This is a genomic window from Pseudomonas sp. Yb2C2 (assembly GCF_052112325.1).
Lineage (GTDB): Bacteria > Pseudomonadota > Gammaproteobacteria > Pseudomonadales > Pseudomonadaceae > Aquipseudomonas > Aquipseudomonas marginalis.
This window is the reverse complement of sequence record NZ_JAVAJK010000020.1, coordinates 1-114101: the sequence shown is the minus strand read 5'-3', so window position 1 is coordinate 114101 and position 114101 is coordinate 1. Positions and strand designations below refer to the sequence as shown.

Annotated in this window: 108 protein-coding genes and 2 pseudogenes (1 of these 110 running past the window's edge); 41 read left to right on the top strand and 69 right to left on the bottom strand. The window is 57.7% G+C overall.

All coding sequences use genetic code 11. The features are described from left to right. The 4 genes in view from Q8X51_RS24660 to Q8X51_RS24645 are tightly spaced (at most 32 nt apart) and all read left to right on the top strand, a layout consistent with a single transcriptional unit that may run on beyond the window. Positions 1-152, top strand: partial view of a chemotaxis protein CheW gene (locus Q8X51_RS24660; RefSeq protein ID WP_065948699.1) — the 3' portion only. 373 nt of this gene lie to the left of the window's left edge; the window shows 152 of its 525 coding nt (coding positions 374-525); its start codon lies beyond the left edge, outside the window; it ends in the stop codon at positions 150-152. A gap of 21 nt (positions 153-173) precedes the next feature. Further along, complete coding sequence (locus Q8X51_RS24655) at positions 174-977, top strand: CheR family methyltransferase (protein ID WP_027605691.1); 804 nt, start codon at positions 174-176, stop codon at positions 975-977. Continuing rightward, on the top strand, positions 970-1455 hold the full coding sequence (locus Q8X51_RS24650; RefSeq protein ID WP_065948700.1) for a chemotaxis protein CheD: 486 nt from the start codon (positions 970-972) through the stop codon (positions 1453-1455). Before Q8X51_RS24655 ends, Q8X51_RS24650 begins: the two co-directional genes overlap by 8 nt. Positions 1456-1487: 32 nt before the next feature. Further along, positions 1488-2558 (top strand): protein-glutamate methylesterase/protein-glutamine glutaminase, encoded by a 1071-nt coding sequence (locus tag Q8X51_RS24645; RefSeq protein WP_065948701.1) that lies wholly within the window; start codon positions 1488-1490, stop codon positions 2556-2558. A gap of 86 nt (positions 2559-2644) precedes the next feature. On the opposite strand, the gene Q8X51_RS24640 is transcribed toward Q8X51_RS24645, so the two are convergent. The 9 genes and pseudogenes from Q8X51_RS24640 to oxdA form a co-directional block, all read right to left on the bottom strand. Then, the gene (locus Q8X51_RS24640) at positions 2645-3208 is read right to left on the bottom strand and encodes a TetR/AcrR family transcriptional regulator (RefSeq protein ID WP_065927797.1); all 564 of its coding nucleotides are present in this window, start codon (positions 3206-3208) and stop codon (positions 2645-2647) included. A gap of 58 nt (positions 3209-3266) precedes the next feature. Continuing rightward, a complete protein-coding gene (locus tag Q8X51_RS24635; RefSeq protein ID WP_407694524.1) occupies positions 3267-4907 on the bottom strand; it encodes an AMP-binding protein in 1641 nt (546 codons plus the stop codon). Between the two features lie 95 nt (positions 4908-5002). Further along, positions 5003-5242, bottom strand: a pseudogene (locus tag Q8X51_RS24630) (methyl-accepting chemotaxis protein); the annotation flags it as partial. A 30-nt stretch (positions 5243-5272) separates the two neighbouring features. After that, a pseudogene (locus tag Q8X51_RS24625) lies at positions 5273-5935 on the bottom strand (PAS domain-containing protein); the annotation flags it as partial. Between the two features lie 355 nt (positions 5936-6290). Then, entirely contained in the window at positions 6291-7550 is a 1260-nt protein-coding gene (locus Q8X51_RS24620; protein WP_407694523.1) for a GTP-binding protein, read from the bottom strand. Then, complete coding sequence (nthB, locus tag Q8X51_RS24615; RefSeq protein ID WP_074846644.1) at positions 7547-8209, bottom strand: nitrile hydratase subunit beta; 663 nt, start codon at positions 8207-8209, stop codon at positions 7547-7549. The genes Q8X51_RS24620 and nthB overlap by 4 nt, the downstream gene beginning before the upstream one ends. Before the next feature lie 40 nt (positions 8210-8249). Next, a complete protein-coding gene (gene nthA / locus Q8X51_RS24610) occupies positions 8250-8834 on the bottom strand; it encodes a nitrile hydratase subunit alpha (RefSeq protein ID WP_407694522.1) in 585 nt (194 codons plus the stop codon). Between the two features lie 84 nt (positions 8835-8918). Then, positions 8919-10433 (bottom strand): amidase, encoded by a 1515-nt coding sequence (locus tag Q8X51_RS24605; protein ID WP_074846648.1) that lies wholly within the window; start codon positions 10431-10433, stop codon positions 8919-8921. A 277-nt stretch (positions 10434-10710) separates the two neighbouring features. Further along, positions 10711-11769 carry an aliphatic aldoxime dehydratase gene (gene oxdA / locus Q8X51_RS24600; RefSeq protein ID WP_074846650.1) on the bottom strand — a complete coding sequence of 353 codons (1059 nt, stop codon included), beginning with the start codon at positions 11767-11769 and terminating at the stop codon, positions 10711-10713. Between the two features lie 240 nt (positions 11770-12009). Between oxdA and Q8X51_RS24595 the strand changes: the two genes are divergently transcribed. Further along, positions 12010-12945 (top strand): helix-turn-helix domain-containing protein, encoded by a 936-nt coding sequence (locus Q8X51_RS24595; protein ID WP_065927700.1) that lies wholly within the window; start codon positions 12010-12012, stop codon positions 12943-12945. A gap of 365 nt (positions 12946-13310) precedes the next feature. Here Q8X51_RS24595 and Q8X51_RS24590 read toward each other — a convergent pair whose 3' ends face one another. Continuing rightward, positions 13311-13892, bottom strand: a complete 582-nt coding sequence (locus Q8X51_RS24590) for a helix-turn-helix domain-containing protein (RefSeq protein WP_065927699.1) — start codon at positions 13890-13892, stop codon at positions 13311-13313. A 156-nt stretch (positions 13893-14048) separates the two neighbouring features. Between Q8X51_RS24590 and Q8X51_RS24585 the strand changes: the two genes are divergently transcribed. Further along, positions 14049-14942 carry a DMT family transporter gene (locus Q8X51_RS24585; RefSeq protein ID WP_323146327.1) on the top strand — a complete coding sequence of 298 codons (894 nt, stop codon included), beginning with the start codon at positions 14049-14051 and terminating at the stop codon, positions 14940-14942. Positions 14943-15165: 223 nt separating this feature from the next. Then, complete coding sequence (locus Q8X51_RS24580; RefSeq protein WP_065948708.1) at positions 15166-16974, top strand: ABC transporter ATP-binding protein; 1809 nt, start codon at positions 15166-15168, stop codon at positions 16972-16974. A gap of 52 nt (positions 16975-17026) precedes the next feature. Here Q8X51_RS24580 and Q8X51_RS24575 read toward each other — a convergent pair whose 3' ends face one another. Beyond that, the gene (locus tag Q8X51_RS24575; RefSeq protein ID WP_065927695.1) at positions 17027-17770 is read right to left on the bottom strand and encodes a GntR family transcriptional regulator; all 744 of its coding nucleotides are present in this window, start codon (positions 17768-17770) and stop codon (positions 17027-17029) included. A 136-nt stretch (positions 17771-17906) separates the two neighbouring features. Here Q8X51_RS24575 and Q8X51_RS24570 point away from each other — a divergent pair, with 136 nt between their 5' ends. The 4 genes from Q8X51_RS24570 to Q8X51_RS24555 are packed head-to-tail and all read left to right on the top strand — an operon-like array spanning position 17907 to position 22931. After that, positions 17907-18746: an ABC transporter ATP-binding protein gene (locus Q8X51_RS24570; protein ID WP_065927694.1), complete on the top strand. Its 840-nt coding sequence runs from the start codon at positions 17907-17909 to the stop codon at positions 18744-18746. Next, a complete protein-coding gene (locus tag Q8X51_RS24565) occupies positions 18743-19744 on the top strand; it encodes an ABC transporter substrate-binding protein (RefSeq protein WP_407694521.1) in 1002 nt (333 codons plus the stop codon). Before Q8X51_RS24570 ends, Q8X51_RS24565 begins: the two co-directional genes overlap by 4 nt. A gap of 13 nt (positions 19745-19757) precedes the next feature. Then, the gene (locus Q8X51_RS24560; RefSeq protein WP_065927692.1) at positions 19758-20507 is read left to right on the top strand and encodes an ABC transporter permease; all 750 of its coding nucleotides are present in this window, start codon (positions 19758-19760) and stop codon (positions 20505-20507) included. Positions 20508-20558: 51 nt separating this feature from the next. After that, positions 20559-22931: a hypothetical protein gene (locus Q8X51_RS24555; protein WP_074846655.1), complete on the top strand. Its 2373-nt coding sequence runs from the start codon at positions 20559-20561 to the stop codon at positions 22929-22931. 229 nt (positions 22932-23160) lie between these two features. Here the strand turns inward: Q8X51_RS24555 and glcF are convergent, their stop codons facing one another. The 4 genes from glcF to Q8X51_RS24535 all read right to left on the bottom strand — a co-directional run bounded on the left by glcF (position 23161) and on the right by Q8X51_RS24535 (position 27430). Beyond that, positions 23161-24432 carry a glycolate oxidase subunit GlcF gene (gene glcF / locus Q8X51_RS24550; RefSeq protein ID WP_407694520.1) on the bottom strand — a complete coding sequence of 424 codons (1272 nt, stop codon included), beginning with the start codon at positions 24430-24432 and terminating at the stop codon, positions 23161-23163. Between the two features lie 3 nt (positions 24433-24435). Then, on the bottom strand, positions 24436-25500 hold the full coding sequence (glcE, locus tag Q8X51_RS24545) for a glycolate oxidase subunit GlcE (protein ID WP_407694519.1): 1065 nt from the start codon (positions 25498-25500) through the stop codon (positions 24436-24438). After that, complete coding sequence (glcD, locus tag Q8X51_RS24540) at positions 25500-26999, bottom strand: glycolate oxidase subunit GlcD (protein ID WP_315872626.1); 1500 nt, start codon at positions 26997-26999, stop codon at positions 25500-25502. Before glcD ends, glcE begins: the two co-directional genes overlap by 1 nt. A 236-nt stretch (positions 27000-27235) precedes the next feature. Beyond that, positions 27236-27430 (bottom strand): hypothetical protein, encoded by a 195-nt coding sequence (locus Q8X51_RS24535; RefSeq protein WP_315872625.1) that lies wholly within the window; start codon positions 27428-27430, stop codon positions 27236-27238. A gap of 109 nt (positions 27431-27539) precedes the next feature. On the opposite strand from Q8X51_RS24535, the gene Q8X51_RS24530 reads away from it, so the two are divergent. The 9 genes from Q8X51_RS24530 to Q8X51_RS24490 all read left to right on the top strand — a co-directional run bounded on the left by Q8X51_RS24530 (position 27540) and on the right by Q8X51_RS24490 (position 36681). Beyond that, positions 27540-28484 carry a fatty acid desaturase gene (locus Q8X51_RS24530; RefSeq protein ID WP_137211792.1) on the top strand — a complete coding sequence of 315 codons (945 nt, stop codon included), beginning with the start codon at positions 27540-27542 and terminating at the stop codon, positions 28482-28484. 78 nt (positions 28485-28562) lie between these two features. Continuing rightward, positions 28563-29546: an ABC transporter ATP-binding protein gene (locus tag Q8X51_RS24525; protein ID WP_407694518.1), complete on the top strand. Its 984-nt coding sequence runs from the start codon at positions 28563-28565 to the stop codon at positions 29544-29546. Beyond that, on the top strand, positions 29543-30172 hold the full coding sequence (locus Q8X51_RS24520; RefSeq protein ID WP_053187665.1) for an ABC transporter permease: 630 nt from the start codon (positions 29543-29545) through the stop codon (positions 30170-30172). The genes Q8X51_RS24525 and Q8X51_RS24520 overlap by 4 nt, the downstream gene beginning before the upstream one ends. Then, positions 30172-30855: an ABC transporter permease gene (locus Q8X51_RS24515; RefSeq protein WP_053188504.1), complete on the top strand. Its 684-nt coding sequence runs from the start codon at positions 30172-30174 to the stop codon at positions 30853-30855. The genes Q8X51_RS24520 and Q8X51_RS24515 overlap by 1 nt, the downstream gene beginning before the upstream one ends. Positions 30856-30904: 49 nt before the next feature. Continuing rightward, a complete protein-coding gene (locus Q8X51_RS24510; protein WP_315872621.1) occupies positions 30905-31810 on the top strand; it encodes an ABC transporter substrate-binding protein in 906 nt (301 codons plus the stop codon). Positions 31811-31846: 36 nt separating this feature from the next. Further along, a complete protein-coding gene (locus Q8X51_RS24505; protein ID WP_092484037.1) occupies positions 31847-33175 on the top strand; it encodes an LLM class flavin-dependent oxidoreductase in 1329 nt (442 codons plus the stop codon). A 34-nt stretch (positions 33176-33209) separates the two neighbouring features. Next, positions 33210-33983 carry a phosphate/phosphite/phosphonate ABC transporter substrate-binding protein gene (locus tag Q8X51_RS24500; protein WP_407694517.1) on the top strand — a complete coding sequence of 258 codons (774 nt, stop codon included), beginning with the start codon at positions 33210-33212 and terminating at the stop codon, positions 33981-33983. A gap of 418 nt (positions 33984-34401) precedes the next feature. Continuing rightward, the gene (locus Q8X51_RS24495; RefSeq protein ID WP_407694516.1) at positions 34402-35022 is read left to right on the top strand and encodes a TetR/AcrR family transcriptional regulator; all 621 of its coding nucleotides are present in this window, start codon (positions 34402-34404) and stop codon (positions 35020-35022) included. Between the two features lie 387 nt (positions 35023-35409). Then, positions 35410-36681, top strand: a complete 1272-nt coding sequence (locus tag Q8X51_RS24490; protein ID WP_137211798.1) for an OmpP1/FadL family transporter — start codon at positions 35410-35412, stop codon at positions 36679-36681. 71 nt (positions 36682-36752) lie between these two features. Here the strand turns inward: Q8X51_RS24490 and Q8X51_RS24485 are convergent, their stop codons facing one another. Both Q8X51_RS24485 and Q8X51_RS24480 read right to left on the bottom strand, forming a co-directional pair. Beyond that, the gene (locus tag Q8X51_RS24485; RefSeq protein ID WP_074846679.1) at positions 36753-37538 is read right to left on the bottom strand and encodes an SDR family NAD(P)-dependent oxidoreductase; all 786 of its coding nucleotides are present in this window, start codon (positions 37536-37538) and stop codon (positions 36753-36755) included. A 39-nt stretch (positions 37539-37577) separates the two neighbouring features. After that, positions 37578-39035 carry an efflux transporter outer membrane subunit gene (locus Q8X51_RS24480; RefSeq protein ID WP_065948720.1) on the bottom strand — a complete coding sequence of 486 codons (1458 nt, stop codon included), beginning with the start codon at positions 39033-39035 and terminating at the stop codon, positions 37578-37580. Positions 39036-39335: 300 nt separating this feature from the next. Here Q8X51_RS24480 and Q8X51_RS24475 point away from each other — a divergent pair, with 300 nt between their 5' ends. The 5 genes from Q8X51_RS24475 to Q8X51_RS24455 all read left to right on the top strand — a co-directional run bounded on the left by Q8X51_RS24475 (position 39336) and on the right by Q8X51_RS24455 (position 46311). After that, on the top strand, positions 39336-40445 hold the full coding sequence (locus tag Q8X51_RS24475; protein WP_065927678.1) for an efflux RND transporter periplasmic adaptor subunit: 1110 nt from the start codon (positions 39336-39338) through the stop codon (positions 40443-40445). Continuing rightward, positions 40442-43531, top strand: coding sequence for an efflux RND transporter permease subunit (locus Q8X51_RS24470; RefSeq protein ID WP_407694515.1), 3090 nt, complete (start codon positions 40442-40444; stop codon positions 43529-43531). The genes Q8X51_RS24475 and Q8X51_RS24470 overlap by 4 nt, the downstream gene beginning before the upstream one ends. Positions 43532-43712: 181 nt before the next feature. After that, entirely contained in the window at positions 43713-44618 is a 906-nt protein-coding gene (gcvA, locus tag Q8X51_RS24465) for a transcriptional regulator GcvA (RefSeq protein WP_407694514.1), read from the top strand. A 74-nt stretch (positions 44619-44692) separates the two neighbouring features. Then, on the top strand, positions 44693-45520 hold the full coding sequence (locus Q8X51_RS24460; protein ID WP_323146336.1) for a DMT family transporter: 828 nt from the start codon (positions 44693-44695) through the stop codon (positions 45518-45520). A gap of 29 nt (positions 45521-45549) precedes the next feature. Further along, the gene (locus tag Q8X51_RS24455; RefSeq protein ID WP_065948722.1) at positions 45550-46311 is read left to right on the top strand and encodes an SDR family oxidoreductase; all 762 of its coding nucleotides are present in this window, start codon (positions 45550-45552) and stop codon (positions 46309-46311) included. A gap of 37 nt (positions 46312-46348) precedes the next feature. On the opposite strand, the gene Q8X51_RS24450 is transcribed toward Q8X51_RS24455, so the two are convergent. Beyond that, positions 46349-47317: an AraC family transcriptional regulator gene (locus tag Q8X51_RS24450; protein WP_065927673.1), complete on the bottom strand. Its 969-nt coding sequence runs from the start codon at positions 47315-47317 to the stop codon at positions 46349-46351. Between the two features lie 102 nt (positions 47318-47419). On the opposite strand from Q8X51_RS24450, the gene Q8X51_RS24445 reads away from it, so the two are divergent. The 5 genes from Q8X51_RS24445 (at position 47420) to Q8X51_RS24425 (ending at position 53005) form a co-directional block, all read left to right on the top strand. Further along, positions 47420-48670: an MFS transporter gene (locus Q8X51_RS24445; protein WP_065927672.1), complete on the top strand. Its 1251-nt coding sequence runs from the start codon at positions 47420-47422 to the stop codon at positions 48668-48670. 49 nt (positions 48671-48719) lie between these two features. Beyond that, a complete protein-coding gene (locus Q8X51_RS24440; protein WP_407694513.1) occupies positions 48720-50069 on the top strand; it encodes an MFS transporter in 1350 nt (449 codons plus the stop codon). Further along, complete coding sequence (locus Q8X51_RS24435) at positions 50066-51718, top strand: N,N-dimethylformamidase beta subunit family domain-containing protein (protein ID WP_407694512.1); 1653 nt, start codon at positions 50066-50068, stop codon at positions 51716-51718. Before Q8X51_RS24440 ends, Q8X51_RS24435 begins: the two co-directional genes overlap by 4 nt. A 124-nt stretch (positions 51719-51842) precedes the next feature. Next, complete coding sequence (locus tag Q8X51_RS24430) at positions 51843-52142, top strand: hypothetical protein (RefSeq protein ID WP_065927670.1); 300 nt, start codon at positions 51843-51845, stop codon at positions 52140-52142. Between the two features lie 80 nt (positions 52143-52222). After that, positions 52223-53005 carry a hypothetical protein gene (locus Q8X51_RS24425; protein WP_065927669.1) on the top strand — a complete coding sequence of 261 codons (783 nt, stop codon included), beginning with the start codon at positions 52223-52225 and terminating at the stop codon, positions 53003-53005. Positions 53006-53275: 270 nt separating this feature from the next. On the opposite strand, the gene Q8X51_RS24420 is transcribed toward Q8X51_RS24425, so the two are convergent. From Q8X51_RS24420 to Q8X51_RS24410, 3 genes are all read right to left on the bottom strand, one after another. Next, on the bottom strand, positions 53276-53497 hold the full coding sequence (locus tag Q8X51_RS24420) for a hypothetical protein (RefSeq protein WP_235865585.1): 222 nt from the start codon (positions 53495-53497) through the stop codon (positions 53276-53278). A gap of 434 nt (positions 53498-53931) precedes the next feature. After that, positions 53932-54288 carry a type II toxin-antitoxin system RelE/ParE family toxin gene (locus tag Q8X51_RS24415; protein WP_407694511.1) on the bottom strand — a complete coding sequence of 119 codons (357 nt, stop codon included), beginning with the start codon at positions 54286-54288 and terminating at the stop codon, positions 53932-53934. A gap of 2 nt (positions 54289-54290) precedes the next feature. Beyond that, positions 54291-54581, bottom strand: a complete 291-nt coding sequence (locus Q8X51_RS24410; protein WP_407694510.1) for a type II toxin-antitoxin system ParD family antitoxin — start codon at positions 54579-54581, stop codon at positions 54291-54293. 545 nt (positions 54582-55126) lie between these two features. On the opposite strand from Q8X51_RS24410, the gene Q8X51_RS24405 reads away from it, so the two are divergent. Next, positions 55127-56893: a hypothetical protein gene (locus Q8X51_RS24405; RefSeq protein WP_407694509.1), complete on the top strand. Its 1767-nt coding sequence runs from the start codon at positions 55127-55129 to the stop codon at positions 56891-56893. Beyond that, on the top strand, positions 56890-58605 hold the full coding sequence (locus tag Q8X51_RS24400; protein WP_407694508.1) for a chemotaxis protein: 1716 nt from the start codon (positions 56890-56892) through the stop codon (positions 58603-58605). The genes Q8X51_RS24405 and Q8X51_RS24400 overlap by 4 nt, the downstream gene beginning before the upstream one ends. Positions 58606-58779: 174 nt before the next feature. Here Q8X51_RS24400 and Q8X51_RS24395 read toward each other — a convergent pair whose 3' ends face one another. Then, positions 58780-59070, bottom strand: a complete 291-nt coding sequence (locus Q8X51_RS24395; RefSeq protein ID WP_405121898.1) for an aldehyde dehydrogenase family protein — start codon at positions 59068-59070, stop codon at positions 58780-58782. 408 nt (positions 59071-59478) lie between these two features. On the opposite strand from Q8X51_RS24395, the gene Q8X51_RS24390 reads away from it, so the two are divergent. Continuing rightward, entirely contained in the window at positions 59479-60510 is a 1032-nt protein-coding gene (locus Q8X51_RS24390) for a hypothetical protein (RefSeq protein WP_407694507.1), read from the top strand. A 37-nt stretch (positions 60511-60547) separates the two neighbouring features. After that, positions 60548-61174: a hypothetical protein gene (locus tag Q8X51_RS24385; RefSeq protein WP_407694506.1), complete on the top strand. Its 627-nt coding sequence runs from the start codon at positions 60548-60550 to the stop codon at positions 61172-61174. Positions 61175-61731: 557 nt separating this feature from the next. On the opposite strand, the gene Q8X51_RS24380 is transcribed toward Q8X51_RS24385, so the two are convergent. The 5 genes from Q8X51_RS24380 to Q8X51_RS24360 all read right to left on the bottom strand — a co-directional run bounded on the left by Q8X51_RS24380 (position 61732) and on the right by Q8X51_RS24360 (position 67840). Continuing rightward, on the bottom strand, positions 61732-61914 hold the full coding sequence (locus Q8X51_RS24380; protein WP_407694505.1) for a hypothetical protein: 183 nt from the start codon (positions 61912-61914) through the stop codon (positions 61732-61734). Then, entirely contained in the window at positions 61904-63460 is a 1557-nt protein-coding gene (locus Q8X51_RS24375) for a hypothetical protein (RefSeq protein WP_407694504.1), read from the bottom strand. The genes Q8X51_RS24380 and Q8X51_RS24375 overlap by 11 nt, the downstream gene beginning before the upstream one ends. A 22-nt stretch (positions 63461-63482) precedes the next feature. Then, entirely contained in the window at positions 63483-64280 is a 798-nt protein-coding gene (locus Q8X51_RS24370; RefSeq protein WP_407694503.1) for a TIGR02391 family protein, read from the bottom strand. A 5-nt stretch (positions 64281-64285) separates the two neighbouring features. Then, the gene (locus Q8X51_RS24365; RefSeq protein ID WP_407694502.1) at positions 64286-65101 is read right to left on the bottom strand and encodes a hypothetical protein; all 816 of its coding nucleotides are present in this window, start codon (positions 65099-65101) and stop codon (positions 64286-64288) included. Positions 65102-65173: 72 nt separating this feature from the next. Then, positions 65174-67840 carry an AAA family ATPase gene (locus Q8X51_RS24360; RefSeq protein WP_407694501.1) on the bottom strand — a complete coding sequence of 889 codons (2667 nt, stop codon included), beginning with the start codon at positions 67838-67840 and terminating at the stop codon, positions 65174-65176. Positions 67841-68355: 515 nt separating this feature from the next. On the opposite strand from Q8X51_RS24360, the gene Q8X51_RS24355 reads away from it, so the two are divergent. Together Q8X51_RS24355 and Q8X51_RS24350 are read left to right on the top strand one after the other, a co-directional pair. Then, positions 68356-69969 (top strand): HamA C-terminal domain-containing protein, encoded by a 1614-nt coding sequence (locus tag Q8X51_RS24355; RefSeq protein WP_407694500.1) that lies wholly within the window; start codon positions 68356-68358, stop codon positions 69967-69969. A gap of 6 nt (positions 69970-69975) precedes the next feature. Beyond that, positions 69976-72120, top strand: a complete 2145-nt coding sequence (locus tag Q8X51_RS24350) for a DEAD/DEAH box helicase (protein ID WP_407694499.1) — start codon at positions 69976-69978, stop codon at positions 72118-72120. A gap of 168 nt (positions 72121-72288) precedes the next feature. Here Q8X51_RS24350 and mobH read toward each other — a convergent pair whose 3' ends face one another. Then, on the bottom strand, positions 72289-74019 hold the full coding sequence (mobH, locus tag Q8X51_RS24345; RefSeq protein WP_407694498.1) for a MobH family relaxase: 1731 nt from the start codon (positions 74017-74019) through the stop codon (positions 72289-72291). A gap of 221 nt (positions 74020-74240) precedes the next feature. On the opposite strand from mobH, the gene Q8X51_RS24340 reads away from it, so the two are divergent. After that, positions 74241-74438: a DUF7740 domain-containing protein gene (locus Q8X51_RS24340; protein WP_096143053.1), complete on the top strand. Its 198-nt coding sequence runs from the start codon at positions 74241-74243 to the stop codon at positions 74436-74438. Between the two features lie 130 nt (positions 74439-74568). Here the strand turns inward: Q8X51_RS24340 and Q8X51_RS24335 are convergent, their stop codons facing one another. Continuing rightward, positions 74569-75528 (bottom strand): ArdC family protein, encoded by a 960-nt coding sequence (locus Q8X51_RS24335; RefSeq protein WP_407694497.1) that lies wholly within the window; start codon positions 75526-75528, stop codon positions 74569-74571. A gap of 133 nt (positions 75529-75661) precedes the next feature. Continuing rightward, positions 75662-75988, bottom strand: coding sequence for a hypothetical protein (locus Q8X51_RS24330; RefSeq protein WP_073162545.1), 327 nt, complete (start codon positions 75986-75988; stop codon positions 75662-75664). 454 nt (positions 75989-76442) lie between these two features. Here Q8X51_RS24330 and Q8X51_RS24325 point away from each other — a divergent pair, with 454 nt between their 5' ends. Beyond that, positions 76443-76808, top strand: a complete 366-nt coding sequence (locus Q8X51_RS24325; protein WP_407694496.1) for a DUF3742 family protein — start codon at positions 76443-76445, stop codon at positions 76806-76808. A gap of 20 nt (positions 76809-76828) precedes the next feature. Here Q8X51_RS24325 and Q8X51_RS24320 read toward each other — a convergent pair whose 3' ends face one another. The 5 genes from Q8X51_RS24320 to Q8X51_RS24300 form a co-directional block, all read right to left on the bottom strand. After that, a complete protein-coding gene (locus Q8X51_RS24320; RefSeq protein WP_407694495.1) occupies positions 76829-78373 on the bottom strand; it encodes a conjugal transfer protein TraG N-terminal domain-containing protein in 1545 nt (514 codons plus the stop codon). 10 nt (positions 78374-78383) lie between these two features. After that, entirely contained in the window at positions 78384-78692 is a 309-nt protein-coding gene (locus Q8X51_RS24315; RefSeq protein ID WP_145338241.1) for a hypothetical protein, read from the bottom strand. A gap of 3 nt (positions 78693-78695) precedes the next feature. After that, positions 78696-80078, bottom strand: a complete 1383-nt coding sequence (locus Q8X51_RS24310; protein ID WP_407694494.1) for an integrating conjugative element protein — start codon at positions 80076-80078, stop codon at positions 78696-78698. Further along, positions 80075-81031, bottom strand: a complete 957-nt coding sequence (locus tag Q8X51_RS24305; RefSeq protein WP_407694493.1) for a TIGR03756 family integrating conjugative element protein — start codon at positions 81029-81031, stop codon at positions 80075-80077. The genes Q8X51_RS24310 and Q8X51_RS24305 overlap by 4 nt, the downstream gene beginning before the upstream one ends. Before the next feature lie 105 nt (positions 81032-81136). Further along, positions 81137-81391: a helix-turn-helix domain-containing protein gene (locus tag Q8X51_RS24300; protein WP_046035953.1), complete on the bottom strand. Its 255-nt coding sequence runs from the start codon at positions 81389-81391 to the stop codon at positions 81137-81139. A gap of 157 nt (positions 81392-81548) precedes the next feature. On the opposite strand from Q8X51_RS24300, the gene Q8X51_RS24295 reads away from it, so the two are divergent. Next, positions 81549-81806, top strand: coding sequence for a LasR-specific antiactivator QslA (locus tag Q8X51_RS24295; protein WP_093122985.1), 258 nt, complete (start codon positions 81549-81551; stop codon positions 81804-81806). A 34-nt stretch (positions 81807-81840) separates the two neighbouring features. Here the strand turns inward: Q8X51_RS24295 and Q8X51_RS24290 are convergent, their stop codons facing one another. From Q8X51_RS24290 to Q8X51_RS24250, 9 genes are read right to left on the bottom strand one after another with little or no spacing between them, the layout of a single operon-like run. Next, complete coding sequence (locus Q8X51_RS24290) at positions 81841-84594, bottom strand: conjugative transfer ATPase (protein WP_407694492.1); 2754 nt, start codon at positions 84592-84594, stop codon at positions 81841-81843. Then, positions 84594-85010, bottom strand: a complete 417-nt coding sequence (locus tag Q8X51_RS24285; RefSeq protein WP_407694491.1) for a TIGR03751 family conjugal transfer lipoprotein — start codon at positions 85008-85010, stop codon at positions 84594-84596. The genes Q8X51_RS24290 and Q8X51_RS24285 overlap by 1 nt, the downstream gene beginning before the upstream one ends. Then, positions 84973-86490, bottom strand: a complete 1518-nt coding sequence (locus tag Q8X51_RS24280; protein ID WP_407694490.1) for a TIGR03752 family integrating conjugative element protein — start codon at positions 86488-86490, stop codon at positions 84973-84975. Before Q8X51_RS24280 ends, Q8X51_RS24285 begins: the two co-directional genes overlap by 38 nt. Then, positions 86480-87292, bottom strand: coding sequence for a TIGR03749 family integrating conjugative element protein (locus tag Q8X51_RS24275; protein WP_407694489.1), 813 nt, complete (start codon positions 87290-87292; stop codon positions 86480-86482). Before Q8X51_RS24275 ends, Q8X51_RS24280 begins: the two co-directional genes overlap by 11 nt. Continuing rightward, positions 87289-87930, bottom strand: coding sequence for a PFL_4703 family integrating conjugative element protein (locus Q8X51_RS24270; protein WP_332846584.1), 642 nt, complete (start codon positions 87928-87930; stop codon positions 87289-87291). Before Q8X51_RS24270 ends, Q8X51_RS24275 begins: the two co-directional genes overlap by 4 nt. After that, complete coding sequence (locus Q8X51_RS24265; RefSeq protein ID WP_339542907.1) at positions 87927-88340, bottom strand: TIGR03750 family conjugal transfer protein; 414 nt, start codon at positions 88338-88340, stop codon at positions 87927-87929. Before Q8X51_RS24265 ends, Q8X51_RS24270 begins: the two co-directional genes overlap by 4 nt. A gap of 7 nt (positions 88341-88347) precedes the next feature. After that, on the bottom strand, positions 88348-88719 hold the full coding sequence (locus Q8X51_RS24260) for a TIGR03745 family integrating conjugative element membrane protein (RefSeq protein WP_017529812.1): 372 nt from the start codon (positions 88717-88719) through the stop codon (positions 88348-88350). Between the two features lie 18 nt (positions 88720-88737). Continuing rightward, positions 88738-88977: a TIGR03758 family integrating conjugative element protein gene (locus Q8X51_RS24255; RefSeq protein ID WP_407694488.1), complete on the bottom strand. Its 240-nt coding sequence runs from the start codon at positions 88975-88977 to the stop codon at positions 88738-88740. Beyond that, positions 88974-89309 (bottom strand): integrative conjugative element protein, RAQPRD family, encoded by a 336-nt coding sequence (locus Q8X51_RS24250; RefSeq protein ID WP_407694487.1) that lies wholly within the window; start codon positions 89307-89309, stop codon positions 88974-88976. The genes Q8X51_RS24255 and Q8X51_RS24250 overlap by 4 nt, the downstream gene beginning before the upstream one ends. 297 nt (positions 89310-89606) lie before the next feature. Between Q8X51_RS24250 and Q8X51_RS24245 the strand changes: the two genes are divergently transcribed. Further along, positions 89607-90188: a hypothetical protein gene (locus Q8X51_RS24245; protein ID WP_407694486.1), complete on the top strand. Its 582-nt coding sequence runs from the start codon at positions 89607-89609 to the stop codon at positions 90186-90188. A 20-nt stretch (positions 90189-90208) separates the two neighbouring features. Here the strand turns inward: Q8X51_RS24245 and Q8X51_RS24240 are convergent, their stop codons facing one another. From Q8X51_RS24240 to Q8X51_RS24185, 12 genes are all read right to left on the bottom strand, one after another. After that, on the bottom strand, positions 90209-90940 hold the full coding sequence (locus tag Q8X51_RS24240; RefSeq protein WP_407694485.1) for a TIGR03747 family integrating conjugative element membrane protein: 732 nt from the start codon (positions 90938-90940) through the stop codon (positions 90209-90211). Positions 90941-91028: 88 nt separating this feature from the next. After that, a complete protein-coding gene (traD, locus tag Q8X51_RS24235) occupies positions 91029-93134 on the bottom strand; it encodes a type IV conjugative transfer system coupling protein TraD (RefSeq protein WP_407694484.1) in 2106 nt (701 codons plus the stop codon). A gap of 9 nt (positions 93135-93143) precedes the next feature. After that, complete coding sequence (locus Q8X51_RS24230; protein WP_407694483.1) at positions 93144-93659, bottom strand: integrating conjugative element protein; 516 nt, start codon at positions 93657-93659, stop codon at positions 93144-93146. Further along, positions 93656-94204, bottom strand: a complete 549-nt coding sequence (locus tag Q8X51_RS24225; protein ID WP_407694482.1) for a lytic transglycosylase — start codon at positions 94202-94204, stop codon at positions 93656-93658. Before Q8X51_RS24225 ends, Q8X51_RS24230 begins: the two co-directional genes overlap by 4 nt. Beyond that, on the bottom strand, positions 94186-94905 hold the full coding sequence (locus tag Q8X51_RS24220) for a TIGR03759 family integrating conjugative element protein (protein ID WP_407694481.1): 720 nt from the start codon (positions 94903-94905) through the stop codon (positions 94186-94188). The genes Q8X51_RS24225 and Q8X51_RS24220 overlap by 19 nt, the downstream gene beginning before the upstream one ends. 9 nt (positions 94906-94914) lie before the next feature. Continuing rightward, a complete protein-coding gene (locus Q8X51_RS24215; protein ID WP_407694480.1) occupies positions 94915-95586 on the bottom strand; it encodes a chemotaxis protein in 672 nt (223 codons plus the stop codon). Then, positions 95583-96098, bottom strand: coding sequence for a PFGI-1 class ICE element type IV pilus protein PilL2 (gene pilL2 / locus Q8X51_RS24210; protein WP_407694980.1), 516 nt, complete (start codon positions 96096-96098; stop codon positions 95583-95585). The genes Q8X51_RS24215 and pilL2 overlap by 4 nt, the downstream gene beginning before the upstream one ends. Before the next feature lie 132 nt (positions 96099-96230). Beyond that, on the bottom strand, positions 96231-96977 hold the full coding sequence (locus tag Q8X51_RS24205) for a DUF5983 family protein (RefSeq protein ID WP_407694478.1): 747 nt from the start codon (positions 96975-96977) through the stop codon (positions 96231-96233). A gap of 52 nt (positions 96978-97029) precedes the next feature. Beyond that, complete coding sequence (gene radC / locus Q8X51_RS24200) at positions 97030-97524, bottom strand: RadC family protein (protein ID WP_407694477.1); 495 nt, start codon at positions 97522-97524, stop codon at positions 97030-97032. A 100-nt stretch (positions 97525-97624) separates the two neighbouring features. Further along, a complete protein-coding gene (locus tag Q8X51_RS24195; protein WP_407694476.1) occupies positions 97625-97882 on the bottom strand; it encodes a hypothetical protein in 258 nt (85 codons plus the stop codon). A gap of 71 nt (positions 97883-97953) precedes the next feature. Next, positions 97954-98535 carry an STY4534 family ICE replication protein gene (locus Q8X51_RS24190; RefSeq protein WP_407694475.1) on the bottom strand — a complete coding sequence of 194 codons (582 nt, stop codon included), beginning with the start codon at positions 98533-98535 and terminating at the stop codon, positions 97954-97956. 911 nt (positions 98536-99446) lie between these two features. Beyond that, positions 99447-99788 carry a helix-turn-helix domain-containing protein gene (locus tag Q8X51_RS24185; RefSeq protein ID WP_407694474.1) on the bottom strand — a complete coding sequence of 114 codons (342 nt, stop codon included), beginning with the start codon at positions 99786-99788 and terminating at the stop codon, positions 99447-99449. Between the two features lie 208 nt (positions 99789-99996). On the opposite strand from Q8X51_RS24185, the gene Q8X51_RS24180 reads away from it, so the two are divergent. After that, the gene (locus Q8X51_RS24180) at positions 99997-100254 is read left to right on the top strand and encodes a hypothetical protein (protein WP_060766757.1); all 258 of its coding nucleotides are present in this window, start codon (positions 99997-99999) and stop codon (positions 100252-100254) included. Between the two features lie 42 nt (positions 100255-100296). Here the strand turns inward: Q8X51_RS24180 and Q8X51_RS24175 are convergent, their stop codons facing one another. The 13 genes from Q8X51_RS24175 to Q8X51_RS24115 all read right to left on the bottom strand — a co-directional run bounded on the left by Q8X51_RS24175 (position 100297) and on the right by Q8X51_RS24115 (position 113916). Continuing rightward, the gene (locus Q8X51_RS24175) at positions 100297-102264 is read right to left on the bottom strand and encodes a DNA topoisomerase III (protein WP_407694473.1); all 1968 of its coding nucleotides are present in this window, start codon (positions 102262-102264) and stop codon (positions 100297-100299) included. Between the two features lie 228 nt (positions 102265-102492). After that, a complete protein-coding gene (locus Q8X51_RS24170; RefSeq protein WP_407694472.1) occupies positions 102493-102948 on the bottom strand; it encodes a single-stranded DNA-binding protein in 456 nt (151 codons plus the stop codon). Next, positions 102945-103463 carry a DUF3158 family protein gene (locus Q8X51_RS24165; RefSeq protein ID WP_407694471.1) on the bottom strand — a complete coding sequence of 173 codons (519 nt, stop codon included), beginning with the start codon at positions 103461-103463 and terminating at the stop codon, positions 102945-102947. Before Q8X51_RS24165 ends, Q8X51_RS24170 begins: the two co-directional genes overlap by 4 nt. Then, entirely contained in the window at positions 103460-104215 is a 756-nt protein-coding gene (locus tag Q8X51_RS24160) for a PFL_4669 family integrating conjugative element protein (protein ID WP_407694470.1), read from the bottom strand. Before Q8X51_RS24160 ends, Q8X51_RS24165 begins: the two co-directional genes overlap by 4 nt. A gap of 220 nt (positions 104216-104435) precedes the next feature. Next, positions 104436-105623 carry an STY4528 family pathogenicity island replication protein gene (locus Q8X51_RS24155; protein WP_407694469.1) on the bottom strand — a complete coding sequence of 396 codons (1188 nt, stop codon included), beginning with the start codon at positions 105621-105623 and terminating at the stop codon, positions 104436-104438. After that, positions 105620-106168 (bottom strand): DUF2857 domain-containing protein, encoded by a 549-nt coding sequence (locus Q8X51_RS24150; protein ID WP_407694468.1) that lies wholly within the window; start codon positions 106166-106168, stop codon positions 105620-105622. Before Q8X51_RS24150 ends, Q8X51_RS24155 begins: the two co-directional genes overlap by 4 nt. Next, positions 106165-107754 (bottom strand): ParB family protein, encoded by a 1590-nt coding sequence (locus Q8X51_RS24145; protein WP_407694467.1) that lies wholly within the window; start codon positions 107752-107754, stop codon positions 106165-106167. Before Q8X51_RS24145 ends, Q8X51_RS24150 begins: the two co-directional genes overlap by 4 nt. A gap of 14 nt (positions 107755-107768) precedes the next feature. Then, a complete protein-coding gene (locus tag Q8X51_RS24140) occupies positions 107769-107978 on the bottom strand; it encodes a hypothetical protein (RefSeq protein WP_407694466.1) in 210 nt (69 codons plus the stop codon). Between the two features lie 82 nt (positions 107979-108060). Next, positions 108061-108906 carry a ParA family protein gene (locus Q8X51_RS24135; protein WP_407694465.1) on the bottom strand — a complete coding sequence of 282 codons (846 nt, stop codon included), beginning with the start codon at positions 108904-108906 and terminating at the stop codon, positions 108061-108063. Positions 108907-108910: 4 nt separating this feature from the next. Next, positions 108911-109135 carry an AlpA family transcriptional regulator gene (locus Q8X51_RS24130; protein ID WP_407694464.1) on the bottom strand — a complete coding sequence of 75 codons (225 nt, stop codon included), beginning with the start codon at positions 109133-109135 and terminating at the stop codon, positions 108911-108913. Positions 109136-109250: 115 nt separating this feature from the next. Then, positions 109251-110003: a hypothetical protein gene (locus Q8X51_RS24125; RefSeq protein WP_407694979.1), complete on the bottom strand. Its 753-nt coding sequence runs from the start codon at positions 110001-110003 to the stop codon at positions 109251-109253. Positions 110004-110274: 271 nt separating this feature from the next. After that, entirely contained in the window at positions 110275-112800 is a 2526-nt protein-coding gene (locus Q8X51_RS24120; RefSeq protein WP_407694901.1) for an efflux RND transporter permease subunit, read from the bottom strand. 57 nt (positions 112801-112857) lie between these two features. Further along, complete coding sequence (locus Q8X51_RS24115; RefSeq protein ID WP_407694902.1) at positions 112858-113916, bottom strand: YCF48-related protein; 1059 nt, start codon at positions 113914-113916, stop codon at positions 112858-112860. Between the last annotated feature and the right edge of the window lie 185 nt (positions 113917-114101).

Below are 114101 nucleotides of genomic sequence, written 5' to 3'. Positions count from 1 at the left end.
ATTTCGGCACCGATGTCAGGGCCGACTTTTTACTGGGCATCGGCAAACTGGAGAGCGGTTTCGTGCTGTTGCTGGACATCGGTCGCGTGTTGTCCCTGGAACAGGTCGATGCGCTGGCCAACCTTGAGTCTTCGCTACCTTCGATCGCCTGAACAGGCTGGGGGAATGTCCTGATGAACGTGATCCTCTCTGACGCCGAGTTCGTGCAGTTCCGTGACCTCATTTATCAAATCGCCGGCATCAGCCTGTCCGACGCCAAGAAACAGTTGGTGAGCGCTCGCCTGGCCAAGCGGCTGCAAGTGTTCAAGCTCAATACCTACGGTGCGTACTACAAGGTGTTGATGAAGGACAGCGTGGAGTTGCAGGTCGCGGTGGACATGCTGACCACCAACGAAACCTACTTTTTTCGTGAGCCCAAGCATTTTGACTTCCTGCGCGATGTTGCGTTGCCCGAGCTGCGCGGCAGCGGGCCGTTGCGCATATGGAGTGGCGCCTGCTCGACCGGCGAAGAACCCTACACCCTGGCAATGGTGTTGGCAGACAACCTCGCCGGCCGGCCTTGGGAGATTGTCGCGTCGGACATCAGCAGCCGGGTATTGGAAAAAGCCCGCCTTGGGCGTTATCCCCTCGACGGCATACGCGGCATCCCCGAGGCGCTGTTGAACAAGTATTGCCTCAAGGGCGTGGGCGCCAACCACGGTTGTTTCATGGTCGACCCGGCACTGGCGGCGAAGATCGATTTCCAGTCGATCAATCTGAATAACCCGCTGCCGAAACTGGGGATGTTCGATGTGATCTTCCTGCGCAACGTGATGATCTATTTTGACAACGACACCAAAGTGCAGGTGGTCAAGCGCCTGGTCAGCCACCTCAAGCCGGGCGGGTACTTTCTGGTCAGCCATTCGGAGAGCCTCAACGGCATCACCGATCAGCTGCGGCTGGTCAAGCCTTCCATCTACCGGAGGCCGCATGCCTGACAGTCGACCGCCCAACGAGGTGTTCCTGAATCCCGGCGATTGGTTTTTCGGCTCGGGTGCGATTCGCCTGCGTACGGTGCTGGGATCGTGTGTTGCATTAGTGTTCTGGCATCCCCGGCGCTTGCTGGGGGGCATGTGTCACTACCTGCTGCCACAGCGCGCCGTGACCAAACAGGGCGTCCTGGATGGTCGCTACGGCAACGAAGCCTTTGAACTGTTGCTCGCTCGAATACAGTCGATCAAGGCCCTGCCGACGGAGTTCAGGATCAGCGTATTCGGCGGTGGGAACATGTTTCCCGGGCTTGTGCGCTCGGACAATGATTACGTCGGCCAGCGCAATGTCGAACAGGCCATGCGCCTGCTCGACCTGCATCAGTTGCGGTGTCAACACTTCCATGTGGAAGGCGTGGGTTATCGGACGATTGTGTTCGATCTGGCCAACGGCGAAATCGAACTCAACTACCTGGCCTTGAAGTGAACCCCCAGCAGCCCTCATGGAGAGCGTGCGACATGAGCCTTATCAAAGTGCTGATCATTGATGATTCCGCCGTGGTGCGTCAGGTGCTGACGGCGACCCTGGGGCAAGACCCCGCTATCGAGGTTATCGGCGCGGCGGCAGACCCGGTGTTCGCCATGGACAAAATGAACAAGCAATGGCCGGATGTGATTGTGTTGGACGTGGAGATGCCACGGATGGATGGCATCACGTTCCTCAAGAAGTTGATGGCCGAACATCCCACGCCCGTGGTCATCTGCTCCACGCTGACCGAAAAGGGTGCGGCCACCACCATGCAGGCGCTGGCGGCCGGCGCGGTCAGCATTGTGACCAAGCCACAACTCAACCTGCGCCAGTTTCTGACCGACAGTGCCGATGAATTAGCGGGGGCCGTCAAGGCCGCCGCGCGGGCCAATATGAAACGCATGGTGCCTTCCAGCGAGCGCGCTCCCGCCAGGCTGACGGCTGACGTCATATTGCCGGCGGGCGCCCAGGCAATGGCGCGCACCACCGAGAACATTGTCGCCATTGGTACGTCCACGGGCGGCACCCAAGCCCTGGAATTGGTATTGACCGCCTTGCCCAGGGTCTGCCCGGGCATCGTCATCGTGCAGCACATGCCCGAACACTTCACCGCCGCGTTTGCCGAGCGCCTCAATCGATTGTGCGAGATCGAGGTCAGGGAGGCGAAGAACGGTGACCGGGTTATCCCCGGTTGTGCGCTGATTGCCCCTGGTGGTCGGCACATGGTGCTCAAGCGCAGCGGTGCCCAATACCAGGTGGAAATTGTCGACGGACCTCCGGTCAGCCGGCATCGACCTTCCGTTGATGTACTGTTTCGTTCGGTGGCCCGCAGTGCCGGGAGTAACGCGCTGGGGATCATCATGACGGGGATGGGCGACGACGGCGCCCGGGGCCTGAAGGAAATGCACGACAACGGCGCCCGCACCCTGGGCCAGGACGAAGAGTCCTGCGTGGTGTATGGCATGCCCAAGGAGGCGTTCAAACTGGGGGCCGTGGAGCGTGAGTTGCCCCTTGAGCAGATATCGGCGGCGATTCTGCACTCCATGCATCAGCGCCGCTGACGGTTCGGGGTTCTGTGCTGATTGATGAGGCGTTCCGGCAATCCGTTCCGGGCCCGGCTGGCGTTTCAGTATGGGGCATGGTGGGCTCAGGGCAGGGAATCAATAGCCTGTAACACCGCACAGGCAATGGTCTTCGTAATGGTTCGACGTTGAGCGTTATCGAGCATCGGGCTTAACCAGGTGGGTAGACTGTTCAGCATGGGCAAAATGGCCGTGAGCGCACCCTCGCGCAACGGCCCGCCCGGTGGATGGCCTGCCTGGCCGATCAGATCCATTATTTCCGACTCATAGGCACGCCGCAGTTGCTGGACGCTTGCCTGCATCGAGTCGCCCAGGCAATTGGCGTCCATGACCGCCAGCTTGAAGTGTCCGGTCATGTGTTCATGCAATTGAAGGTGACAGTCGATCAGTTGGGCCAGGCGTTGATCGGGTGCCAATCCGCGATTCTTGATGCCGTGCACCTGGGACAACAGGGTTTGATACAGCTCCATCAGCAGTTCGTAAAGCAGCGCCTCTTTGCTTTCCACATGGTGATAGATCGCCCCCGGGCTTATACCGACATGCGCGGCGAGTTCACGCATGCTGACCTGGTTGAAACTGCGCTCCTTGAATAACTCCGAGGCTTTGCGCTGGAAGTCTGATCGGTTCAGCACACGCCGTGCCTCGGATTGCGCACACGCCTGGCGCTCCGGCACACCGGCCACGCGTTCATGTCCCGGGCGCCTGCTGCCGGGCAATTTCCTGATTGCGCAGGATAAAGCGCTGCAACTTGCCGCTGGGGGTCTTGGGGAGTTGCTCGACGAACTCCACTTCCCGGGGATAGGCATGGGCAGCCAGGCGCTGCCGTACATGCAGGCGCAGTACTTCGGCCAGCTCGGCGCTGGGCTGGTACTGGCTGTCGAGCACGACAAAGGCTTTGATCAGCTCGGTGCGTTGCGGGTCAGGTTTGCCGATCACCGCCGCTTCGATCACCGCGGGGTGTTCGATCAGCGCGCTCTCGACGTCGAACGGCCCGACGCGGTAGCCGGACGTCGTGATCACATCATCATTGCGGCCGACGAAGCTGATACTGCCGTCGTCATTCAGCTCCACACTGTCGCCGCTCAGGTAATAGCGCCCCACAAAGGCCCGGGTGGGCATACCCAGGTAGCCATCGAACCAGCACAGGGGCGAGCGCTCGCGATCCACCGCCAGGACGCCCGGCTGACCCGCCGGCAATTCCCGATGCGCGTCGTCCAGCACGACGATGCGGTAGCCGGGCACCGCATAACCCGCCGAGCCCTCACGGACCGGGTGACGCAAACCATGGTGATTGCACAACACCATGCCGATTTCCGTCTGGCCGTAATGATCGTGAATGGTCACGCCGAGCTGCTCGGCAAACCAGCGGATCACGTGTGGGTTGAGCGGCTCGCCGGCACTGCTGACGGCACGCAGGCGGCCGCGCACGGCGTCGGCGAACGCTGCCCCCTCGGCGATCAGCAGGCGATAGGCCGTTGGGGAGCCGGCCAGATTGCTGATGGCGTACTTGGCAATGACTCGGCAGGTACTTTCCACCGTGAAAGGGCCGTTGTAGAACAGCGTGGCATGACCACAGGCCAGCGGGCCGGTCACCGCGTAATACAGGCCATAGGCCCAGCCGGGATCGGCCAGGTTCCAGAACCGGTCGTCCTGCTGCAGGCCAATGGAGTCGCGCATATAACCCTTGAAGGCGAGAATGGCGCGCAACGGCACTTCCAGAGGCTTGGCCGGCCCCGTGGTACCCGATGTGCACATCAGCAGGAACGGCGCGCTGGCGTCCAGCAGTACCGGTTCGCACTCGACGTCTTGGCCGTCCAGGATGCTCCAGAACGGGTAGTCGCCGGGGTTCTGCGGGCCCTCGCCGGTTACGATCACGCTTGGGCAGTTGCCGATCTCATCCAGCTTGGGACGGTTCTGCGCATCCGTCACGATCCAGCGCGCGTTGGAGCAGCCCAATCGTTGCTCGATCGCCTTGGGACCGAATGCGGTGAAGAGCGGTTGATAGACCGCGCCCACCCGCCAGGTCCCCAAGATGGCAATCAGCAGTTCAACCGTGCGCGGCATCAGGCCGGCAACGCGGTCGCCCGGTTTTACCCCTTGCTCGCGCAAAAAATGGCCGAAGCGGGCGGCGCTGGCCTGCAATTGGCTGAATGTGTATTGGGCGGCGCTGCCATCCTGCGCTTCGCAATACAACGCCACGGCGTCGTCGTGGGCGTGCCGGTCGCAGCATTCGACGCAGGCGTTCAGGGCAGTCAGGTCGCCTTGCAAAGCCAGTTCGGCGGTCTGCTGGTAATTGAAGGATGTGGCCACAGCTTGATAATCACGCATAACGACACCTGGTTCTTATTGTTGGGTTTGTACGGCCAATAGTTGCGCTGCTCACGACTCGGCCCGTGGCGCTAGCTGTCCATCATGTCGGCCGCTTGCTGGGTCGCCTGGCTGGTGCGGGTCGCCAGCTTGCGAACTTCATCGGCGACCACCGCGAACCCGCGTCCGGCTTCGCCAGCGCGGGCGGCTTCAATGGCGGCGTTCAAGGCCAACAGGTTAGTCTGGCTGGCGATGCCCTGGATGGTGGCGACAATGTGCGTCAGCTTGCGCAGGGTCTCCTGCATTACTCGGTGCTGGTGTTCCTGAGCCTCACGCATGCTGTTTTCTTCATGGTGGGCATGGATATCGGTGATGGCGCCCACCACTCTTTGCGGGGAACCGTCCTCTGCGCGTCGCGTTTGCCCACGGCCGCGAAACCAGCGGTAATTGCCACTGCTGTGCTTGAGCCGATAATCGACATCAAAGGGTGTTTTTCCGCTGCGGTCTTCGACGTGGGCGACAAACGCCGCGATTGCCCGTGCGCTGTCGTCTGGATGCAAGCGTGAGGTCCAGCTTTCCAATGTGTTGGGAAATTCCTCAGCCGTGGTGTACCCCAGCAGTCGCCGCATTTGCGAAGACCACCAGATGGTGTTGTTCGGGTTCGCCGGATCACCCGCCACCACCTCTATGTCCCAGAGCCCGTCATGGAGCATTTCACGGGAAATCTCGAAGCGTGTGGCCGCCAGTTCGAGTGACTCTTCGTGCAGGCGCTGTTCATGAATGTCACGCAGGCTTCCGCCGACGGCGACCGGTACGCCTTGCGCATCCCGGCGCGCCACACCGCTGATCCTGCGCCAACGATAGTCACCGTCTGATGCAAGGGCCATGCGTACGTCCAGCGCAAAGGGCGTTCGCCCGCTGCGATCACTCAGGTGCCGGGCCAGCGCGTCGAGAAGGCGTTGCCGGTCCGTCGCGTGCAGGTGCTCGTTCCAGCGGCCAAGTTGATCAATACCTTGGGTCGGGATCGACGCGGACCCTGTCCACCTCATGGCCCACTCCGGTGCGGGTGCAGCAACACCTGCCGGTTGCAGTTCCCAAAACAGGTCACCTGCGCCTTGAGCGATAAGTGCCCAGCGCGCCTCCTGCTCCTGTAAAAGCGCGTCGCGGCGGGCCAGGTGCTCGGCCAGTTGGGTGGCTTCCAATGCCAGCGCGTGTGTCTGTGCTTTCAGGGCTCGCCGCTCTTGCAGCAATGTCTCTACGCCCGCCAGGATGCGACGCAATAACGGGTTGCTCGACGACAGCGGTGTACTCGCCTGGTCAGGCTCATCCAGTCTGTCGGCAAGCGGAGCCAATACCCAGCGGCTGGTTCGGCTGAAAAAGAGCATGGGGCACCTCTATCTCGGATCAAATGGGGTCAATCGCCATGGGCTGTGTGGGTATGCGGACAAGGGCCTGTTGGTCAAAGGCTGTCGCCCCTGGCAGCGCTTGCCAGGCCAGTGGGCCGGCGGCGATTTCCGGCGCGCTCAGCAGGCAGTGGTCGAGCTCGCGCTGTAACGCGTCGGTGTCGAGTCCCTGGCCGATAAACACCAACTCCTGCCGGCAGTCGCCGACCACGCTGTCCCATTTGGCCCTGATGCCCCGCAGCCGGTATTCGTCCCGGGGCCATTGCGACGGCTCGATGAAGTTCCACCAGCGCCCGACATAGTCCCACTGGAACCGCTTGCCGCTTTGCACCAGCAGGCCGGTTTCCAGGTGGCGGCTGGCGAGCCAGAAGTAACCTTTGCTGCGCAGCAACCGCCCGTTGCACCAGGGCTGCTGGAGAAAGTCGAGCAACCGTTGCGGGTGGAAAGGCGCGCGCTCACGGTACACCCAGGACGTCACGCCATAGGTGTCCGATTCGGACAACGGCGCGTCGGTCGCTTCCATTTTCCGCATCCAGCCCGGCGACGCTGCGAGGCTGGGTAAATCAAACAGATGGGTGCCGAGGAGGCTGGCTGATGGGATGTTACCGTGGGCCATCGGCATGATCCGCGCCGTCGGGTTAAGCCCTGTGAGGATCGCCTGCACGGCCTGGTACTGCGCGGCATCGATGAGGTCCAGCTTGTTGACGAGAATGACGTTGGCGTACTCCACCTGTTCGATCAGCAGATCGGCCAGGTGGCGCTTGGGTGCGTCTGGCGTGGCGTCGTCGCGATCAACGGTGTCCGGCGATTCGAGCAGTTCCTGGAAGCGACTGCCATCGACCACCGTCACCAAGGTGTCCAGGCGCGCCAGTTCGCTGAGGCTGAAGCCGTCAGCGTCAAGGAAGGCGAACGTCTCCGCGACCGGCATCGGCTCGGAGATCCCCGTGGATTCAATCAGCAGGTAATCGAAACGCTGTTGGCGTGCGAGCATACTGATCTGCTCGAGCAAATCGGCGCGCAGGGTGCAGCAGATACAACCGTTGCTCATCTCGATCAACTCATCGCGACCACGGTGCAGCGCGACATCGCGCTGCACCTCTTCGGCATCGATATTGACTTCGCTCATGTCATTGACGATGACGGCCACGCGCAGGCCTTCGCGATTGCGCAGGATGTGGTTGAGCAGGGTGGTTTTGCCGGCGCCGAGGAAGCCCGAAAGGACCGTCACCGGCAGTCGGCTTGCCTGGGCGCCGTCTGTCATGGGTTCACCGCGTGCGCGCCGGCGGCCTTGTCCAGGTAGCTTTCGAACAGGTCGACCACCACAAAACCCTCATCGGCCGCATCCCCCCACAGGTCTTTCACGGAAAACTCGACGTGGTAGGTGGGTTGATGGGCGGCGCTTACATCGCCATGCCCAATCGCGTCGGGGAACGGCCATTTCTCTGACGTGCGGTGCAGGACCACGCCTTCCTTGCCGCGCACGTAGGCGGGCATGCGGATGTGCCCAGCCACATATTCGTCTCGCACCACCACCCGATCCCCCACCTCGAAGGGCGGCCGCCCCGTGATCGCCGGGCGGCCCTCGGCATGGGCGGGATTCGCCAGCTTGAAGTGGGAGCCCAAGGCCTGATCAAGCTCCGCCTGGGTGATCACGCCGGTTTCGACCAGCAGGGTGGCGGTCGCGATGACGTAGCGTTCGTAGTACTGGGTGCCGACATGCTGGCGCACATCCAGGCGTTCGACGGCGTGACGCACTTCGTCCACGCTGAACTTTTTCAAGTGGTCGGCACCGATGAACATCAAGCTGTAGGCCAGATGCTCCCAGTCCTGCTTGAACACCTGTTTGTAGCTCAGGCTGTTGATGGTGTGAGGGACTTTTCCAAAGCCTTGGAAACCGCCGAGATCGTGAAAGCCATCCATAATCAAAACTCCGGGAGTGAACGATGATGAGGTGTTGTTTTCAGCCCACGCGGGGCAGGGCGACGCCGATCAGCACGTCTTTGGTCACCAGCGTTCGAAGCTGCTCTTCGCTCATGTGTGCTGAGCCTTCAGGCCTGACCGGCACGACCAGGTAGCGGCTTTCGGCGCTGGTGTCCCAGACCTTGACCACCATGTCCCGGGGCAACTCCGTCCCCAGCTCGCGCAGTACCGTGCGCCCCTCCCGGACCAGGCGTGCGCGAAACTCGAAACCCTTGTACCACTCCGGTGGCAGGCCGAGGACCGGCCAGTTGGTGCAGGAGCACAGGCTGCAGACAATCACGTTCTTCAGCGTCGGCGTATCCTCCAGGGCGACGATGTATTCGCCCTGGGGGCCGGTGTAGCCGAACTGGGCGCAGGCCGCGGTGCCGTCCTTGAGCAACAGTGCCCGGAACTGCGGATCGACCCATGCCTTGGCCACCACACGGGCGCCGTTCTCGGGGCTCCAGCCGTGCTCCATCAATTGCGAGAGCTGCTCGACATAGCCCTCCGGGATGAGTTCCTTGCTCTTGAGGACTTGAAACAATGCCCAGGCTCTTTCGCCGGGCGTTGAAGTCGCTGTATTCATGGGGTCACTCCTATCAGTCAACACGGTGGTAAAGTCATTGGATTTCTTATTGTTCTACGGGCGCCGGCGGCGCCCGTAGACGGCTCAGAGCGTGCGCCAGTCCACGGATGCTTCAAACGCCGCCGCAGCCTGGTAAAGGGTGCCTTCGGCATAGTGTTTGGCGACCAGCATCAGCCCGACGGGCAGGCCGTCTACCCGCCCGCACGGAATCGACAGGGCGGGATGCCCGGTGATGTCCTGTGGCGCGGTGTTGCCGATCATTTCCAGCGCGCGCGCCACGTACTCAGTGATCGAGCAATCCGCCGGTGGGTGAGGTTGGGCAATGATCGGCGTAGTCGGCATCACCAGCAGGTCGTAGGTCTGCAGCGCCTTGTCATAGCCCTGCCGGGCGAAGCGCGCGAGGTTTTGCGCCTTGGCGTAATAACGTCCGTTGTAGTGGTTCAGCCCGTATTGGCCGACGAACATGCACAGCTTGAGCGACGCGGACAATTGGTCGGCCTGCTCGCGCCAGCCGACCTGTTTGTCCAGCAGGCCGACATCGTAGAGGCCTTTCCAGTTAAAGCCCGCGCCGTTGCCATGCATCATCTGCATGGTCAAGCCTTCGCAGCCGATGGGGTGCCACAACGAGCCCGCCAGGTTGTGCTCGGGAACGGACACCGCCTCGACCTGTGCGCCCAACGCCTCGAGACGGGCGATGGCGTCACGCACTTTCTCGGCGACGCGAGGGTCCTGGTTGGCCAGTGCGAAGCCCTCTTGCAACACACCGATTTTGAGCCCGCGCACGCCCCTCGACAGGTAGCTGTGATAGTCGTCGACTTGCGGCGCAGCCTGGCGCGGGTCAAGCCCATCCGCGCCGGCCATGGCTTGCAGCATCAGCGCGTTGTCGCGCACGTTGGCGGTAATGGGGCCGACATGATCGATCGTGGCTTCAATCGCCATGACCCCGGAGTAGGGCACCAGGCCGTGGGTCGGCTTCATGCCGTAGGTGCCGCAGAAGGATGACGGGATTCGGATGGACCCGCCTTGATCACCGCCAACGGCCATGTCCACCTCTCCGGCCGCGACCAACGCTGCACTGCCCGAGGAAGATCCACCGGCGGCGTAACCGTGACGATGGGGGTTGTGCACGGGGGCTGGGTCAGAGGTGTGACTGCCGCCGGACAAACAGTAATGTTCACAGGTGGCCTTGCCCAGGATCGTCGCCCCGGCATCCAGCAGGCGCGTGACCACGGTGGCGTCGAATGAAGGCACGAAACCGGCCAGCGGCGCAGCGCCGTTCATGAGCGGCACGCCTGCCAGGGCGATGTTGTCTTTCAGCGCGACGGTTTTGCCGGCCAGCAGGCCCTCACGGGCCCCGTTCACTTCAGCCCGGTAGTACCAGGCGTTCAACGGGTTTTCCTTGTCCGAGGGTCGATAGCCCGAACTGCGTTCGTAGCGTACGGGCGGAACGAAATCAGGCAGCTCATCGACCAGGTCGTACGCGTCGAAACTCGGTTGCATCAGGTCCAGGTACTGCGCAGCCTGCTCCGGCGTCAGCTGCATGTGCAACTGGGTGGCGAGGTCCTGCAGTTGATCAAGCGTGGGTCGAATAATGGCCATGATTTTCCTTGATTTCATCGATGATCGGCGGGAAGACTTGAGGCTGTTCAAACACTTCCAGCACTTTCGGGGTCGGATCGTTCCGGGTCGTAATGGAGAACAAATTAGGCCTCTTTTGCCACTGCGGCTTGGTTGAACAGGACACTCGCTTGGCTGAACAGGACAGCTCAGCCCGGTGCCACTTCATGGTCAGATGCCTGTCAAAAAGTGGCCCCGACCCCATGCGCTAGAGATGAGGGCCAAAAAATAATCGGGACGAATGGGGCGGTGCCGGGTGTCAGCTTTGCGCGACACCTGCATCACGCAACATGCCGGTCTGCGGGTGGCAGTTGATGTACTCGAACAGCTGGCTCCTGGCGTCCGAGACCGACACTTCGTGGTACAGCCGCAACTTCACCAGGCCGGCCGCCACGCGGAAGAAGGTGACAAAGATGCGCAGGTGGGTGGGATGGGATTCCGCCCAGCGTTCCAGTTTCTCGACCGAGCGCCAGTGGCCGATGTTGTAGCTCATGTCGAGGAAGTTGCCGTCGAGGTCGATATTGCGCACGAATCGATTGCTGTAGCAGCCCAGGGGGGCTCCGTTATCGCGCAGGAAATCCATGCCGTCCTGCAATGTCGGCAAGATTTCGTCGAGGTACAGTGAACGCTCGTCAGCCTCGGCGTCAGCCCAATCCTGGCCGGAGCGAATCAGCGCGATGTTGTCATGGCCCATGACGATGACACGGCCACCTTTGGCCGGGTCTCCCTGCACCACCTTCAGTTCGCCCGTGGGGCTCATCCAGTCGGTCTGGGACGCCGGGAAACGATCGCGCATCGAGCCCCAGTAACCGTGCTCTTCGATCTCGCCGCTGGTGGTGTCCATGATCGCGCCCACCCCCGGCAACTGCGTCTGGAACGCATAGAGGGTTTCGAACTGCTCGGCACGCGGCGCGGTGATTTCGCGAAAATAACCCAGGCCGTCGTTCAGGCGATCCGGCGATGCCCACCAGTCATTGACGGGCGGTGATCGCAACCAGCGGCAATAGGCCGCCGCATCCTTCCAGTAGCCGACGATCATCAGGTTGTCGTAGCCACTGTTGTCCGTGTGATGGGTCAAGTCGTGGGTCTGCGGGCCGTCGGGCAGGCTGAAGCTGCCAACGATGTCGCGCATGGCCTTAAGGGCACGCTCACGCTGCGCCTCACCGCGAAACTGCACGCCCAGGTAAGCCATCGCTACCTGCTTCAATTGTTCGCCAGCGCGGCCGACCCACATAGGGAAGGGCGGCTGGTAGTCCTCGGGCACCCGGCGGGACAACGTCCGTGGGCATCTAAGGTGTTTGTCGATCGCAGATTCCATGGGCGGCTCCTTGTTTTTTTCAGGTTCAGGCGTAGCGGGCTGGACAGGCTGTGAGGTCATAGTCAGGCAGGTACGAACCGCCTCGCTTTGTTCGCCAGGACAACCGTTTGGTTGGAAAAGACAGATGCCCGATGCCAGGGCTCAGGAGTGATAAAGGGGCAGGGCGTGGTCTGAATTTTGCTTTCCAAGATCGACCGGCAGCGTGTCGCTGCTTCAAGTCGTTGCATTAAGGTGAGTGCCATGGCTCAGAACAATCACTATTCCACCCTTGCCGTTTCGCAACCGCGTCGCTTCGATTACTGGAAAGAAGTGGTGTGTCGCCATTGTCTTATGGCTGACAGCAAACCCTCGACCCAGAGCGATTTCAACGGAACGCTCCAGGTCTCCGGCGTAGGGGCGTTGGATGTCTCCAGGCTGTCGTCCCCGCTGCACCATTGGGTCCGTTCCGAGCGGCATTTACGCAGTGGCCCCGCAGACGACCTGTGGCTGGGCTTCACCCTCAATGGGTATGGCGAACTTGAGCAAGAGGGGCGCAAGGCCACACTGGGCGCGGGTAATTTGTTCCTTTATGACGCAACCCGGCCGTTCCGATTCAGCCTGGGGGGGAGCGAAAACCACTTGATGCGCATCCCTCGGCAGTTGCTGACTGAGCGGTTGCCGCGTGTTGCGGAATGCACCGCAATGGTGCTGGATGACCGCCGCCCCGGCGTGGTGCCGCTGCGCGAGATGCTGCGCCAGATGGCGAACACTCCCGTGCTTCTGGAGGATGGAGGCATTTGCAATCGTTACTCCAACACGATAATCGACCTGCTCGTGATCAGCCTGGAACTTCAGGACCTGAAGACGACCCATCAGGAGCTGGATCTTTATGCGCGGATAATGACCTACATCCAGCACCACCTGAGCGAGCGAGAACTGTCGATCGAACTGATCGCCCAAGCCCACCACGTGTCCACCCGCACGGTGACCCGTGCATTCGCCCGTCATCAGAAAAGCCCGGTCGCGGAGATCTGGAAAGAACGGCTGAATGCCAGTCGCGCGGCTATCGAGTGCGGCCAGGTGCGCAGCGTTTCCCAAGCCGCACTGGACTTCGGTTTTTCCGATTTCTCCCACTTCAGTCATGCTTTTCGCAAGGCGTTTGGGGTTGCGCCGCACACGCTCTTGACGCGCAATTGACGGGGCCCCAAAAAAAAGGCGGGGGTTATTAGCGTCCTGCTCGATAAAATTGACGAGATAAAAGGGTTAAGTTGCTAGCGATCCCCCTGCCCACCTCACGGACTTGCCCCTCGTAGCAGCTGCCGAGCGCAAGCGAGGCTGCGTCAGGCGCACTGCCGATTCAAGCCCGAGTCGCGGCCAACGCAGCCTCGCCGGGGCTCGACAGCTGCTACGAATACCAACCCCATCAAGGCCCCCCGTAGCAGCTGCCGAGCGCAAGCGAGGCTGCGTCAGGCGCGCTGCCGATTCAAGCCCGAGTCGCGGCCGACGCCGCCTCGCCAGGGCTCGGCAGCTACGGATTTGACAGGCGTCAGGGTGCTCCCACCTCAGGAATGCTCGATCACCATCACCGCCGTGGTGTCCGCCTCAAGTGCCTCGAACACATGCGGCACATTCGCCAGGTAGCTGATGTAGTCGCCGGCGTTGAGCAACACCGGGCCACTCGCCGGGCCGATACGTGCACTGCCACTGCACAGCACCACATGCTCTACGGTGCCCTGCGGGTGAGGCTGAGACAAACGAACTTCGCCGGGCTGCACCTTGAGTCGGTAGATGTCGCGCTGTACGCCGGCCGGGCAATCGGCAAGCAGGGTCGCTGCGTAATGGGCCGTCTCGGCATAGGCGGTCATGCCCTCGTTGGCGCGAATCACCCGCAGGGCCTGCCGGGGTTGTTCGAAGAACCGGGTGACTTGCAAGCCCATGGCCATCGCCAGCGACCACAAGGTTTCGATGCTGGGGTTACCGATACCCGACTCCAATTGAGACAAGGTCGACTTCGCTACCCCGGCGCGCTTCGCCAGCTCGGTCAAGGAAAGCCCGGCGGCCAGGCGCTCGCGCTTGATTGACAGCGCCAGCAGATCGATTCGACTCAGATTATTTCCCGGCAGATTGTTCGTTATATCGGTCATTTGTTTTATAAACCATCCTTAAATGGGTTGACGCTCTTGGGCACCATGTTCAGTATATCGGCCATACGTTCATTATAAAGTTGTATTTGCCAGCCTATTTCCCCGCGAACGGTGGCTTGGGCCATGGCGATGTCGATAGCAAGGAAGCCGTGAGTGATGAAGTCGCAAACCCGTGGGACGCTCGAAATGATCTCGGCCATGGTCATCTCCGGCACAGTCGGCTGGTTCGTCGTCATGTCGGGGCAGAGCCCGGAGGCGGTGGTGTTCTGGCGTTGCCTGTTCGGCGCCCTGGCGATGCTGGTCGCGTGCCTGGCGCTTGGGGTGCTGCGTCGCTCCCGGATCACTGCCCGGCAATTCCTTTTGGTGTGCCTGGGCGGGGTGGCGCTGGTCCTCAACTGGGTGCTGCTGTTCGGTGCCTACACCCATTCCTCTATTGCCATTGCCACGGTGGTCTACCACGTTCAGCCGTTCATGCTGGTCGGCCTGGGTGTGCTGTTTTTTGCCGAACGCCTCAGCATCGCCAAGGTCGGCTGGCTGCTGTTGGCCTTCGCCGGGCTGATGCTGATCGTGTCCGCCAAGGGCCGTGGGCAGGCCACCGGTGCCGACTACGTGCTGGGCGTCTGCCTGGCCCTGGCTTCAGCCTTCTTCTATGCCGTGGCGGCGGCGATCACCAAGCGTCTCAAGGATTTGCCCGCGCACCTGATCGTGCTGATCCAGATGGTGGTCGGCGTGCTGGTGCTGGCACCGTTCGTGGACTTCACTGGGGGCGAAACGCTCAAGGGCGCCTGGACTTACCTGATCATTATCGGCGTGGTCCATACCGGGCTGATGTCGACCCTGCTGTACAGCGCCATCCAGAAAATCCCCACGGCGCTGGTCGGGGCGCTGTCATTCATCTATCCGATTGTTGCCATCCTGGTCGACTGGGTAGCCTTCGCCCATCCCCTCAGCGCCCTGCAGGTGATGGGCGCAGGCGCGATCCTGCTGGCGGCGGCGGGCATGAACTTTGGCTGGTCGCTGGGCCGCGCGGGGCGTCAGGACGTGATGTAAGGTCGGGCGCCCAACCGCCATCGAGTCAAAAGACGTCACGCCAACCACTGGCGACGACGCGCCTGGGAAGAACATCGATGAATGCGCGTGGTTCTGGCGTCACGGCCTGTCATAATCCGGGGCGCGCCTGGATCCGGGAGCGAGTGGCGCAGTGAACTGCCCATCTCCATGGCTCTCGGCCGTCCGGCCTGATTTCACCCCCCTCAAGGAGTCCGTGCCATTCATGGTGCTGTTCAATCGATTGAGCGCGTTTTCGACCCAGGCGCGCAGGGCACTGGGACTGGTGTGGGAAACCTCGCGGCCACTGTTCACGGGGCTGTTGCTGGCGACGATTGTCGCCGGACTGCTGCCTGCACTGGCCGCCTGGATTGGACAGCGCATCGTTGATGGCGTGGTCCACGCCATGCAGGTTCATGCGGCCGGCAGCCAGGCCCCCGTGTGGCCGGTGATGCGCTACGTGCTGGCCGAGGCCGGGGTGCTGGCTTTGTTGGCGGCGGCGCAACGGGCGCTGTCGATGCAGCAGTCGCTGTTGCGGGTGAAACTGGGCGTGAAGGTCAACCTGATGGTCCTGGAGAAAGCCCAGACCCTTTCGCTGCTGCAATTTGAAGACGCCGAGTTCTACGACAAGCTGGTGCGCGTGCGCCAGGGGGCTTCGACGCGCCCGCTGAGCCTGGTGACCAAAGGACTGGGGTTGGTGCAGAACCTCATTTCGCTGGTCAGCTTTGCAGTCCTGCTGGTGCACTTTTCGCCGTGGGCCCTGTTGATTCTGGTGGTCGGTGCGTTGCCGGTGTTCTTCGCCGAGACGCATTTCTCCGGCAATGCGTTCCGCCTGTTCCACCGGCGTGCACCGGAGACGCGCCGGCAGAACTACCTGGAATCGTTGCTCTCCCACGAGTCCCATGCCAAGGAGGTCAAGCTGTTTGGCCTGGCACCGCTGTTCCTCCAGCGCTATCGCGACAACGCCCAGCGTTTGTATACCGAGGACCGCCAATTGACGTTGCGCCGCGATGCCTGGGGCTTCGCATTGGGCCTGCTGGGCACCGCAGCGTTTTACCTGGCCTACGCCTGGGTGGTACTCGACACCGTGCGTGGCCAGACGAGCCTGGGCCAGATGACCATGTACATCGTGCTGTTCAAGCAGGGGCAGGCCGCAATCACCGCCAGCCTCAGCGCCATTGCCGGGCTGTACGACGACAGCCTGTTCCTCTCGGACCTGTATGAATACCTTGAAACCCCCGTGATCACGCCACATGGCCGGCTCACCCAGGGTGCGCGCCCTGGCGATGGCCTGCGCTGCGAGCAGGTGGGGTTCACCTACCCAGGCGCCGGATCCGCCGCGCTGCGCAATATCAGCCTGCACCTGGCACCGGGGAAAAGCCTGGCCCTGGTGGGTGAAAATGGTTCCGGCAAGACCAGCCTGATCAAACTGCTGACCCGTCTGTATACCCCGGATGAAGGCCGCATCCTGCTGGATGGCAGCGACCTGCAGGAGTGGGACGAACACACCCTGCGCCAGCGCATCGGCGTTATTTTCCAGGACTACATCCGCTACCAGATGAGTGTCGGCGAAAACCTCGGCGTGGGGGACGTCGAGGCCCTGGACGACCAGGCACGCTGGCGCAGCGCTGCCACTCAAGGCGTGGCGGCGGAATTTATCGAGCGCTTGAGCCATACCTATTCAACCCAGCTGGGACGCTGGTTTGGAGGCCAGGAACTGTCCGGGGGGCAGTGGCAGAAAGTGGCCTTGTCGCGGGCGTACATGCGTCAGGATGCCGATCTGCTGATCCTCGATGAACCCACTGCCGCGCTGGATGCCGGGGCTGAAGCGGCGGTGTTCGAGCACTTCCGTGAGCATGCCAGGGGCCGCATGACCCTGCTGATTTCCCACCGTTTTTCCAGTGTGCGCAGTGCGGATCACATTATTGTGTTGGAACGCGGGCAGATTCTGGAGGAGGGCAGCCATAACCAGCTGATGGCTGCGGGTGGACGTTATGCCGAGCTGTTCGACGTTCAGGCGCGGGGCTATCGCTAGAAGACCCACCGCCGCGTATCTGCCGATCCCTCCAAATGACCTGTACAGATCGCTATTTGGCAGGGCTGGATTTGAATACGCCGCTGAGGACAAACGCATAGCGTTCCGGACGGATAAAGAAGGTGGTGCGGTCGCAGCAACGGCCGTCGGCAAAGTAAGAGCTGCGTTCCATCACCAGCAATGCGGCACCGCGTTTGACGTGCAGGGCACTGGCCAGGCTTGCATCGGCTGCTTGCGCACGGATGGCCAGGTCGGCACGGGTGACGGCCTGGCCGGTGATCGACTCCAGGATCGAGTAGATCGGTTGATGCTCGACGTCCGTCCAGACCACGCCGGCCAACTCGGCCGGTAGATGGCTGCGGCCCAGGGCGATAGGTTCGTCATCCACGAAATGCAGGCGCTCCAGCAGCAGGCAATCGTGGGCGCCTTCAAACAACTCCTTCAAGGCTTCCGGAACGGGCTGCAGCGTGTGGCTGATCACCTGCATGCTCGGTTTGAGCCCTTGCAATAACAAGGCTTCATGGAAACTGCGCAACGCATCCAGGCCATGCCGAACCTGCTTCGCGGCGACGAACGTGCCCTTGCCTTGCTTGCGCTCCACCACGCCGTCGTCGCTGAGCTTGCCCACTGCCAGGCGCACCGTGACGCGACTCACGCCAAAGCGTTCGCCCAGTTCGGCTTCTGACGGCAGTTTGCCGGTGGGTTCGAAATCGCCGCGCTGAATCTCTTCCAGCAAACGATGGGCGATCTGTTCGTAGAGCGAGGTGGTGCTGTCGCGCAGAATGGACGTGGACACGGTCGGCTTCCAGGGGCCTCGGAGTGGGGCGGTGCGCCTTCACTTCTAAGGTTATAAAAATAGGTTATTGGGACAACTTGTATTAATACGTATTATGTCAGGCATTCCCATTGTAAACGACCTGACGATACTTGCCATGCCCGACTCCTTGCCTTACGCACCAACGCAAGCCGACGCCCTGACGGTCGATCACATCAGTTTCAGCTACCCCAACGGCCATCGGGTGTTCAACGCGTTCAGCCTGAACGCCAAGCCGGGCGAATTCGTCGCGATCCTCGGGCCGTCCGGCTGCGGGAAAACCACGCTGCTGAATCTGTTGTCGGGCTTTCAGCAACCCCAGAGCGGCCGGATCAGCATCAACCAGACCGCCGTGCGCCCTGAGCGCTCGGAGTTGGGGTATGTGTTTCAGGCGCCGCAGCTGTTTCCCTGGTTGAGCGCGCTGGAAAACGTGCGTTTCGGCCTGCGGATGACGGCGCAGCTCAGCGAGGCGCAACAGCGTGCCCAGGCGTTGCAGTATTTGCGCCTGGTCGGCCTGGAGAACGCGGCACAGCGCTTGCCCCATCAGTTGTCGGGCGGCATGCAGCAGCGCGTCTCCCTGGCCAGGACCTTGGCATTGGAGCCCAGCGTATTGCTGATGGACGAACCCTTCGCCGCGCTGGACGCCATCAGCCGCAACAGCATGAATGAAGAGACGCTGCGGATCTGGGCCGAGCTGGGTCAGACGGTGCTGTTCATTACCCACGACATCGACGAAGCGGTGTTCCTGGCCGACCGGGTCATCGTGCTCAACATCGCCCCCGGCGGTATCCATAGCGAACTGGATATTCATTTGCCGCGCCCGCGTTCCAACCTGAAAACCCGTCGCCTGCCGGCCTTTCTCGATTACCGCAATGAGCTGATGGAGCGCATTTCCCAGGTCATGGGCGCGGCCGAAGCCATCGCTAACCCCACCCGCCAACCCGAGTTAACCCCATGATCAAACGTTCGCTGCTTGCTCTTTCCTTGTCTGTTGCCGCCTTGGCAAGCAGCACAGGTGCCGTGGCCGCTGAAGAGAAACCCCTGCGTGTGGGGTATGTGTTCGCCATGGCCAACGCCCCGGCGCTGATCGCCGACAAGCAGGGTTACTACCGCGAGGAAGGCTTGAATGTTGACCTCAAGGCCTTGGGCGATGGCCCGGTGATCCAGCAGGCGCTGGTCGCCAATGAGCTGGATGTGGCCTATGTGGGCACGCCGCCGGTGTACCAGTGGTTTTCCCGAGGTTTGCAAAGCCGGATTCTGGCCAAGGTCAATTACGGCCAGGCGGCGGTGATTGTCGATGCAAAAAGCCCGATCAACAGCCTGGAGCAGCTCAAGGGCAAAAAGCTCGCCGGGGTCAAGAAGGGCAGTGGCATGGACGTGCTGTTGCGCGGCTATGTGCTGAAAGAAAAAGCCGGGCTCAACCCGGACAAGGACCTCGACATCATCGACATGCCACCCGGCAACATGAACGCGGCGCTGGAGCGCGGCATCGTCGACGCGGCGTTTTCCTGGGAACCCTTTGTCAGCCAATCGTTGCTGCGCGGGTCGAGCCGGATTCTGCTCGACGTCAACCAGGCACTGCCGAACTACCCGTGGTACGTGGTGATCGCGCTGCCCAAAACCTTGCAGGAACGACCGGACGACGTGGTCAAGCTGCTGCGTGCGCACCGCAGGGCCATCGCGTTCCTCAACGAGCATCCCGACGAGTCGAATCGCATCATCGCCGAGGCGTTCAAGCTTGAAGCGGTCCAGGGTCCTGACGGCAAGACCATTGCCCCGGAGGCCATCGTCGCCCAGGCGCGCACGCGATTGGGCTGGTCGGCGGACTTGCAGCCTGCGGATATCCAATTCATCCAGCGCCTGATGAATTACTCCCACGACCTGGGCTTTATCGACACCACGCTCAAGACCGAGCAGATTGTGGATACCGCCTACCTGGAAAAAGCCTCGCGCTGAGTCTGAGCCTGTCATGTCCTTGCCAAAACCGAATTGGGGATGGGCTTCGCTGCCATTCCTGCTGTTGATCTGGATGGCCCTGGCCAGCCGCTTTCCCACCTACATCCTGCCGCAGCCCTGGGATGTGGCGCGCGAAGCGCTGCGTTGGCTCAGCGACAGTTCGCTGTGGCAGCACCTCAGGGCGAGCGTCCTGGAGGAAGTCGGCGGCTTCTGTGCGGCGGTGCTTGTCGCGATCGTGCTGGGCACGGCCGGCGGCTTGTCTTCGCGCTTTCGCGATTTCATCTCGCCGCTCAACAGCCTGTTCATGGCGATCCCGCCGATAGCCTGGGCGCCGCTGATCATGATCATTTTCGGCCTGGGTTATGTCTCCATTGTGCTGGTGATTTTCATTGCCGCGATGTTCCCCATGGCGGTGACCATCCAGGAAGGCGTACAGAGCATTCGCGGTGGCGAAGTCCGCGCGGCGCGCACCTTGGGCGCCAACCCCTGGCAATTGCTGGCCCACGTTTACCTGCCGGCCTCATTGCCCTTCGTGACGGCGGCCTTGCGCATCGGTTTCAGCCAGGGCTGGCGGGCACTGGTCGCCGCAGAAATGATCGGCGCCTCCCAGGGCATCGGCTGGATGGTCTCCACCGGCGGGCAGATCGGCAACAGCAGCCAGGTGCTGCTGGGCATCGTGCTGATCGGCCTGATTGCCTGGCTGATGGAGAGTTTTGTGTTCCGGCGCATCGAGCGCCACTACCAGAAATGGCGCGTGCAGTAAGCATCGTCCTTTGCTTTCAAACCTTCAGTGGACCACTGCACGAGGTGTCATGTGAGTAACGTATTCGATCCCCGCGAAGCCGGGCATTACATCGCCCCCCAAGGCCTCTACGAGCGCAACAAGAAACGCCCGTTCCTCGGTAGCATCGACTGTGACCGAGACACGCTGATTGCCGGGCAATGGGATGAAATCACCCTGGTCTACGAGGTCGGCGGCAGCGGCCTGGCGGATGGCGCCTGGTTGAAACTGGCGTTCAAGTTCTACTCCGATTGGGCACTGTTCCAGACCTCGAACCCGGCCGGTCCCAACTACGTCAGCGCCGAGTACCAGGCGGGCGAGTTGGTCCCCGGGCAGAGCCAGGCCACCGTGCAGCACCTGAAAGTGCGCTTCGACCAGAAGGGCCACGAACGGCCGTTCCAGAAAGCGATCATCATCGACATCATCGACGGCTACCTGAATCCCGGCGACAAGATCACTATTCGCCTGGGCGACCGTCGCCAGGGCGGGGCGGGCACGCGGGTGCAGAGTTTCGTCGAGAAAGACTTCCGTTTCCGGCTGTTTATCGACCCCTTGGGCAGCTCGAAATTTGCCGAGGTGCCAGGCGATCCGTTGCTGAACATCGTGCCGGGACCGGCGCAGCGTGTGCAACTGATTGTGCCGCGCCTGATCAGCGCCGGTGAGGCGTTCGATGTGCTGCTGCGGGTCGACGATGCCTGGGGCAACACGTGCCGCAACCTGCCGCTCAACGGGGTGCTGACCCTGGTTGATCCGGAAGGCGGCGAGCGCCAGCAAGCGTTTACCCTGGCCAATGAAGGGTGGTCGACGGTGCGGCTCGAGGGGTTTGACCTCGGGGCGGTGGGCGAGTGGCGTTTGTCCGCCGAGGTGCAGGCGCCCGGCGTGCGTGGCGCCCAGGCGTTTGTCACGGTTGACCCGGCCGGCAGCGCATTGCGCCCGCTGTACGCCGACCTGCATGTGCACTCCGATGACACCGTGGGCACCAACGACACGCTCTACAACCTCAGCTATGGCCGCGATGTCGCCGGCCTCGATGTGCTCGGCTACACCGCCAACGACTTCAATATCACCGAGCAACGCTGGGATCAGGCGGTGAAGCTGATTCACGAACTCAACGAGCCCGGCCGCTTCGTCTGCTACCCCGGCACCGAGTGGTGCGGCAACTCCTGCGCGGGCGGCGACCGCAACGTGGTGTTCCTGCATGATCGCAAGCCCGAGTTTCCGTTCGATAACCAGGGGCGCCTGGTGCGCTCGTTCGAGTGGAACGAGTTCACTGCGGGCACCATCAAACCGGGGGCCTGGCCGGTGGACGAATTGTACGCGGCCTATGCAAAAGACCCGGAAGGTCACCTGATGATGCCCCATGTCGGCGGGCGCCGTTGCAACCTCGACTGGCACCATCCGGAGCTGGAACGCTTGATCGAAGTCGGCTCTGCCTGGGGCCAGTTCCATTGGGTCTACGCCGAAGCCCTTCAGCGTGGCTATCGGGTCGGCGCCGCGGCGAACAGTGATGAGCATCAGGGCCGTTGCGGCGGCGGGGTTCCGGCCACGGCGGTGTTTGGCTCTCGCGGCGGGCTGACCGGTGTGATTGCCGAGTCTTTCGATCGTTCGAGTGTCGGCAAGGCCCTTCGCGCCCGTCGCACCTTTGCCACGACGGGCGAGCGTGCGTTTGCCAGCCTGCGCCAGGGCCAGCATTTCATGGGCGAGGTCTTCACGGCCGATTCGAATGCCACCCTGGACTATCGATTGCTGGGTGAGGCGGGCTGGGAGCAGGTGGACCTGTTCGACGGCGATAAACTGATCTGGTCGCGCAACCTGCATCAGGAGCTGGGGTTTTCCGCCCAACGCATCCGGCTGCGCCTGGGCGGCGCACGCATCAAGGACCGTTATCGCGGCGCGTACTGGACCGGCGAAATCCGGGTGACGGGCGCGGTCATCAATGGTTTTCGCGCCCTGGGCCTCGATCATCCGGAGCAAACCGTATGGCGCAAGGACGCCACGACCCTAGCCTTTCGCACCGACACCAACGGCGACACCGACAGCATCGAAATCGACCTGTCGCAATTGGCCGGCGCGAGGTTGCAGGTCCGCAGCCGCATCGACAACTACATCAAGGTCGGCGATCCATCCGAACCGCAGCCCTACGTGCATGCACCGACGGTGCTGATGGAACTGTCCGGCGAAGAACTGCTGGCGCAATCCCAGGTGATCGAAGAGCTGCCCGGGGCTGAACTGAAAGTCTCCCTGGAAAGGACCACCGCCGAAGCGCTGCCCCGTGAACTGCAGGGGCAGATCGAGCTGGCACCACTCAATCTGCAAGCGGGTCGCGAGCATCCGTTGTTCATCTGCGCGCGTCAACGCGACCAGTCCCGGGTCTGGACCTCGGCGCTGTTCCTCACGCTTGCTTAAGGCCGCCGTGTTCGAACCCGTTCGAGAGCGCGCAAAGAACCCTGTGGCGAGCGGGCTTGTTGTGGCGAGCGGGCTTGCCCCGCGTTGGGCTGCGCAGCAGCCCCAAAACCAGGCGCAGAGGCGTGCCTGATACACCGCATTCGTCTTCATCAGGGGCTGCTTCGCACCCCAACGCGGGGCAAGCCCGCTCGCCACAGGAGGCCGATTCAATCCAGGCATTGCGCCCCGGCTAGATTGCTGTGGGCTTCGGTGCGTGCAGCCGCAAGGATTCTGCAGTACCTGGTGAGGGCAACGCGGCCTCGATCAGTTCGATCCAGTGCCTGACCGGGGTGCGTCCTGCGCCGTCGAGGTGGGACTGGCAGCCGATATTGGCGGTGACGATGACGTCGGGGTGGCCGCTTTCCAACGCATTCAGCTTGTTATCGCGCAGTTGCCGCGACAATTCGGGCTGGGTCAGCGAATAGGTGCCCGCCGAGCCGCAGCACAGGTGGCCGTCGGGAACCGCGGTCAGGTTGAAGCCCAGGCTTGTCAGCAGGGTTTCAACGGCGCCGCCGAGTTTTTGCGCGTGCTGCAAGGTGCAGGGGCAGTGGAACGCCAGGCGCTGGTCGCTGTGTACGCCGAGCTTATCCAGCGGCTCGCCACGCAGCACTTCAACCAGGTCCCTGGCCAGGGCACTGACCCTTTGCGCCTTGTCGGCATACGCCAGGTCGGTGCTGAGCAGGTGGCCGTAATCCTTGATAAAGGCACCGCAGCCGCTGGCGGTTTGCACAATCGCCTCGACCCCGTTTTCAATGCTCGGCCACCATGCATCGATGTTGCGCCGGGCGCGCTCAAGGCCCATCGCCTGAGCGTCAAGGTGATAGTCCACGGCACCGCAGCAGCCTGCCTCGGGGGTGGATATGACGCTGATCCCCAGGCGATCCAGCACCCGCGCCGTGGCGGCGTTGGTATTGGGTGACAGGTGCGGTTGCACGCAGCCCTCAAGCATCAATACCCGGCGGGCGTGGCGCGTGGTCGGGCGCGGTTTGGGCGGGTAGACGCGGCGAGGCAACTTGGCCTGCAAGGTGTTGGGCAATAAAGCTCGAAATAGCTGGCCACTGCCGATCAGCAGGTTGAACAGCGCGGGATTCGGAACGACGCTGCGCAACCCTTCGCGCAGCAAACGCTGACTGAGCGGGCGTTGCACTGCCGCGTCGACCACCGCCCGGCCGATGTCGAGCAAGTTGTGATAGTCGACGCCGGAGGGGCAGGTGGTTTCGCAGTTACGGCAAGACAGGCAACGGTCCAGATGCTCCTGGGTCTTGCGCGTGACTTCATTGCCTTCGAGCACCTGCTTGATCAGGTAGATACGCCCCCTCGGGCCATCCAGTTCATCGCCCAGCAGTTGATAGGTCGGGCAGGTGGCATTGCAAAAACCGCAGTGCACGCAACTACGCAGGATGCTTTCGGCTTCTTCGGCGCGAGGCAGTCGGCGGGCGTCTTCGCTCAAGGTGGTCTGCATGGTTCAAAGCTCCGCGTACAGGCGACCGGGATTGAAGATGCCCCGGGGATCGAGTTGCTGCTTCAGGTTCCGGTGGTAGCGCATCAACGTGTCGGGCAGCGGTTGGAAGGGACTGTCGATCAGGCCCGGGTGGTAGCAGGTCCCATGCCCGCCGGCTTTTTCGACCACCGCGCGAATGACGCTCGCGTCGGCGTCGGATTTGAGCCAGCGCTGGGCGCCACCCCAGTCGATCAATTGGGTACCTGGCAGCGACAATCGGGGTGTGTTGTGCGGCAAGGACAGGCGCCAAAGGGGCTGATCCTCATCGAAAAAAAACAACCGGTGTTCGTTCAGGTCTTGCCAGTAGGTCGCGTCCAGCAACTCGCCGCCCAAGCGCTCATGGGCCGCCGCCACCGAGCCTTCACCCCCTTCGAGCCGTAGGTGCAGGCGCTGGCCATCGTGACACGCGGCGCTGATCGGCAGCGGTTGCTGCCCCCATTCCGCCAGGCGCAGCAAGGCACGGTCGGTGTCCATTTCCAGGCTGATACTCAAGGTTTGCCGTGGTTTGGGCAGGACCTTGAGGGACACTTCGGTCACCACCCCAAGCGCGCCGTAACTGCCGGCCATCAAGCGCGACAGATCGTAGCCGGCGACGTTCTTCATCACCTCGCCGCCGAAGCGCAAATGCTTACCCTGTCCGGTGATGACCCGCGTCCCGAGGACAAAGTCGCGGACCGATCCTGACCAGGGACGCCGCGGCCCCGAGAGTCCGCAGGCAATCATGCCGCCGACGGTGGCGTGCTCACCGAAGGAGGGTGGTTCGCAAGGCAGCATCTGTTGCGCGGCGTCCAGCACTTCTGCCAACTCCGCCAATGGCGTGCCGCAACGGGCGGTGATCACCAGTTCCGTCGGGTCGTAGCTGACGATGCCCCGGTGGGCGCGGGTGTCGAGGACTTCCCCGGTGACTGCGCGGCCGAGGAACGCCTTGCTGTTGGAGCCCTGGATACGCAGCGGCGTGGCGTCGTTCAGCGCCTGGTTGACCTGCTCCAGCAGCGCTGCGCTGGCGTCGATAGGGTGTTCGCTGCGCATCAGAAACGCTCCAGGTCGGGGAAGGGCATCTGACCCAGATGAACGTGCATGGCGCCAAACTCGGCGCATCGATGCAACGTCGGGATGTTCTTGCCGGGGTTGAGCAATCCGCCCGGGTCGAAGGCGGCTTTGACGGCGTGGAACACGGTCAGCTCATCGCTATTGAACTGGGCACACATCTGATTGATCTTCTCGCGGCCCACACCGTGTTCACCGGTAATGCTGCCGCCGACCTTCACACACAATTCGAGGATCTTGCCGCCCAGGGCTTCGGCGCGGTCGAGTTCGCCCGGTTGATTGGCATCGAACAGGATCAGCGGGTGCATGTTGCCGTCGCCGGCGTGGAAAACATTCGCCACCCGCAGGCCGTACTCGCTGGATAACGCCGCGATAGCGTGCAGCACCCCAGGCAGTTCGCGACGCGGGATCGTCCCGTCCATGCAGTAATAATCCGGTGAGAGGCGGCCCACCGCCGGAAACGCATTCTTGCGCCCGGCCCAGAAACCCACGCGTTCGGCCTCATCCCGAGCCTGGCGCACTTCGGTGGCGCCGGCCTGTTCCAGCACCTGGCGCACGCGGTGGCAGTCGTCGTGGACGTCGGCTTCCACGCCATCGAGTTCACACAACAGAATCGCTTCGGCGTCCACCGGGTAGCCGGCGTGAATGAAGTCTTCGGCGGCGCGAATGGCCAGGTTGTCCATCATCTCCAGGCCGCCCGGGATGATGCCGGCGGCAATGATGTCGCCCACCGCACGGCCAGCCTTTTCGACGCAATCGAAGGCGGCCAGCAGCACTTTGGCGGTTTGTGGTTTGGGCAGCAGCTTGACCGTGACCTCGGTGATCACCCCGAGCATGCCTTCGGAGCCGGTGAACAATGCCAGCAGATCGAAACCCGGAGAGTCGAGGGCCTGGGAACCCAGGCTCACGTGTTCGCCGTCGACGGTCAGGATGTCGACCTTGAGCAGGTTGTGCACGGTCAGCCCGTACTTCAGGCAATGCACGCCACCGGCGTTTTCCGCCACGTTACCGCCGATGGAACAGGCGATCTGCGAGGAAGGGTCAGGCGCGTAATACAAGCCAAATGGTGCAGCCGCCTGGGAAATCGCCAGGTTGCGTACCCCCGGCTGAACCCGGGCGGTGCGGGCGGCGGGGTCGATGTGCAGAATGTTGTTGAAGCGCGCCATCACCAGCAACACGCCTTTTTCCAGCGGCAGCGCACCGCCGGACAACCCGGTGCCCGCGCCGCGAGCCACCACCGGTACACGCCGCTCATGGCAGACTCGAAGCACGCCCTGGACCTGATCGATGTGGCGCGGCAGCACTACCAGCATGGGCGTGGTGCGATAAGCCGAGAGTCCGTCGCATTCGTACGGCTTGAGCGCTTCGCGCTGGTGCAGGATTTCCAGGTCAGGCAAGCGAGTCTGCAGGGCGTGCAGGAGTGCCTGTTTGTCGACGTCAGGCAGGACGCCGTCGACGCGTTCATCGTAGAGAATGTTCATAGTCGGTAGGCAACCCTCCGTTGTTTTTAGTCGAGGTCTGTTCCGATGCAGCTGGCTAGCATCATTTGCCTGGATCACTTATTCATTTTAGGAATAAGCATAATAAAATATAGTCCTTGATCGTATTAGTCATCATGCTACCTTGCTGTCACCGGACCGCCGGATATGTTCAATCCTATTGTTATGGTACGACTATGTCCGGCGCCCGAATCTTCCAAATCAGCCTTGAGGCTCTGTCACATGACGGCGCCCATGTCGCGATTTCTCACGCCGACAATATCAGCACCCGTCCTTTTTCCTCCATTGCCGTTCCATCCGTTACCGGCAAACCTCTCCCTTGTCAGGCCAACAGCGAAGCCTGCAGTGCAATCAGCGAAGGCTTGGCGTTTCTTCTCTACGCCATGTGAATCGTCGTTGTTGCGCACTTCCATACCGTTAGTCCAACCAATCATCTTCAGGTAATCCCGGTTTATGGGTTGCAGCTTGAAGTGTGAGTGATTGGGCGCCCGTTCCGAGCACGTTCTATCGCGACTGACAACAATGCCAAACTATTTGGATGACGCTCATCGAGCGGAAATCGTCAAGCTGAGCACTACCCTGACCAGTAAAACCGAATGGCCCACCTGGCTTTTGTTAGTCGGGTTTTATCTGGCCTGGGCGTTTATTGTTTTTTATGGGCAAGTACTTGGCGAAGTATTCAGCCTTGTCCTGCTGGTGCCACTGGTTGTGCTGTGGATGTCGATTCAGCATGAGCTTATCCATGGTCATCCAACCCGTTGGCCCGCCATAAACAAGGCCTTGGGATTTCTGCCATTTGCCGTGTGGTACCCCTACGACATTTATAGGGACACCCATTTGGCACATCACAACGACGAAGTGCTGACGGTACCCGGGCAAGATCCGGAAAGTCGTTATGTCAGCGGTGCTTTTTGGTTGCGCTCGCCTCGATATATCAGAACGTTGTTATGGGTAAACAAGACCGTGGGCGGTCGTTTGCTTATGGGCGCGCCATTGGCGGTGACGGCCCTTGTGGGTAGCGAAATCAGAGGGCTGTTTCATACCGGTCGAATCGCTTGGCGGATGTGGGCCGCGCATCTACTCAGTGTTGGCGTAGTGCTGGCTTTGGTTGAGGAATACAGCGCCATCAGTGCCATACAGTACTTATTCCTGGTTTCGTTGCCGGCTTTGTCGATTGCCATGATCAGGTCGTTTTACGAACATCGTCCGTCAACGTATCCGGAACACCGCACGGTTATCAATGAATCGTCGGGGCTGTTGAGTTGGCTGTTTCTCAACCTCAATCTTCACCTGGTTCATCACGATCTTCCCGGTTTGCCCTGGTTTTACTTACCAAGGGTGTATAGAGCCAGGCGTGAACAATGGATCGCGCGAAACAATGGCTATGTCATTCATGGCTACTTCCAGTTATTGCAGAAACATCTGGTCAGTCCCGTGGATTGTCCTCGCCATCCTGCTGAGCACTAACACTAGGCAAGCTAATATGGGCGTCGGAAAATGATACGTTTTGAAGCCATCAGGAAAACTCATAAAGGCAGCCCGCGAATGGCCGTGAGCGATTTAACGCTTCACGTCCGGGAGGGGGAGATCTGTGTATTTGTCGGGCCGAGTGGCTGCGGCAAAACCACCATTTTGCGCATGATCAACCGGCTGGATACCCAGGACAGTGGCCGCATCTGTGTCAACGGCGTGGCGACCGATGAACTTGACGTCGTTACGCTACGCCGCGGCATTGGTTTCATGATGCAGAGCGCCGCCTTGTTTCCTCACCAGACGGTTGCCGAAAATATTGGCGCAGTCCCACGGCTGCTCGGCTGGAGCAAACATAAAATCCGCCAGCGCGTGAGCGAACTCATCTCCCTGGTTGGGCTTCAGCCGGAATTTCTGGACCGCTACCCTAATCAGCTCTCGGGCGGGCAGCAAAGTCGTGTCGCCCTGGCAAGGGCATTGGCCTCGGACCCACCGGTTGTATTGATGGACGAACCCTTTGCCGCGCTTGATCCGGTGATACGCGAGCGACTGCAGGATGAACTGGTTGCGCTTCAGAGACGTTTGCATAAAACCATTATCCTGGTGACCCATGATATGGAGGAGGCCATCAAGATTGGTGATCGGATTGCGATCTTCGAGGGCGAAGGGGAACTTGTTCAGTTCGATACCCCTCACAACATCCTTGCCCATCCTGCCAGCGAGTTTGTGAGGAACTTTATCGGCAAAGATCCGCTGTTAAAAAGACTTTCGCTGATGAAGGTTTCTGATCTTCCGGTGGATGAGGTCAGTTGTGAATTCAAACTTCTACTGGATGACAAGTCCAACCCGTTGAAGTGGGTCAGTGACTCGGACATGCCTGTTCCGGAGCTGACAACAGTGTCGAGTCACGACTCGTTGCATCACGCACTGGTTAAGATGCTAACGGCGCCTATGGGTGTGGTTGTTCGCGTGGACGAGGCCGGCGGTTACGAAGGTTGCCTGTCGATTGCCAGCCTTCACAGCGCACTTAATGAACGCCGCTTCGGAAGTGCGCAATGATTGACTGGTCCTGGATCGTTGAAAACTGGCAGCAGATCGGCCAGCTGTTAGTCGATCATATTCAACTGGTGACCCTGGGCCTGTGTATAGGGATGCTGTTAGCGGGTGCAATGGTGCTCTTGGCGTTATGGCAGCCAGGATTGGCGCGGCCGATGATTTATGTCTGCGGCCTACTTTTTACCATTCCGTCGCTGGCACTGTTTATTTTGATAATGCCTTTTACCGGTTTATCCAAGACCACGGCGGTCATTGGTTTGAGCCTGTATGCCTTGCTTATTGTGTTACAGAACACCTTGGCGGGACTTGCGAGTAACCCTGCCGACGTATTGGAGGAAGCCCGCGCGCTCGGGTATACGCGCATGCAGAGATTCCTCGGGGTTGAACTCCCACTGGCGCTGCCTGCGTTATTGGCAGGCTTACGAACAACCTCGGTCACGTTGGTGGGGCTGGTGACGGTTACTGCCTTGATTGGACAAGGTGGACTGGGCCAGCTGTTCATTACCGGGCTGGCTCAAAGTTTCACTACCCCTGTGGCAGTCAGCCTGGTCCTGACCGTGATGTTGGCGTTATGTTTTGATTTTCTGTTTTATTCAATTAATAAATGGCTGGTGCCTTGGGTGCGCTGATGAACATGATCGCGGGTGTCTACCTTTGGTTTTCTCTTCCGGATAATTGGTTGGGTGAAAACGGCATACTGACTCGGCTGGCAGAGCATATTTATTATGTGTCTTTGAGCCTGGTTATTGCTTGCGCAATAGCGTTGCCGCTTGGCGTACTTTTGGCTAACTACCGTAAAGGTGCGCAGGTGGCGATAGGGCTGTTCAATATTGGGCGAGCATTACCGTCCCTGGGTATTGTGATACTTGCAATCATGCTTATTGGCTATGAAACCAGCACGGTGATTATCGCGTTGGTGACCATGAGCATCCCGCCGATATTAACCAATACCTATGTTGGCATCGATCAGGTGGATTCATCCCTGAAGCAGGCTGCCAGATCGATGGGCATGCGCAGAGGGCAGATGTTTTTTCAGCTCGAGTTGCCGCTGGCTTTTCCGTTGATCTTTGCAGGGTTCCGATCAGCCCTGGTGCAACTTATCGCCACGGCCACCATCGCCGCGTATGCAGGCTTCGGCGGGCTGGGCAGGTTTCTGATTGATGGACTGGGCCGAAATGATACGCCGCAAATCATTGGCGGCGCACTGATGGTGTCGGCACTGGCGATTGTCAGTGAGTGGGTTTGTTCAATGATAGAAACATTCATGGTTAGAAAATGGCGCGCGGGGAAAATCGAACTAAGCGCTACATGACCTGAGGCATTTGAAAGTGTGTATTAACTCTGCAGAGGTGCAAACCCACATGAAAAACAAACAACGTTCGAAGGCTCGCTCAGCGCACGCGGTTTCATTGTTGCTGGGGTTAGGCTTGCTGGTGGGCAGCGCGTTTGCCAGCGCTCAGTCCATCACCATTGGAGGGGCCAATTTTTCCGAGCAGACGATTCTCGCCAACATCTATGCGTCAGCCTTGAAAAATCAAGGGATAGACGTCAAGACCCGACTCAATCTGGGCAACCGCCAGATCATCGCCCAGGCCCTGGAAAACGGCGATATAGACGTCGTCCCCGAATACCTGGGGTCACTGTTGAGTTTCTATGACGACAAGACCGCCCTGACCAGCCAAAAGGAGATCCTCAGCGCTTTGCAACAGAAGTTGCCGGCGGACCTCCAGTTGCTTGAACCTTCGTCCGCGGGCTCCATTACCGCTTGGGCCGTCACCCAAAAGACCGCAGAAAAGTACAACCTGCGTACCTTGTCCGACCTGGCGCCCGTCTCGCGAGATTTCACCCTGGGCGGGCCTCCCGAAGTCGCCACGGCTGCGTTAGGCCTGCCCGGGTTGAAGGCGGTCTACGGCATCAACTTCAAGAGCATCAAGTCGCTGGACATGGGCGGGCCCTTGTCGCGGCTGGCGTTGAACTCCGGTGCTATTGACGTGGCCACGGTGGTCTCCACGCAAGGCATCCTGGCGAAAGAGCCTTGGGTTGTCCTCGAGGACGACAAGCACCAACAGCCCCTGCAAAACATCACGCCACTGGGTCGCAAGGCGTTGCTGACCCCGGAAGTCACCCAGGTGCTCAACGAGGTCTCTGCAAAACTGACCGATGACGACCTCAAGCAACTCAATCGCCTGGTTGATATCGATCACAAGGACCCCGCGAAAGTCGCGGCGCAGTGGGTCGCCGAACATACCGTCAAGACGGCCCAGTGAAAATCAATGCGACGTGGGTAAGGTCGCGGAGGCGTTATGTCGAATAAAAGTATGATTTTGAATTTGTTCTTTTTTAACCCCCAGGGCGATCATCGTTTTTCCTGGCGCCACCCGCTGGCACCGACCCAAGAGATATTGACCCTGGGTTACTACGTAAAACTGGTGCAGGCGGCGGAGGCGGCGAAGTTTGATGCGGTTTTTGTTGCGGATCACGTTGCGGTCTGGGATTCCGTGGCCAGCGGGCTGAGGCACTATGCCAACGCCCGCCTGGAACCGATTACGCTGTTGTCCGCACTGGCTGCGGTTACCGAGCACATCGGGCTGATGGGCACGGCTTCGACTTCCTATAACGAGCCCTTCAACCTCGCGCGCTATTTTGCTTCGCTGGACTACCTCAGCGCAGGGCGAGCCAGCTGGAATATCGTGACGTCCTGGCTGGAAGAAGAAGCTTCGAATTTCGGATTGTCAGGCGTGACGAAACACGGTGATCGTTATCAGCGGGCCGAGGAATTCATCCAGGTCGTCAAGCAGCTTTGGGACTCCTGGGAGGAGGGGGCGCTTGAATTTGACAAGGGCACCGGCGCCTTTGCCGACCCCTCGAAAATTCACCCGATTAATCACAAAGGCGCGCATTTCAGCGTACGTGGGCCGCTTAACGTGCCGCGTCCACCCCAGGGCCACCCGGTCCTTGCCCAGGCGGGTTCTTCTGAAGCCGGCAAAAACCTGGCCGCCGCCCATGGGGACGTACACTTCTGCTTTATCAATTCGGTCGAGGAGGGACTGGCGTACAGGGCCGATTTGAATCGCCGACTCGAGTTGAAGGGCAGGCATTCCAGTGATCTGAAAATCATCACCGGCGTGCTGCCGGTGGTGCTCGGGGATGAGACTGAGGAGGAACGACGTCGGCACCTGGAGGACAGCCTGATTATCGATGCGGTGGCGATTGACCTGGTCTCCAGCTACACCCGCCTGGACCTGACAGGACTATCGCCGGACGGTCCGTTGCCAGCGTTGCCGGATGAGTCCGAGTTTGATGGCATTCGAACCGAGCTGGCCCTGCTCAAGCAGTACGACACTTCCCTGTCCATCCGCGAGATAGGGCGCCGGTTGGTCAAGAGCTCCAGCACCTGGCTGTTGATCGGAACGGCGGAGCATATTGCCGACAAGCTTTCAGCGTTATACGAGTCGAATGCCGTCGATGGCTACAACCTCATGTTTCCGTTTTTGCCCACTGACTTCGAAACCTTCACCCGTGGCGTGGTGCCTCTGCTCCAAGCCCGAGGGGTGTTCCGCCAGGAGTATGAGCCCGGGACACTGAGGGATCGCTTGGGCTTGAAGACGCCGGCCAACCGTTTCCTGCTGTGAGCAGTATCAATCGCACCCTCTGAATGGATGTCATATGACCAGCGATCTATCCATGTACCTCGCTCCCGCCGGGGTTCTACACGCACAGGATGCCTGGCTTGAGCGCATCCTGGCGATTCTCGGCGAGCGCCGTGGGCAAACACAGATCGTTGATCTTGCGGCGCACTGGCTTTCCCCGGATCTGTTGTTATCCCAGACCTGCGGCTATCCATTCGTTACGTCGCTGCGGGGAAAGGTAAAGCTGGTAGGGCGCCCGAGCTATGAGCTTACCCATGGCTCTGGAGGGGACCATTGCAGTGTGCTGCTCTGCAGGGCTGATTCGGCCGTGACTGACCTGGCGGGTTTCCAGGGCAGCCATGGCCTGATCAACGCCCCGGATTCCAACTCTGGAATGAATTTATTTCGCCACACGCTGGCCGGGATCAGTGACCGAGGTTTCTTCTCGAAACTCACCTTCACCGGATCCCACAGGGAGAGCCTGCGAAGGCTTAGAGAAGGCGAGGGTGATTTGGCTTCCATCGATAGCATCACCTACGACTATCTTGCGAGAGATAACAGTGCCGAGATCGAAGGCCTCAGGATCTTGACACGAAGTGTGCGCAGTCCCTGCCTGCCTTACATCACCTCGATTGGTCAGGACGCCGTTTCAATCAGGAACGCAATGAACGAAGCCTTGGAGCAGCTTCCTGAGGTGTCCCGTGACCTGGCGATCAAGGAAGTCCTGCCCGCCAGTGAGGCTGACTATGAGTGTCTCCTGGAATATGAGCGCAGTGCGGCCAGTCGCGGCTTTTCGTTTGTAGCGTCCTGAGCGGCCCCATCTCAAACACCTGCTATGCAAAGGCCAACCCTTGATCTGCGTGCACACAGCCTGGGTGGAAATACCGTAGCGATCGTGCAACGACGGAAGCGCACCCGCATCGAAAAACGCGTCCGGCAACAGCTGACAGGGATTGACAGGGGAGACGCCCACGCTCGGTGGAGCGGGGTGTTTTTGGCCGGTCAGATTGAAGCCCCTTGGCTTGGAGGCCGCCGTTAGTGAGCTAGAGAGTTCGATGGCGGGGTACGGCGTTTGCACAACACGTCGAAAAAACTGATTGGGGGAGGAGTTTGACCCTCCGCGCAGAGACAATTGACCTGAAACCAACCCTGATCATTGCGAGCTTGTGACAAAAGTATAATTTGGTCACTCGTTGTCAAGCGCTTTTCGGATGCGTAAGCTAGCTCGTATGAACAAGACATCCATAGCTTCCCCCAGCATCCGTGGCCCTGCCGATCATGAGATCCGGAATCAGATCGTCGCGGCGGCCAATCAACACTTCAGTCAATACGGCTATAGCAAAACTACGGTTTCCGACCTGGCGAAAGCGATCGGGTTTTCCAAGGCGTACATCTACAAGTTTTTTGATTCCAAGCAGGCGATTGGTGAGGCTATCTGTGGCAATTGCCTGGCGGAAATCATCGCGGCCGTAGAACAGGCCATTAATGTAGAGGACATCTCGCCGACCGAACGTTTTCGACGTTTGGTGAAAACGCTGATCGCTACCGGGGTGAATTTGTTCTTCAGTGATCGAAAGCTCTATGACATCGCCGCATTTGCAGCGTCTGAGAACTGGCCCTGCGCTCAGCAATATGATGCCTTGGTCAGGGGCTTCGTGGTGCAGATTGTGCGTGAAGGCCGAGAGATCGGCGAATTTGAACGCAAAACACCCTTGGACGAAACAGTCGATTCGATCCACCTTGCGCTGCGCCCTTTCGTCAATCCGTTGCTTTTGCAATACAACCTTGACTTCGTCGAGCTGGCTCCGGTCCTCACCTCCAATCTCATTCTGCGTAGCTTGATGCCGTGAGCCTGCGTTAATCATCTCTATCACTTTGCTCTGATATCAACGCTTGGATGATGGTGAACACCGATCCAGGTGGACACCATTTTCCGGGGCCCGGTATTAATTCCAATCCGGGGCCTGATCCCCACATTCACAGCCATGTATCAACCTTCACTACGTAACTGAGTGGATTATCCGCGCAGCATTTGCCGCGTAGCCATGCATGTTCATTTGCTGAATTTGTGACGATTGACATAAATGGTCACATGAATAAATATGCTGTACCTATCCTGGAGGAATCGACGTGGCGCGCACGATCTTCGTAAATCTGCGCTGCGGCCCCTCCCGGTAGCCCGCGCTCAGCGTGACGCTCTCTACCGCTTTATCCCGATGATCTATCGAGTCCTAATAATGAAAAAAATACTGCGCAGGACCCCGCTTGGCCTTGCTGTTGCCCTCTCGTCGACTCAATTGTTCGCGAGCGGTTTCGCTCTCAATGAACAAAGCATCAGTGGGATGGGCTCCGGATTTGCCGGCCGTTCTTCATCTGCAGAAGACGCGAGTACCGTCTTCGGTAATCCGGCCGGTATGTCTCGCTTGAAAAAAGAGCAGGCCAGCGTCGGGGCGGCAACGCTTTTCGCAAAGGCCAATATAAGCCAGACGCGCAGCACATTCGGGGGACAGGAGGACGGGGACATGGTGCCGACCACCACAGTGCCCATGGGTTACTACGTCAAACCCATCGATGAGCACTGGGCGTTCGGTGTGGGTTTCTATGTGCCGTTTGGGCTAATGACCGATTATGGCAGTGGGTTCGCCGGCCGCTACTACGCCAACAAAAGTGAGGTCACGACCCTTACGTTTCAGCCCACCATCAGCTATGCGTTCAACGACAAGGTCTCGATCGGTTTCGGACCGACCATCAACCGTATCAGTGGTGAGCTTTCCGGGATGGTGCTCAATCCACTCAGCCCGGGCCGCAATGACGGAAAACTCAAAAGCACCGGCGATGACACGGCGCTTGGGTTTAACGCGGGTATTCTAGTGCAAGCGACAGATCGAACTCGGTTGGGTCTGACCTATCACTCCAAGGTCAGCTACCAGTTGGATGCCAAGACCAAGCTCACCGACGGCATCTTCAGTGTGCTGGGTGTAAGCGGTACGAGCTATGACGCTTCCTTGGATGTGGACACCCCGGAATCAGTCGATTTTTCCGTGACTCATCAACTCAACAGTGACTGGACGCTCTACCTGGGCAGTACGTGGACGCGCTGGAGTCGCTTCAAGGAGTTGGTGTTCGAAAACAGTGGTTTGCCTGCGGCGTTGAGCGGAACACTGAGTCGCATCACCGAGGAGCAGAACTGGCACGACACGTGGGCGCACGCTATCGGCACGGCGTATAAGCTGAACAATCAGTGGGTTCTTCGCGCCGGCTTCTCGGTTGACCAGTCCCCCGCCAACAACGTCAACCGTGGGCCGCGAATCCCTACCGGTGACCGGAAAGTCATCAGTGTCGGGGCAGGGTGGACGCCGGCAGAGAATGTCACGATCGATGTGGCGTATTCCTACCTATGGGAGGAAAGCGTACAGGTCAATGACGTATCCGCCTCAAGAGGCGCCTACAGCTCGAAGTATAAAAATAGCGCGAGCGGTTTGGGGACTTCTGTCAGCTATCGATTCTGACTCACTGCGGGGCCTGAGAGCGGATACCTATTGGCTCAGGTGTCCGTCGTCGGGGGTATTGCCTGGCCCGCTCAAACACCCATTACGCGTGACATCAGGCCCTGATGAAGTCGACGGGGTGTGGCCCAGGTCAAGACCGCAATAGCCTTGTTGCCAAAGCCCGGCACGACGCTCATGCGGCCTGCGTGCAACGCTTGTATCCCCGCTCGCACTACAGGCTCGGGTTGCATCATGACCCTCTTCAAGACCGGTGTTATCTTTTGTTTGGCACTTGCTGCAAACCCGGTATCCGACATGCCTGGACAAAGCGCTGTGACCACCACACCGTCTTGTTTGAGTTCACGATGCAGGGCGTCGGAGAATCTGAGTACGTAAGCCTTGGCGGCAGAGTAAACCGCAAAATTCTTCACGCCCTGGTAGGACAGCAGGCTGGCAGTCATCAAGATATGCCCCTTGCGCCTGGCCCGCATATCCTCTGCAAACAGACGAGTGATGGCGGTCAGGCTGGCGACGTCCAGGTCGATCATCGCCAGGGAGCTTTCCAGGGGCTCATCCAGGAATGCTCCCTGCAAGCCGTAACCCGCATTGTTGATCAGGACATCGACCACCGTATTGCTGTCACGCAGGCGCCGATGCAGATCGATAATCACATTTATCGATGAAAGATCTGCTTGCTGCACCATCACGTCGACGTCGAAACGACTACGCAATTCGTCCGCGAGTGCTTCAAGCTCGTTCAGCCTGCGGGCTACCAGAATCAGCGATTTCCCTTTTGCGGCGTACTGTCGGGCAAATTCCTTGCCGAATCCGCTGGAGGCTCCAGTAATGAGCACCCATGAATTTTCTCTCACTGTCATCTTGCATACCCCTTGTTTGAATCTCGAAAACCACCCGTGTCATCGGCTCGTCAGTCGGCCATCCGAGGGCTGCCAGCCGCCGCCCAGCGCCTTGAACGCGGCGACTGCCGCGCGTGCCGATTCGGTTTGTGCCTGCGCCCGAGCGTCGGAAGCCTGAAGCAGGGTCTCGTCAGCGTGCAGAACGTCAATCAAGCTGGCCGTGCCTTTCTCATAAGCAGTGAACGACGATTGGCGCGCTTGCGTCAGAGACGTCTCGCCTCCAACGAGGGTGGTCGCTTGGGCGTCCCTATTCACCAGTGAGGAGAGCGCGTTCTCGACATCCTCGGTGGCGCGCAGCACAGACTGACGGTAAGCGGCCAGGGATTCGGCTTCCTGTCCCTTGGCTTGGTCGATTTGGGCGTTGATGCGGCCAAAGTCGAAGAGTCGCCAGCGCAGTCCCAGTACGCCCGACGATTGACTGGCGCCGCCGGAAAAAAGATTGCCTGCCGATACAGCCGTTGCACTCCCCAGTAATGCGCTCAGAGAGAACTTCGGGTAGTACTCGGCAATCGCCTCTCCGATGCGTGCGTTTGAGGCGGCAAGGCGGCGCTCGGCCACTATGAGGTCAGGCCTGCGGCGCAGTAAGTCGGCTGGCGTTCCCATGGCCTTTAACTGCGGCGCTGCCGGAATGCTTGCGACCATGGCAAGTTGCGTGCGATGAGTACCGGGTGGCGTGCCGAGCATGACATCGAGTGAGTTCATGGCCGCATCCAGACCGGTCTGCAGGACCGGTACGGTGGCTTGGACCTGTGCTAAAGCCCCCTCGGTCTGACGAACCTCATGGCTGGCGGCAAGTCCCTTGCTGTAGAGCAATTGGACTTTCTCCAGCAGCCCCTGCTGGGTTTTGACTTGTCGATTCGCGATGTCCAGCCGAGCCTGCAGTCCGCGGACAGTGATGTAGATATCCGCAGTCTGTGCAGCGATGGCCAATCGCGTGGCTGCGGCGCCAGCCTCGGACGCTTGGTACTCGGCCAGTGCCGCCTCGCGTCCGCGTCGCAGGCCGCCAAAGACATCCACTTCCCAGCTGGCATTGAGGTCGGCCTCGTAGGAACTGCCATAGCGATCATAGCCGGGGGTTGAGTTCAGCACCTGGCCGAGTGGCGTCTCGACTGATTGGTAGGCGCGGGCGGCCTGACCGCTGATGTTTCCCGAGGGCCATAAAGCGGCATTGGCGGCGCCTAGTCCTGCCCGCGCCTGCGCGACTCGTGCCTGGGCCTGTGCCAGATCAAGGTTCTGTTCAAGCGCCTTGGCGACGAAGTCGGCGAGCAGTGGATCACCGAAGCCCTCCCACCAGATGACGAGGCTGGCAGGCGTCGCCCCTGGTCTCTGCTCGACAGAAGGCTGGCCCAGGTAACGGTCCGGGAGCGGGGTGTCCGGACGGCGATAGTCCGGACCGACCGCACAACCTGTCATCAAGCTGGCGCTGATCAAAAAAGCAGCGGGGCGGAGGGCGTGCATTGAGATTCCTTGAATCGAACATTGTTGGTGACCATAGTACTGTATGGTCACTCCCTGTCAATTGAGGCCTCTGGGCTAAATTCAGGCATGACTGAAAAATATCGTTCATCTCCGTCATGTGCTCCTTTGGAATATGCAGTCCTGCATTCGTCGGGTCTTGTTTCAAGGGGGGTACGAGCGATTGCGTTGCGGGGGAGCGCATCCCTCTGCGTTATTTGAGATCTCGATTGTGACCATTGACAATAATAGTCACCGGTATGAATATACGATCCCTGTTCTTTCTATTCAATAAGGGAACCTATGCTCCGGCTCCGACCCATCCCCCTTGCAGCCTGCTTGCTGCCTCTCGTCCTGACGGCGTGTGGTGACTCATCCAACATTGACGATCCGCGCACGCAGGCTCCTCTGGTAAGGCCCGGAACGGTTGAGGGTTCCTCAGAGACGTCACGTTCATTCACGGGGGTAGTGGCGGCCCGCGTGCAGGGTGATCTTGGCTTTCGGGTCTCCGGCAAGATCCTCGAGCGGCTGGTCGATACCGGCCAGAGCGTTAAACGCGGTCAGCCGCTTATGCGCCTTGACCCTATCGACCTGGGGTTGCAGGCGCGAGCACAGCAAGAGTCGGTCACCGCCGCCAGGGCCCGCGCCAGGCAGACCGCCGATGACGAGGCGCGATATCGCGACCTCGTCGCCGCAGGGGCTGTTTCTGCATCGGCCTACGACCAGGTCAAGGCCGCAGCGGATAGCGCAAAGGCGCAGCTCAGCGCCGCACAAGCCCAGGCCGATGTCGCCCGTAACGCTTCCGGCTACGCGGTGTTATTTGCGGATTCCGACGGTGTCGTGGTGGAAACACTCGCAGAGCCCGGGCAAGTCGTCAGCCCGGGGCAGCCCGTGGTTCGACTGGCCCGCGCAGGCCAGCGCGAAGCCATCGTGCATCTGCCCGAGACGTTGCGTCCTGCAGCCGGATCCACCGCGCAAGCGACGCTTTACGGCAGTACCGCAGGGGCTGTTACAGCGAAGCTCAGGCTGCTTTCTGATTCTGCCGACCCAGTGACGCGCACGTTCGAGGCGCGGTATGTGCTTGAGGGCGCGCTGGCCAATGCCCCGATAGGCTCGACGGTCACGCTGCGGATCGCAGAGGGCGCCGCGCACGGGCAGGTGCTGCAAGTCCCCATCGCAGCCCTTTATGACCCAGGCAATGGCACCGGTGTGTGGGTGATCGCAGGCTCGCCGGCAAAGGTGAGCTGGCGTCCTGTTCAGGTGCTGGGATTGAGCGACGATGCCGCACGCGTGGCAGGCGATCTCAAGGTCGGTGAGCAGATCGTCGCGTTAGGCGCCCATCTGCTGCGCGATGGAGAAGACGTGAGAGTGCCCCGGCAGGATGAAGCCCATGTTGCCGGGAGTCATCCATGAGCGAAGGCCGCTTTAATATTTCTGCGATCGCCGTTCGTGAGCGATCCATTACGGTATTCCTGATCTTTCTGATCGCGGTTGCGGGCACCCTGGCGTTCTTCCAGCTGGGGCGTGCGGAGGATCCACCGTTTACGGTCAAGCAGTTGACGGTCATTACTGCCTGGCCGGGGGCTACCGCGCAGGAAATGCAGGACCAGGTCGCAGAGCCACTTGAAAAACGCCTGCAGGAATTGAAATGGTACGACCGCTCGGAAACCTATACGCGGCCCGGTCTCGCTTTCACCATGGTGTCGTTGTTGGACCGCACGCCACCCTCACAGGTGCAGGAAGAGTTTTATCAGGCACGCAAAAAGCTCGACGACGAAGCCACCAAGCTACCGGCGGGTGTAATCGGGCCCTTGGTCAACGACGAATATTCGGACGTGACGTTTGCGCTGTTCGCCCTCAAAGCCAAAGGCGAGCCGCAGCGGCTGCTGGTGCGTGATGCTGAGTCGTTGCGCCAGCAACTGTTGCATGTGCCGGGCGTGAAGAAGGTCAATATCATCGGTGAGCAGGCCGAGCGAATATTTGTTTCGTTCTCCCATGATCGGTTGGCCACCCTGGGCATTGCGCCTCAGGACATCTTTGCCGCGCTGAATAATCAGAACGTGCTCACGCCCGCCGGTTCGATTGAAACAAATGGGCCGCAAGTCTTCCTCCGCCTGGACGGCGCCTTGGACAAGCTGGAGAAGATTCGTGACACGCCGATTGTGGTTCAGGGGCGCACGCTCAAGCTCTCCGACGTGGCCACTGTCGAACGTGGCTATGAAGACCCGGCAACCTTTCTGGTGCGCAGTAATGGAGAAGAGGCCCTGCTGCTGGGGGTCATCATGCGCGAAGGCTGGAACGGCCTGGACCTGGGCAAGGCGCTGGACGCCGAGACGACCAAGATCAATGAAGGCATGCCACTGGGCATGATGCTGACCAAGGTGACCGATCAAGCCGTCAACATCGACTCGGCCGTTGGCGAGTTCATGGTCAAGTTTTTTGTCGCGCTGCTCGTGGTGATGCTTGTGTGCTTTCTCAGCATGGGCTGGCGTGTAGGCGTCGTGGTCGCAGCTGCCGTGCCATTGACACTGGCGATCGTGTTTGTGGTGATGGCGGCCACCGGAAAGAACTTTGACCGTATTACCCTCGGTTCATTGATCCTGGCGCTCGGGTTGCTGGTAGATGACGCGATCATCGCGATCGAAATGATGGTCGTGAAAATGGAGGAGGGCTACGACCGCATCAAAGCCTCCGCGTATGCCTGGAGTCATACGGCCGCGCCGATGCTCTCTGGCACACTGGTAACAGCGGTTGGCTTCATGCCAAACGGTTTCGCCCAGTCCACTGCCGGCGAGTACACCAGCAACATGTTCTGGATCGTGGGCATTGCTCTGATCGCTTCCTGGGTTGTCGCAGTGGCTTTCACCCCTTACCTGGGCGTGAAGTTGCTGCCAGACATCAAGCAGATAGAGGGTGGGCATGCGGCTATCTACAATACCCCGCGCTACAACCGCTTCCGCCGGGTCCTGACCCGGGTCATCGAACTCAAGTGGCTGGTGGCTGGCACGGTTATCACGCTGTTTGTCGTGGCCGTCCTGGGCATGGGCCTGGTGAAGAAGCAGTTCTTCCCGACGTCAGACCGTCCCGAGGTGATGGTCGAGGTGCAAATGCCCTACGGAACCTCCATCGAGCAGACCAGTGCCACTGCGAAAAAGGTCGAGGCCTGGCTGCAAAAGCAGGAAGAGGCAAAAATCGTCACGGCCTATATCGGGCAGGGCGCGCCGCGTTTCTTCCTGGCGATGGCGCCAGAACTGCCGGATCCGTCATTCGCCAAGATCGTGGTGCTGACGTCCAGCCAGGAGGCACGTGAAACCCTCAAGCTGCGTTTTCGCGAGGCGGTCGCTGCCGGGCTCGCCCCAGAGGCCCGTGTCAGGGCGACTCAAATTGTGTTTGGTCCGTATTCACCCTATCCCGTCGCCTACAGGGTAATGGGGCCTGACCCGACGAAGCTGCGCGAGATTGCGGGTCGTGTACAAGCGGTCATGCAAGCGAGTCCGTTGATGAGGACCGTCAACAGCGACTGGGGCCCTCTGGCGCCGACTCTGCATTTCAGCCTGGATCAGGATCGCTTGCAGGCGGTTGGACTGACCTCCAGCGCCGTCGCCCAGCAGTTGCAATTCCTGCTGACGGGCGTGCCGATCACGTCGGTTCGTGAAGACATTCGTTCAGTGCAGGTGGTTGGGCGCGCCGCAGGCGATATACGTCTGGACCCTGCGCGGATTGAAGGGTTTACATTGGTGGGCACCGCGGGCCAGCGGATCCCGCTGTCCCAGGTCGGAGAGGTGGATGTGCGTATGGAGGATCCGATCCTCAGGCGCCGTGACCGTACACCGACGATCACCGTGCGTGGCGATATTGACGAAGGCCTTCAACCACCTGATGTATCGGGTGTGATCGTCAAGCAACTGCAGCCGATTATCGACACGCTCCCCGCCGGCTATCGGATCGAGCAAGCGGGTGCAATCGAGGAGTCGGGCAAGGCAGGCCAGGCGATAGTGCCGCTGGTTCCGATCATGATTGCACTGACGCTGCTGATCATCATCGTCCAGGTGCGTTCGATCTCGGCAATGATCATGGTGTTTTTCACCGCACCGCTGGGACTTATTGGCGTGGTGCCGACGCTGCTGATGTTTCATCAGCCGTTTGGTATCAACGCCCTGGTTGGGTTGATCGCGCTGTCGGGCATCCTGATGCGCAACACGCTGATTCTGATCGGGCAGATCCATCACAACGCCCAGGAAGGCCTGGATCCCTTTCACGCCGTCATCGAAGCCACGGTACAGAGGGCCCGCCCGGTACTGCTGACGGCGATGGCGGCCATCCTGGCATTCATCCCGCTGACCCATTCTGTTTTTTGGGGCACGCTGGCCTACACACTGATCGGCGGTACTTTGGTCGGCACCATCATGACGTTGGTGTTCCTGCCGGCGATGTACGCCATCTGGTTCAAAATCCGCCCAGGCAACGCGAGCAAGGCTCAAGCAGTGCGACCTACCTGAGCAAGGGGGGGTCGAGGGGAGGGCGCCGGTGTCCTCTCGTCGGTCAATTCGCCAAAGCTGCTGCTTCTGTAGGCGCAAACTGAACAAGGACGAGGATTCAAATGGTTACAGTGAAGTAAGCTGCTGCATGAGCTAACGTTCATGCATGCGCTTTTCCTATAACTCGCTGGATCCTGCCCCGATGAGAGACCTGCCGCCTACCGCGACCTTGCGCGCCTTTGAAGTTACCACCCGCCACCCGACGTTTACTGCAGCCGCACAGGAACTGCATGTGACTCAAAGCGCGGTCAGCCACCAGCTCAAGCACCTTGAGGCGCTTTGGGGGCTGCCGCTGTTTGAACGTGGCAAGGCGTTACGCCTCACGGCAGCGGGGGCTGCGCTGGCGCCCATCGTGCGGGAGTTTTTCATCAGCCTGGAGGCGACTTTGGGTGACCTGCGCGAGCAAAAGGGTCGGGTTCGGCTCAGCGTCAGCACCACCTATTCCTTTGCGCTCAAATGGCTGCTGCCACGCTTGCCGCGTCTGTCTCGCCAGCACCCCGAGCTGCTGGTCTCGCTGGACACCACGGATAAAATCATCCACTTCTCGCACGGCCAGGCTGAGGTTGCGATCAGGCTCGGCAAGGGCAATTACCCAGGCCTGTATTCGGAGTTCCTGTTTGGGGAGCAGGTATTTCCCGTGGCCAGTCCCGAACTGCTGCGGCGCGTTGGCACACCGCAAAGCCCGGCAGACTTGTTGCATTTCCCGCTGCTGACTCGGGATGGCGCCGAGTTGGTGCCAAAGTGGGAGGTGTGGTTTCAAGCCGTCGGGTTGGCCTATTTGCCGCTCCAGGAAAGCGTCAGGTTTGGCGATACCAACATGACGGTCGAGGCGGCTTTGCTCGGCCAGGGCGTTGCATTGGTGCGCAGCGGGCATGTGGAGAACGAAATCAGCGATGGCCGTTTGGTGCGGCTGTTCGACGTACCGCTTCCATCGCCGCTTGCTTACTACTTCGTCTGCCCCAAGGGCATCGAATCCCAGCCGCACATCGCCAGCTTTCGCCAATGGCTGGTCAGCGAGGCACTGAAAGTCCAGCGACCGGATGAGTGAGTCATGAGTTTCCGCTCATGCTGCGCTGAGGAGACTTCGCTTTAGCCCCGGCGCCGGATTGCCTACAGTGGGGCATGCCTACTCATCTCATCCTCCTCGTGCTTTTCGCCGCGCTGCTGCATGCCAGCTGGAATGCGCTGCTGCGTACCGGCGCCGACCGGCTGTGGTCCATGACGGTGATGTGCATTGCCATCGCCATCGCCAGTGTCGTCGCCGCAGCGTTCATGGTGCCCCCCGCGATTGAAAGCTGGGGCTACGCGGTGCTGTCGGGGTTGCTGCATGTGGGCTACAACCTGTTTCTGGTGCGCAGCTACCGCGTCGGCGACCTGGGGCAGATCTATCCGATTTCACGTGGATCGTCGCCGGTGCTGATCACCTTGGGTGCCGCCGTGTTTGCCGGGGAAAGCATCACGCCTGGCGAGTTGCTCGGTATTGCGCTGGTGTCCGGCGGGATTATTTCGCTGGCCTTCAGAGGGCGCAGTCTGTCGGTTCCCAGCCTGCCCTATGCGCTGGGAACGGGCGGCTTTATCGCGGCCTACAGCGTGGTCGACGGCATCGGCGCCAGGCTCTCCGGTGCGCCGCTTGCCTACACGGTGTGGATGTGCGCGCTGTGGGGCGTGCTGATGCCGGTGGTCTACATCGGCCTGCGCGACACCCGCAGCTTGTTCCGCGTCCGGCCTGGAACAGTGACCGCGTTGGTCGGCGGGCTGGTCTCTTTGCTCGCCTATGGAATGGTCATTTACGCCATGAACGAAGCGCCACTGGGCGCGGTATCCGCATTGCGCGAAACCAGCGTGCTGTTTGCGGCGTTGATCGGCTATGTGTTCCTCGGCGAGACGCTTACCGCACGCCGGATACTGGCATGCGTAGTGATCGCCAGCGGCACCCTCATCATCGGCTGATACAGCCAACGGCTCAGGAGCAATGTTTAATGGTCAATGTCTCGCAGGCACCGCTGATTCTAATCACGGGTGGAAGTCGTGGAGTGGGGGCGGCAACCGCCCGGCTGGCCGCCGAAAGAGGTTATGACGTCGCGATCAGCTACGTTGCCAACCAGTCCGCAGCGCTGGCGGTGGTGGCGGATGTAGAGGCATTGGGGCGCCGGGCGTTGGCGATGCGGGCCGACAGTGCGGACCCGCAACAGGTGGCCGATATGTTCGCGGCCATCGACCGCACGTTCGGACGCATCGACGTACTGGTCAATAATGCCGGGATGCTCGCACCTCAGTCACGCCTTGAGGCCCTTGGCTTCGAGCGGATGCAGCGCATCTTTGCGGTCAATGCCATCGGGCCGATACTCTGTGCCCAGCAGGCGGTTAAGCGCATGTCTTACCGCTACAACGGCCCAGGCGGGGTGGTGATCAATGTCTCTTCGGCGTCGGCACGCCTCGGCAGCCCCAATGAGTACGTCGACTATGCGGCGTCAAAGGGCGCGCTGGAGACTTTCACCATCGGGTTTGCCAAGGAGGTGGCCCGGGAAGGCATACGCGTTAACTGTATTCGCCCCGGACATATCTATACCGACATGCACGCCAGCGGCGGTGAGCCGGGGCGGGTGGATCGTGTCAAGGACTCGATCCCCATGGGGCGGGGCGGTCAGCCGGAGGAAGTGGCGCGCGCGATTCTATGGCTGGCGAGCGCGGAGGCATCCTTCGTTACCGGTACATTCCTCGACGTAACGGGGGGTAAATGAGTCAAAGGCTCGGATCATCGGCTACCTGCGCTCGGCCTCACGTAACAGCGTGCGGCCTCACCTTGCGACTCAAACCCGGTGTCTTGCCCGTAATGCGCTTGAATGCGCGGCTGAAAGCGGCCTGGGAGGTATAGCCCAAGCGCTGCGCCACCTCTTCAATCGGCAGCCTTTCGAGCGTCAGCCACTGGCTTGCCAGCCGCATTCGCAGTTCGGTGACGTAGCGCAGCGGGGTCATGCCAATCGTCACTTGAAAGCGGTCCGCGAAGGCCGAACGCGAGGTATTGCAGTGCTCGGCCAGCTGCGCAACGGTCCAGTCGCGGCCCGGTTGTTGATGGAGCGCCAGCAGGGCACCGGCCAAGCGTGGATCGCGCAAGGCGGCGACCAGGCCAGAGGCATTCCCGCAGGCGCACTCCACCCACCCGCGAACGACCATGGCGGCCACCACGTCGGCCAACCGCGCGAGGATACCGGCGAAGCCGATACGCGCGGCGCTGACCTCGCGCTCCATGGTGGTCAGGATCGGCACCAGTCCGGGGTAACGCTGGCCGCCGGCATCAATCAGCATCAGTCCCGGCATCAGCCGGCCAAGGCCATGGATACTGCCTAGTTCGAACTCCATGCAACCACTGAACAAAATAGTGCTCGGCGTGGGGCTGGCATCGGTTCCGGTATCCACCGCGCTGACGGTGTCACCTAAGGGCGCGCCGTCCAGGCGGTCGATGTCTTGAACAGGTGCGTCCGGATCGGAAAACAGTTGGTGGGCCGCGCCGTGGGAAATGAACACGGCGTTGCCGGCAGATAAAGCGTAGGTGCTGCCGTCCTCCATTCGCAGCACTGCGTTGCCCACGGCAATGAAGTGGAACCAGGCGTGCCCAGGTTTTTCCGCGAAGCTCAAACCAAAGGTTGGACCTGCCTGGATACGCCGGTATTCGACGCCACGCAGGCGCATGCCGCGCAACAGCTCGTTGATGAGGTCCGAGGAAAGAGCAAATTGATCTGCTGGCATTATTCAGGTGTTTTAGTCAAAAAGGAGAGATTTTTGATCATAGATCATCCAGCTTCCCGCGCCTAGACTTCGGCTCGCCATGAAGATTGGGAGATCCGTGCAATGACTGACTGTGTATGTAACACCGTATCCGACCGCCATTCCGGCGTCGGTGCGGACGTAGAGCCTGCGACGCCCGCGTGGATGGCAGTATTTTCGTTGGCAATGGGCGTATTCGGATTACTGACCGCTGAGTACCTTCCGGCCAGTTTGTTGACGCTGATGGCTAACGATCTGGGGGTGTCCGAAGCGTTGGCTGGCCAGGCGGTGACGGTGACAGCGGTGGTTGCGCTGTTCGCTGGCTTGCTGGTGCCAGGCCTGACCCGCGGCATCGACCGACGCTGGGTGCTGCTGGGTTTTTCCACGTTGATGGTCGCCTCCAATCTGTTGGTCGCCGTTTCCTCCAGCTTCGCTGTGCTGTTGGTGATGCGCATCTTGCTGGGCATTGCCCTTGGCGGGTTCTGGAGCATGGCGGCGGCGGTGGCGATGCGCTTGGTGCCGAGTGCGTTGTTGCCCCGGGCGCTGTCGATCATTTTCAGTGGCATTGCCGTCGGGACGGTCGTTGCAGTACCGCTGGGCAGCTATCTTGGCGGGCTGTACGGCTGGCGCAGCGCGTTCTTTGCCGCAGCGGCGGTAGGCATGGTGACCCTGGCTTTCCAGTCGTTCACGCTGCCGCGCCTGGCGCCGCGCCGGCCGGCACGTCTGCGCACTGTGCTCGAGGTGTTGCAGCGCCCGGGCATCGCCATGGGGATGTTCGGTTGTGTGCTGGTGCACAGCGGCCACTTTGCGATGTTCACTTATGTTCGGCCATTCCTTGAAGGGACGACTGGCATCGGCCCGCAGGGGCTGTCGTTGATGTTGCTGGGTTTTGGCGTGGCGAACTTCGCCGGCACGCTGTTGGCCGGCAGGCTGCTGGAGCGCCACCCGCTGGCCACGCTGGTGTTGATGCCGGCGCTGGTCGGCGTTGCAGCCCTGGCGTTGGTGCTGTTGCCGGCCTCGGTGCCGGGGCAGGCGCTACTGCTGGCGGTCTGGGGCTTGGCCTTTGGTGGTGTGCCGGTGGCGTGGTCGAACTGGGTCGCCAGCGCGGTACCTGACCAGGCGGAAAGTGCCGGAGGGATGGTCGTGGCCTCTGTGCAGTCGGCCATCGCCACGGGCGCTGCCGCTGGCGGTGCAGTGTTCAGCGTCGGTGGCAGCGCAGGCGTATTCGTAGCGGCGGCCGTACTGATGCTGCTGGCCGCGTTGCTGATTGCGCTGCGTGTCCGCGTCCCTTCTGCCCAGGGCGTACGTCAGCCCAAGCCCGCGTTGCACCTTTGATCCGGTTTGCCAAACCGCTTCGATCCCGTTCGTCACCAGGAGATACCCCATGAACAATACGACGTCTCACCAAGGACGCCTCAAATCGTTGCGCGCAGCCGGTATCGGCAATGCGCTCGAATGGTTCGACTGGACCCTGTACGCCACCTTTTCGGTGTACCTGGCAAGCAACCTGTTCGACAAGACCGATGCGCGCTCGGCGATGCTCGCGACCCTTGCGGTGTTTGCGGTTGGCTTTGTCGCACGCCCTGTCGGCGGCTGGTTGTTTGGCCGGCTGAGCGACCGACTGGGGCGCCGGGCCATCATGGTGCTCACCATGCTGCTGCTTGCGATCAGCAGCCTGGGCATCGCGCTTATCCCTGACTACCAGAGCATTGGCCTGTATGCGTCGGGTGCGCTGCTGTTTTTCCGGCTGATGCAGGGGCTCGCCCATGGTGGCGAGACAGGGGTGTCCTACACCTATGTCGCCGAGATCGCCCCAAGCAAGCACCGTGGCTTATGGTCCAGTTCCGTGTATGTGGGGGTGACGCTCGGGGTGATGGCGGCAACGGCCGTGGCGGCGACGCTGACCTGGCTGCTGGGTGCCCAGGCCATGGGTGACTACGGCTGGAGGATTGGCTTCGCCATTGGTGGAGTGCTCGGTATTTACGCACTGTTTTTGCGCCGCGGTGCGCAGGAATCTCATGTGTTCGTAGAGCAGCAAGGGCAAGCGCGGCCGCCGCGCAAGCTGTCCAGGGGGGAGATGCTACGGGTGGCGCGCAACATCGTCATGCTTGCTGCGGCCGCCAATGTCACTTACTACGCGTGGGTCACGTTTGGCGCTTCGACGGCGATTGCCCGGGGCATGGACGCCACGGGTGCCTATGTGGCCAGTCTGCTCGCGCAGCTCCTCTGTGTGTGCTGGTTGCCGGTCTGCGGGATGGTGTCCGATCGGGTAGGGCGCCGGCCCATGGTTATTGCCTGGGGCCTGGGCGTGATCGTGCTGACCTATCCCCTTTCGATAATGGTGACCACTGAACCCTGGACGCTGTTCCTGGCCCAGGTGCTGGGGCTGGGCGCCTGGTCGCTGATCGCGGCGATTTTCCCTGCTGTGCTGTCCGAGCAGGTGCCGACCCAGGCACGGGCCCAGGGCGTCGGTTTGGTCTCGTCGGTTTCAGTGGCGATCTTTGGCGGCACCGCCCCTTATCTACACAACTATCTCAGCGGCGCCGACCTTGGCTATCTGTACGTCAGCTATGTGATCGGGTTGGGCGTTGTCACCGTCCTGGCAGGGTTTCTTATCGACGAAACAGCGGGCATCGACCTTGCGCACATCAAGGCGCCTGGCGCTCGAGTCAGCGTAAATACATTGGCTGGTCGAGCTGCAGAATCAGCCGATCAAAGGAGTACGACTCAATGAATTCCACAGACCTCAAAAACGCCGCTGCGCGAGGCGAACGCCCGGGCGCCAACGTGACCGTCAGCCAGACTTCGGGCCCACGTCAGGCCGCACGCGAGACCTGGGTCGAAGTCCCTTGCGAGTCGGGCCCGGCGGCCGCCTGGTGCTATTCGGACCGCCGCGCCTATAGCCCGGGTGATTCGGTTTGCCTGTATCTGTCGTCGAACCGCCCGCACGTGCGGCTGCGGATCTATCGTGATGGCGCCATCGCCCGCACGCTGCATACCACCGACAGCCTTGACGCTCGATTCCACCCCATACCCGAACGTGCCTATGAGCATGGCTGCCAATGGCCTGTCTTCATGCAATGGTCAATTCCGGCGGATGCCGAGCAGGGTGGCTACATAGTGGAAGTGCGGGACGGCGACGACAGCGTCCTCGGGCATCATCTGTTTATCGTCAAGGCGCTGCGCAAGCGTGCCGATGCCTTGGTGCTCGTTGCGGCCACCTCGACGTGGGCTGCTTATAACGACTGGGGCGGAGCCAATCATTACTTTGGCGTTCATCCCGGCACGCCACGTGGCCGCTCACCGTTGCTGTCGGCACAGCGCCCCTGGGCGCGAGGGCAGGTGTGGCTGCCGACCGATGCGCCACGTTGCGTCAACGCGAGCCGGCCCCGCACGCCAGGGCCGGCGCGCTATGAGTTCATCGAATGGGCCTCCCTTAACGGCTACGCCAAGTACTACGCGCTGGCGGGGTGGGCTTCCTTCGAGAGACCTTTTGTAGTCTGGGCCGAGCAGCAAGGGTATACGGTGCATATCGTGACCCAGGACGATTTGCATCACGACCCCCACGCGCTTGAGGGCTACGCCTGCGCCGTCTTCATCGGGCACGACGAGTACTGGACGCGGGAAATGCGCGACCATGTCGACGCCTTTGTCGAGGAGGGCGGCAAGGTCGCGCGCTTCGCCGGCAATTTCATGTGGCAGATTCGCCTGGAGGATGAAGGCCGGCGGCAGGTGGCCTACAAGTACGACGCCGGTGCGCTCGATCCTGTGGCCGCTACCGAGCCTCATCGGCTAACGGGGGCATGGGAAGATCCGAGGGTGAATCACCCCGGGGCAACGACGTTCGGGGTGAATGCTCTGCGAGGGATTTACGCCAGCTTTGGAGGCATGGCGCCGCGCAGCCCGCGCGGCTACACAGTCTTCAGGCCCAAGCACTGGGCGTTCCTGGGGACGGGCCTGGGTTACGCGGATATGTTCGCGGACGAAGCCAACATCTTCGGCTATGAGGTGGATGGCCTGGAATACACCTTCGTCGACGGCCTCCCGGAACCGCTCTACACAGACGGGGCGCCCTGCGGATTGCAAATTCTCGCCATGGGCTGGGCGACCAATGCCGAGCATGGTCGGTCCGAGGATGCCTATTCATTCATGCTCGGCGATGGCGATGCACGGTTTCGTGCTTCCATCCTGGCGCCCGACCTCAGCGACGCCAGCATCGATTTGCATAGCCGCGGGGCCGGCATGGTGGTGCACTTCCACAAAGGTCGAGGCGAGGTGTTTACCGCCGCCACGTGCGAATGGGTGCATGGGCTCAGGCAGGCGGACATTTACACGGTGATGATCACAAAAAATGTGCTTGAGCGTTTCTTGCGCAATACGTAACTATTGAGAGCTAGGTCCGCCGCGTGCTTAACCACCGTTGGCGCCGTTGACCTGCCGATGTTTGGAACGACCGTCAATGCCTGTCAGTCTATCTATACCTACTCATTTGGTAAGGTATAGCGCCATGGATAAGACCATCACCGTGGATCAATTGGATACTACCGACCTTGGATCAATCAACGAGATATGGCTCGGCGCAACTCATGCCCAACTGTGCCTATGGCGTGGCGAGCAGGTCTTCACTCACGAGATGATGAGCGAGGGCACCCACGATCAGAATGTCCGACGCCTGTGCGTGCAGTTGGTCAATCCTGATGATCAAGCCGCAGTGGCCCGGGTTGAGATAATGGTGCGCGAACGGCTGAAAAAGAGTGGGAAGGCTGGCGAGTTTTATCCCGCTGAGGAGGCGGACTCTCATCAATAGTAAAAGGAGTATTGGGCAGGCAGAGAGGTCCTTGGGATTACCCACTTATTTCAGTAACAAGACGGAGCAGACCACTGTTTATGGATATCGAATTTCGCGGTAATGGCATGCGTGAGAACCCGTCTGTAGGTACATGCGATGAGTACGGCGTAAGCGGGATTACCCGCTTTGACGATCTGGCTGAAGCCCATCGTAGGATTGCTGAGTTGCACCCAGGCTTTAAACCTCTGTTCTCGCTCGATGACTTGCACCAAGCCCGCTACACCTCGGGGCATGCGCGCAACAATTCAGGAATGGACGATGCATCGGAGCAGGACATCGCGGCGTTACCGCCGGAATGCTTTGAGAATGGTGAATACATTGGCTATCCGACAACGAAAGCGGAATTTGCAATGTGCTTTCGCAATTTCATGAACCTGGTTGCATTCACCTCTTTCGAAGATGCTTGCGCCCATGGCTTGACGCTTGATGAGCAGGCCCTACAGGAGTGGATCGCTTACCAGAACGACCCTGTCTCTCTTCTAGATCAGCCCCTTTCAGCGCTCTTGGTACCCGTTCAGCAGTCGTGCGAGGCACTGGCGGCTTTTCCGAACGGCTATTTCACTTCAGATCTTGATCCTGCAAAGAACTTTGCGGTGGCGCATCATTTTTTACTGGCGCATGGTTATGAACTGATGGGAGTAGGTGCCTCTTACATCGGCTTCATTCGTGCTGAGCCGCCTGACCTGGCCCTGGCTAATCTGGTTGCCAAAGACATTTGTGCGCTCTACAACACTAGCGATGAATACCTGCAAGCACGCCACCTCGCAGTCGCCCAGGCGATCTCCGGTCGGACCCATCTTTGGCTGCGTTATGTGGAATGACCGCGATCGTGGCACGTACTTGGCCTTAGTTTGCATTGCTGCAAAATGGCCACGCCTGGCGAGTTGACTGGTATTTCCAACTTGCTCCCTTGCGTGGGATTCAATTTATCAGTCAGGGCGCACGTCGACAGATCCGGAGCAGCTGCGTGGGCACTGGCTAGTCAGATGTTTCCCGGCCTAGCCGCGTGATGCAGGGGGCCTATCGACGAGTTTTGGCCCAAAGCGTATGTGGTCGCAGGCCGGAGGGGTTTTGGGCTGCTGCGCCAGGTATTAAATGTCGAGTTCAAGGTGTCGATGCAGTTTATTGCCGATAGCAGGCAAGATAAGGTTACTCAGCGCACCACTAGACCCTGTAATGGATTTGGTCACCCGTTCGGCAGACTTAAATGCTAGCCATTGCTTGGCGACATACTCGAAGGTGCGCTCTTCATTGAGCAACTGTGCCTCGAAGTTGGCGGTCTTGGCCTTGAGCGGGGCGATGTGGTTGACCACGTCGCAGCGTGCTTGTCGGGTTCATAATGTTTTATATCCGTTTATAGAGCCTGGTAGAGTTTTTTTACAAACTCTCGGGGTCCCCGAAAAACATTTTGACTAGGCTCTAGAACAGTAGTTTCAGCTTGAAAAACTCGAATTATGCCCCCAGTTATGCCCCCAATTGCGCTGAGTGTGCAAGCGATCGCGATTTGCGATTTCTGACGCGGACCTCGGTGGCCATAGCTGGCATTCAGTGCCCCCCCGTATACCGGATGACCAATCCGAATCCGGCAAATGCTTGGTGGTTCGATGAGTCGATATCCTTATTGAAGTTGCCCGGGCTATCTTTCAGCACCTGTCCTGAAATAAGTTGGCTGGCAGAGTGGGGGGCTAGAGGGAGCGTCTCACCTTCGTTGTTCCTGGCCAGTCATGTCTGTGTCTTGGATCGCTGATCAGTCATCAGGCAAGTGCAACTGCACGTCCATGGCGTCATGAAGGAGTCTGACGACCTCGATCATGTCGTCATTTGCCACACGATAGAACACTATATGGCGTGGGCTTTTGACCATTCCATGGGTTTGTTTGGCCTGCTGGCGTGAATAGATGAGGTGAAAGCTGCGAAGGCCCGGTGCAAGCTCATCGCGGTTATGGCTGCCAATGCGATAAGGCGTGTCGGCAAGCACTTGCAGCGCCGCGAGGATCAGCGTCTGGTAGCGCTGGCGTGCTTGATCGCCGAACTGCGTCTGGGAGAGCCTGAGGATGTCGACAATGTCGGCGCGCGCCGCGTTGGAAATCCGATACTGCGGCATGCTCAGTGTTTCTCTCTCGCGGGGAGGGTGGCCTCCAGGCTCAAGCCCTCGAGGTACTGCTCCAGATCTCCTTCGTTCACCTGAGTAAAGCGCCCACGCTGAATATCCATGATGCCGATCGAAGTTGCCTGACGCAGTGCCTCAATTTTGGCGGTGTCTTCGGCGACGCGCTGCTCCAATAAACGTAAACCTTCTCGCATCACTTCGCTGGCATTCTGATAACGACCGGACTGAACCAGGTCATGGATAACCTGTTCCTGGTGAGGGGTAAGCACCACGTTTCTCGTTGCCATAACTAGCTCCAGTTCCATGCAAACAGGTACTTTTGATTGGTGGCATATTATGCCATTTTCGCTCAGGAGAATAGCTTGGGGCCGACATCCGGCGATCAGGTGAAGGCTGACTCGGCGCCAATCAGCATCGCGCCGCTGCCTGCCTGGAGGGGGCCGGACGGCCGTGGAAATCAACAATCGCATTGAACGATCTATGGGACACCACTTTCGCACGTTTGCACGCCAGTGATGCAATGCTAAAGACTATTTCGGTCAACTGGCAGTCAGATTCGGACTCCCCTGGTTTTTATTTACCATGAGGCCGGTCGCTCCGGACCGCTGGTTGTTCGCCAGCAGTCGCATTTCGCACGTACCATCTCCGATTCGTATGCGAATCGGAGATGGCGCAAAACAACCGGCAGCCACTGTTGTGTGCCCCACAGAGGGCGCGTGCCATCGTTGCTAAAAGCATTTTGTAAAGAGCAACCAGAAAGCCATCATTCGATTAATATGTGTCGCGAGTGCACACTCATACGCCAGGACTTACAACGCCAGGGAGTGCCGGGATGGCTTTACCGACAATCGATGAAATCGCCAGATTGAGCCAGACTGAAACGCTGCCAGACGTAATCTTCTCTGACCGCTTTCGCTGCGATTTTAATGAGCAAGAAACGTTTGCCCAGTTGCTGGCGCAGATGCATAACGATGGCAGGGTCGACTTGCTCGCACCTCTTGATGAAGCTCTCGTGCAAAATTACTCGGGTTACAGCCGCGTCCATGGAATACAAATTTTTGAGCGGATTCTGGGTAAGCTCAACGTCCCAGCTCTACACATCCTGAGAGCTTTTGATACGATTTACGGCGATGAACTGAATTCTTACGCGACATCCACCGCTCTGACAGAGTGGTGCCGTTCAGCACCATCCAGGCCTGTTAAACTGCTTGATCTAACTCACCAGCATCCAAGAGCAGCAGACAGATACCAGACGCTTGCCATTGCGATTCGTTGCGGGCTGGCAGTTGACGAAGCTCGATTCACCAAATGTGCGCTGGGGCACCTGAAGGGCGATAACGAAACGCAGCGGATGGCGGCAATAAAGGCGCTCTGCAGTTGCTCGTTCAAAAATGGGGAGCTTTGGACTGTCGTTGTTGGCACCATGATTGAAACGTTACAGGGGACTGATGATGAGGCCTTACGCTCGGCGATTTTAAAAACTGGCTTATCGTGGTTGCCCGTCGGCAACGAGGCGCCTCAGTCAGAGATCGAGCAACTAATCAAATCGGCCTGCGTTCCTGCCTCTGCTCAGATCGCCCACACCGTAGCCTATGCGCTGGCTTACAGCTTGCCAGCACAAGGCCTACCCATCGTTGACCATCTTTATGCCCGCCTCCTGGAAGCGCCTCTTAAGCCTGAAACGATCGGGGCGTTGGACGTTGCGTTGAGCAATAGCTTGAAACATTGCGGGGGAGAAAGAGCACGTTCGATAATTGAGGCCTTGGTACTCAGGCCAGCAGAGTCTCCGAAATTAGGGCATTTTCAAATGTTGGTTCAGTCACTAAGGAAAGCTCCGCAGGAAGTGCTAGACCAGTGGGTTATCTCATGGTTGCGCAGAGGAGATTTCCGACTTTGCCGCGAGCTCAAAGAGAGTCTGTTTGAAGTGGGCGTGGATCATCTCTTCTCCACTGATTTTAGCCCAGTCGTTCTCGATGATTGGGAAACAGGATTCATCGCACGCAAGGCGGTGGCCACTTTCTTCTATCAGCCCGGCACCTTGGCAAGCTTTCTGGCGTCACTGGCACGCTCTACTGCCGGGCAGCGGAGCATTGATCTGGTCGCACTGATTTTCGACCCAGTATTTTTGAACTATCCAAGTCTCGCAGAAAGTCATTTTGATGCGATCGCAGCAGACCCGTCCGATCCAGCGAACTGGACAGCACAGGCAGCGGTTAGCCAATTGAAGGGGTATCTCGACGGTCTACAGAACATAAAGATGCTACCTGAGCTCAAACCTTCGGAGCGCGAAGTTCAATTGGAATCAGAGCGTCAGGCAGAGGTTACAGCGCGTGCAATGCGCGATTCCTGGAAGGATTCGCTCATGGCTGACCTCGGTGGAATACAGCGCCTCGTGCTTTACGGTAACGGGATGGTGACCTGGCACCAACAGAGAGAACTCAGCGCTACCTCAACGCAAGCGCTGGGAAATCTAGCCCGTGCAGAACACCCCATGACCAGTGTGTCTTATCAGTACAGGCTGGCGAGAGAAGACTTTCTCGACCCGCAGGGGCTGCGACAGCGACTAATGGCGTACCGTTACGAGGAGCGTACTCGGTGAAGCTGGTATTCAGGCAGTATCTCGAATCGCTAAGAGAGCGAAAGGAACTGGACGTAGTGCTTCCAGATCTTCTGAGCGAGCTCGGATTCAATGTGATCTCTCGGCCAACAATAGGCTCTCGACAATACGGCGTCGATGTCATGGCCATCGGTCAAGACCAGGGGGAAGCCAAGGTTTTTTTATTTTCAATCAAGAAGGGCGATCTGACCCGGGCTGAGTGGAACTCCGGTGAGCAGAGCCTCAAGCCATCAATTGAAGAGATCATCGAGGTTTACTGCAACACCTCAATCCCTGATCAGTTCAAGTCTCTGAAAATCGTTATCTGTATGTGCTTCGGTGGAGAAATCCATGAGGCTCTACGCGTCAACGTCGCTCAGTTCACTGCAATGAAAACGACAGAGCGCATTTCGTTTCAGGAATGGAACGGTGACTACATCGCGGGCCTGCTCATGGAAGGCATTTTAGGTCAGCAGCTCGTAAGCAAGGAACTGCGTGGAAGCTTTCAGAAGTCTATTGCGATGCTGGATGAGCCTGATATTGCTTTCCAGCACTTCTCAAGTCTGATCAGAGGCATGCTTGGGGCCGACAGTTTGTCTGCTGAAACCAAGCTCTCAAACCTGCGACGTATTTACATCTGTCTGTGGGTGCTATTCGTCTGGGCTAGGGATGCGGACAATCTCGAAGCGCCTTACCGAGCCAGCGAGCTTGCAATCCTGCATGCATGGCATGCCATTAGGGCTCACATTGGACAAAACGAGAAAGGCGCGAAAGACCTTGGCACTACATTCGAAGCGTTGGTCGAACTACATTTCTTCATCTGGGACGAGCTCTACGGTAAAAAGGTGCTTCCTTACGTAGGGGTTAGGCACGCTATTTCTACGGCGGTGAGCACTAGCACACCCGTAGACGTCAATCTCAAGCTATTCGAAATGTTGGGGCGCCTGGCTCAACGCGGCCTTTGGATGCTCTGGAAAGAAGGAGGCGGCGAAAACACCCCTGATGTCGTTGGCCGTCGGGGCCACGACGATGCCCGCAAGCTGGCATCACAGATCAGCGACCTTATAAGCAACAATCCCTCTCTGCTCAGTCCTATTGCAGATGCTCAGTCTATTGACATCAGTGTCGCGCTCGTCTTCCTTTCAATGTTTGAGGAGTGGCAGTCGGTCGCACTCGACTATTGCGATTTTCTCATGGACAATTTCGTCTTCACCTATCGCTATCACGGTCGGTACCCCACCATTTATGGTGCGTACTGGGAGCTGATCGAACATCCCAAAGAGCAAACACAGGAATACAGGAAACGGCACACCCAAGGTAGTACGTTACTTCCCTTGCTGTGCGTTTGGGGTTCAGCGTCTGGCACTTCGGAATTTACGCAGGTGGTGACGGCATTCGTGAAGAGTGAGCTCGTTCATTGCAACCTGCAAACATGGGTTCCTGGGCAAGACTCTGAATCCATGCTTTACATCGGGCCATCTACACATGGTTGGGCGCTCACCGAAATTCCGTTCACCCCTGATGGCGAGCAGGCCATGGAAATGCTCCAAGCCGAGTGCAAGAAATGTGACGTGTTTGCAAGCTTGTCAGCCATCAATCTGGGGCATTGGCCAGTGCTAGTCATGGCCTGCCGGCACCATAGATTGCCGCTTCCTCCTCACTTGTGGATGCCCGTCCTGATACAAATGAGGACGGCGAGTGTGCAGAATCATTAACACCATCTGGAGATTGGGCAGATGTGTGCCTGCTCGCTGAAACGCCAGTTTTGTTCTGGAGTGACATCCCTCGACCTGTCGGGGCCGAGGGGTGCAGGAGCCTAGTAGGCTACTTGATCGATCACTCCAGCACTTTCGAGCGCCAGACCATCATTTTCTCGGTCTGCATTTCCTTCATGTGTGAGGGATGCCGCCAACGCCATGCCCAGACAAGCGCGCCGGCAAATGGCATCTAATCAACCCAGACAAGATGTTTTCCTTGACTATAATCGCGGTGGCATCGATGCGTTGGTAGCAGCGCACGGCCGCGTCCAGACTTTGTATAAACACTACGGCTTGGAATGCAAAGGGCAGGGCGTTGGCCAATTCAATGGCCTCATCCAATTGCTCGAAGGCATAGACAGCAATTAAGGGTCCAAAAACCTCCTTCTGCATCACGTCTAACTCAATAGGCGGGTTGAGCAGCTCAGTCGGCTGTTAGCAGTTGTTGCCGAGTGCCTGACCTCCGCTGACGATGTCGCCCCTGCGTATACGGCCGCATCTACCCACTGCCCAACCCGTTCGGTTTCCTCTTTACGAATGATTGGGCCTACATTGGTTTCAAATCTGTCGGATCACCCACGACCAGATGGTTGCCGAGTTGCGCCAGGCACTGAGCAGCTTCTTGGGCGATGCTGGAGTGGCAGAAAATCCGTTGGACACTGACACATGCTTGAGGTGCTGGCAGCCTACCCTCAGACCTTCGTTTCAAACTGATATCATCTGTACAATTCACTCTCCCATCCGCCATCGCTGCAACGCGTTATGCGTTTTGAGCAAGTTCGAATTAGCCCGCCACGATGCGACGAAGCCTAAGGAAAAGCGTTACCTCATATGGATATATCGGCGTTTTCCAGCCCAGCCCAGACATTTGAACAACTGATCGTCGAGTTGCTGGCGGCTACAGGATCGCAGGTGCTCAAAGATATTGAAGTACCTGGCGAATTGGGCCATGACCGTGTGGTTGACTATGTAATCAGGAGGCCTGATTGCACCTATGACATTTTGGAAATCAAACACTACAGGCTCAAGTCGCGGCCCCGTATCGACATGCTCGAAAGGGCCTTCGTTAGCGTCAATAGTACCGTCGACGTTACGTCCGCAACGGTTGGAATCCTTGTTCTTAGCTGCCCAAATGAGATCATCAGCGATCAGCTCAAGCGACGCTTTCCGAGGATTCGGGTGTGGGGGCTCAGAGACATCTTCACTCAAGCACGAGCCATCCCCGATCTTTTTCAGCGCTTGGCCACCTGCCTTGAATTGGACATCGCGCAGGCAAACAGCTTCGTTGATGGTGAGTATGTTTTGCCAGACGTTGAGGAGCAGGAAGTCGAGGAAGGGGCTCGAATCGCAGAGGTGTTCACGGACATAAACCCTGGTCGCGAGGATGCGTATCGATTCGAGGACGCATGCATTAAAGCGCTGAGATTCCTGTTTGAATTCGACCTCGCCGGATGGCACCCACAAAGCTCGACGACAGATGAACTGCATCGAAGAGATCTGGTGTGCAGGATATTGGCTAAAAGCGAGATCTGGAGCCTGTTACTTAATGACATCAAGAGCCGCTACGTTGTCTTTGAATTTAAAAACTACCGCGAGCCGTTTGGCCAGGCCGAGGTCATCACTACTGAACGATACCTCTACCCAATGGCGCTCCGAAATGTCGCTATCATCATTTCCCAGAACGGCCACAACGAGTCAGCTCGAAAGGTCATGGACGGTGCGATGAGAGAGCATGGGAAGCTGATCATTTCCATCAAGGTGGCAGAGCTGCGATCGCTGCTGATCGGTAAGGACAAGGGGGAGGATCCGAATGGTTTCTTGTTCCAGAGAGTCGATGAGTTTTTGATCGGCCTTGCGCGCTGATAATGGACAGCTTCCATTCATTCATCAGAAGGGTTAGATGCAGACTTCACTCAGTTATCAGTCCCTATTTTTGGAGTTGCGCAGATATTTGCTCGCTCATCAGCCAATCGGCACGCAGGAGACTACGCGGGCGATCAAAGGCTTCTTTCGGGGTAAATTTGGCGCCGACCATATCGTGATGTCGTCGGATGCTGAAAGCAGCGAGTACCTAGCTGACCTGCTGGTGTTGAACTTTAATCCCAAGGACGTGCTTGTTCGTCGTACCCTTGACCTGGTGCCCGAATCGATCAGGGCGTTTATCGCAGTTGAGTCTGAACTAGGTGGCAGCGGCGCTTCGTCCGCATACGGGGTTATGAAAAACGTCGTGGAGGATTTTCTTAAGCTTCTCCTGATACAGAGTGACTACAAGATTCTGATTTTTACGTCGCTCCCATACTCCAAAGAGGTCAATCATGTTGAAAGACGAGTTGACACGCTACGCGAACTCTACAAACGGGCTTCAGGCTTAAACTCGGGCGCGCTTCTGGTGCATATCGAAGGCAGGCAAGTCAGCTCAACCCAGGTACAGACGGTTGTCACCCCAGTTTCCCTCAGAGGGTTTGTTATATCGGCGAATGGAAGCGGAGTGACACATATCGAGTCACTAGTGTCTTTGCCTGCTTGATGCGAAGACATCGCGCGGCAGTTGGACGAAAAAATTGTGATGGCATAAGGGGAGATGATGGTCAACGAAGTCAAAGGCATCCAGTCAGTTGAAGGAACCATGTCCATTCTGGAGGCTGTAGCAGCTGTTGAGGGCGAGTCTGTAGTGGCCTAATGTGCCCGTACACCCCAATAGGGTGCTATATGGCGACGAGCTGTTGGCGGTGATGCAGAATTGCTCTCCCTGCTGGGGCAAGACTGCCCCAACATGGATAGGTAGATGCCCAGCACAGACGGCCGTAGCCTTGAAGGTTGCTTGGGTCAGCGTTTTTTCGGCAGATGGGTCAATCCTTCATCAGCGCCTGCAATCATAGGTCATGGGCCGTTGGATTCGCTATCACAGCCTTCAATCCTTGTGCGGATGGGTCATTCCAATGACCAAGCCACACCATCTTATATCGGGTAATCGCCAATCACTCGGTCGAGGATCAACCGGGGCAATGTTGGTCCATACTGGCAGGTTCCGTATAGTTCAATCTCGCAGCCGTGGCGAATGCCAAGCCAAGAAACATGCCTTGATTAAGTCGGCGAGCGGCTGACCAGCCCAAAGCCGTCATACACCCGCATTTTCACCCGAGTGGCGCGGCGGTTAGCCAACAGATAAACAAAGTGCGGCTGCGCCGCACCGCGCACCGCAATCACTCGGGCCAATGCTGTTTCAGTGATGCACGCATGTCCATGGGCTCGGTGGTTAGTTTGCATTCCGCAGGGGCACCGTTGTGATGTTCCTTGGATCGATGAGCAATTTCAGACCGGAGGCGTTCGCTTGGTCGAGCCCATATTCTTCCAAGTCATCGACCTTCGGTCGAACATCAAGGGCCTCGAAGCGGGTGGATCGATATTGCCAGTCAGGATCTTCGGTCTTTACAAAGAACACCTTCGCGCTGAAAGCGATGCTGGTATCGGCAAATGACGCGATGTTGAAATACAACCCTTCTGCAGGGGGAAATGCCTCTTCAATTTCTATAGCTTGGAATTCAAAGCGCGCGTCGGGCTGCGGGTTTAGCAGGATGTCCACGGCCATCCGTGCTTCATTCGCCTCCCAGAAAGCATCGAGCGTCAAACTAGCAGTGGAGCGCATGCCAGCGTTTGTTAGAAGACGCAACCACCCGTCCGCGAATGTGGAAATGAGCGGCAGTTCTTCGATGTACGGCCCTGTGACCGGTTGATCGACATGCAACGTGATCGCGGGAATCTTTGGGTTTCCGGTAATCGTCAAGGTCGCGCGACCAGATGACATGAGCGTGAGCGCGCGAAGTAGCTCTGCCCATTTCTCCAAGGTTTGCTGCATATCATCGATCGAGCCGATGCTTTCAAGTTTCACTCCCGTTGGAGTCAGACGGATGATCATTTCTGCGGAGCGGATCAGAAGCTCCGGTCCATGAAGTTCTGAAAGCGGCGGTCCGATAAACATTTCAGCGTCGAACCGTGCAGCTTGTCCGAAGCCTAGGCCACGTATCGAAATCTCGCAGAAACCCAGGGCGGGAGGCGTAAGATAAAGCAACTCGATGTCGTCAAAAAGTGTGCCTTGATAGGGAAGGCGTATGCCAAAACGGCTATCGAACACTTGGAGATGGCGCGGTTTTAACGGCGCAAGGCCGAGTAGGATATTGCTGAAATGCTCCGGACCTTCGATTTGTATAATGGCTTCTGCCTCGTACCGGCCATTCTCATAACCGAGTTTGACAAGCTGCCGCTGCTTCCCGATTGTGTAGGCGCTAGGATTTTGCCCACACGCGTCACTCAGCGCGGCCAACAAGCCCCCGGGTGTCGGTTTGAAACGTAATCCAATTTTTTCGTAGTCGTAGCTGATATCGGTGTGGTTGATGTCATGCGCCTTACGAGCCTCCGCGAGCCTCAACCGTTTAAGAATGCGTGCGAGCTCTTTCCCTATAAGATGGACGAGATACGCGGTGTGGACTTCGCCGTCACTGCTCAGGCAAAACACGATGATGAGGGCGGGCCGAGGATCCTTGGCCAAGCGTTCAATGGCCGAAAGGCTTAGACGGATACGGTTCCCGGTGCGGCCGAGCGTTGATTTCAACTGAACCCGAGCAGCATTGGTTAGACGTTGATCGAGAGGCAACGACGGTTGCCCGGCCAGCGCCATCGGGAATTCGACGATAAAGTCCCAACCCATGACGTCGATGGCGCTCTTATTGCAACAGAGAGCAGCGCGTTCGCAGAGCAATTCGAACTGTCGCTCCCCAATGCGGCCGATGCGATCGGATTCTAGTTCGTTTGCCATTAGCTCTCGATACCTCTAATGATCATGCGCGTGATAGCACTTGCGCCATGTCTAAGCGTCGATGAATCAGAGAAACGATCGACATCAGGTCTTGTGCGTCTTCCTTGGTCATCGCCCAATGTATTCGGGCCTCATGCGCGGTCGGATTGCGAAACATGCCGAATGTACCGCGGACAAGATTGGCAAACCCACTCTGCTCGCTACGTTCGCTAGCCGTCGACAGCGCGTTGATAGCCATGAGAGGGGGATTGCCAGAGAGAGCACGATCCACCAGAGCAGATCCGTCATCGGCTATTCCGGTGCGGGTACGCATCTTGTCAGCAACACTTTTGACAGCTTCTTGCGCCGCATGAAAGTAGTTGTCAACGAGAAGTTCGGCGCGGCAGAATTTCAAGACATCTGGGTGAACCCCTCGCCCTTCAAGGTCCGCGCGCAAGTCGCGAGCCCTCTGCAGAGCTTCTGGCAAGGTCTTGGCTACATCCGCCGACTTCAGCTCGCCGGCCTCATCGACCACAAGCCCGGCGAACACAAGCGCCTGGTTCAGGCGAGCCCTCATTGGCTCGTAGCGGTTAGGCTCGTGAATGTAGCGAGCGGGCTTCATGGCGCGCCGAATGAACTCGAGGATGTTGGTACGGTTTCGTTTGGTGTTCTGGCATTCTGCAAAAGCGTTGTAGATACGTACGCGCTTCGTCATAGGTCCGGGATCGGCAATCTTGCAAGAGGCCAGCAGGTGCTCGATCTCAGGTCCGCTCAGACCCTCTGTGGTATCGCCAAGCACGCGGGCGATCGCATCTAACTGATCTTGCGAGAAAAAAGCCATGGGCATCACCGGCCGTTTGATAGGCGGCGCAAGAAAGTCCTCGCCGTAATGAGCACTACATGTAATCGGAAGGTGCTGTGATCCTCGTCGGAAAGGCCCGGATGGGAGCATTCCGAGTGGAGCATCTTGAAGAGACCGTTGATGTAGTTCTTTCCATCCTGCGTCCATTCGTTACGGTCCACAGCAAGAAAGCCGATCTCCGCAAGGAGTGCGCGCCGGTTCTCAGAGCTTGGGCGCTGGGCCGCCTCTAGCGGCCGGATATTACGGGCTATCTCGTCCAACAGGCTTTCGAAGAACGTCCGAAGCTGGCTATTGCAAGCCGCCCAGTCGCCGCGTGTGTGGGCTTCAATCGCCTGGTCAATATGACCGAGAGGAATAACGAACCCGAAAAATTTCAGGAGGCGGTGGACCTCGTCGTCGGTTTCAGGAAGTAGGACCTCGCCGGGCAGAGCGGCGCGAATGGAGGCGTTTAGCCCATTGTCATCAAAGACGAGCACATAGCCGTCCCGCATCAAGCTCCGCGCGAAAGCTGCATGCAAGGATTGAGTTTGATCCTGTTGCTCCAGCTGCGCGGCCTGTCGAATTACGGCCTCACCCAAGCTCATGGTGCCATCAAGCGTCTGAACTACGGTCCCGGCGCGTTGCACCACGATGCGGCCGAGGAAATCGCATTTCTTGGCCACGCTAAGGCTAGTGCTTGACGTGATTTCATCCTCGAGGCCAAGCCGCAGCACAACCTGATTAAAGCGTGCCTGCGTGTTCTGCTCTAGCAATTCGACTGCAGCAATGAGTGTAGGTCGAGTAAAAGGCATCGATCGCATAGGGTATGTTCACATTCGCATCAGTACTTCTAATCGGGTACCAAAGATGGGCAGGGCACAGGCATCGCATCGTTAGCGTCCAGCCCGTAGATCGAGGTGATCAAGCTCTTCTAAGGTGTGAACTACTGACTCCACAAGCTCTGCATCAAAATCATCGCGGTCAGCTTCTTCGTGCGTTCCTTTGTTAAGGTAGGTCCACACTAGGTTAGTGGCTGGGATTCCCAAAATGCGATCATAGGCGGTCAACAGGGGGCCTTTGTTGGCATGGTTGAATGTTTGTGCATCCCGTAACTTCTTGACCAGTGCTTCACAAAGGTTTCTCAACCCGGGCTCGGCACCAACCCCGGCGAGCATGATATTTAAGACACCCTGGTCGTGACTGCCGAGCCAACGCCATACCTTTTCAGACAGCATTTCTAAGGCTTGGCGTGACGCTGCTAGGGCATCTCTATCATTCAGGGCCTCTCTTGCGGCCCTAGCCTTCGCGATGTAGTTTGCGCTAGGTACGTTTCCGGTCACTCTGGGTTGATAGTTGCCGTCATGATGGAGTAATAGATAGACTTGGCAGCCATTGCGTCTCTGGACGGGGAGATGTTGCTGGATGTCCTTGATGAATTCGTTGCTGTGACAGGTGACGATTAATTGAGTTTGAGCAAAGTGGTCACTTTCAAAGATTGTTTCTCGAATACCGCCTCGATGATCGTGGTCGATTGCATTAATGGCGTCGTCGAAGACGATGACAGGGCATTCTATGCTTTTCGCCTTAGCCATGAGGATTGCCAACCCGAGGCAGCGAATATGGCCTTCGCTAAGTATGTGGAGTGCATCGACCCGAGCTCCCGGATTACCTTGGAAGCAGATCTCAATCTTCCCTTCACCTCCAATTGGAAGGTGCAGTGCGAATAATTTGTCCTCATCCCGATCATTGCGGTTGAATGCGTTGTAAAGATCCTTGGCTGCGTCGTTGAGTCCCGCTATCAACTGCCCCGGGAGCTGATCCCTGTAGGACCTTAGTTCTACAAGAAATCGGTCATAAGTCCCCTTGAAGGGGGTATCCCGCTTTATGTCGAGAATCTCTTGGTTCGTTTGGGCGATTAGCTCAGCATTTGTTTCGTCGAATGCATTGATACGGCTATTTGCAGCCTCAACGTTCTCTTGCAGTTGCTGTCTCTTAAGATCCTGGGCTTGAACTTTGAGCTGGAATTCGTTGAGCCGTCGACGCTCCATAATGTGCGGCTGGCGATCCTGCTGAGCTTGCAACGACGCAACGTCTTGGGCTGCCATGCGATCCACCACAGACAGGATTTCATCAAGGGACGGTAGTGCATCTTGAATCACCGCCGTTTGGGGGTAGATGCTTGACCACCAACGTTCAACCGGTTCTTCTGGAAGCTGACCAATCCACTGGGAAATGGCCTTATTCTCTCCGGGATGGGCATCAATGAAAGCGGCGATGGGACTGAACATCTGGCGCAACTCACGTGACGCTTGCCCAAACGTTGTCTGCGTAACCTGCTGCTGCTCCTGGAGAACACCAAGCTCTTCAAGCTGTTTAAGCCCTTCACCCGCCCTTAGATATGGATCTGCAGCTACGTGAGTCTGACCTTTCAGTGGGGTGTCACAGGCCGGGCACCGGTCTCCCACGACTTCTTGTAGGGCCAGGACCGAGTCATAAAGCGCCTTAAAAGAGACTTGGTCGCTTCTGGCGCGAAGAGCTTCAACGATGTCTTTGAGCTCCTCATCACATTTGTGTGTTTTCTCAAAAGCATCTAGAAGGCCCTGGCGCGTTACGCCGAGCACATTAAGCGGTACCGCTTCCAAAATCGCTTCGAGTTCCTGAAGGCGACCCGGAGTTTCGGGGGTACCGATAAGCTCTTTAAGCACGTCATATGTGATCTCGGCGTCGTACTCCTTCGCTAGGGCTGCCTCTTCTTCCGCCAGTGCTTGCTGGGATGCTGCTTCATTTTCAACGGTCGTTCTATCTGCTGCCAACGCATTTCGGCGAGCGGTCAATGTGGTCTGTTGTTCGCCGAGAAGGATAAGCTGCCCGTCGATGCTCTCATTGAAATGGCCCACGAACTCATTGAACTGATCCATGCCGAAGAGAGTGGCAATGAGTTCCGCTCGTTGGGCATTGGGTCGTGCGGCGATTCTGGAAAAGGCGTCGATCCGGTTCTTTTCTACGAAGCAGAAACGATAGGTGTCAGCGTTGGCAACGACATTTACTTCTCGCCCTTGCTGATCGGTCGCTTTCAGTATTGGTGCGCTGAATCGCCCATCATGGACATTGGCGAGATAAGTGCGGGCTGCAATGCGCTTGCTTCCCGCCTCTTCGACATCTCCCAAGAGCGCGTACTCCAGTCCTTCGCACAGACTGGTTTTGCCGCTACCGTTGGGGCCGTAGAAAAGGACGATTTGCTTGGTGAGGTCGAATGGCTCGGCTGCTCGAAAGCCTCGAAATGGACCGAGTGTCAGATGTCGAAGTTTCGCCCAAGGCCATGTCCCGAGATCAGCCTGAGCAGCTGCGACCGGAGCAATATCTGCGGTACCCTCGAGTTCTCGTCGAATCAGCTCAGTTAGGTATATGGATCGCTGGCTTCGTTGACGCGAGGTCCCAGCCAATTCATCGAATTTCGACAAAACCAAGGCAGCTAGACGACGGACATCTGCAGGGATGTCGTTTTCAGGCTGATAAAGCCATCCCACAAAACGCTCAAAATCCTGCCTGGCCGATGCCATATCCTCTCCTTTGGTACCGCCTCGTTGCGTCCAGCTTAGCGTAATATCATCTTGGTGGCGTCTTCATTTGCAATGTATGAAACTCAAGCGTCAAGCAGAATATTGGGTACGAACTACGATGCCTCGAGCCGTTCAATACGAAGCTCCAAATCTACAGAGAAACGAGTATTTGCAGCCATGCTGTCGCTGCTTGAAGCGCACAAACCTGCATGGGCGGCTTTCCTGGGCTACTCCATAAGCCGGTGCATACGGGAACCCTCATATCTGGAGGCTTTTCGAGGTATATCGCGAGGCGCCTGTTTAAGGTCGTTCTAACCTAGCGGTGTGGTCCTCATGCTCTCTCCATAATGCTCCTGTGCCGTGGCTCTTACGTTGCGAGGGTAGGCGGTTGAGGAATAGGGATAGTCGGCCAATTGCCATTAGTGGTAGCTTCCGTACTAACACGCGCGTCTGCTATCCCTAAGTGACCCAGGATGCCGACGTGACCGGCTCGATTCAAGCGATACAGGGACGTCATGGTGCTTATCAATATCCCATCGAACAAAGGTGGGCCTGCGGCAAGGCAAGGTTTCAAGTACCAGGATCACGTTGCTGTTTCCTTCATACTGAAGATGCTTCGCGATAGCAGTTACCAGCACGTCGAGTGTGAGACTTCTGACGACATCGTGCTGGTCTCTCGCCAGTCTGGTGAGACGGTTAACGAATATATCCAGGTCAAAACCACCGAAGGTGACAGCAAGTGGAACCAGAGTGAAGCAACAGCTCTGGACAGCGGTCGGGCTGACACTTCTCTACTGCAGAAGTCACTGCTATGTGACTGCCGCCCAGGAAAAGCTCTGTTTCGAATGGTCACCAAGCGCGATACCGCCAAAGCTTTGAATTGCTTCAAGTTAGAGCTTGAAAAGCGAACTCAGCCTGATCTTGCGACCAGTCGTGGGACAGCCCTTGCTAAGAAATTTAAGAAAACACGATCACCCATGGGGCGTGACTTTTGCTATTGGGCGGATAATTTTGTGTGGCAGATATGTGGCGATGTGGACGCGCTGGAGTCAGTGAATCTGCGTAAGCTTGCAGAAATAATCGATCTTCGAGGCTCGTGGCCTACGCACAAACAACAGCAGGCAATTTACGCCGAATTTCTGAGCTGGGCAGATGATGCGGCAACCGCAAACGTCATCTCGGAATCTATCCAAAAGGTCATTACGCGCGCGGATGCCATGGATCGCCTTGATGCATTCTTGGCGGCGGCTGATAGCAAAAACATCACTTACTCCAAGCCCTATAAATCCAAGCCTCCGCCGTTTCTGGTCGAATTCCATGCGGCAACCGAGGAGGGATTGCTACGAAGCTTGACTGGGTACGACGTTCAGTATGACTTTGGCGAGTGGAGGCAAAAGGAACTTGCTGAGCACCTGGTTCAGTGGCTTCCCGAGTTCTGTTTACAAGCCAGCGAGATTGTGAATTTTCAGGTTCACCATGCTCAGACGATTCTGTCGAAGGCAATTGCTACGTTCACTCAGAATGGTATGGAGCGCGATAAGTTAATTGCAGAACTAATCCTGCATGTGATTTTGAGAAATAAGGAAAATAGCGAGCCTATCGCGTGCAAAGTGTTTTTTGCCTCAAAGACAGGCCTATCCGAGTTCGGGAACGCCCATATTGTTCAGCGCTCAGGCGAGGTTGATCAACTCTGGTTGGGGTTGGCGAGGATGATTACTGTGGGGACTATGGACCAGACTGTGGCGCAGGTTTGCAGTACTCTGGATTCGACAATTAACAAAGCCGCACTGACCAACGAGCGCGAGATTATTATCTCACTGCGCGAACCGAATCACCTCCGCTCCAATTCGGAGGAGTTCAACAAAGCATTAGAACGAAACGCGCCTGCTGAAGAAATGCTGAAGGTGCTGTGCTTTCCTGTGTTATTGGCTTATGACAGTGATGCCTTATCCTCTGGGTACCTCTCCGACTATATTGATCGGCTGAAGCACGAGATCAACGACCATTACAGTTCATTGAAAGTCCATCTGCCGAAGAGAATGGATCAAATCCGAATTGCTGTGTTCCTTGTCCCTATCGAAAGCATCCAGAACTTGATCAAAGAGTTTAACTCACGTTGCAGGGTTTAGGCTGACATGAGATACGAAGTAGTTAAGGAACGACTCGAACGGCTCGGTGAAGATTCAAGCTCCAGGATCGAGCTTCTCCAAGCTATCAGTGTTGCCGTGAACCGGGGGAATCCAGAGTGGGAAGGGCGAGACCTCGTCATCCGTGCGCTCGATAAATTCGCCTTGTTTGGTGAAGTTGAGCAATCCCTTTTGCTGAGTATGATCCGGGCGGTGGGCCTATTCCCTTACATCACTCCGTACCTCGATGGAATATCGATTTCAGACCGTCTGGCCTATGAGGTGCATCGGGTTGACGGAGTTGAAGCGGGCATGGTGTTTCATCGGCTGCAGGCTCATGTGTTCAGCTTGCTGATGCAAGGACGCAACGTCGTGCTGAGTGCCTCAACAAGCGTGGGTAAAAGCTTGGTGATAGACGCCGTTCTGGCCCAGGAAAAATTTCGCAAGATCGTGGTCATCGTCCCAACCATCGCCCTCATCGACGAAACGCGCCGACGTCTGGTCAAGCGCTTCAAACAGAGATGCAACGTCATCACGCATCCGACTCAGGAAGCCGACGACGCACGAGTAAACGTTTACCTGCTGACCCAGGAGAGAGTCCTCCAGCGTGACGATCTACAGGACGTCGGTTTTTTCGTCGTAGATGAATTCTACAAACTTGACCTGTGCAGTGACTCGGAAACCGGCAGCCGTGCAATTGATTTGAGCTTGGCTTTCCACAAACTGGCAAGACAGGGGGCGCAGTTCTATCTACTCGGCCCGCATATCCAAAATATCCACGGTCTCGACGCTTATGAGTACAATTTCATCCCCTCCAATTTTTCCACAGTGGCCGTTGATGTTGAGTATTTCAATTTGCCGACCAACGGAGATGCACGCAAGGACAAGCTCCTAGAACTCTGTCGCAAAATTGCCACCCCCACGCTCATCTACTCTCAGTCGCCAGCAAGCGCTAACAAGATTGCACAGCTCCTTATCGAAAAGGGTGGGTTTTCGCCGCTCACGCAGACCCAAGATCTCGCTCAATGGATCGCGAAGGAGTACCACCCCCAGTGGAACGTCGCTAAGGCCATATCGCTTGGTATCGCCATTCACCATGGTGGCGTCCCTAGAGCGCTGCAACAGTATTTTGTGAAGCTCTTCAACGAGGGGACAATCAAGCACATCATCTGCACGTCAACGATGATTGAGGGGGTCAATACCTCAGCAGAAAACGTCATCATTTATGATCGCCGGGTTAGTAACACGCCGTTCGATTTCTTCACGTTCAAGAACATTTCTGGCCGCGCAGGTCGCATGAACCGCTACTTCATTGGCAAGGTTTACATGCTGGAGGCTCCTCCGGAAGAAAAAGATCTCACTGTTGATTACCCGATCGGACTGCAGAACGAAGATTCTCCGATGGGGCTTTTGATGAAGCTAGAACCGGAGTACCTCACGGATATCTCCCGTCAACGGCTGGATCGGGCGTATGCGACGCCGTTGCTATCTACTGCGACCCTCGTTGAAAATCGGCATATCCCCGTTGACCGGCAGATAGAGATCGCCGAATCAATTATCAGGAATCTCGCAGTGAGTCGCCGAATGCTCACTTGGAAAGGAAACCCCGAACAAAACCAGCTCGAATACGTGTGCACCTTAGTCTGTGATCACCTTCAGACCAAACTGATGGATTATGGAATCATTTCAGGCCCTCAGCTCGCCTTTCATATCAACTCTGTCCGAATGGAGAAAGACTTCTCGGCGTATCTGCAGAACGCAATCGACACTAACCGAGCGGGCACCACTGCTAGCGAAGCGATCAACCTTCGTCTCAAGTTTATCCGTAACGTACTGTGCTATCGCCTTCCTCGTGATTTTATGGCCATAAGCAAAATTCAGGCGGATGTCTTCACCCAGCGCAATATTGAGCCAGGAGACTTCAACTTCTTCTCTGAGCAGATGGAGAACCTTTTTCACGATCCCTTACTGACGGCGCTGGACGAATATGGGATTCCCACGCAGGTCTCTACGCGTATTAAGAGTTCAATTCTTCCATCTGACAACCTGAATGACCTGCTGAACAAGTTACGGCACTTGGCGATCCGCTTGGATGGGATGCAGCTGTCCCCGTTTGAGCGAAATATTATGAAATGGGCGATTGCTGAGATGTAGCTCCAAGGCGCTGGCAGGGAGCATCTGCGGGGTCAAAACGTGGTACGTTCGGCTTCGCCTTGTGCCCTGTGAGATGTATTTAAATCGTTGAGCTGGCAACAGGGACTGACGCGCAGTGCGCAATCCTTCGCGTGGTTGCCTGAGTCGAGTCTGGGATGTTACGGACATTTAAAATTTTTCAATTTTTAAAACAATATTGTCCGAAGGAACCGGCGTAGCTTCGAATAATATTTTTGGTTCTTCTAGCAAATAGCCCTGGAGTTTTCCTTTCTTCCTAGGACCTTCCACCTGACAGACCCAAATATTTAAACCATTGCCGCGCTTCCTGTGGACCTTCAGTTTCTCAAACTGCTTCTGCACCCAACGCCATTCTTCAATCTCTTGGCAGGCACCCTGAGAGATACCGGGGAATTCTTGCGTATAGCGTTGAAAGAGACCGGGCGTGACCAGAAATACGCTCCCATTCACTGTGTGGATTTTAGCCTTGCTGTCGTTGATAATCAGCTTGTGGCTGAGAATGCCTTCCTTGATCCAATTCAGGAATGCCTGGCCTGGGTTATCCAATTGAAGCGTTGAAGTTTTGACGGCTCTTTCTGACAGCGCGTCATTGGCCTTTGGCTCTTCCAACTCGAACATATCCAGCAGCGTACCGAGGTAATCGGCATCCTCTAGCGCCGTGGGATCCGGCTGCGGTTGGCTTTGACCTGATCGTGCGCTGACTGTCTCGGGCGCTGGTGTTGGTATCTGGGTGTCAGTTGAGTGGTCATGGGCTGCAATGCTAACCGTTCCGCTGAAAGCCTCGGGCCGGTGTTCGTTTCCCCAAATCAGTGCTGGTTGAAGGCGCAGAAAGGTGAAACTCTGCTGCCAATTTCCCTTTGCCACAAGCGCGGTCCAGATGGCTTTACCTTCCGGGGTGGACTCGACCAGCCCATGCGATTGCAGCTCGTCGAACACCGCTAGGTTGGACGAAGGAATGCCTTCAATCGATTGCGACAGAAGATAGGCCCGCAGCTTGTCGGTGACTGTCTTGCTGACCAGCCAGAGTGCGTCGTGAGTCAACCAACCCGCGGCACCTGGTTGGTTGAGTTTCAGCTCGTGTTGAACCAGATGACGCAGTCCGCTAATCAAGTGATGTTGCAGCGAATGAATCGGCGCTTGCAGCGCCTTGCTCGGGTTACCACCGATGTTCTGTGCGGTGGAAACACGGTCGGCCTGCATCACCAACTCACCGAGCACGCCGGCACGTTCGTACTGGCCCGCAAGGACATACAGCAGACTGGCCCACAGTGGCGGAAATCCACTGAGCCAATCGAGGATTGGGCGGTCGAGAATCTGAGTATAGAGCAAGCCTGCGGCGGCACCGTGCAGGTGGTAGTCACGACCTTTGAGGTAACGAAAACGGTAGGGCTGATCCAGGGGACCCTGCCAAGGATGCCAAACCCGGCCATCCTGGCGTTCGACCTGCAGGTCCACGGCGATCTTGCCGATGTCATGCAGCAGGGCGCCATAGGCGATGCCGGCCGACCAGGCATCGGTCTGGGCGGCTTGGTCTTCGGGCGCGGCGCCGGTGGGAAGCAGATACGACTGACGCAGTTTCAAACTGCAAGCGACCAGCTCCAGGCCATGGTCGAGCATGCCGCCGAGATACGCATGGTGGTGTGTTTCGCTGGCCGGGAGTTGCTGGACCTGTTCGGCGTAACGATGTATAGGATTTAAATAGAGCTGGCTGAACTGCGCGTGGGAGAGGGCGGTGTACTGCCAAATCCGATCAAGCAACTGACAGCGGTGGTCCGCCGCTAACAGGCTGTGGGCCGACTCAACGGGTAGGTAGCCTTCGGCGACGTTGACGGTCGGTGGCGGAGGTGGCTTCTGCTTTTTGTGGCGAAACAGACTGAGCATCGTGACCCCCGGGAGGTGGCTGGGTCAGTGGCCTTTTAGCCTTTTCGGATAGAGCTCTTACCCTTGAGTCCCCATTCCCTTCCAACCCTTACCCGTCCTTTTTGGCTCGTGTCCCTTTGCGCGGCAATCGGGATATCGATACTGCTACACATCGTTTTGTTGGGGCTGGTACGAAAAAGAAAAGAGTCGGTACACTACGGTGCCTATTTTTGGGTCTTGCCATGAACCTTACTGACGCCACGCTCGTGCTGCTGCTCGCGGCACGTATCCATGGGACCGACGAAGCCGTCAGGGCTTCAGCGAAGAGCGTGGTCAAGAAGTTGCCGCGCAGTAAACGCGATCTGATCTACAAGGTGATCGACAGCCGGAGTCCGCTCGATCTGGTGGATTTTCTGGCGCAGAACCTGGATGCGGAATGACAGGTTGCGGGTGTGCGCCCATCCCTGACCCGTTGTATCAGAGCCTCGCGGCATGGGTTTTCTGGGTGTCAGAAAAAAGGGCCCAACTTGCGTTGGGCCCTGTGATGCGATTGCAGCGGTGAGATAACTTTCAAACTCCATCGTACATGCATCGTGAGTCATCCATTATCATTTGCTTCCGTTGCTGCTCCAGGTTGAGTACAAACTCCGAGGCGCTTCGGGCCTGACCACTGGCGCGAAAGATCGCGCGTTTGTCAGCCTTGAGCAGGCCGAGCCAGGAGTCGATGTAGCCCTCGTGCCGCAACTCCCCCTTTATACTGGCGTAGGCACATAAAAAAGCAGCGCCCATCTCGGCGATCAACTCCTCAAACGCGTAGCCTGGCGAGCCGAACGGACAGGCTGACGTCACGCCTTCGCGCTGCAACCGAGTGTGATGCCCGGTCCAGTGCGTCAGCTCGTGCAGTGCGGTGGCGTAGTACCCGCTTTCATCGTGAAATTGTGCCTTTGTCGGCAGTTGGATGAGATCCCTGATCGGGTGGTACAAGGCTTCGTCGGCAGGCCGATGAACGATGCGTGCACCTGAACTTAACAGCAGATTTTCCGCAGCGCTGTTGGGCTGGAAGGGACCACTCGGTTCCGTCTCGAGCAGGGTGTCATTGAGCATCCCGAGCCCTTCCGTTTGCTCGATGTTGAACAGAAAATGCGTCCTGAGAATACCGAAGTGAGCGACCTTGGGCTGACCATGTTCATCAAGTACGGGTTGGCCTGACTCGGTCTGTTCCTCGCGTTCCATCGGCTTGTAGAGCACCGCCAGGGCGCTGTGCTCACCCTTACGGATGTGCCCACCCGCTCTTTTGGCTTGATTGAAGGTCAGCCAACGATCTTGAGTGAACCCCTGCAACCTGGCCTCGGCCCAGAGCAGTGGTAAATTGATGCCCGAATACGGACGTCGCGTGATGGCGTTGACGGGGTAGAGTTGATGACTGATGCAAGTGGAACCACTTAAGGACCAGGGTTTGATCCAGGGTGCAACACCTTGGTCTAACGCAGTAACGATCTTGTCTGTCACGTCTTGGTAGATATCGCGCATGGCAATTTCCTCGAGAGAAAAAACGGAGGAACGCCTTGCCCGTCGGGGGAGGGTTCCCCGGTTGGGTGATGGGTTGGATTGATGCAGGTCTTGCATGCCGTCCGAATGTGGAGGTGGGCGCCGCCCATTGCGCTTAGCGCTGTTCTCCTGCAAGCGCGATCAGCAAGGCGCCAGGTTGACCCGGTTCTTGGAGTAAGCTCAGACTCAATTGCAGCAACGGGTCGTGGTCTAAGTGATCGGCTGGTTCAATATGCATTACCTCGAACAGCACGTAAGACTTATGTGGATAGGCCAGGTGGGCTTCGAAGGCTGCGCGCAACACGTGGCTCAACCGATCGACCTGCAGCTTCTCAGCATGATCGGATTGCTCGAGCAGTACAGCACGTTGCCACGCGCCAGGTGTGAACACGATGGGTAACCGAAGGGTGTTCAGTATTTCCGGTGTAAGTGAGTCGGGCATGGTATGTCTCCGTTGAAAACTCGAAGAAACCTGTCCCGCGCGGGGAAAGATTTCCCTGCAGTGGGTTGAAGAAAAACAAGAAGCTTGCCTGGCGAGCGAAGCCCGGAAGGCACTTAGATGAGGAGTAGGCGTTCATCACCGCGGCAACGGTCACCGTGCGAGCCACCGAACGCTAATCGCACTTGAGAAGAACCATCATCGAAGTGACGTAGCCTTGAAGGTTCTGGCTACCTGGGAAAGTGCTGTCGATAACAGCGATCCGTACCTTGTATTTAATCGTACGATTTATCTGGGTCAATCACTGTAGAGACGCTGGTTCACGGGACTTGTCTTCTGGCTTCCAGTGAGGATTTTTCGACCGGGGAAACTGATATACGGTCAGGCATGGGCCGTTTTCGGTAGTAGGCTATTCCTCAAGGCTCAACCATGAAAACGCTCAGAAGAGGGCGAGACCATGCCGACTCAACAACCTGTTCAGAATTCACGTGCCCACCGCTGGGCGTATGTCTGTGGTCTGTCGGTGAAGCGTGGTTACCTTAGGTTGAAAAATTTTGAATCCCACGTGGTTGAGCGTGCGGAGGCCGCAGGTGCGCCCGCAAGTAAATTTCTTGTTCGCGGGAGTTTTCTGACTGCCAAGCTCGCTCTGTTCGGAGCATTTCTTTTTGTCAGCTTCTGGTTGTTTATGCTGATGTGCACAATTGTCGTATTAGCAGCTATCCCATTTCAGGGTTCAGACGCTCCAGGTAGTGACGATCTCGACGATCCAATGCATAGACCGTCTCGGCCTGAGCGTTACGATAAATGGGGTTCTCTGAAGTAGGCTATTGGTTATTTTGAGCTCTATTTACGCGAAACAATTCTTGCACCGCTCATCAACTGAGAGGTCCCGTTAGAGCTAGCTGTATGTGCTGCGTGGGTTCCCCTGGTGAGCATTCCTTCTACGCCTGAACCTACGCTATATCCGGCCCAACTCATTGCCCCGAGAAACAGCATCGGTAGCACGATGAACATCGCCCCCATCACATACTCGATCACCTGCGCGGTGACAGTCCCATCCATGAAGCCGGATGTGGGCAGCGACAACAGTACCTGATTGGAAGCCGAAACTTGGTTGTACAGCGTATCGAGCATACTGGAGTCGACCCAGCGCGCCAGTTCCCACCAGAAGCTCAGCATGTGTAAGGTGAACAGCGCGAACGTCACCGTCATGACGGTCTTCAGCTGGTAGGTACTGACCAGCAGGATCAACGGCAAGCTGATGATGACGCCCATGATCAGGAACGCCTGCACCATCGGCAGGGCGGCGCGTAGCGCATTCATTGCGGGAAAATTACTGAAGGAACCCAGTGCCAATCCAGTATTGGTGGCCAGGTTATTGAGACCCTGATTGATCGAACCTCCACGAGCGCTGGAGCCGTAGTCCTGATACACCTGTCCAGGCGACATGGACATCGATTGCTGGCGCGGGCTGACCAGCTCTCGCAGGGTGGCATCTTCGATCTCGTTGCTCGAACGGCCAGTCAACCAACCTTTCAACTGAGTCAGCAGCGAAGGATCGACCTGCTCGATCAAGCGCTCGCGTAGCCCAACACCACTGTCGCTCCACCACTGCTTGCAGGTGGGGTAGCCCGCGCCATTCTCCAACCGCGGCAAGGAAGCATCGCGGTTGTCGTCATACGGCCAGTTGACGCGCGGTGTACGTGAGCGATCGGTGTCGTAGTAGCCCGGAGTGTCGAGAAAATAGCTTGAGCCGATCCAGGACGCGTCGTGACTTTGTGCCTTGTCCAACTGCGGACGGTTGGTGAACAGCCGAGAGCGGGAATAGCCATAACAATCGCGGGTGAAGTCGGCGACTTCCTGCAGCAGGACCTGATTGTCGATGCGTGAGCTGTCGATTTCCATGCGCATTTGTCGGATATCCGGTGCGCAAGGGATGGAGGCGGTGGCCGCCGCAGTCACGCCTTTGCTCAAGGCATGCACCAGAAACCACCAGATCGGCACATTGGCAGAGCGTTCGCCAATGGTATTGAAGGTCGTCCCCCAGGCGGTTTCTGCTGGTTTGGCCACACTCACGCCGCAGCGCTGACTCGCCGCATCATCGAACGTCATTGACGAGAGGCTCAACGGAAAGACCGGCGCGCAGCCGAACAACACGACGATGTAGGCCAGCCACAACCGGTTCTCGATCCGCGGTACCGAGAGCAGTCCCTTGTTGCCTTCATCCGCGCCTTGCTGACGGGCAGACAACCATTCCTGCAAGATGATTGCACCAAAGGGCGCGGCGAATAGCCCGGTGTCGGACAGGACACTCCAAAGGCCGTTGTTGATGATCCAGGCGAGCAGAGAGAGGTAAAACTCGAGGTAGCTGTTTGTGCTCATGAGCATGGTGGTGACCTCACAGTCGGGTGAGTTCGACGCAGGTAAAGAGCACGAGCCCTAATGTCCCTATGCGTTTCACGCGCAGTCGATCCTGTGGTCGATGTCGGTAGCGCCGAAGCAGGTCCCACCAGAGCGCAAATAGGGCAGCGTAGAGCAGGGCGCGCCACCACTGCAGGTAAGGTCGTGCGGATTCGAATGCCTGCTGCCAGACTTCGAAACTACCCAGCGCAGCGCGGCCGATCCAGGCGACCAGTGCGGCGGTCAGGATCATCACTGTGGCAATCCCCAGACCTGAAAGCAGAGTGAATAGCGGTGAGCGTTTCATGGCTCACTTGCGCCTGGCGTCAGCATCATTAAGTCGACCTGGCTCAGGGTCGCCTTGCTCGACGATGCGCGAAGCGTCGGCGCCACCAGCATGCCGGTCGAGCACCAAGCTGGCGGTATTGGTCGTCAGCATCTGCCTGACCTGCATCTCGGTCTGCAGCAGGCGTATTTCGCGCTCCAAAGCGTCGATGTTTTTCGTCAAGGCGGTCTGGGCCGGCTCGGCGGAGGCGATGTTCGGTTCGTGACTGCCTGCCAGTAGTGTGCGCAGTAGCAGCAGTGCCTTGTCCAGGACGCTGGACAGGGCCGTCTCACTAGCCAGGCGTCGCGCCAGCAGATCCTGATCGGGGTCGTCGCGCAGGGCTTCGATCACACCACGGCTCACCGGCAGCATCGGGCTGGAGGCTTTCGCCAAGTTGTCAGGGATAGGGGGAAGAGAGCCAGACAACAGCCCTTGCAAGGCCTTAAGGCGCTCGTTATAGGCCTCCTGGATCAGCGGCGTCAGTCCACTGCCTGCGGTCGCACGCAGGGTTTCGCAGCTATCGCAGGTCGCGACTTCGCTCTCCCCCAACACTCGAACGGCCCATTCGGATTCCTCCTGCGGTGAGGCCCAGGTCTGACAAATGGCCCCACCCAGGCAATCATTGTTACTGACTGAGGTACTGTCAGTAACCGACCGGTTATGCAGCAGGTTATAGCCCGCGCGCACCACGTCGGCGGTCACCCGAATGGGCGTTTGCCCATCACCTCCGGCCTTTGAACCGCCGACCCAGGCCACTCCATTGTTGCCGTTATGGGCCTCGGTGTTTTGCACCGCGGCCACCGCATCACCGCCGGTTTGCTCCAGGTTGCCTTGCATTTCTTGGTTCTTGGCCAGCGCGCCCCAGCCGGCTTGACCGACCTTGTCCGCCATCTTTTCGGCCATGGCCTGGCAGGTCAGCTTGGAGCGGTCGAAGTCGATGCGCCCCTGCATCACCCCGTTACTTAGCAACTCATAGAGACCTGGATTGGCGCGCTGTATGATCAAGGCCGGCAGCGACATCACCGCTTGGGTCGCGTTCTGCACGATGCTGCCCATGATTTGCTGGAAACCTTCGGTGACGCCGTTCAGTTGGTTTTGCAGGGTGTTGGTGAGGCTCATGTTTCCGCACATCATGTTCGCTCGCCAAGAACCACCGACACCGAGACCACTGGGTCGGTAGAGCGAACTCGGTGAGCCGACTGCCGAGCCGCCACCAATGGTGTACATCACGCGGTCATCGAGCACTTCACCTTGAGTTCCCAGGCGGTAATCGCCTTCGGCGGCGTGGGCATGTGTGGCCATGGCAAACAGTCCACAGAACAACAGACTCATCGCGCCCAAGGATGGTCGTGCGAGAAGCCGACTCATGAAGCACCTCCTTCGAAGTCGATACTGAACAGAAAGGTCTGTCCCTCACGTTTGCAGCAGCTATAGGGACGCCAAAGCGACCAGGCGTAGCCGCCATCCGCGCTCTGGACTGGATTGCTGGGGAAGGTGGCGCACGTGGGCTGAATTTGGGGGGAGAGCAATTGCCATTTGTGGGTCGAAGCGTCGTTTTCGACGATCGGGCCAGGTGGCCAGTAGCCGTCGCGTTTGGCTGGTGTGAGTGGTAAGTACACATGCGGTTGCCAGTTTCGGGTAACCACATCACCGGCCCGTTGTGCCATGACTGCGGCTGCCTTGAAATCGTCGGGCTGTACCAGAAATCCCTGCCGGGGATAAACGTTGCCCCACATGTTTCCTAAGACTTGACTGCCGACTTCGCGGACCCCAGGCACAAGTGACTCGGGGTAGAAATTTTCCGGGATGCCATGTCGCCAGGCCAGTGAGTCCAGGGTACTCAGGTAGTAAGGTATGAATGCTGTTGCACCGCTGGCGCAGGCATAGCCGGATTGCGAAGCCAGTTGCGTTGCGATCCAGCCGCCGGGGTGGCCGATGCCATCGACGTTCTTGAAGCGGGTCAGGTTGTCGCGGTGGGTGTTCGGGGTGACCAGGTTGCCGCCACCTTCCGAACCGCTGATGGGAGAGGAGAGGGTGGCCATCTCGGTCCATGGGTTATTGCCCGTGGTGGTGTAGCTTGAGACCACCAGTTCAGGAATGAAATGACGAACCTTGGTCGAGGTTTTGATTGTGCAGCCGAATGGCGTGCAGAGCAGCCAGAAGCAAATGCCGACGACCCTGTATTCGAGACAGTCTGGCGAAAGCACGGAGGACGTGATGCTTCCGGTGTCCAGCGCCACGCTTGGGCCGCATGCCAGCAGGATGCTCAGCGCCAAGGGGCGTAGCCTTGCGGGCGATATTGACGAATAGACGGCAGTCATAATCCAGGCTCAATATGTATGGCCTGGGCAGAATCGGTGAGGGACTGGAGATTGTCAGCGGAAATTATGAAGGCCAATCTATCGGCTTTGTGATACGTAAGACTATTATTTGACGTGAAGGGAGCTACGCAGTACCTCGGGTTCCACAAGTAACTGATCTGCGGTAATTTCGAAAACGCTCGCGAGCTTAAAAAGAACTAACAACGACGGATTGCCCGTGCATCGTTCAATTTGACTGACGTAGGTGCGATCGACCTCGGCCATGAGCGCGAGCTGCTCTTGGGAAAGGTTTTTCACGCGCCGCATCAAGCGGATATTTTCCGCCAGTTGCAGACGCAGCTGTTCGTAGTCGTGAGTCATGCGCGCAAATTGCGCCTTGAGGGATTCTCAATCCACGGGATATAGTCTGCATTAAGGCTGATCTATGCCATTTGAAGGCTTATGGCTGTTAGCGAGCGCTTAAAAGTTTTCGAAGCTGGACTTTGCGTCTGAAAATAAATCAGAAATCTAGGTGTGTATGGACGAAAACTACGTTTCAATTCCAGCGGCGGATGGTTGTCCAAGTCTTCTGACTCCGTGGGGTAGCGAATTTTCCTCAATGATTGAGCGTGGCGTGCAATGCGCGCAGGCCTGGCTTGATGCACCTGGCGAAATTCCACTGTGGTGGGAGCTGGCGCAAACACGCAAGACTCTTCCTGTCGGTGACTGCCAGGATGCCTTCGAAGCCGGATTTTTGTTGAGGATTCAGCAGCGTCTCCGAGGTGTACGGAAATAAACGTTATTCGCTTTAGAGCGCTGAATAGATTTACCTATACAGGGTCTATTCCTCGCGCTCTATCGATTCGCTCCGCTACTCGATATGCCGCTTCCAGCTCAGAGCAGCCAGTGTTTTGCATCAGTGTCCAGCGCTCGGCTTTCTCCTCTGGCTCAGTCATGGCCAGGGCGAGATAAAGACTAGGCGGCACGGCCCGAAACAGTGTTTCGAGTTTCTTCGATAGCACCACTCCTTCGGTGTATTTTCCCGGCTCCTTGCTGGCGGAGAGCAGCAAGGCTTTCTGTGCCGGCGTGAGTTTCTTGAACCGCGCGATTTCCTCAATCTCCGCGGGCGGCATATTCAAGCAAATCCACCATTCGATCATGTTGAGCATGGTCTGCGCAGCCGTGGGAAAGTCTGCAAGGTTTTGCGTGGCGAGCCAGAACCAAGCGCCGAGCTTGCGCCACATCTTCGTGCCCTTGACCACGAAAGGCGCCAGCAGCGGGTTCCTGGTAATGATATGGCCTTCGTCGGTGACCATGATGATCGGTCGGCCCAAGTACTGGTCGCGTTCGGCGAGGTTGTTTACGGTGTTCATCAGGCTGATGTAGCTAATGGACATCTGAGCCTCATAGCCTTCGCGAGCGTAAGTGGCGAGATCAACGATGGTCACATCGCTCTCCGGCCACGGAGTGCCTTCACGGTCGAAGAGCTCACCCTCGAAGCCCTGGCAAAAGAGATCGATGGACTCGCCCATTTCCTGTGCACGTTCGCGACGCTTTTCCGGTAAGCGCGAGTCTGTGGCGACGCGCAGTAAAGCGTTGCGCACATCACGGGTCAGTACCTGACGGTTCGTTGCGACACAGATTTGCGCCGCATCGAGAATACACTCGCGAATCAAGCTGCGATCGGCTCGACTCAGACGTGCCTCTTCCTTGGCCTCACCGCCGGTGATCATCAAGCGAGCAGTGATTTCTAACTCGCCGAGCACATCGCGCTGGTCCTCGCGACTGGCTACTGCTTCATCGTCCCACTCATCAGCCGACAGACTTGCCACTTGGTCCGGTTGCTCGACCAGGCGCCAGGCATCGGCGAAAGGGGCGAGGCTGACCGGGGCGCCAGGTTTCAATTGGACCTTGTTGACCAACAGGCCCTGTGTCGCGAAGTAGTCGCCCTGCAGGCCAAACGAGTTGCCGGCCTCAACGATAAACAGGCGAGGGCGGTATATGGCCATGATCTGCATCAACAAGGTGACTAGGGTCGCCGACTTGCCGGCGCCGGTGGGGCCGAATAACAGCAGATGGCCGTTCATTGCCCTGTCTAAACGTGACAACGGATCAAAGCTCAGACGCGAACCACCACGATTAAACAGCGTGATACCCGGGTGGCCGGTGCCAATGCTGCGGCCCCAGACTGGAACGAGGTTTGCCAGGTGTTGGGCGAACATCAGGCGTGTGTACCAGTTACGTGTGTCGCGGGCTGGGTTATAAACCATCGGTAACCAACGCAGGTAGCTGTTGCAGGCGGCGACTTCATCGCCCTCACGCACCGGTTGTAGCCCCGCACCCAGCAGCGCGTTCGTCAGGCCGACTGAGCGTTGGTGCAATTGCTGTTCATCGCGACCGCGCACGTAAAATGCCAGGGTGCCGCGATACAGCTTGTGCCGTCGGCCAATGATCGCACGAGCCTCTTCAACATCCTGACGGGCCTGAGTCGAAGCCAAGTTTTCACCAATGGCTTTGCGTGCCAGGCGGTTCAACTGATCTTCGAGTACATCTTGTGGTTTGACCACCAGGGTCAGACTCATCACCGTGCCTTCGGGCAGCTGGTCGAACAGCGCATTCACCGCGTCTCCCTTGCGGATTTCGCCAGTGAGTTGACCAATCAATGGCGCCCGGCGCAGCTTGTCCACCACCATGACCCGGTGGGGCTGACCATCAAAAAACCAGAGTCCATGCTGCACTTCCGAATGCGGTTCGTTGAAGAACAGGCGTTCGGTAAAGTCATGATCGAAGGGCAGCTCCAGCGATTCGCCTTCGCCGGACTCCGGATAGGCCACGCGGCGGTAGAAATCTTCGGGCGATTCATCTGTGAGCTTGGGCGCTGGATTGAACCAGGGCAATAACCAAGCATACAAACCTCGGCCATCAACTAGCGTCGATTGCACCCCGCACGTCTGCAACGAAACAGCGACACGTTCGCAAGTTTGTTGCAGCGATTGCACTGGGGTGAGTCCCGTTTCCTCACCATCGGACTCAAGCCAGCGATAGATGACCAGTCGCACCCGGCGGTTGTTTCCGCGCCAAGGCAGTCGTGTGACTGCCTTGTCCTCAAATAGGCCGCCAGGCTTGGCGATGGCTTTCAAATGTCGGTGAATAAGCTCCTGGTACGCTTCGGTGAAGACCGTGCCTCGGGCGCTGTCCTGAATATAATCCGTGAGCCGGGTCAGATACGGGGTGAAGTCGTTGTCGTCCTGGCAGAAAAACTGCGCCACCCAAGGCGCTTGATCCAGCTCATCAAAGCTATCCTGCAGGGCATCTTCGAGGGCATCGCGGGCTGCCATTAGCCAATCGGGTTCGCGCCCTTCGGTGCCTATGGGCAGTAGCTCGAAAACCGCACCCACAGAGCGATTGTCATCTAGTAGAAAACACTGCTCGGTTTCGAGGTATTCGACCCACGGCAGGTGATCGGTGAAGCTGGGATTGTGCGCATAGAGCGCAGCTTCATCGGCCAGTGTGGCGCGGGGGCGCAGTGGGTTGCGCCAGTCTTTCCATGCAGACGTGCGGTTGCCCGTATCGTCGCTACACATTACAGATCTTCCTGACGTTCACCCGGCAGTGCGTACTGCACCCGTTGGTAGAATGGAAAGACGGTCGAGTACCCCGGTACTGGTGCCTGCTCGGTACCACTCAGGTGCGGATACACGTACATCACCAAATCAGGGTTGGGCAGGCGAGGGAACAGGTTGCGAATTTCATTCGCTGCTGTACGCGTATACGGTTCCTGGAGCGCAGCGGAGAGATCTGTTTGAGTCAAGGGGCGACGCAACTGTTGCCGAGCATCCAACAGTTGCTGTTGAGTACCCTGTGAGCCGGCGCCGTTCCAGATGTCCAGCATGGTTTGCTCGCCATGCGGCAAAAGTGTGTCCTTGTCGGTGGAACACCCCGTCAGGACCCAGCAGAGGAAGCTAATCCAGATGAGATAGAGAGGTAGGATCTTTTTCATGGCGAACGCTCCGGCCTCTAGGCTCGTAGTCGATGGTGATCTCATGGTCGAGGTGAAGGGCGACCAGTGCTGCCGGTGGTACGTACACGGCAGCAAAGGCTTCGCCATACAGTTTGTTGACCCACTCTCGAATGTCGCTGGCCCCACCACTGAGAATTGAGGTCAGTGCGCTATTACCACTGTTGTTAGTGACCCCGAAGGCACTGCCGCCCGAACTGATGACGCTGCTGTTGTTCTGTTCATTCCCGAGCAGGGCGGCGACGCCAGCACCGGCGGCAGTGATCAGAGTCTGACTGCCCAAGTACTGCTGAGCATTCGAGCGACGCTCGCCGGCAATGCAAGGAATGCCATACGGATCGGAGAGGTAACCGAGTCCACCGCGGATCTTGTCGGTGTTTGAGCTCTGGGTGGTGGAGGCATTGCGGCTGGGGACCGTCTTTGGCTGAGGCACCGTGCGGATGGTGCCGTCCGTAAACACAAAGGTGATCGACTCGACCTGTCCGCGTACGCAAGACAAGGTCCAGTCACCGGAGGCTGTGCCGCTCATCACGGCCCCAGCGACGTCCGGCAGGTCGATGCCGTTGGCCGTTAGGTTCTTGGGGCCGACCAGCACCTTGAAGGGATAGGGATCATTCACGGTTCCGTCCACAGGGACTCGGCCGATCAGCGCGGTCATGGCGACCGAGCCCATCAATGTCGCATTTTCGGGAATGGTGTAGACCGGCTGCGCACCTTCGGTACGATCACCGGATCGCGTCAGGTCACGCTCACCCTTGGTGACCTCGCGTAACTGCTTTTGGCTGCGGTCGATGGCATTGTCCTTCAAACCCTCGATCGAGTTGAAGGCATTAGGCAGACTCGGTGCGGAAGAGGTCTTGGTTTTGCCTCGGGTTTCGGTGGAGGGAGCATCCGAGGGTTCAATCCACTGCAGCGCATCGTTGGCAGAATGCCGCCCTTCGAACTGGTCCCCATCGCCCGGTTCAAGCCCCAGTCCGATCGGCATATCCTTACCTTTGCCGGCCAGCCCCGACAACTGCTCCTGCAATTGCGTTAGTAGACCGCGAGCCTGACGAGTGTCTTGTTCTGCTTTGAGTCGGGCCTCGTTGGCTTGTCGACGGCCTTCGTCGACCTGCTGGGTCACGCTGCCAAGCGCCGTCTGAATACGCGAATCAACACTGTTTTCCCGCTCGCGCAGGCGGTTGTTCTCCGTCTGCAGTGAATCATTGTGTTTCTTCAAACCGAGCATGTCGCTGCGCATGGCCTTCACTTGGCCTACCAAGGTGGCGACCGTGTCGCGTGGGGTATCGCCCGCAATGCCGAGCGACTTGGCTTGCTCGGCAGATAATTGAATATCGCCCTGATCAACTGGGTGCGCTGGAGAGGGCGTACTGCCTCCCGCGACCCAGCTTTTCATGATGATCAGCACCACGCCCAGCAGCGCAGCCGGTACCAGCCATTTGAGCAAGGCGTTAGCCTTCATCGTCAGTACCTCGCGCAACGGGCGGAAGCATCACGGCGTGTTCGAGGCCGGCACCGCGCGTGATGAGGTAGGCAATCGTGGTGTCTTCCGCACTGCCGACCGGCCCGAGGAAAGCATGCTGGAAGGTCGCGGCGAACAGTTTTGCCTGAAGCTGACGCGGATCTAGTTGCACCGTCGCTGTACCTCGATTGCGCAACTTCACGGCCGTCACCCAATAGTCACCGAGCCGCCAGGAGGCGATGGGTGTGCTGAAAACGTTTTCGCTCGGCAGCAGGGTCGGCAGTTCGGTACGCAGCTTGAGCGGGACGCGGCGTACGCCGGGCAGGGACTCCACGGTGCGCAGCGGACCGTACAGGCTTTGCGCGGCGTAGCGCGTCAACGCGGCCGGGATCGGCGTACGTTCTGGAACAGGGACGGTGCTCGATTCAGACTCGATAGCTTGCACCGGAGTATTCTTGAGAATACGCACGGGCTCCAGCGGTTGGTCGCCAGGCGTGGCCGCTATATCCAGGAGGATGATCTCGCCCGTCTTGACCGATTGCAGTTGCAGTCGTGTCGGCGCAATGGCTTCCGACGCGCGCAGGTACAGCGTGCCTCCGGTTGATTGCACGCGTAGTTTATCCTTCAGAGTGGAAGGCACGCCCACACGAATAGCTTCATCGACAAAGACCACTCGTTCCTGATTGATCACCAGTGGAACCGCGAGTGGTAGGCGTTCCCAGTGCATCAGTTCGACGGCCTGCGCTGCAGCGCCCGACAGCATCAGTGTGAGGGTAAGTCCCAGGGTCGAAATCCGCTTCATGGCTCACCTCCAGGCAGGGAGATTTTTTGCGGCGTACCCTGATAGCAATCCAGTGCAAGGCCCCACTTATTGCGTTCGGGGTCCAGATCGAAACGTACCACCCGTAACGGATAACGCACGACTACCCGTTTCACCGGTTCGGCGGCGTAATACTCATCAGCGTTGAGGTCGAGTGTGACCAGCCAGCTGTCGCGGTCGAGTTGCTTGACCCTGAGTTCCGGATCCTCGCTGTAGCCTCGGCCCAGAATTTCGTAGACGCCACGCACTCGCTGGCGCAGTTCACCGGCGGCCTTGCGATACTCGTAGTCGCCGTCGAGGAAGGCCTTGCAGGCGGGTGTCAGGTAGGACTGCAAGCCGTAGATGGCGCGGCGATAATCCTGCTCGCCATCCGAGGGCCAGCGGTTCAGTTGGCCAAAGATGTACAAGGCAAAGGCATACACATTCTCTGGGGGAACATCCCACCACTTGCGCGTGCTGCCCGCGCGCAGATCAGGGGGGACATGCACGGTCAGATCGGTCGGTGCTGAGCGCCAGCCATACCATAGTCCGGCGCTTAGTAGAGCGAGCATCACTATCGCCAGACGCAGGCTGAAGATATGGGCCTGTTGGGCATCGACCTTGTTTCGAAATCGACTCATGGCTGCCACCGGGACAGGGCGGGGCGAAGTCGACGCGAACGGCGAACTGTCCAGGCGCCAGAGTGGAGAATCAAACTTCCACGCCCCAGGCGCCAACGGCTGGCGAGTATCCATTCGAGCTTGCGGTACAACCAGGTCTCGGGACGAGCCCGTTTGGCCCGACGCAGTAGCGTGCCCCCGACCAATAACACCACTGTCATGCCTGCGATCATGCTGGTCGGCGCCACGGCAATCGAGGCGGTGACGATCGCCATAGGAATGCCCACCAGCAGGCCAATGACGGCGCCGGTGCCTAGGGCCACCCACATTTCATCATTGGTTAAACCGCGCAATACGGCTGGATCTCGATTGAGTCGCTCTGGCAGAAAGACTAAAGTGCCGTCGGCAAGACGTTCGATAGTGTCGTTCATGCCAACCTCACAGAATCGCGGCAGCTTTGGTGAGAAACCAGATGATGATCACTACCAACAGGGCGCCGATACCAACTACCGCGCCGAGGTCTTTCCAGGTCTTGCGCTGGTTTTGGACATCGGCGAATACGGTCAGGGAATGCCAGGCCACGCCGAGAAACGCGAGCAGGGCAATCAGTAGACCGAGTAAAATACCGCCGTCGTAGGCGTAGTTTTTGATCGTATCGATCAATCCGGACCCTTCGCCTCGGGAAGGCGCCTCCATGGTCGGTAGTTCGGCAAAAGCTAGGCCTGGACCAAGGACCAGCAGCAGACCGATCAAGCGTTGGCTTGTACGATCACGCAGGTTGTTTTTGAGAGGGGCAAGGCACTTGAGCATGATGGCGATCTCCGATTTTTAGGACAGGGTGAAGAACATCAAAATCAGCAAGGTGAGCAGTACGCGCGCAGTACTGCCGCCAAAGGCACCAAAGCGCACGCTTCCTGTCGCCCAGCCCCGGTAAGCGGTCCACATCACCCAGGCACACCACAGCAAAGCCAGGACGAGAACCAAGGACAGCCACAGTGTCGAGCTGCTCTGTGCCGAGAAGCCGGAAGCGTTTTCAAAGGCGGCGGTCTGGGCGTCAGTCATGCTCATGGCGAGGACTCTGCGGATGGTGTGTCGAGAAGGTATTCTCCGACCAACTTAGTGGAGTCGCGAGGTTGAGCGCGGGAGGGGGAGAGATAGTCCTGCACACCCTGGCGGATGCGTTGGATGTCTTCAGTTAGGCGGGGATAGTCAAAGCGGTAACGTTCGAATGATTCAGTCGGGCTAGCTATCTTGGCTCGTGTCGCAAGATGCTCGATAGTATCGAGTTGCTGCAAAATCAGACTCAACTGATCCTGCTCATGAGCAGATGCGGCATAGCTGCCACTATTGAACGAGATCAGTACGAGTAGACAACAGATTCGGCAAAGTACAGTCGGCATGTGGATAGCCCATTTGGTTATTGGGTCTAGCATCCAACTGACGGCTAGGGCTTAGCAGTAAAAAAAATGAAACACGCTGCGTCATTTTATTTCGATACAGGCGCTGACTACGTAGCGAGCTTGGATACCGCGTCGAGGGTTAGAAAACTTGGATAGAAAGGGACGCAGTCGGACCACTGAGTGATCTAGATTTCTCATGAAAAGCGATTAAGCGCCGTTAACGTCTGATTCTGCTTAAAAAATTTTTAGCAGGGCGCGGAGCGCGAACAAGATCAGTACGTAGAGTGAGTGCAGAGAGTGAATATCCAACAAGCAATTCGGCGGTATCGTCTTCGACAGGGCATGGGTTTATCCTTGATTTTCTTTGGTGCGCTATTTTATTTGGTTTCATCGTTGAAATCTTTGCACCATCAAGCGGCGAAACTTGCTGAGTCACCTCTTTTTGGCCATTTGGGTGGACTGATGCAAAATCTGGTAGCCGACATCTACCAAATCACATCGCCCTATATCGGTTTTGTATGGAGCAACGCGCCTACCCTCAGTCAGGAAAACCCACTCAGCTATGGGAATTTGCTGTTTCTCGGTTTGCTGGGTGTGATGATTGTTGGAAAGCAATTGCTTCTTTCTGCTAGACAGCTCAATGGGCGTGTTCAGGTCCAGCTTGAGCGTCTTGAGGAAGCCCAGTGGCGCAGCTCGATGCAGAGTGGGGCCGTAACCCAAGTCAACGCAAACCACATCGGCCAAATCAATTTTTACCAGCAAGCAATGCCGCCATCTCCTTCCAGTGATTGGTGGCAGCGGCCGTGGGGTATTGTTGGTTTGTCTATAATCGGCGGTTATGTTGTAGCGGTGTTGGCTAAGCTGACCGGGATGGTTTAGCACTCCAGCAGTACGTTCTATCAAAGATATTTTTTGAACGTTGCCGAGGTGATAGCGGTTGCTATGCCGAGCATCACCGCGCAAGGTAAAAAAATCGCCATCGGATTGAGCGAAAACGGTAGGGATAGGTAAATAATCCAGGGCACGCTCAGCAGTGGTAATACTGCTCGCTTAGCACGGTGATAAACAAAGCTGCTTTCTTGCCCAGCGCCAAATTTGCGCAGATCACGGCGCATTAACCCATCAACAAAGCCAGTGAGCATGCTCAGTAAGAACAGCGGCGTGGATAAGAGCAGAATGGTCAGACGCACTACAAAGGTAAAAGTAACGTACACAGCGGCCAGCACGAAATCTTCAATACTCACGTAGAGCTGATTGGTCCAGTGCCAGAACCCGTTTCCCTGGCTCGACACCCGGGCCTGACTAGCAAAGTCCGCAAATCCAGTTTTGACCAAAAGCCACTGGGTGAGGAGATCCAGTACCTGGACGATCATCTGCCCGGGTTGGTGGAGAATGAGTGAAGATTTGAAGTGGTCGCTAAGCCAGCCCAGTTCGTTGATCAGCATGCCTTGGCTGTGTCTCCAGCCTTGATCCTCCCAGAAGAAGATCACACCTGCCCACTCGATCAAGATCGAGAACAGCAATGAGGCAATTAACAAGCAGATAATGCGCAGAGCTAAGCCTATCGCCGAGATGATCAATCCCGGGCGCTGGATCGGTTGTGGCGGCGTGTTCCGAACGGAAGTCGCCATTGTTCACTCCATTGGGCTTTGCATTTGGTATCGTCACGAAACCTTCTGAATAGCTTGCTGCTGCATCGACTCCTGTGGTGAGGCCGGGCTAGCCCACCTGATCCAAATCGAAGTTTGTAGTCGGGCCGCCACCGCTTGCACTCCACCATTGACCCGCCTGCTCGTTGTAAGCCGCCCGCATCATCTGGGTGAGCTCCTGCAGGTCCTTGGGCATGGCATCGTCGTTGGAGGGTTTTGGCAACGGCATGCGGACTTTCCATAGCTGGCCCCCGGCCTGGAAGGAGAACATTTGCCCCTTGGGCAAACTGACGATGTGAGCAGGCTCGATCAGCGGCACGCTGGTGCTGCTGACACGGTCCTGTGAGGACGAGGTGAAGTCCGTGTTGGCCTCCGGATCGGAGGTGTCGGTCGCGCCCGAGACCAGGGTCTTGGTCAGCACATTAACCTTGGGCAACTGCTGGGTGAGCAGTTCCGCGGTCGCGGTTTCGCGCACCCGCAGCATCTGTAGGGTGTTGAAATTGCCGACCACCTGGCCGGCCTTGGCGCGGTTGCCTATCCGTGCTTCAATATCGCTGAGGGTTTGGGTGTAGGCGGTTACCTGGATACCGGCACCGCCCCCCTTGTTGATCAGCGGTATGAACTCATCGCCCATCAACTCGTTGAACTCATCGGCATGCAGGTTGATTGGCAGTTTGTCACCAGCGTTGCCAGATTGAGGCAGCCCATGGTCAATGCCATGTTTGTAGATATGTCCCGCGACCGAGACTAAGTCGGCGAACATTGAATTGCCCACGGCGGCGGCCACTTCGGCATCAGTCAGCGCATCCAGGCCAACGTAGACGATGCCGCGTTTTCTGATGATCTGCATCCAGTCGAAGATCGGCCGCGGGTCATCCAGGTCGGTGTAGTTGGGAGCCAGTAACTGGGCGGTCTTGCCGGTGGTGAGTTTCTCCAGTAGCGGCAGCAGCGAGGCCACGATTTTGTCGAAGTAAGTGCGGTCGTAGCGTACCGCTGAACGCAGTCCGTCCATTACCGGATCAAATACACGCTTCACCGCCAGGTATTGCTCGATGGCCACCACCCGCTTTTCGCGTCCTATCATATGCCGCGGAATGTTCTTCTCGGTGAGCTTGCCTTCGAGCTGGACGATCACCTCCCAGGCCTTCGGGTCGGTCTTGGCGAAAAACTGCTGGGCGTATTCGATGAACAGCGCATCGATGTTGACCACATGCCGCTGAATCTGCAGATAGTCCGGGCGTCGGCCCAACTCGATCAGCGCCCGTGCGATGATGTTGACGAAACGCCAGGCGAATTCACGGAAGGCCGCTGAATTACCTTCGCCACTGAGTTGCCCGGCGATGCGTGACGCCACTTCCGAAATGCGTCCAAAACGTCCCACCGCGTTGTAGCGCGCGGAGATCTCCGGCCAGCCTAGGTGGAAAACATAAAACTCCTTGTCTCGACCGGCACGTTTGGCCTCGACATACATTCGTTTGAGCAAGTCAGCGTCGCCCTTCGGATCGAAGACGATGACGACCTCGTGTTCAATGCGATGAATATCTTGGGTGATGTACACCTCGGCGAGTCGAGTCTTGCCGACGCGGGTCGTGCCCAGCACTAGGGTGTGACCGACCCGTTCGCCCAGTGGCAGACTGACTTCCATTTCATCGGGCTCGACCCCATGCAGCAGTGGCGAGCCTCCTACCGGTGGTAAAGGGCGCAACGGATTGAAGGCACTGTCCCAGGCGGTGACACGGGACAATATCGAGAGCGGAAACGGTGCATGCTCAAGGGACCGTTCGAGACCACGGGCCATGCGATAGCGTGTCGGTTGGTCGACATAATGGGCGACCGCTGGGTCCTGAGCCTCGACCAAGCGCTGGGTATGCAGGCGGGTCCAGCGAAATCCGCGCCCCATGAACAGACGCTTACAACTGACCGGAATCTGCCGACTGCTCAGCTCGTAGCGGGATAGCCGACGGATATTGCCCCGATAGCGCAACACCTCCCAGGCTTGTCGCAGGCGTATCAGGCCGAATAGGGTATAGGCCAGCGCCGCAACCAGCCCGATCTCGGGTGACAGGGCCACAGCCCAGGGCGAGTACACGCACAACACCGCGGCGGCGATGCAGATCGCTACGGTGTACAACTCCACCGCCGGCCGGAGCTTGGACTCCATCGCATGTTCGGCCATGACCTGGACTCATTGTTCCAATGAGGTGGCGGTGATCAAGACGGGGTAGTGCTCGATCTGCAAGCGGGTGGCGATGTCGTTACCGTTGACCGGCAGGATGGTGATGCCCGGGGCGGCTGCTCGAATCCGGATCAAAGCTTCGGCATCGGTTACTTCAACCGCTAGACCAGCCGCGCCCATTTCCTGCAATTCAGTCGCGCGGTTACGCAACCAAGCCAGTGAGTGGGTATCTTCACCCACCAGGAAAAATGGCCGTAATCCCGGCATGTTTAAGGCGCGAGACTTGATTTGGCCGGGGCTCAAGTGGGAGCTGCGAACGGGTAATGTCCAGGTTTCATCGGCAAACGCGGACAAGTCCGCATGCTTGGCTCGACCAGGTTGGATATTGTTGTTTATGGGCGGCCTGGCACCTTGAAGATGGAGACGGGTGAAGCCGCCAAACTGGTCCTCTGCAACGGATTGTTTCGACTGGGCGAAAGTAGCCAAGAGAAGGGAGAAGTAATAGGCAATAGGAATTCGTTTCATGGTGGTGTGCCTTGTTCAGCGGAAGCCTGTAGCCGTGCGAGTTGCCGGGAGAATCCATCGCGGTAGCGCGCGGCGGGTAAACCTCCCGCAGGGCGGTGATAACGCCCTGCGGCTGAAACCCAGTCACCGGTGACGGCGTGATGCTCTTGCAGCAGGGCGGCAGTCACAGCTAGATTGCGGTAGGGTTCGAGAGCTTCGCAGGGACTGGAAAAACGTTGTCCGTGATAACCCAGGTTGGTTTGCCCAAGTCCGGCATCGACCCGTTTAGCGTCATATTGTGTGAGCGCCTGGAGCAAGGCTTGACATGCGGCCTGGCGAGTGGCGAAACGGTAGGGTGTTCCGGCGATATTCAGGGTCCAAGGCCACGGCAGCAGTCGACCACGGACGCGAATACCGCTCTCCTGTAAGGCAATCGCGAACAACACCCTAGAAGGGATGTTGGCGTCATGCGCCGCCAGTTGATAAGCCGGAGGCGGAAGTTCGTTAGCCCGAACCGTGTGCACCGTCAGCAGGAGCGCAATAGCAATCAATCGAGACGTTGCCATTGTCCATTCACCTGTTGAAATGTGGTGGGCAATGGCCCCGGAGCCCCCAGACTGAACCATCGACCACGGTCATGGTTCAGGGTGATCTGCCGGCGTTGAACCTTGGCCAGATCAATTTCCGCTTGCCGAGCCCAACTGCGGACGCGTTCATCCTCGCCTTGGCTGCCCACCAGGTAGATATCGAACGCCGTGTCACTGTTCTGCAAACGTTGTGCTTCAGCGGTGCATGCAGGGCAGTGGTCCTCTACAAACAGGGCTGTGCGCGGGGCGACTGATGAGCTGGTAGGGGAAGAAGATGCCATGCCCTGGATCGGTAGCTGCCCAGGAAACAGCTTGGTCCAGGCCGCGGTGTAAGCGTTTTGGTAGGCCAATTCACGCTCGGCGCGTTTGGCTTCCAGTGCTACCTGTAATTCAGCATAGCGCTGGCGCTCTTGGTCGGTCTGGGCCTCAACCCCTAGGGCGGTCAAGGGATCTAGATTCGGGCTCCAGAAACCACGTGGGCCGGCTTGGATCTGTTCGAAGCGCGTCCACTCCTGCTCCGTCAGACCCCAGCTTGCAGCCTGTTCAGAGTGCGAGCGTCCCTGCGGAGTGGATTGTGTGTCCTGGATCCGTGACCGTGTCGTGGCAGGGGTGCCCATCGCAGCGCCTATGGCCAGTAGCGACGCGAGACAAGCGACGGGGAGTAGTTGCGCTCTGTTCATGATCGCTTCTCAAGGGAGTTGCACGGTCTGGTCTGGCTGAGCGGCCACCGAGAAGATGGCTGAGTGCGGCTCAAGCACTTTCAGGTGCCAGGCTCCGAACTGCTCGCCGGCATGCAGCAGCCGAACATCCATGAGAGAGCTACTGTCATGAGGTGCGACTGCCAAAAAGCGCTCACCTCCGCGGGACTCGACACCCAACACCGAGAACGGTGGCGATAGCGGAACGGGTTTTGGGGGCGCCGTCTTTTTCGGCTTGTTCGCGGAAGGGGTTGGCAGTAGGAGGGATGGCTGAATCTTGAGCTCAAGGAGCTGCTGTTCGACGTGCTCAAAACGTCCGCGTAGAGCTGTCAGTTCTTTCACGGTGGCGCGGTCTGCCAGACCGTCGCGCATCTCCTGTATTTCTTGTGCCCATTGATCCAACATCGGATCGAGGGTATTGGCCTGTTGCTCACCGGTATCGACCATCTGCTTCAGGTCTTTCAGCGCGTACTGTAGTTTCTCCTGTGCGTCCTTGAGCGCGCTTAAATCACGTTGCAAGGTGTCCAAAGTTTGTAGGCCCTGGGTGTTCGTACTCTGTAGCTCGGCCATGCGCTGATACTGGTTAAAAAAAACGCCGCTCAGCCCGGCGACTGCTAGGCAAAGTAAGCCAACAATGATGGTTTGAAACGTCGAGGCTTTCATGGACGTGCCTCCGCCTGATGGGACGAGTCTGGTGCAGTCCGCACGATGCCGACATCAGCTTTCTGCTGTTCGAAGCAGACCGAACGGCTGACCTCATCGGTCGTGAGTTGCCAGGCGGAGCCCGCCAGTACTTGTAGTGCGCTGCGTAACGGAATCGGGCCGAGCTGGTAATGGGCTGCAGGCAGAGGCCGAGTGAAAAGTGTCTTTACTGGTTCGGTGGTAGGGCAGAGCGAATAACCCGAGCGCTGCAGCACGTAGTGCATCGCCTCCTGTACCGAGGGATTAAGGTTGGACGGTATGTTCACATCAATGATTTGAGCGAGAAGATCACGTTGCTCCGTGGTGGGCTCTGTGCTCACCAGCGTATAGCGACCATAATGGATCTCCGCCGGATGGCTTGCTTCGGCCGGGCTCCTTGATAATTGGGTCCGATTGGAGCCACTGTCGATCTCTGGATTAGTCGGCAATGGGGTGGGGATTTGCGCGCTGCAGGCACTCAAAAGACCCAGCAGGCAGACAGGCGTAAAAAACGCTCCATGAAAAAAACCTCATGTCAGATTCAGTGCAGAACTTGACATGAGGTGAAGGCGCGATTCAGTGAGAAATCTGATTCAAGGTGGGTCGTCTTAACGCTGAACACATTGCTATTCATCGAAAATGGCGAGCCCAGCCACGGCGGCAGCGTCGGGGTCGAAAATCAACAAGCGCACATCCGCCAATGCCGCTAGATAGAGTACGTTGACCAAGGCTGCCGGCGTACCGGCATCGAGTTGTTCTTGCCTCAGCGATGAGTAAGGACAGCCCTCGATTTCCTCCAGGTTATCGTCGGTCCAGGGCGTGCCGATCAGCTTACATCCGACGCCATTGCAGTCCGTCAGGACAAAGGGTTCGAACAGCAGTCCGGTTGGGCTAGAGTCGAAATAGCCCGCCCGGTGTTCCAAGTAGCGCAATGCTTCTTCAGGGAGGTGTGCGGTACTGATCTCCCAAGCTCGGCTGTAGTGTCCAGTCTCGAAACTCAAGCGATGGACCACGGACTTGGCTTCTTTCAAGGAGTCAAAGTCCGCGACGTGGCACTGCTCGTTGAACACTTCGCCTATTACGGCATAGACCACCAGGTGCACCAGTCCGTTGGATGGGCAGCAACCATCCAATTCATTCAGAATGGATTGACCTTCGCTGATCAAGGCGAAATCATCATTGAAGATGCAGGGGACCAGTTGCAACGTATCGTCGTGCAGATGCGCCTGGGAGTCGTGCATAGGCCGAAAGCAGGGAGGACAACCGTCCTCATAGGCGATCATTAACAGCCGTTCGATATAAAGTTTGTCGTAGCCGCGAGTAAATGGATTTGAGGCGATCAGCAGGTCGGGGGCTTGGTGTGTGGGGTTCATGACGGTGCTCCAGAATGAAAATGAATAAGGCGCCCGTAGGCGCCTGTGAGGGTTAAAGCCAGCCGTATTCGGCAAGGGAGAGCGGGCGACCTTCACCCACGATGAAGTGATCCAGTACGCACACGTCGATCAAGGCCAGGGCCTCTTTCAACCGAGCGGTCAAGACGCGATCCGCCTGGCTGGGTTCCGTACAGCCTGATGGGTGGTTGTGAACAAAAATGGCAGCCGCAGCGTTATGCGCGAGGGAACGCTTAACCACTTGGCGGGGGTAGACGCTGGCGCCATCAATGCTGCCGTGAAAGAGGATTTCGAACGCCAGCACCCTGTGCTGGGCGTCAAAAAAAATCACACCAAAGACTTCATGGTCTTGGTGCGCAAGACGCAGTTTTAGGTAAGCCGCTACGGTGTCAGGCGACGTCAGGATAGGCCCGCGGGCGAAAAGCCGACGATCCAGAATGTGCAGCGCTTCGTCGATCAGCTGGTTTTCTTGGACAATGCGAACCGCCTCGGAATCCGAGGTCGCAATCAGTTTGAGTAGGGGGCTCATGGCGCTACCTCCGAAGGGAATAATCAGGGGTACACGCCCGAGGGGAGTGGTATCCCCTGGGTGGGTGTGGAGTTGCAGGCGTTTGCAGGTGATGTAGTGTTTACATCCGAGTGTATCGGTAACGTTGGCCGTGCAGAGGTGAACCACAACCGTCGCAGGGCAATGGGGAAAAGGTTCTTATTCCGTGGCCAGTTTCGGGATCGAAGTCGGCACTGATAGGCATTAGCCGAACCAGCCCACGATGTATCGCGGCGATGCGTTGTTCGGTCTCATCCGGCGAGTGATACAGCGATAACGTGCTGTAGTCCTCGTAAGCCGCACCGAACAGGCAGTCGTCGCAAAGCCAGAAGCATTCCATATTGGTTCTCCTGTGCTGGCTGAAGAAAAGGCGCTCGATTGAGCGCCTTGATGTAAAACATCATGGATTGTTCAGGCGGACTGAACAGCACGTGTGGTGACACGGCGGGCCGTACGGGGAGTGGTTGGAGATGCAGGTTTAGTCCTGAGCTCTGTTGGATTACCGATATCCTTAGTTTCGACATCAGCCGATGTTGGGGATGATTCATTGTTTGGCGCTTGCTCAGCAGGTGCTGTTGCTTCCTGCCTGGCGGGCGCTTTGTATTCGAGCTTGCTATTGACCTTGATCCAGTCGATGAACAGCAAACGACCTTTCAGGCTGGCGCCAGGTTGGCCTTGTTTATCGCCTTTCTCATAGAGAAATGGGTCGATCCACAGGTCACCAATACGGAACGACAGCAAGACCTTTTTCTCGGCCTTGACGGCGTCCATATAGAGACGAATCAAACGGTCAGCTTCGCCACCAGCGACTTTGCAGTCGAAACGGGTGTACTCCACTGCATCGTTGGCACCATGCAAGGCTGCGATATCGCAAGCCATGAAGGGTTGGCCACGACGCACTTGGACTTCACGAACACGGTTGAGGTAGCCAATTCCGACGGTGTGCAGGTTGAAGTAAGTGGTCGCTTCTTGGGATTGGTTGGCGTAGGCCATGGTTGTTCTCCTGTTTCAAGGGAAAACGGCGACGCACAGTCCCTGACGGGAAAGTGAGCCCCCGTCAGGGTGGGTAAGGTGAAGTCGAGCGATGAACGACTCGCCACCGGCAAGCCGATGACCATCAGAATGAAGCTTCTGGGTGAGTAGCTGTGCAGCAGAGGAGCGTCTGCGGTGGTAGTCCGCAGGCATGGAGTAGTTGGCATTCATCACCGCTTAAGCGGCAACCGCGCGAGCTTCCGAACGCTGATCGCACTTGGGTAAACCACCACGAACGTGGCGTAGCCTTGAAGGTTTTGGCTACCTGGGCTGGGCTGTCAACGACAGCAAACCACGCCCTTTGTATAAGCCTGTCACAGGGGAGCGTCAAGACGCTACAACCCGATTTTTTAAGGCCGGAATACGGTGGTAGTCACTGGAATTAAGAAAATGAAAAAAAGAAGAGTGGGCCTAGCGGTGTGCCAGGCGAGGAAGAGAAAAACCACCTTTGACGGTCCAACGCAGTCGACAAGCTCCTCGCAAAACTTGGTTGAACTGCGCAATGATTCGCCAACCGACCCTTGTCGTGGCCTGGGTCGGAATATGCTGGCACGCATCCGCGCACAAAGGGTGCCCTGTGTTTCCCCGGTGGGCTCCGGGACTGAATACGATCGCCGAAGCGGATGACCGCTATTGCCGGGTAGAGGCAACAGTGGTCATCCGCCACCACAATCAGGTCTAGCACAAATCGGGAACGAGATCCCGCAGAAGAGGAGGCTCCGAACTCGAAGAGTTTGACCGAACTGCCCGGAGCTAATCGGTCTTGAGTCGCCGTTGGCGGTTATCCGAAGCTACTACAGCAGATACGTCAATACGACGTCAAGCCTTCAGGCACCCTTCATAAGACGCTACGTTGAACACGATGAAAGAGGTTACTTACTGCCGAGATGTGCGGCCAATTGTTCGACGGTTGCCAAGATAAAGGCACGGTCGCTTTCTTTCAGTCCACTCAGTAGACCCGCGATCATCTGACCCTGGTCATTGGGGCGATTACTCGATGCCGTCAGGAGCTCGTCCATCCGGCAATCGAAAATATCAGCCAGTTGCATCAGCTTGACCACTGAAAGCTCCACTACACCCCGCTCCAGGCGCGAGATGGCTTCGCTACCGATCCCTAAACGTTCAGCCACCTCTTCCTGAGTCAAATTACGCTCGCTGCGGTGCTTCGCGATCATGCGCCCGATTTGGGCTTGGGTTGAATGTTTACGTGCCAAGTGATGAGTTCTCCAGTTCAACCCGAATGGTTGAGCAAAGACCCGTTGACATGAACATCCTTAAGGGTTGAGTATCGACTCATAGGGTTGCTATAGTGACTGAAACAGCTGAGTATCGCGACGTGGTTTCTGTCCCTTCAGGGATCGGAGTCCAGATTGGTTAGTAAGAGCGACGGTCTGAAAGGACCATGCTGAGGGATGGTTGAACATGGAAGATGAGAGAAAGGACGTCATGGATCTGATTTGGGATCGAACACTGGAGCTGTTCATCAAGATTCATGATTGCCCGGATAATCCCGAATACTTCGAACGCCTTGTTCATTGGCTCAACGAAGATCCTGCCCACCTAAAAGCCTTCAACGAACTGGGGCAGATATGGATTTCGACAGGCATCGCTTTGGCCCGTGAAGTCGGACAACCTTTGATCGACTTGGAGCGGGATCAGGCGCCGCTGATGATGCACTGAGCTGTGCACCACCCTAACTTCATGTTGATCTTAATCGAACTGTCATGGGCGGCGCGTCTCTTTTCTGAACTGCAAAGTGCCCTTGCAGTTCGGATACTGCGAGCATGACCAGAACGGCCCAGATTTGCCCTTCCGCTTGATCATTGAGGCATTGCAAATGGGGCAGGCCGGGCCGGCTTCGACCGGTATCGACAAGTTGAGCGCTCCATAGTGTTCGACCAACTTAGCAATCCAGTTCGCCTGCTTTGCGACGAACGCCTCCAAGGTCAGGCGTCCCGCTTCGATTTCGTCAAGCGCCTGCTCCCAGATCGCGGTCGTGCCAGGATCCGCAACTGCAGCGGGTACCGCCTCGATCAGGGTATGGGCCGCCGCCGTAGCTATTAAGGCGCGTTTTTTCTTCAGCAAATAACCGCGATCAATTAACCCTTTGATAATGCCGGCTCGTGTGGCTTCGGTTCCGATACCGGTGGTGTCCCGAAGTTTCTGTTTCAGGCGTGGGTCGTTGACAAGCTTGGCGACGTTTTTCATCGCCTTGATCAGATCACCCTCGGTGAGAGGTTTAGGAGCGGCAGTTCGCATGGATTTGAGTTCAACATTGTCCACGGCGCACTGCGTGCCCTGTTGCAAGTTGGGTAAGACTTGGGATTTGTGACTGGGCTCATCCTCCTCGGTGTTTTCGGAGAGCGAGCTTTTCCAGCCTTGGACCAAGATCAGTTTGCCCACAGCGGTCAATCGTTCTTCGCCACACGCCAGTTCGACCTGGGTCCGATCAAACTCATGATGCGGAAGAAACTGCGCTAGGTAGTGGCTACGGATCAGTTCGTAGACATGGCGTTCTTGTTCGGACATCCGCACCAGGTTTGCCGGTTCGGTGGTGGGGATGATGCCGTGGTGCGCAGTGACCTTGGCATTGTTCCATGCGCGGGAGCGCAATGATTGATCGAGGTCCTCGAATGCAGGTCTGAGTGCAGGATCCGTTTTGAGCAGGGCGTCGAGTACCGCGGGAGCCTCGTTGAACATATTCTCTGGCAAATAGCGGCAATCGCTGCGCGGGTAGGTGGTGGCTTTGTGGGTTTCATACAGGGCTTGGGCGATGTTCAGGGTTTCCTGGACGCCGAGCCCCAGCTTACGCGAGCAGACTTCCTGCAACGTGCTTAGGTCGAAGGGCAGGGGCGGCGGTTCTCGGAAATGCTCAGTATGTAACGAGAGTACCGTGGCGGACTTCTCGTCGGTGATTGTTTGCACTGCCTGATGGGCAAGCGCCTGTTGTAAGCAATGCCCCGACTCGTCCCGTCCTGAGCATGGCGGTAACCACGACGCTATGAATCGCTGGCCCATCGACGATAGGTGCGCTTCAACGTTCCAGTAAGGCACCGGGACGAAGCCGGCAATCGCACGATCCCGATCGACCACCAGACGTAAGGTGGGTGTCTGGACGCGCCCCACTGACAAAACGCCGTCGTAGCCTGCCCGCCGACCAAGAAGGGTAAACAAACGACTGAGGTTCATGCCGATCAGCCAGTCGGCACGGCTGCGGGCGAGGGCCGAGTGATAGAGCGGGAAGGTTTCCTGACAAGACTTCAGCGAGGTCAGTGCCCTGCGAATCGATGCTTCGTTGAGTGCGGACAGCCAGAGGCGCTGAACAGTGCCTTGGTACTGGCAGAGCTCCAATAATTCGCGGGCAATCATCTCACCTTCGCGGTCGGCGTCGGTTGCGATGACAACGGTGGTGGCTTCGCTGAGCAGGCGTTTGATGATTTTGAACTGCGCGGCAGTCTTGGGTTTGACCTCCACTTGCCACTGCGCCGGAATGATCGGTAGATGATCCAACGACCAGTTCTTGTATTGAGTGCCGTAGGCTTCAGGCGGGGCCGTCTCCAGTAGGTGGCCGATACACCATGTGACAGTTGTCTCGGGGCCGATCAGGCAACCATCGCCACGCTGAGTGGCTCCGAGAACCTTGGCGATGTCACGACCCTGGGAAGGTTTTTCGCAGAGAAAGAGGCGCATATAACTACTCCGGATTGAGTTCGGAGCAGCGTTGTTCGAAGTAGCAGGGGCGAGATATGAGAAACCTGAATGGCAGGTTCCTCATATTAGTCGGTGAGGGCGGCCTTGAATGGGCTGAAGCTGCTACCTCATTGGAGCGTTCGTAGCTGGGTGGGGGGCTTCATGAGCAGCGAGCAATGGCAGGCCTGGAACTTCGCGCAAAGGCGCAATTTTTATGCCTGAAGTCGTTCAGGCCTTAGGTGATTGCCCTCTGTGTTTCTTGGGTTTCGACGTCGGCGAGCTGGCCTGCTCAGCATTTTGAGCGGCCGTCGGTTCACTGGAGCGTTCCCGCATGACCACGCTGTGTACCCGGTGAGGCAGGATGCCGACTCGACGGGCCTCGATCTTGAAGGTCACCCGCGCATTGTCTTCGCTGTCCTCCCACTCATCGCGCACCGTACGACCTTCGACCAACACGCGCATGCCTTTCTGGTACAGCGTGCTCCAGTGTTCAGCCTCACGGTGCCAGAGCTCAACCGGTGCCCAATAGCCGCCCCGATCTTCATAGCTGCCCTCGCGTGGTATGGGGTTGTCGAAGTACACATTCAGCCGTAGCAAACGCCGTGGCTCGTCATTGCCTGAGGCGAACTCCTGGAACTCTGGTGCACTGCCGATATTGCCTTCGCCGACGAAAAAAGTACTCATCGTGTTTTCTCCACTGCGGGTGTGAACTGGCGCAGCAACTGTTCGGCACTGGCCATTTTGATCGCGCAGGTCGTAGCCTGGCGGTAGAGCGAATGCACCACACTCATCTGAAGGTTTAGTGCGATACGCGCGCATTCGAAACGGTGCAATTCCTCTCGTACGATCTGCGGCAATGCTTTGTTGGAGATCTGACGTTCCCAAACCTCCACACCCATGCGAGAAAAATCACGGGTGCGCCAACGCAAAAAGGTGCTGCCCGCACTGGTCTTCTGCAGCACCAATCGTATCTTCAATAGCGAGTACGGTGGCTCCCCGGATTGCTGCACGACAGCCTCCATCAGGCGACATAACTGCGCCTCGATTTCCCTCGCCACCTGCGCCAGGTGCTCCAACTCCCCCTTACCCTTAAAAGGTTTTAAAAGGCCTTTTAGGGAGGCAGCGTGTTCGAGCTGCCGATAGGCATCCGGTGTCAACGCTTCGAAGGGCATTGGTTGAATCGGGATCATGGGATTCATGCGTCAGCCTCCGGCTCATCCACGGTCGCAGACGGACCGTCCACGTCCTCTGCCAAAGCGTCAGCGTCATCCGTTGCTACAGCACCACGACGAATGATCGGCGGCGCAAACTGAGAACGGCGATGACCCTCAAGGATATCCATCGGGGGCAATCCATACTTCTCCACGGCCGCCAGGGCGCGGGCATTATTTGCGGCCATATCATCGCGTGTAACGCCGGCATGTCGATAACGTTGCGCCTGACCGAACAGGCTGCGTAACAGGTGGGCGCCGTCGTCGATCCAGGCTTCCATGTCTCTTCGGCCGATCAAAGCCGTGTGATGGGCCAAGAGGGTATGGCGGACCAGCGTGTCGTAGTCGGTCAGTAGGTAAACCGCCAGAAAACCCAGTTGGCTACCGATATACAATGGCAAAGTGACGGGGTGGATGTTGAGGTTGTCCCCCATGTCGATCTGTGTCGGCAGGTCCTGTCTGATCCGATCCAGCTGTTGGGTCAGTTCTCCCATCCCAGCCTTCGCCTGCATCAATTTTTCTTCGAGCTGCACGATGGCCCAATCGGCATAGGGATCGTCCTGGGCCGCCGTTTGTTTGATCAGGTTGGTGACACTGATGTAGCCGGCCATGCCCATGATCGAGTGGACGCCTTCACGTGCGGCCCGACCTTGCCATATACGGGCAGCGTGGTGAGTGTGCAGGGTTAAGGTGATGCTACTACGCAATGAACCCAGATTGAGTTGATAGTGATCGGCCACGGTGTTGTCCTCGCATAGGCTTGGACGGGACGGTGCGATAGATGAGAGACAAGGGCAGCCGAAAAGCTGAACGCGGTCTGTTCGGTTTGGTGAGAAAGAGAAAATACATAACGTCTATGTTTAGTGGAGAACGTCCCGGTGTTCCTCTAAAAGCTCCATGGCTCGGTTCGACATTTTCGTAGACTGGAGCTCTATGGATTTGATGCCACTGGCATCAAATCTATTGAGTTCTACCGCTTCCACGCAGTTGGCGCAGCTCATTCAAACACGCTTGGGCGAGGGCTGATGCAGGTTCGCCCTTTTTTCGAGACGGCCGCGAGGGGGCGGACGAGGGCGGCTCTGCAATGGTTGACGGTTCGGCCTGACTGGCCCAAGGACGAAAGTCGCCTCTCAGCGCACGCTGGACCAAACCCATCAGATAGGCCGCTGGCTTGCGTATACCACCGGCAGCACAGCGGGCCCCCGCTTCGTTAAGCACCGCCTGCTGATCCACCGGTTTGAGCTTATTCAGCGCCACGCTGACGGCCTGATGTTCGCTTGGGCTCAGATGCAGCGAAGTGGGCCAGTGCAGGTTATCCACCGCAGAGGTCGCGCTCGGTACTGTACAATTACTTTCTTTTAATACAGTACAGGCGCCGTTCGGATTCCGAACGGCGCTGGAAACATTAGCGTTCAAGCCTGATTCGGAATCCGAACGAGGGCCTGCACGATTCCGAACGTAGCGATCTGCCCCCAGTTCGGAATCGTGGAGTGCATCACCGGGTGGCTGATCCAAGCCTTGCTGCGTCCACTGTTCGCCCCAGCTGTCGAGTCGCGTCGGTAACCGACCCCGATCGATATTCGTGTCCTGTCGGACCTCTTCCACAATGTGTTGAGCGACAATCCGCACGGCCTTCGTCGCATGACCGAGGGCATGTCCGACCAGTTCTAGATAATCCTGATCCAGCTCCATGGCTTCGGCGGGGGTTAACGGCTCATCGTGCAGAACGTACAAAGAACCTTGTAGCCGCCCGCTGATTTGGTCGCGACCGCGGCTCACCAAACTGAGCCAGCGAGTGAGCCTAAGCATCGTCAACACGCGTGCAATGGTTTCACGCGAGGCTGACGCACCGTAAGGCACGCTCGAGAGGTAAGGCTGCAAATCCTCATAGCGCGGCGTGACCACTCCATGACCTTGCAGCATGAGTCGAAATACCTGCCAGGCATTTCGGTCCAATGGCGTCAGCCGATTATCCAATAGCAGGCGACGTGGCACAATTTCGTGGGATTGGCCGCTAAACAGAAAGCCAGCCTGTAGAGCCTGGTTGGAGGGCTGTTCGGTGATAGGGCGTGCAGGCCAGCGCTCATGCAGTTGCTGGGTACATTGCTGCAGGACACGTTGCCAGCGACTGGAAGGAACAGCATTCATGTTTTGTTACTGTACTGGTCGATCTGCTGCCATACGATGGTCAAGCTGATTTGCTGCTCTTCGGCAAGCATCATCATGGCGTCGAGTTTATCCTCGGTGCCGTCCTCTGTTCGTATTTGGCACCAACGTTGCCACAACGCATGCTCCTGCGCTTCGCTCAAATGTTGGGGGCGGCCTTTACGGGTTTCTATCTTGAGTAGACGCCGGCGCATGGCTGTTTCCGAATGCGCCAAGCCAAAGCATTGGTACATGATGGTGCTGCTGGCACCGAGCTTGAGTGCTCGGTTGATCAACCGTTCGTTCTGTTCATCGCGATCAGCCTGTTCGATCAATCGATGCAGCACCTGCGAGTCAATCTTGACCTCAAGCCAAGGGACTGTGGCATGGGCCAGGCGCGATAACGTGGTCGGTGGTAAGGATTGCAGCACGAAGATGTCATCCTCACTCAGTCCAAGTGCCTTGCAGCGTTGCAGGTTGCCCAGGCGTAGTTCGTGCAGTACCTGGGTTAGCATGGCTTGATTGAGCATATTGAAGGACAAGTTCATCTCAGCTCCTCCGGTGAGTTTTTGTCTTCAGAGATGAGTGTTAACTCGATTAGACGCCGAGCCAGGCGTATCAGGCGAAACAGCTTAATTAACAGACTGTCAGGCAGTCGCTCCAGCCCCACGTCCGTGACTGGTCGATCTGGCAGATAGAGTTGATAGACCCCTAACAACAGTTGCCCGAACAGTGCGGAAGGTATTTGCTTGCGATCTTCCCAGTTCACCTCGTCTTGAGCACGTAGCAGGGCCAGGAGCATTAGGTGAACGCCGGTCGAGCGAGGCGCTGAAAGATCGAGTCGCTCAATGTCCAACGCGAAGCCCAAGCCAAGCTTTTGACCAATGATGCACTCGCCATCTCCGGCATAGGCCGCCATTTCCCGAGCCAGTCCTGCAATGCTTAAACGCAGTTGTTCGGGCGTATCCAGCGTTGGTGCGATGGTCCAGAGGTCGTCGATTGTGCAGGTTTCGAATGAGGACTCCGCTTCGGTAATGATCTCGCGATCGATTTGCTCACGAATCTGTTGAACGCGTGATAGGTGACTGACCGCAGGTAAAGTATTTGTTTCGGGTGCGTTGAGCCGTTCTTCTGAAATTGGCTCTATCTTGCTCTTGGCATCAGTTGATTCGGGTTTAGTGTCGGAGGAGGGCAACTCTGCCGCAGTTTCATGCACGCTTGGCCGATGGCTGTTTTCTGAAGGAGTGGTGGTGACAGCCTCAGGCGTGGAGACGACCCGTCGGGTATCGCTCAGCTCTAGGGCCAGCATACGATAGGACTGTCCGAGCAAGTGGCTCATGCGTTCGAGCAATTCGTCCTGGATCTGCTCAAGATCAAAAGATTCAGGATCGCCATCGAAGTAGCCCATGGTCTCTAGCCAGAACTCTGCAAATGAAACTGCGGCGGTTGGATAACGGTTCCAAGTTCGCTCAGCTTGGCTACGTAGACCGATCAGGCGCTCTATCTGAGGCTTACCCAATCCGGCATACAGAGTTTGTGGAATGGCGGGTAATAAGTGTTCGAGGGTGTCCAGCATCCGGCTGATATGCGACTGCGAAATCGGATAGCCTCCAGCGGCAAGACGTCGAGCCAGCTCCCGTTGTGAGAGCTCTGCGCCATCGGACTCAAGCATGGTTTTGAGTTTGGCTACTGCCAGCGCCCGTTCGATGAACGTGAGTTGACCGTGCAGGTCGCTTTCCGCCAAATGGCCGAGTAGGGCGGTGATTTCATTGCTCCAAGGTCGGAACAGGCAGTGGATCCGAAAGAAACGCTCATCGCGCGTTTCCTGCCACAGCTCGCCGAGAATTGCTAAGCGCGTATTACCGCCGTTGCGGATGATGAAAGAGGTTTCACCCGGACGGCGGGTAATCGGTGGCGGTTGATCCAGCCCGCGTTCACGGATCGATGCCTTGATATCGTCATAAAGCGGGTTACGAATGAAGCGTGGATTGTGTTCGTAGGGACGTAACTGTTCCAGAGTGACCAGCATGGGAGTGTCGATGACTGGATCGGACATTCGCTCCAGTCCAGGACCTTGAGTGAAGTGGTTCTGGTGCAGCTTGTCGGTGATTTCCTCCTGACTGAGCTTCTTCATCTGAACCGCCTCGATCAACGCCGGCTACGCAAATGGTCACCGACCTCGAATTTTACGATTTCGGCAGTCCCTGAACCTTCGAAATGTTGGGAGAGTTCTGCGAGGAACCACACCACGGCCGAGCGCCCCCCTTGCAAACGAAAAACCACGGTGCAGTACTCCTCGCAAGCCGAGTCGCGTGGTCGAATGGAAGGCTGAACAACGATAGGAAACTGATCCTGCATTAGAAAACTCCTTACCAAGCCCTGTTGGCTTCAAGGTCGATCAAACAAAAAAATCGGTGAAATGCTGATTAGGCGATTTGTTTTATCGAGGCTCCGCACACCTCATTACCGAAGAGATCGCTTCACGCCATTCAGGGAATAATTCGATGGCCAGCGCCTGCATGATTTCTAGCGCAGACTGCGAGCGTCGGCGTTTACTCGACGGGCGAGCGTCTATTCGGTGGACCGGTAAGCCGAGGGAGGCGGCATTGAGATACGCCACCCTATCCGGGATTACAGTGTCTAGAACCGAGATATTGGTAGCCTCTGCGAAAGTCGCGCGCAGGCTCCGGATGATCATCTGGGTGTCCAGTCGATTGACGTTCACTTGGTTTAGTAAGAGCCGTAACGGCGGCGGGTCGATACCTAGATGGCGAAACGGTTCGAGCTCACTCAGTAGCTTCAAGGTGCCCCGGCGCATTTCGCGGGCAGCGAGCATTTCCGGCGTGATGGGAGAGAGGGCGAGATCGGAGGCCAGGATGGCCATCTCCAGCAATACGCTGCGTGCTCCCTGAGTATCGATCAAAAGCAGGTCATAATTGAGACACAACTCGTTGAGCAAATTGTGCAGGCGTAGTCGTCCGTCAGGTGCATGCAGCAACAAGGTGCTCAGTCGACCTTGATCGTCGTTGGAGAAAATCAGGTCGAGACCGACGACTGCAGTCCTAGATATTATTCGTTCAGGCACTGTTAGATTGAGTGCAATGAGCTCGTACGCACCGGCCTGCGCTTTCTGGCTCAGTGAATAATAACTGGAGAGGGTGGGTTGGCTATCTAGATCCAAGAGCAGAACACGCAGACCAGCATCGGCCAACAGGCCACCGAGGTTCGCCGCTACTGTAGTTTTGCCTACGCCACCCTTGGTGGACACCACCGAGACCACGTGCATCACCTCACTCCTGTCGCGAAAGGCGTTCTGCAATCCAGTGCTCGATTTCCAGAGAGTCCCAGCCGACTGCGCGCAGCCCGATACGCTTCGCCCGCGGAAACTTTCCTTCCTTCATCAGGTTATAAATGTGCGCACGTTTGAAGCCGGTTTTTTGTTCAACCTCGTCACGTCGCATGATGTGGCGTTGGGGTTGAGGTGCTTCAACTGAGGGGACAGATTGGCTGGACATGCTAGTCACTCCTGGCGCCAATTGGCGCGTGTTGGTAAGTGACATGGATTGAATCGCACCACGGCGGATGAGTCATTGCATTGCAATCAACCCTATTGCGACGCAATTGGCTCGATCAGGTATTTTTTTTGAGGCTACGATTGGCCACGGCAAACTTTTCATCCAGCGTGCGCTTGCTGAGGCCGGGCACATCTTTGTGACGAGCGACAATGGCATCAACGATGGCTGCTTGATTCGCGAATACCGAAAGAGGTTTTCCGGCGGGCGAATGGTCCAAGAGAAGACTGACCAATGCCCCAATGATGTTGTGATAGGTCAGTTCGCTGCGCTCGCTGAGTTGGCCATTCGTTTTGGCCAAGGCTTTGAGATCATCTCTTTCAAGTCCAATCGACTGGAGCTCTCCCAAGATTTCTTGAAGGTGTTGCTGTTGCGCTTTCAACGCCCTCGATAGCTCGTCTCGATCTGCTTTCAATGAAAGAAAAGTTCCGAGACTGACCTTTGCAGGAGCTGCATCCTCACCGGACTCGAATAAAAAGCTGGGCTTATGGTCGGGGTAATGAATCTCCATCCAGCGGCGTAAGTCCGAATGGCGGATGGTTAGCTGAAAGGGCTCTACATAGCTTCCGAAAGGAACCGAAACCCCGAGGCAGCCATACGGCAGCTCACCATTGCGTATGGCGTCTAAAATCCTTTCGATAGCGATATGGAGATTGGGCCATTGGGGAAATAGAACTGCAAGGTTCTCGGGACGAGACCAATCCGCCTGGACAATTTGGGCTTCGTAGCGAGTGAGATTGCACCAGCGCAATGCTGCATCTATAGGGCGATAGAAGGTTTTGCTATGCGGATTGAAAACATAAACGCTCATCTGCGGTGGACCTCCATTCCTAATGGGTAGGCCTCACACCGATTATCTAAAAATCCAAACTAGCTATTCACGCTAGCTGTTTCCTCGGTGGACCAACTCGGTGAGGTCACTCCATTTCCAGTTAAACGATTTTTTTACGCGTAAAATCTCTCGGAAATCGTAGTTTGTTGGCGCTGCCCCTGGATTGACCCAGTTGCCGACGCAAGATCGCCCCATCTCCAAACCTGCAAAAATCCAGCACAGACAATGATCCACGAGGAGTCAGACTGGGTCAGTGAAGTCTCGGCAACTGGGTTAACTCGACATCAGCGCCAACATGCTGGCGTTTAGATCGTGGCGGTTGAGGTAGTTTTTTCCGGGGTCCCACGGCGGTGTTTGCACTCCCGTCCACCGACTGTGGTGGCAGGCCGGTCTTGTGTCGGTTCTGCAGTAGGAAGCACGACAGTGCAGGGATTAGTACCAGAGCCCCCAGCATATTCCAGATGAACATAAATGCCAGCAGAATGCCCATGTCGGCTTGGAATTTGATGGGGGACCAAGCCCAGGTAATAACGCCGGCGGCCATTGTCATACCCACGAGCGCAACGACTTTGCCGGTAAATTGTAGAGAGGCTCGGTACGCTTCCTTAAGGCTCGCGCCACTTCGCTGTACCACCAGTTGCACGGATAGCAGGTATAGCGCGTAGTCAACCCCGACCCCTACACCCAGCGCAATGACTGGTAGAGTAGCGACCTTAACCCCGATACCAAGCCATACCATCAGCGCCTCGCAAAGCAAGGAGGTGACCACCAGTGGAATGACTGCCACGATGACTGCGCGCCAACTACGGAATGTGACGAAGCAAAGCAGTACTACGCCGACGTACAGCAAAGCGTGCATTTTATAGAACGAATCCTTAACCACGATATTAGTAATCGCCTCGATTCCAGCGTTGCCGGCTGCTGGGAGAAACTTGATATCTTCACTGTTATGTTCCTTGGCGAAGGCCTCTACCTGTGCAAGTAGTTGGGTCAATGTGCTGGCTTTATGGTCTGAAAGATAGGTCATGACCGGGAATACCGAACACTTGGGGTTGAGTACATCGGGGTTGTTAACCAGCACTTGGGACGCCGCGTAACCGAGCGAGCGAGGGTCGCGAATAATACTGTTCCATTTGAAGTAACCCTCGAACGTACCGCTGACACCTTGCTTAGTCAGTGTGGCGAAGGACTCCGTCGCTTGCACACCAGGCACATGACTTAACACCCAACCCAGGCGGTCCGCTTCAATGAGATTGCTGAAGTGATCACAGACCCCCGGGGCGGTCTTTACGATAACGGCGAATTGATCGTTGGATAGACCATAATTGGCTGTAACGTAAGCCACATCCTGATTGTAACGGGAATCCTGGCGCAATTCGGGCGCGCCGGCGCCGAGATCTCCAATTTGCAGATTATGACGGACTACCAGCGCTGTGATGCTCAAAATGACTGCAAAAACGATCGCGCTGATTGCCCAGTTGCGCTGGGTAAAGTGACTGAAGAACTCCCACAGAGGGGATAGCTTTTCAGTATTACTCGCATGCATTGAGCGTTTCGCTGCGTGCGAGCTGACTCCGGTATAGGACAAAATAACTGGAATCAGAATAAGCTTGGTGAAGATCAATACTGCTACACCAATACTGGTAGTTAACGCCAGGTCCTGAATCACCGGTATATCGACGATGATCAATACCGCGAAACCGACGACGTTGGCCAGCAACGCGGTCAGCCCCGCCATGAATAGTCGTCGGAAAGTGTAGCGGGCAGCGATGTACTTATGGGTACCGCGACCGATATCCTGCATTACTCCGTTCATTTTTTGCGCCCCGTGCGACAAGCCGATGGCGAAAATCAGGAAAGGTACAAGAATCGTGTAGGGATCAAGTTCGTAACCGGCCAGGTGCATTAGACCTAGCAACCAGACCACACCGAGTACGGAAACGGCTACCAGCATCAGGGTGCTTCGCCAGCAGCGGCTGTAGAGGTAAACGAATAGCGTCGCAATCAGAACGGACACAGCGAAGAACTGGAGAATCTTGGTCAAGCCCTGAATCAGATCCCCTACCAGTTTGGCGAAGCCGACGATATGGATACGTACTCCTTCTCCTTCCTTGCCCCTGACTCTTTGCTCCAGTGCCTGTGATAACGCCTTGTAGTCGATTGGCTTGCCCGAGTCGGCATAGTTGTTCAGTAAAGGGACGATGATCATAGACGACTTGTAGTCATTGGCTACGATTCGGCCTGGCGCGGATGACCGTGCCAGGTTATCCCGAAGTTCTTCAAGTTTTTCTGAAGAACCATCGAACCGGTCAGGCATGACCGGGCCACCGCGTAATCCATCTTCGGTTACTTGAGTCCAGCGTAATGAAGGTGTCCACAGCGACTTCATCCAGGGCCGATCAACTCCAGGTATAAGGAACAGTTCGTCGTTTATCTCTCGGACCGTCTGCAGGTATTGCTGATCGAAAATGTCGCCTTTGGTATTTTCTATGACGACACGTACGCTGTTACCAAGACCGGGGAGCTCTGCGCGGTTGTCGAAAAAGTTCATGATGTAGGGGTGGGAGCTTGGGATCATGCGATCGAAGTTGGCATTGACCACTAGGCGTGATGCCTGCCATCCGAGCAGTACGGAGATAACGACTATCAGGATGATGATCAACAGGCGATTGTTGAATATCACCCGCTCGACGATGTTACCTGTACGCTCATCGAAGTCTCGACGGTCATTGATAATTGGGTATTTATTATTGTTTTGTTCGATAGTCGTAGCCATCGTAACGCCTCCGATGGGAATGGAAACTCACTGTCTCGTCAGTGCATTCGATAAAATTCAGGGATCTTGGCGTGAAGCGAGGGTTACTCCATATGGGCCGATGGTATAGAGATCATGGCCCAATGCTGCAATCCCATAGATTGGTGTGCGACGCTTGACTGATCTATTGATGATCTGCTCGCCTCTGGGGTCGCTGAATAACAACTCGCCGCCAGCACTTGCCAGAACGATCGAGCCATCAGCGAGCAGGGTAGCTGCGTTGATCGAAAAACTGGTCCGGGTTTCGAGTTGCGTCCACGATGCTCCTTCATCGCGGCTTGTCCATGCGTTGCCTCTAAGCCCGTAGGCAACAAGCAAGCCCTTGCGTCCGGTGAGGCCGAATAAAGAGCCGCTGTAGGGGAGGGCAACCTTCACGAATTCCTGGCGTGTCTGGTCCAGGCGCAGTAGCAGGCCCAATTCGCCAACGATGAACACGTGGTCGCCAATTCTGCGGATGGCGTGCAGTGAGTATTGGTCCGGATTTTCTGTTTTATCTATCCACGGTACCCAATGCTGACCACCGTCCGTGGTATGTAAAATCAGATTGAACGCGCCGACTACCCAGCCCTCGTGTTCATTTTCAAAAAATACATCCAGCAGCGGTTTTATTGGGCCGTCTTTCTCCAGTGCTTGAGTGTATTCCTGAGCACTTTGCAGTTCTGGCGTTCCCTCTCCTGTAACACTTCCGTAGTGCTTGGCAAACAGATCGATCATCTGACGGCCGTCAAGCTGCCGCGTCCAGGTTTCTCCGCCATCCTTGGTGTTTAGAATGACCCCGTCATGTCCCACCGCCCATCCGAGTGATCGATTGGCGAAATAAACCGCTACCAAATCGCTACTCAGTGGCGCTGGCACTTGAGCAAAGTGCTGACCGGTGTCGTCGGATCGGACAATGTGTCCGCGTGGCCCCACCGCAACGACCCCTGAGCTACTAGCGAACAATCCGTACAAGGGTGAGATAACTGCGCGTTCAGAGATCATTGCGGGTTGGTCCAGCGGATCAATGAATGAGGCAGCTTTGCCCATGCAGGGCAAGGCGCCGACAGACAAGACCAGTGCCTTGAGTAGGGTGTTCATGTGCTTCTCCGTTCATTCCACGGCAGCGAGACATTCATAAGAGAGATTAAGTTTTTATCGCTGAGACTGTCGCGCAAGAGACTCAGGCGTAAAGAACGTCAGCGGTTTCAGTTCGTCGAACACCTTCACCCCCTTGGCCCCGGCAGAAATGGAGGAGTGATAGTAGACTCCGGTGGCAAAGTCGT

Coding starts and splice junctions, on each gene's coding strand:
- Q8X51_RS24655 (WP_027605691.1), top strand. CDS start 174: ATGAACGTGATCCTCTCTGACGCCGAGTTCGTGCAGTTCCGTGACCTC.
- Q8X51_RS24650 (WP_065948700.1), top strand. CDS start 970: ATGCCTGACAGTCGACCGCCCAACGAGGTGTTCCTGAATCCCGGCGAT.
- Q8X51_RS24645 (WP_065948701.1), top strand. CDS start 1,488: ATGAGCCTTATCAAAGTGCTGATCATTGATGATTCCGCCGTGGTGCGT.
- Q8X51_RS24635 (WP_407694524.1), bottom strand. CDS start 4,907: ATGCGTGATTATCAAGCTGTGGCCACATCCTTCAATTACCAGCAGACC.
- Q8X51_RS24620 (WP_407694523.1), bottom strand. CDS start 7,550: ATGACAGACGGCGCCCAGGCAAGCCGACTGCCGGTGACGGTCCTTTCG.
- nthB (WP_074846644.1), bottom strand. CDS start 8,209: ATGGATGGCTTTCACGATCTCGGCGGTTTCCAAGGCTTTGGAAAAGTC.
- nthA (WP_407694522.1), bottom strand. CDS start 8,834: ATGAATACAGCGACTTCAACGCCCGGCGAAAGAGCCTGGGCATTGTTT.
- Q8X51_RS24605 (WP_074846648.1), bottom strand. CDS start 10,433: ATGGCCATTATTCGACCCACGCTTGATCAACTGCAGGACCTCGCCACC.
- oxdA (WP_074846650.1), bottom strand. CDS start 11,769: ATGGAATCTGCGATCGACAAACACCTTAGATGCCCACGGACGTTGTCC.
- Q8X51_RS24595 (WP_065927700.1), top strand. CDS start 12,010: ATGGCTCAGAACAATCACTATTCCACCCTTGCCGTTTCGCAACCGCGT.
- Q8X51_RS24590 (WP_065927699.1), bottom strand. CDS start 13,892: ATGACCGATATAACGAACAATCTGCCGGGAAATAATCTGAGTCGAATC.
- Q8X51_RS24585 (WP_323146327.1), top strand. CDS start 14,049: ATGAAGTCGCAAACCCGTGGGACGCTCGAAATGATCTCGGCCATGGTC.
- Q8X51_RS24580 (WP_065948708.1), top strand. CDS start 15,166: ATGGTGCTGTTCAATCGATTGAGCGCGTTTTCGACCCAGGCGCGCAGG.
- Q8X51_RS24570 (WP_065927694.1), top strand. CDS start 17,907: ATGCCCGACTCCTTGCCTTACGCACCAACGCAAGCCGACGCCCTGACG.
- Q8X51_RS24565 (WP_407694521.1), top strand. CDS start 18,743: ATGATCAAACGTTCGCTGCTTGCTCTTTCCTTGTCTGTTGCCGCCTTG.
- Q8X51_RS24560 (WP_065927692.1), top strand. CDS start 19,758: ATGTCCTTGCCAAAACCGAATTGGGGATGGGCTTCGCTGCCATTCCTG.
- glcF (WP_407694520.1), bottom strand. CDS start 24,432: ATGCAGACCACCTTGAGCGAAGACGCCCGCCGACTGCCTCGCGCCGAA.
- glcE (WP_407694519.1), bottom strand. CDS start 25,500: ATGCGCAGCGAACACCCTATCGACGCCAGCGCAGCGCTGCTGGAGCAG.
- glcD (WP_315872626.1), bottom strand. CDS start 26,999: ATGAACATTCTCTACGATGAACGCGTCGACGGCGTCCTGCCTGACGTC.
- Q8X51_RS24535 (WP_315872625.1), bottom strand. CDS start 27,430: ATGGAAGTGCGCAACAACGACGATTCACATGGCGTAGAGAAGAAACGC.
- Q8X51_RS24530 (WP_137211792.1), top strand. CDS start 27,540: ATGCCAAACTATTTGGATGACGCTCATCGAGCGGAAATCGTCAAGCTG.
- Q8X51_RS24525 (WP_407694518.1), top strand. CDS start 28,563: ATGGCCGTGAGCGATTTAACGCTTCACGTCCGGGAGGGGGAGATCTGT.
- Q8X51_RS24520 (WP_053187665.1), top strand. CDS start 29,543: ATGATTGACTGGTCCTGGATCGTTGAAAACTGGCAGCAGATCGGCCAG.
- Q8X51_RS24515 (WP_053188504.1), top strand. CDS start 30,172: ATGAACATGATCGCGGGTGTCTACCTTTGGTTTTCTCTTCCGGATAAT.
- Q8X51_RS24510 (WP_315872621.1), top strand. CDS start 30,905: ATGAAAAACAAACAACGTTCGAAGGCTCGCTCAGCGCACGCGGTTTCA.
- Q8X51_RS24505 (WP_092484037.1), top strand. CDS start 31,847: ATGTCGAATAAAAGTATGATTTTGAATTTGTTCTTTTTTAACCCCCAG.
- Q8X51_RS24500 (WP_407694517.1), top strand. CDS start 33,210: ATGACCAGCGATCTATCCATGTACCTCGCTCCCGCCGGGGTTCTACAC.
- Q8X51_RS24495 (WP_407694516.1), top strand. CDS start 34,402: ATGAACAAGACATCCATAGCTTCCCCCAGCATCCGTGGCCCTGCCGAT.
- Q8X51_RS24490 (WP_137211798.1), top strand. CDS start 35,410: ATGAAAAAAATACTGCGCAGGACCCCGCTTGGCCTTGCTGTTGCCCTC.
- Q8X51_RS24485 (WP_074846679.1), bottom strand. CDS start 37,538: ATGACAGTGAGAGAAAATTCATGGGTGCTCATTACTGGAGCCTCCAGC.
- Q8X51_RS24480 (WP_065948720.1), bottom strand. CDS start 39,035: ATGCACGCCCTCCGCCCCGCTGCTTTTTTGATCAGCGCCAGCTTGATG.
- Q8X51_RS24475 (WP_065927678.1), top strand. CDS start 39,336: ATGCTCCGGCTCCGACCCATCCCCCTTGCAGCCTGCTTGCTGCCTCTC.
- Q8X51_RS24470 (WP_407694515.1), top strand. CDS start 40,442: ATGAGCGAAGGCCGCTTTAATATTTCTGCGATCGCCGTTCGTGAGCGA.
- gcvA (WP_407694514.1), top strand. CDS start 43,713: ATGAGAGACCTGCCGCCTACCGCGACCTTGCGCGCCTTTGAAGTTACC.
- Q8X51_RS24460 (WP_323146336.1), top strand. CDS start 44,693: ATGCCTACTCATCTCATCCTCCTCGTGCTTTTCGCCGCGCTGCTGCAT.
- Q8X51_RS24455 (WP_065948722.1), top strand. CDS start 45,550: ATGGTCAATGTCTCGCAGGCACCGCTGATTCTAATCACGGGTGGAAGT.
- Q8X51_RS24450 (WP_065927673.1), bottom strand. CDS start 47,317: ATGCCAGCAGATCAATTTGCTCTTTCCTCGGACCTCATCAACGAGCTG.
- Q8X51_RS24445 (WP_065927672.1), top strand. CDS start 47,420: ATGACTGACTGTGTATGTAACACCGTATCCGACCGCCATTCCGGCGTC.
- Q8X51_RS24440 (WP_407694513.1), top strand. CDS start 48,720: ATGAACAATACGACGTCTCACCAAGGACGCCTCAAATCGTTGCGCGCA.
- Q8X51_RS24435 (WP_407694512.1), top strand. CDS start 50,066: ATGAATTCCACAGACCTCAAAAACGCCGCTGCGCGAGGCGAACGCCCG.
- Q8X51_RS24430 (WP_065927670.1), top strand. CDS start 51,843: ATGGATAAGACCATCACCGTGGATCAATTGGATACTACCGACCTTGGA.
- Q8X51_RS24425 (WP_065927669.1), top strand. CDS start 52,223: ATGGATATCGAATTTCGCGGTAATGGCATGCGTGAGAACCCGTCTGTA.
- Q8X51_RS24415 (WP_407694511.1), bottom strand. CDS start 54,288: ATGCCGCAGTATCGGATTTCCAACGCGGCGCGCGCCGACATTGTCGAC.
- Q8X51_RS24410 (WP_407694510.1), bottom strand. CDS start 54,581: ATGGCAACGAGAAACGTGGTGCTTACCCCTCACCAGGAACAGGTTATC.
- Q8X51_RS24405 (WP_407694509.1), top strand. CDS start 55,127: ATGGCTTTACCGACAATCGATGAAATCGCCAGATTGAGCCAGACTGAA.
- Q8X51_RS24390 (WP_407694507.1), top strand. CDS start 59,479: ATGGATATATCGGCGTTTTCCAGCCCAGCCCAGACATTTGAACAACTG.
- Q8X51_RS24385 (WP_407694506.1), top strand. CDS start 60,548: ATGCAGACTTCACTCAGTTATCAGTCCCTATTTTTGGAGTTGCGCAGA.
- Q8X51_RS24380 (WP_407694505.1), bottom strand. CDS start 61,914: ATGCAAACTAACCACCGAGCCCATGGACATGCGTGCATCACTGAAACA.
- Q8X51_RS24375 (WP_407694504.1), bottom strand. CDS start 63,460: ATGGCAAACGAACTAGAATCCGATCGCATCGGCCGCATTGGGGAGCGA.
- Q8X51_RS24370 (WP_407694503.1), bottom strand. CDS start 64,280: ATGGCTTTTTTCTCGCAAGATCAGTTAGATGCGATCGCCCGCGTGCTT.
- Q8X51_RS24365 (WP_407694502.1), bottom strand. CDS start 65,101: ATGCGATCGATGCCTTTTACTCGACCTACACTCATTGCTGCAGTCGAA.
- Q8X51_RS24360 (WP_407694501.1), bottom strand. CDS start 67,840: ATGGCATCGGCCAGGCAGGATTTTGAGCGTTTTGTGGGATGGCTTTAT.
- Q8X51_RS24355 (WP_407694500.1), top strand. CDS start 68,356: ATGGTGCTTATCAATATCCCATCGAACAAAGGTGGGCCTGCGGCAAGG.
- Q8X51_RS24350 (WP_407694499.1), top strand. CDS start 69,976: ATGAGATACGAAGTAGTTAAGGAACGACTCGAACGGCTCGGTGAAGAT.
- mobH (WP_407694498.1), bottom strand. CDS start 74,019: ATGCTCAGTCTGTTTCGCCACAAAAAGCAGAAGCCACCTCCGCCACCG.
- Q8X51_RS24340 (WP_096143053.1), top strand. CDS start 74,241: ATGAACCTTACTGACGCCACGCTCGTGCTGCTGCTCGCGGCACGTATC.
- Q8X51_RS24335 (WP_407694497.1), bottom strand. CDS start 75,528: ATGCGCGATATCTACCAAGACGTGACAGACAAGATCGTTACTGCGTTA.
- Q8X51_RS24330 (WP_073162545.1), bottom strand. CDS start 75,988: ATGCCCGACTCACTTACACCGGAAATACTGAACACCCTTCGGTTACCC.
- Q8X51_RS24325 (WP_407694496.1), top strand. CDS start 76,443: ATGCCGACTCAACAACCTGTTCAGAATTCACGTGCCCACCGCTGGGCG.
- Q8X51_RS24320 (WP_407694495.1), bottom strand. CDS start 78,373: ATGCTCATGAGCACAAACAGCTACCTCGAGTTTTACCTCTCTCTGCTC.
- Q8X51_RS24315 (WP_145338241.1), bottom strand. CDS start 78,692: ATGAAACGCTCACCGCTATTCACTCTGCTTTCAGGTCTGGGGATTGCC.
- Q8X51_RS24310 (WP_407694494.1), bottom strand. CDS start 80,078: ATGAGTCGGCTTCTCGCACGACCATCCTTGGGCGCGATGAGTCTGTTG.
- Q8X51_RS24305 (WP_407694493.1), bottom strand. CDS start 81,031: ATGACTGCCGTCTATTCGTCAATATCGCCCGCAAGGCTACGCCCCTTG.
- Q8X51_RS24300 (WP_046035953.1), bottom strand. CDS start 81,391: ATGACTCACGACTACGAACAGCTGCGTCTGCAACTGGCGGAAAATATC.
- Q8X51_RS24295 (WP_093122985.1), top strand. CDS start 81,549: ATGGACGAAAACTACGTTTCAATTCCAGCGGCGGATGGTTGTCCAAGT.
- Q8X51_RS24290 (WP_407694492.1), bottom strand. CDS start 84,594: ATGTGTAGCGACGATACGGGCAACCGCACGTCTGCATGGAAAGACTGG.
- Q8X51_RS24285 (WP_407694491.1), bottom strand. CDS start 85,010: ATGAAAAAGATCCTACCTCTCTATCTCATCTGGATTAGCTTCCTCTGC.
- Q8X51_RS24280 (WP_407694490.1), bottom strand. CDS start 86,490: ATGAAGGCTAACGCCTTGCTCAAATGGCTGGTACCGGCTGCGCTGCTG.
- Q8X51_RS24275 (WP_407694489.1), bottom strand. CDS start 87,292: ATGAAGCGGATTTCGACCCTGGGACTTACCCTCACACTGATGCTGTCG.
- Q8X51_RS24270 (WP_332846584.1), bottom strand. CDS start 87,930: ATGAGTCGATTTCGAAACAAGGTCGATGCCCAACAGGCCCATATCTTC.
- Q8X51_RS24265 (WP_339542907.1), bottom strand. CDS start 88,340: ATGAACGACACTATCGAACGTCTTGCCGACGGCACTTTAGTCTTTCTG.
- Q8X51_RS24260 (WP_017529812.1), bottom strand. CDS start 88,719: ATGCTCAAGTGCCTTGCCCCTCTCAAAAACAACCTGCGTGATCGTACA.
- Q8X51_RS24255 (WP_407694488.1), bottom strand. CDS start 88,977: ATGAGCATGACTGACGCCCAGACCGCCGCCTTTGAAAACGCTTCCGGC.
- Q8X51_RS24250 (WP_407694487.1), bottom strand. CDS start 89,309: ATGCCGACTGTACTTTGCCGAATCTGTTGTCTACTCGTACTGATCTCG.
- Q8X51_RS24240 (WP_407694485.1), bottom strand. CDS start 90,940: ATGGCGACTTCCGTTCGGAACACGCCGCCACAACCGATCCAGCGCCCG.
- traD (WP_407694484.1), bottom strand. CDS start 93,134: ATGGCCGAACATGCGATGGAGTCCAAGCTCCGGCCGGCGGTGGAGTTG.
- Q8X51_RS24230 (WP_407694483.1), bottom strand. CDS start 93,659: ATGAAACGAATTCCTATTGCCTATTACTTCTCCCTTCTCTTGGCTACT.
- Q8X51_RS24225 (WP_407694482.1), bottom strand. CDS start 94,204: ATGGCAACGTCTCGATTGATTGCTATTGCGCTCCTGCTGACGGTGCAC.
- Q8X51_RS24220 (WP_407694481.1), bottom strand. CDS start 94,905: ATGAACAGAGCGCAACTACTCCCCGTCGCTTGTCTCGCGTCGCTACTG.
- Q8X51_RS24215 (WP_407694480.1), bottom strand. CDS start 95,586: ATGAAAGCCTCGACGTTTCAAACCATCATTGTTGGCTTACTTTGCCTA.
- Q8X51_RS24205 (WP_407694478.1), bottom strand. CDS start 96,977: ATGAACCCCACACACCAAGCCCCCGACCTGCTGATCGCCTCAAATCCA.
- radC (WP_407694477.1), bottom strand. CDS start 97,524: ATGAGCCCCCTACTCAAACTGATTGCGACCTCGGATTCCGAGGCGGTT.
- Q8X51_RS24195 (WP_407694476.1), bottom strand. CDS start 97,882: ATGGAATGCTTCTGGCTTTGCGACGACTGCCTGTTCGGTGCGGCTTAC.
- Q8X51_RS24190 (WP_407694475.1), bottom strand. CDS start 98,535: ATGGCCTACGCCAACCAATCCCAAGAAGCGACCACTTACTTCAACCTG.
- Q8X51_RS24180 (WP_060766757.1), top strand. CDS start 99,997: ATGGAAGATGAGAGAAAGGACGTCATGGATCTGATTTGGGATCGAACA.
- Q8X51_RS24175 (WP_407694473.1), bottom strand. CDS start 102,264: ATGCGCCTCTTTCTCTGCGAAAAACCTTCCCAGGGTCGTGACATCGCC.
- Q8X51_RS24170 (WP_407694472.1), bottom strand. CDS start 102,948: ATGAGTACTTTTTTCGTCGGCGAAGGCAATATCGGCAGTGCACCAGAG.
- Q8X51_RS24165 (WP_407694471.1), bottom strand. CDS start 103,463: ATGAATCCCATGATCCCGATTCAACCAATGCCCTTCGAAGCGTTGACA.
- Q8X51_RS24155 (WP_407694469.1), bottom strand. CDS start 105,623: ATGAATGCTGTTCCTTCCAGTCGCTGGCAACGTGTCCTGCAGCAATGT.
- Q8X51_RS24150 (WP_407694468.1), bottom strand. CDS start 106,168: ATGAACTTGTCCTTCAATATGCTCAATCAAGCCATGCTAACCCAGGTA.
- Q8X51_RS24145 (WP_407694467.1), bottom strand. CDS start 107,754: ATGAAGAAGCTCAGTCAGGAGGAAATCACCGACAAGCTGCACCAGAAC.
- Q8X51_RS24140 (WP_407694466.1), bottom strand. CDS start 107,978: ATGCAGGATCAGTTTCCTATCGTTGTTCAGCCTTCCATTCGACCACGC.
- Q8X51_RS24135 (WP_407694465.1), bottom strand. CDS start 108,906: ATGCACGTGGTCTCGGTGGTGTCCACCAAGGGTGGCGTAGGCAAAACT.
- Q8X51_RS24130 (WP_407694464.1), bottom strand. CDS start 109,135: ATGTCCAGCCAATCTGTCCCCTCAGTTGAAGCACCTCAACCCCAACGC.
- Q8X51_RS24125 (WP_407694979.1), bottom strand. CDS start 110,003: ATGAGCGTTTATGTTTTCAATCCGCATAGCAAAACCTTCTATCGCCCT.
- Q8X51_RS24120 (WP_407694901.1), bottom strand. CDS start 112,800: ATGGCTACGACTATCGAACAAAACAATAATAAATACCCAATTATCAAT.
- Q8X51_RS24115 (WP_407694902.1), bottom strand. CDS start 113,916: ATGAACACCCTACTCAAGGCACTGGTCTTGTCTGTCGGCGCCTTGCCC.